The organism is Mesorhizobium sp. AR10 (genome assembly GCF_024746795.1).
Classification (GTDB): Bacteria; Pseudomonadota; Alphaproteobacteria; order Rhizobiales; family Rhizobiaceae; genus Mesorhizobium.
The window spans coordinates 4,825,425-4,930,908 of sequence record NZ_CP080524.1 but is presented as its reverse complement, the minus strand read 5'-3'; the positions used below and the strand labels follow the sequence as shown (position 1 = coordinate 4,930,908).

The window sequence follows — 105,484 nt, the reverse complement described above, 5'->3', positions numbered from 1 at the left end:
GCGCCTGCAAGAGGCCACCCGCGGCAAGAGCGCCGCGGCCGAAGCGGTTGATCATGCGCGGGCTGACCACGGAGCCGATGAAGAACATCACCGCCATCGGCAGGATGGCGAGGCCGCTTTCGAGCGGGTTGGCGCCGAGCCCGTTCTGCACGGTGAGCGCGAAGACGAACATGAAGGCGCCGAAGCCGACGCTGAACAGGGTGATCATGGCCAGCCCCCGCGACATCGAGGGCAGCCTGAGCAGCGACGGCGGCAGCAACGGCACCTCGCCGCGCGCCTCGGCAGCCCGTTCGACGATCACGGTGAGGACGGCGAGCACCACGGCGGCGGCCAGCATCATCTTTGTCCATGCCGGCCAGCCGAGCGAGTGGCCTTCGGTCAGCGGCACCAATAGGGCCGTCAGCGTGGCGGCAAAAAGCACGGTGCCGGGCAGGTCGATGCCGGTGGGGTGCGGCGAGCGGTTGGCCGGCACGACAAGTCGCGAGGCGAAGAACACGATGATGCCGAGCGGGATGTTGATCAGGAAGATCGGTCGCCAGGAGGTGCCGAACAGATTGGCGCTGACCAGCAGGCCGCCGGCGAGCTGACCGACAACCGCGGCAATGCCCGAGGTCGCGCCGTAGAGCGCTATCGCCCGGGTCTTGCGTTCGGCCTGCAGCGTCGCCTGGAAGGTCGCCAGCACCTGCGGCACCAGCATGGCCGCCGTGGCACCCTGGACCAGCCGGGCGGCGATCAGCGCGTCGATGGTCGGCGCCAGGCCGCACCCCAGAGACGCCAGGATGAAGCCGGCAAGCCCGACCAGAAATAGCGTGTGCCGGCCAAAGCGATCGCCGAGCCGGCCGCCCAGCACGAGCATGGCGGCATAGGCAACGCCATACACGGAAACCACAAGCTCGAGCGCGGCCGGTGTCGCGTGCAGCGAGGTGGAGATCGTCGGCAGCGCCACGTTGACGATGAAGAAGTCGGCGACTGGCAGGAAGGCGCCGGCGAGCAAGACGTAGATGCCGACCCCGTGCAGCCCTCCGGCGCGGGCCATGGAGCGGGGCGAGTGCCAGGCGGGGTTTGGTGAATCGGTCATTCGGGCCTCCATATGGTTATATATAGATAGTTATGTAAACATAATCATTATGGACATATACATATCTGACGGGACGCTGTAAACTCCGCTCATGGAAACCGATCGCGAATCGTCCGCACGCAAAACGCCACCCCCGGCGGTTCGCTGGGCGGATCTGGCCGACCTGATCCTCATCATTGCTCGCGAGATCCAGTTCCAGGGATACCGGGATGAGCGGGCGCTATCCCTCACGCAATCGGAAGGCATGGTCATGCGTCACCTGGTTGCACACGCCTCGGCGACACCCAGCCAGATTGCCGCCGCAATCGGGCTGCAGCGCACCAACGTTTCGACAGTGCTGCGCGACCTCGAAGGCAAGGGGCTCATCGAGCGCCACGTCGATCCGGAAGATCGCCGCGGCGTCAGCGTCCACCGCACGCGGCGCGGGGCCGACAACTACGCGCTGGTGCGCAAGGAATGGGGTGCTGCCGTCTCCGCCGCCGCCGGCGGCGATACCAGCAAGCTCGACGATGCGCTCGCTCTTCTCAGGTCGATAGAAGCCGGCCTTACCGCGACGCGGCCGACCGAAGGCGCGGTGCGGGGCCGCCGTCGGGAGACTTAGCGGCGGGGCCACTTGCCTTCCAGGGCTGCGCAAATCGCGGGGGCAACGCCGCAACAACAGCAGAAACACATCCGCGGTCATTAGCGTCCGTGAAGCGGAATTTGCGAAGGGCTCGCCCGCGACGGAACGGGAAGCCCCGATCCGCGTTTCATGGATCGGGAGGGCATCATGGCTCGACCTGAGATGGCGATGCCTGTCGACGAGGCTCCGGCGCCCCGCGTGTCCGACGCGTTCGCCAGTCGCCTGACCTCGTCCGAGCTGGTCGGCACCATGTCGCATTTCCATCGCGCCGAAATTGCCCGCATGGCCGGCTGGCGCGACAGGCTGGACCGAACCAGCAACTGGGCGATCACCGTGGTCGCCGCCATGCTGTCGGTCTCGCTGTCGACCGCCAGCGCCCATCACGGCGTGCTTTTGTTCGCCATGCTGCTGATCACGCTGCTTTTGTGGATCGAGGCGCGGCGCTACCGCTTCTTCGACCTTTACCGGGCGCGGGTGCGCCAGTTCGAACGCTACTATTTCGCCCAGATATTCTCGCCGCAGCCCGACTTCGCCTCCAACTGGCTGGTCATCCTCGGCGAAGGGTTGCGGGCGCCACGCTTCCTGATATCGCAGCCCGCCGCGCTCGTGCGCCGGCTGCGCCGCAACTACATCTTCATGTACATGATCCTGCTGCTGGCCTGGGTGGTGAAGATCTCGACGCCCGGCCTGCAGCACGAGGGCGCTGCAACAGGCATCGTCGGCTCGCTGCGGGAAGTGGTTGCAGGTGCTGCCCTCGGCCCGGTGCCGGGCACCGTCATCGTCATCGTGATCCTGATCTTCTATGCCGGCCTGTTGGTGGCGACCTTTTTGTCCCCCGACGACAAAGGCGAGCTGTCGCATGGCGACGCGCATGTCTGAGGAGCTTGCGGGTTTCAGAGACACCGCGCTTGCGCAAGGCATTGCGATCAATCGAAATCGATGACCTGATTGTTCAGAGGCAATTCGTTCACATGCTGGCCATTGTGTCCGTCATCGCTGATCTCGGCGGGCGCGCCGCGCTCGATCGGATCATTGTCGGCCGACATCAAGACAACGCCTCTGCTCTGGAACCGCGTAAATTCGAACGGAAGTCCGTTGGCGTCGAGGGGTGAGGGACCGTCCATCAGATGGAAATGAAGGTGGGGAGCGGTCGTATTGCCGGTATTGCCGAGCAGGCCAACGACATCGCCGGCCTTCACCCGGTCGCCCAGCTTGAAGCGAAGGCTGCCGCGCTGCATGTGGGCATAGAATGCAAAGGCGCCGTCGCCGATATCCACGACCATCATGTTGCCGCCGATGTTCTCGGTGGTGATCCCCTCGATCTTGCCGGGAACCTGCTCGTCGGCTTCATCATAGAGGTTGACGACGACGCCATCCGCGACCGCATGAATCTCGGCGCCATAATAGGCGTAGCTTGCCGTTTTGGCGGGATCGCCGGTAAAGACGCGGCCGCTTGCATCGAGCTTCAACCAGTCGATCGCAAAACGTTCGGGCACGCGAAGCGATCCGTTCACCGCCATCAACGCCCCACGATGGGACGTAAGTTGGTCGCAGCAGCCATTGACCGCGAGCCATCCCGTTCCACGCAGGGGAGGCTGCACGAGGCGTGCCGGCTTTCCAACCGGTGTCGGCGCAGTCGTAAAGGTGACCGTCGCCGGCAACGGCTCGGTGGGCGGGAAGGGCGCGGGTTTTCCGTCCGGTCCGGAGATTTCCCTGCTCACCGTCAGCCTCGCCGCTACATGACCGAGTGCCTCGCTTCCCGGTGCGACGGTCGCGTCGATGAGCACGGCAGCCGATCCGCCCGGCGGCAGCTTGTCGCCGACGCCACCGAACGTGGACGTCATGCCTGCAAGCTTGTCCTTGTCGGCCGACCACAAGACATTCGCCGCCGGGTCGAGCACTTCAACCCTGTCGATCGTCATGAACAGATGGCTGGTGTTCACCACCAGGAGTTCATAGGCCAGGTGCAATTTTCCATCGGCACCCCTCACCGGGTTCGGCGCGCTGATCGGCTTCACGCTCAACGAACTCAGCACCTCTCCTTCCCTGAGGGATTGCGCGGAACCTGACGTAGCGAGGCATGTTGCCAAAGCGGCGACGATAGCGAGGCGGAGCAAGCCGGATCTCCTCCAACGATGCGGTCAGCAATTTTGTACAGTACGGCAGGCCGGAACGCTACGGATCCCATGCATCAAGCCGCGACCTTCGCCATGGCCAGCGCTACTCATGTTGCGTGGAAGGCACTCCTGTTGCGACATTCGCGCAGTGGACGCCGACGGTGATTGCGCAGGCGCTCAAACTGCAATATTGCAGCGCTTGGCCGATTGAGGGCGGCCACCCCTGTCCAAAAGGTCGTCGCCCCATGTCCAATGACAATTCGCGCCTTATCGCGTTCCTCGCCGTCGTGCTCGCCTTGCTGTGTGCCGGGCTTCATTTTCACCAGGGTCACATCGCTGCGACGATTTACTTCATGACCGGGGCGATCCTGCTGACGGCGGTCACTCATTTGAGCGTGCGAAAGCGTCTCATCTAGCTGCCCGGAATTCTCGGAACGGCCAAACCCCTTTTGTTGCTTGCGCTCGTCACGGCTTTGCCAGACCCGTTCTGAATGCAACTTCCACGCTTGCTGTTTGCTGCCTCCTGACAGCAGACATTCCGGCGACCCCGCTGGAGGTCGTAGTTGCGCCGCATGCCGGCCGTTGAAGTCAGCTTTTCTATTTTCCGCAAGCAGTCATCGAGTGTGATTGCTGGATCGGCATTTGCCCTAGAGGCGGACTTTGGACGAAGATGATTGTCGCAGACAGATCGGAGTCACCTATCCCGCCGCTTTTGGCGCGGCGAAATAAGTTACCACCAGCGTCAGCACGGTCAGTATCCCGGCAACGACGCTGGCCCCTGTAACGCCACCAGCGTAGAGGGCGGCTGTGCCTGCCCAGCCGACCGACGAAAACCCTTCGGCGAATGTAGCGATCCGCGAGGAGGTCTGGCGACGATGAAATTGGGCACGCCGCGCCTGCGCGCGGAACCAAAGCTGGATCATCGTCGCCGAGATCGCCGCCAGTGCCGAGCCGACTGCCAGAACCAACGCGTGTCGAGTCGAAACCATCGCGAAAGCCAGGACGAATGGGGCGACGACGACTATGATTGCGCGCAAAACCGCCTCGACCTTTGCGCGTATGATGCTTGTCGCGGTCACCGGCGCGGTCGCCACCAGGTCGGGTGCATCTTCACCGGAAATGGCAAGCCAGGCCAGGCCGCCGGCCAACTGCCCGGATGCCATCACCAGCACGGGGATGATCAGAACCAGCGCGTCCGTGCCATGGCCATAATTCTTCCACAGCAATATCGCGGGTGGCAGCATGTAGAGCAGTTGCATCAGGCTTTGCGACATGAGCCAGGGATCGCGCAGCAACAATGTCCATTCCTTGTGGCGCAAGGCGTGTCCCGGCGACGTCAGACGAAACGACCCTGCCTTGCCTTGGCGGATCGAACCGCTCTCGCCAATGTTGGCGGCGAGCGCCGTGTAGCGCACGAAGCGCCATGAGAAAATTGCAATGGCGGAGGCGGCCAAAGCCACCGCACAGCCAAGCACCCAGGCCAGCCTCACGCCGTCGCCAAGCGCGGCTCGCGCCGGCCACCACACCAAGCTGTCCTCGGGCGGTGAAAGCGCGATTACCCACTCGTCCCGCAGGACCGCCAAATGCGAGAGCGTGTCGGTCGTGAAGATAGCGATGACCTGCAGAGAGATGACGAACAGCGCGCCGACGACTGCGGCCACAAACTGGGCGGCAAAGCGCGTGCGCCGCGGGCCTACGACGTTGAACAAAAACGCGGTTAGCGTGATGGCCAGGGCAGCTGCAACGCACCCCGTCGAGAACACCACGCCATAGGCGGCCAGCCATTGAGCTCCCTCGCGCCAAGCTAAGACGTTGATGAAGGGCGATGCGATCAGCATCGCCATGGTGCCGATCGAAATCGCGATCATCGTCAGGCGCACGACAAAGACCCGCCGCAGCGCCACCGGGGATGAATGCAGCAATTCCAGATCGGCGCGGGCATACAGCACACGGGTCGCCGCCTCCATCGCCTGCGAGGTCATCAGGAAGAAATAGAGCAGCACACCGCTGGTCAGCAGCAGATAGTTGGCGCGCGAAACGGGAAAATCGGCGGCGGTGAAACGTCCAATCACAAACAGCGCGAAGGCATGCGCGAGCAGCACGCCGACTATCAAGAATATGCCTATCCTGCGCGAACGCCCCTTCTTGCCCGCAGTGAAGAGATAAAACCAGTCGCGCCAGGAGAGGCGCAATTCATGTGCCGCTAGCCAACCGATCGTTGCGGGATGGGCGCTCATGCCGCTTCGGCTACCAGAGCCAGGAAGGTATCTTCGAGGGTTCCGGCGCCATGGCCGGCCTGCCGCCGCAGTTGCTCGAAAGTGCCCTCGGCGATCAGCCTACCCTTGGCAATGACTCCGATGCGTTCAGCCATGCGCTCGGCCACCTCCAGAATGTGCGTCGTCATTATGACCGTTGCGCCGGCATCGACGCGTTCGCGCAACACCCGCTTGACCTGACGCGCCGAGCCGGCATCCAGGCCGGTCAGCGGCTCGTCAAGGATGATGATTTCCGGGTCATGGACCAACGCTCCGGCCAACGCCACCTTCTGTCGCATGCCCTTCGAAAAGCCGCTGCAATGCGTGTGTGCATGCGGCGTCAGGTCCAGCAGATCGAACAGCTGCCTTGCCCGTTCCTGCGCCGTGCTTGCCTTGACGCTCCACAGACCGGCGACGAATTCGAGATATTCGAATGGCGTGAGCTTGTCGTAGATCATCGGTTCGTCCGATATCCAGGCAACGATGCGCTTGGCTTCGACCGGGCTTCGGAGCGCGTCGCGACCTGCAATGGTGATCGTTCCCGCATCCGGTTGCAGCAGCCCCGCGACCATGCGCAGCGTCGTTGTCTTTCCGGCGCCATTTGGGCCAAGAAGGCCGTAAAACTCGCCCGCCCTGACGGTCAGGTCGAGGCCAGCCACCGCAGGCTTGTCGAAGCTTTTGTAGAGCCCACGAATTTCGAGCGCGTTAGCAGTGGTCGTCTCATCGGCCATGGCAGTCTCCAATGGATGGAGTTGGTAGCCCGGCAACGGTTTCCCAGGGGTGAAGGCCGCACCCGTGCGTGAGACGCCGTGTCCCATTGGTTAACTAACGGTAATCGGACCCCGTGCACGCCGACCATCCGGGCTCGGCTACCCCTGGCAGGGTAGCGGGATAGCGGCCATTCGGGTGGCCGCCGCAATTCAACGGCAAGCTGTCCTCATTTCAATCATTCAAACGCGATTTCGACGATCTCAAGGCCTGCATGTAGGCATATGATGCCGCGACAAGCTCGGCGATCTGAACGTGTAGCGTTCAGTATTGAGGTGTGACAACTTGGCGGCGGGCTCAAACCATGCGGTAACCATACGGCCGAGGCCGCGGTGGCTTCGATTTCGCTAGCGGGCGTTCAAATTAAAGGGCTGCAACGCCCTCGATACATGTCGTAACGTCGCCACCGATCCAAATCTGATCTTCGACCAGCTCCACATGAACACGTCCTTCCCGTCCAAGGACGGTACCCTGGCTGGCAATGTATGACGGAGGCGCGATGCCGTTGCCAATTAACCATTGAGCGATGCCAGCGTTTAAGCTGCCGGTTACCGGATCTTCAAAACCGGCCGCGGTAAAGGCACGCACCTCGAAATCTGCATCCCGCCCATCCTTCGTAGGATCCCAGGGAGCAACGACACCGACCCGCAATCCGGACAGAACGGCGAAATCCGGGCGCAGCGCCAGGACGTCAGTCCTGGAGCGTAGCAGAACAGCGAGCCAGCCGGGGCCATTGTCCACCCAATTGGCGTCGATGATGTCATCAGAGGTCAATCGCAGACCTTTGATGGCTCGCGTCAGTATGTCGAGTTCCACCGGGCCCGAGCGGCGCAGTTCGGGGGCTCCGAAGGAAAGTCGTTCATTGTCGCGCCGAATGTGGATTAGTCCTGCCTCGCACTCCTGGACAATGTCGCCACTCTTTGGACTTCCACCGGAAGACAGCCATACATGGCAACTCCCCAAAGTGGGGTGGCCCGCGAAGGGCAACTCAGCAACAGGCGTAAAGATTCGAACGCGGTAGTCGGCATCCGCCGACCTCGGCTGTAGAAGGAAGGTCGTTTCGCTAAGGTTCGTCCAGCGCGCGAAAGCAGCCATCTTAGATGCGTTCAAGGCATCTGCTCCGATGACAACCGCCAGCGGGTTACCTAACAAAGCTTTGGAGGAGAAAACGTCAACCTGCTGGAATGAAAATTTCGTGTTTCCGTGTCCCACCGTGATGTCCTGACGTTCTGAATTTACGCGGCTTTGCCGCATTCGGTGCAATTTGGTTGACGGCCCAGTTCCACGGCTCGAGGGTCGCTGCCACCAACCGCTCTTTCTCCCCTCGAGACCAGCGTCGACGACGCTCGACCGATGTAATCACCTCAACAAGCTGCTTTGTCATAGGACTGTTCCTAGTGTTTGCACTAGGACTTGCAGCCTTCAGCCTGCCTCAGCAAGGCGGCCGTCACCGGATGGGTACACCATGCGCGCGATAAGTGAATTAGAAGTTGTTTAAGTCCGCCTGAGCAATGCCCCCCATCTCATCGGTGATTTGCAGGGTTTGAGCTGGTCCGCTCGGCCAACTTAGACCCATGCAATCAAAGAACTGTTTTAAAAGCGCTCGATCGAAATGACCGCTCCACGTCCCCATCATCTCCGCGGCAGCCTCCGGAGTGAAGCCCTTCTTGTATGGCCGAATAGACGTCAAGGCATCGAAAACATCGCAAATCGCGACAACCCGTACCGCGGCACCGACCTGTCCGTCTTTTAAGCCATCCGGATAGCCGGACCCGTCCAGCTTTTCGTGATGATGAAGGCAGATTTTTCCCACGATTTCCGGTAGACCCTTCGTCCTCGCCAGCATTGCATATCCTTCGCGCGGGTGGGTCTGCATGACTGCCATCTCATGAGCCGTGAGCTTGTCGGTCTTGGTCAGAATGGCAGTCGGGATGCGAATCTTTCCGATGTCGTGCAGAAGACTGCCAACGGACAGTATCCGGACCACATCACTGTCAAGCTTGAGGTGTCGCGCGAATAAGCCGACAAGGGCACAGACTGCTACTGAATGTTGGAAGCTGATCTCATCCTTTGTCTTGAGCTTGGTGAGGTTCAAGACGCTTGCCGGGCGAGTGTATAGGAGCTGGTCGACGACATCGACAACCGCCTCCACTTGCTGCCGGTCAATGCATATTGATGAGGCTGCGTTGCTGAAGATCGAGCGGACCATCCCGGTCGCCTTCGTCATCGCCGCCTCAGTGTTGGCGGGCGCTGAGCTCTCATTGGGTTTTGGTAGCTCGGCCGTCGAACTGGTCGGCCCGATCCCCTTTGAAAGATCGATGACAAGCGTCGTTACCGAACTTTCGCGAAGCGCCTCCAGCTCGGCCGGGCTGGATAGTTTGAACTGGCTGGCTGCAAATGGGCTGCGTAGCCATTGCTTGCCGAACCCATGAATAAACATGCCGAGACGGGCATCATTCTTGTCGATCTGCAGAAGCATGGAATTCGTCATGCAGTGCTCGCTTGGTTGGCCTTTCGCTCGAAATCGTCGGAGCGACCAAATGCTTGGCCGATACCAACGTCTAAAGTTGCCCGCATCGCTGGGGGCGCCTACTTCAAGGCAGAGCGCATACCTGCCCGGAAATTACTCTCTCTCGGCTCTCAACCCTCGTCGCCGTTCAACGTTACGGCATGTTGGTAAACTTTCCTTACCCTATCGAGCAGGCGACAAGATCGTCCCGCAGTCATCCCGGTACCATACTCGAGAACGCTCGGTTCGATTTCGGTCCGGCTCTGCCGATTGGCCTAGCAGGACAAATAGCGAGTTTCGGGTGCTGACCGCAGTGTGCAGAACGTCGGACAACGGGTCGGCTGCAGAACGGCAGCTCTTGGCCCAAGGGCAAGCCAAAAAGCCGCCAGTCCGGAGACGGCCCAAACCGGACGCCTATTTGTCTCGCGCTGAACGTCGCCAGTTGGCGCCAAGCCGACCTTCGAAAAGCACGTTTGAACTGTCAGGCGTGAAAGCGGAACCATTCGCTCTGCCCGCTCTTTCTCCCGAAGCCAATTCGGGCAAGGAGCAGCATGATGAAAACTTTGGCCAATATTTTCGAGCATACCCTTCAGGACATGTATTACGCCGAGAACGCGATTACCAAGGCTTTGCCCAAAGTGGCCAAGGCCACGACGGACGCCAAGCTAAAGACGGCTGTGGAGGACCATCTCGAAGAAACCAAGGGGCAAATCAAGAAGCTGGAGCAGGTGTTCAAGTCGATAGGCAAGAAGGCCTCCGGCGAGAAGTGCGACGCCATCGAGGGCCTTATCAAGGAAGCTGACGGACTGATGGAAGAAGCGTCGGGGACGGCTCTCGACGCCGGCCTGCTGGCGGCCTGTCAGGCAGTCGAGCACTACGAAATCTCCCGGTACGGGTCTCTGCGGGAATGGGCAAAGGACCTCGGGCATGACGAGGCGCACAAGCTGCTCAGCGAGATCCTTGACCAGGAGAAGGCAACCAACAACAAGCTGACGAACCTCGCGGTCACGTCGATCAACAAGACAAGTTGATCACCCGGCCTTAGGTGATGTCGCTGCTGTAGCCGCCGTGCTTCACTCGGATTTCAAGGCCGCTTTTGCCAGCCACTCGCGCACTTGCTCAGTTGTGCGGCGTTCCTGCAGGCCCTCCATTGCAAAGCCCTCGGCGAAACGCGCCTGCGGTGCGGCCTGTGCGACCACGTCGCGGCTGTTGCCCAGCCCATAGCCGCCGTGCAGATTGAAGGGCACGATCGTTTTCCCGGCGAAGTCTTGGCTGGCCAGAAAGGAGCGGATGATCGGAGGCGCCGAAGCGCCCCAGATGGGAAAGCCGAGGAACACCGTGTCGTAGGCGGCCAGGTTGTTGACCGTCGCCTTGAGCGGCGGCAGATAATTCCGCTCGCGCTCTTGCGTCGCCTGCTCCACGGTCGCGAAGTAGTCAGCCGGATAAGGCGTCGCCGGCTCGATTTCGAAGAGGTCGGCCTGGAGATCGCGGCTGAGCAGGCCGGCAATTGTGCGAGTGTTGCCGCTGCGCGTGAAGTACGCCACGAGGATCTTCTTCTCGCCCTGCGATGCCGCGTCGGCTGGTGTGACCGCGGCCGCACTTCCAGCCGCGAGCGGCAGGAGCAGCGATGACATGAGCACCTCCCGTCGGGTCGGGTTGTTGGTTTCGGCCATGGTCGTGCTCCAGCTTTAGAGACCGGTCATCTTCAGCGCCGCTTCCGGCAGACGTTCACCCTGCACATCGAACTTGGCGAGCGCCTCGGCAAGCTCCTGAAGGTCGCGCGCCGTCAGCGCAAGATTTGTGGCGCCGAGGTTTTCCTCAAGTCGATTGCGCTTGGTCGTGCCGGGGATCGGCACGATCCAGGGCTTCTGCGCGAGGAGCCAGGCCAGCGCTACCTGGGCCGGGGTTGCACCCTTATGCTCGGCGACAGCCTTGACGATGTCGACGAGGCCCATGTTGGCCTTGCGCGCCTCAGGCGAGAACCGCGGCACGGCGCTGCGAAAGTCGGTCGGGTCGAACTTGGTGTTCTGGTCGATCTTGCCGGTCAGGAACCCCGCACCGAGCGGGCTGAACGGCACGAAGCCGATCCCGAGTTCCTCGCACACCGGCAGGACCTCGGCCTCGACGCCGCGATAGAACAGCGAGTATTCGCTCTGCACCGCCGTGAGCGGTTGCACCGCGTTCGCGCGACGGATCGTCTGGACCCCTGCCTCGGAAAGCCCCCAATGCTTCACCTTGCCTGTGGCAATCAGGTCCTTAAGCGCGCCGGCTACGTCTTCGATCGGCACTTTAGGATCGACCCGGTGCTGATAGAACAGGTCGATCCGGTCGGTTTTCAGGCGCTTCAGACTAGCCTCCGCGACCTGCTTGATATGCTCCGGCCGGCTGTTGGTGCCGCCACGGCGCGCGCCGGTCGTCAGATCGATATCGAAGCCGAACTTGGTGGCAATGACCACCTGATCCCGGATTGGCGCGAGCGCCTCACCCACGAGTTCTTCGTTGGCAAAAGGCCCGTAGGCCTCTGCCGTGTCGAACAGGGTTACACCGCGTTCGTGCGCGAAGCGTATCAATGCGATAGAGTCAGCTTTGTTGGCGGGCGGCCCGTAAGCTGAACTCATGCTCATGCAACCAAGGCCGAGGGCGGAGACTTTCAGGCCTCCGAGTGTTCTGGTTTTCATAACGAGCTCCTTGGATTGGTGTGTCGCTCGCAGGCGCTCAGCTCTCGGGCGCTTCAACGCCGGAGTAGGCCAGCACCGCGTCCGGCAGACGTGCGCCATGGATCTGGATTGCCCTGACCGCAGCGTTGAGTTCCGCAATCTCGTCAGGCGAGAACCGGACGGCGTCGGCGCCGACATTGTCGAGCAGATGGGCCATCTGAGTGGTGCCGGGGATCGGCACAATCCAGGGCTTCTGCGACATCAGCCAAGCGAGCGCGATCTGCGCCGCAGTGGCCTGCTTTCGCTCAGCCCAGTGTCTGACAAGCGCGACCAGCGCCAGGTTGTGCGGCAGGTTCTCCGGCATGAAGCGACCCTCTACGCCGCGAATGTCGCCTTCAGCGAATCGTGTCCTTGCATCGATAGCGCCGGTCAGGAATCCCACCCCCAGCGGGCTCCACGGCACAAAGCCAATACCGAGCTCTTCGCACAGTGGCAGGACTTCCTGCTCCGGTCCGCGCCACAACATGGAATACTCACTTTGCACGGCAGTAACCGGCAACGCCGTGTGGGCGCGTCGGAGGGTGTTGAGCCCCATCTCGGACAGACCCCAGTGCAGGATCTTACCCTGACCCATGAGGTCCTTGATGGCGCCGGCGACGTCCTCGATCGGCACCTGCGGATCAACACGGTGCTGGTAGAGCAGGTCGATGCGGTCGGTGCGCAACCGCTTCAGTGAACCCTCCACCGCAAGCTTGATGTGCTCCGGACGGCTGTTGAGACCCGGACGCCGCTCGCCGGTCTCGAGGTCGATGTTCCAGCCGAACTTCGAGGTGATGACGACTTGATCGCGGAAGGGCTCGATGGCCTCGCCCAGGATGCACTCACACTCGTGCGGGCCGTAGGCCTCCGCGGTGTCGAAGAACGAGACGCCGCGGTCAAAGGCGGCGCGGATAATGTTGAGCATCTCGGGCCGGTGCGGGACCGTTGTCTGGTAAGTCCGGTGCATGTTCTGTACGCCGAGGCCGAGGCCAGAGACCTCCAGCGCGCCGAGCTTACGCCGCCCGCTCAGGGGAGCGCTGCCGGTGGCCGGCGCGGTCTGCTGAGCCGATGCCTGGTTGACGGCGGCGGCAACAAGTGGTGCAGCGGCCGCTATGCGAAGGAAGTTGCGGCGAGCCATGTTCGGTGCGCGATCAGAAGTCATGGGTGCGGTCCTTTCTCAGGGGAAATCGGATGAGGTTCAGCGGTTCGGCCTCGAACTGGAAGTAAGGTAGGGAATGCGGGACCCTGAGATAACGTGCTATAATCGGCATGAGCCTGTTAGCTGGGCTAACAAATCGAGCCATGCAAAACTTCAACGATCTTTCTGCGTTTGCGACGGTAGCCCGGGAACGGAGTTTCACACGGGCCGCCGCCAGGCTGGGCGTATCCCCATCGGCGTTGAGCCAGACAATCCGCAATCTTGAGGAGCGGCTTGGGTTGAGGCTTCTGACCCGAACCACGCGCAGCGTCGCTCCAACCGAGGCCGGCGAGCGGCTTCTGCGCACGGTGGCGCCGCGATTTGAGGAAATCGAGGCAGAACTCGCCATCTTGAACGAGCTGCGTGATGCTCCAGCTGGAACGGTGCGGATCACTGCCGGCGAGCATCCCGCTATTTCGGTGCTGCAACCGGCGCTCAAGCGGTTTTTGCCCACCTATCCCGATGTCAACGTCGAGATCATCGTCGACTACGGTCTCACCGATATTGTGGCGGAAGGGTATGACGCCGGCGTGCGCATGGGCGAGCAGGTCGCGAAGGACATGATAGCCGTTCGCATTGGACCGGACATCCGCATGGCTGTAGTCGGCTCGCCCGCGTATTTCGAACGATTTTCCATCCCGCAAGCCCCGCAGGAACTCACTGGGCACAAGTGCATCAACATGCGGCTGTTTCCGTGGGGTCTGGAGAAGGACGGCCGTGAGTTAAAGGTGCGGGGCGATGGCCAATTGGTGTTCAACAATCTTGGCTTGCGGCTGAGCTCTGCCTTGGACGGCCTCGGCGTGGCCTATGTGCCAGAGGATCAGGTGGTGCAGCATGTGACCGATGGACGGCTTGTCCGCGTGCTTGAAGATTGGTGCCCACCGTTTCCCGGTTATCATCTGTACTACCCCAGCCGCCGTCACACCTCACCGGCATTGGCGCTGCTGGTCGATGTGCTTCGCTATCGTGGCTAGTCCACGCAGCGTGCATTGTCGGTTCTTGGCGCGAGGTCATGTCTACGCGGCCCAACAACATCGAAAAGGCGCCGCTCCAAATGCTTCGATGTCGGCTGTGGGACAGCTTTCAGATCTTACGCCCGTGATTTCGGCCTCCGAGCGCTTTAGCGCACTGCCCGGCGCCGGCTCTCCACCGCGTCCAGCCGCTCCTGCAAATGCCCATTCAGCACGATCATTTCCTTCAGCGCCTTCACCGCGTCGCCCTTGTGCTGGGCGATGAACGTGTCGGCGATGGCCTGCAGGGCGGCTTCCTGGCGGCTGTCCAGCGTCACGATGTGATCCATGGCGGTCACTCCAGATCGTTCATTAGGAGATAGTGAACAAAAAGAGAACAAAAATGTCAAGGACGAATTGACTCGGCGAGGAATGCGTTCCGCATATTATACTTGACGTACCCACTCAATCGGAATAGGTTGATTCCATAAGGAGTTATACCGATGTCCGTGCTTTCAGACCGCCACTTCCACGACGAAGCCGCCGCCTACAAGTTTGTAGAGGCCAGGATTTGGCCGAATGGCCCGACCTGCCCGCATTGCGGCGGCGTGGAGCGCATCTCCAAGATGGAAGGCAAGAGCACCCGCATTGGCACTTACAAGTGCTACCAGTGCCGCAAGCCCTTTACCGTGAAGATCGGCACCATTTTTGAAGCCAGCCACGTCAAGCTCAACCATTGGCTACAGGCGATCTTCCTTATCGCCTCATCCAAGAAGGGCATTTCGAGCAACCAGCTTCACCGCACCCTTGGCGTGACCTTGAAGACCGCTTGGTTTATCTCCCACCGCATTCGTGAAGCCATGCGCGATGGCAAGCTTGGCCCGCTTGGTGGCGAGGGTCAGATTGTCGAGGCCGACGAGACCTATTTCGGCTCGCGCGCTGAGAAGCGCACCACCCGAACCAGCGGCGAAGCCTTCATCAAGAAGGGCAAGAGCGGCCCGTCAAACAAACGCGCTGTACTTGGCCTTATCGAGCGCGGCGGTTCGGTTCGCACCTTCCACGTTGCGCAGGCGACCAAGGTCAACGTCGCTGAATTGGTGACTGACAACGTTGCTCGCGAAAGCACCCTCTACACCGACGAAAGCCGCCTCTATACCGGCATGGGCGATCACTTCGCCGCTCACGATTCGGTCAAGCATTCGGCTGGCGAGTACGTTCGTGGCGTCGTGCATTCCAACACCATCGAAAGCTATTTCAGCATCTTCAAGCGCGGTATGCGCGGCACCTACCAGCATTGTGCCGAGAAGCACCTTCACCGCTATCTGGCCGAATTTGACTTCCGCCACAATCAGCGCGTAGCCCTTGGTGTGAATGATGAAGCGCGCGCCGCACGCATCCTTGACGGTGTCGTCGGCAAGCGCCTGACCTATGAAACGACTAGTGCAAGGTGAGGCACCCTATGGCGTCTGGCGACCCTCCAAATACCGCCCCAAAGCCAAGCGGCAAAAAGGCAACAAAACTTAGTCAGAAAGAGCAATCCGAGCGGTTCAAGGAAGCCGCTCGGAGGCTTGGGGCTGATGAAAGTGGGGAGCTTTTTGAACGCGCTTTCCGGCAAGCGATAAAAGATAAACGATCAATCCCCGGCAGCAAGGATGGCTAGGTCTGTTGCTGCTGTTTTCATTTTGTCGAATATTGTTACAAGAGCAGCCTCGTCCAACACACTAGCCATTTCTGGGATTTGTGCGGGCATCCAAGGGTACTCCAGGCGAGGGATCCCCTTCAGCTTCTCTGCCCACCTACGCCTCAACCACCATGCTTCTAAGTCTGCTGCCTGTAGAGGCAGAACCTCATGGTCCTTCCTGAAAACTGGAGTTGCCCCAATCATTGGCTTCACATCATCTGGCGAGTCATGGACCACGGCTTCCCACACTGAAAGCAATTTCCCCTGTTCCATTACGCGCTCGTCAAAAACCCAATCGACATTCTCGCCTACGATGCCTTGGCGCCCTTGTTCGCGGGCCACGTTAGACACCAAACTGCTCAATGCATGATAATACGGATTTGCGGCTTGTTTCGGGAACCCGCTTGCCGCAGCAATTCGTTTCAGCGGCTCCAAATGCACGACTACCGATGCGCTGTAGCCTACAAACTCATCTATGATCGAATATAGAAGGCGGAGTTTTTCATCGCGCGCCTCCGCGCTTATCCCCCAGAACTCTCCACTTGGGGGCGAGCGCATTGCCTCGCTCGATTTCAGGATACGAATGCTCGGTTTTGCGTCTAACGCATCTCGCCACGCATCTGAAAACCTAGCCCACTCTTCCGCTGGCGCGACAAAGCCTGCCAGAACGAAAACGTTGCCGTCCTCAGTTTCATCCGCGTACCCGTTGACTATCATTAGCGCCCGTCTTCTTCGAGCCGCGCTTGGGTAGTGACAGACGATCGCCCAGATCGGTGCGGCGCTATCGGACCAAGGGGGTGCATCGATAGGACGATCCCCAGCGTTAATTTCAAATGGAACATTCAGCACGGTACCACCTCCTTGGTGGGTACGCAAAGTATAATATGCTGAATGCGTTCCTATTTGTCAGGAGGTGGGGCGGTTGCTCGCAAGCCGAGGAGAGCCGCGATGGGCAGACGAAACAGCCGCTACGACCGCTTGTTTGCAAGCAACGCGGAGGCAATCATCAACAATGCGCTGCGCCTGCGCCAAACAGTGCTTTCGGCGCAATTGCACCTGAAGGCCAACGGCGCGCTGTTCTGGCAGCTGAGCGGCCTGACGGACAAATTGCACGAGGTGATGGCTGCTGTAGCGGAGAAGGAGCCCGATTTTCGCGCGGCCGGGCTTGGCCTCCTGCCGCTGCCTGAGGATTACTACAAACGGAAATGATCCATGGCCGGGCCAATGGACAGCGTCGGGCGGGCCGCCAAGGCCAACATGATGCTCATCGTCGAATGCGGGCACTGCTACCATGTCGGCCGCTTCCGGGCCAACGACGTGGCCAAGGTGGTGGGCTGGAACAAGCCGCTGGAAACCATCCGGTTCAAGTGCAAGCGGTGCAGCCGCACAGACACGACGGTGAGGGCACAGTTCATCGACCAGGACCATCCGCCGAAGGGCTACATCTGGGTGCTGCAGAAGTTCAAGGCCTAGAACAACGACCCCTGAGCCGGCGCCGGCGGTGCCTGCGGCGGGAACTTGATCTGCGTCGCCGGCTTCTCGACGATCACCAGCGCGTCGTCAGGCGCGGTGCGCTGCAAGTGCCTCGCTTCATTCCACGGCGCGGTCAGCCAGGTCTCGGTTTCCTCTTGCGTGGTCAGGATCACCGGCATCGCCTTCTCGTGGATCGGCGCGATGAGCGCGTTGGGCTTGGTGGTCAGGAAGCCATAGAGCTCGAAGTCGCCTGGCCCGTCCTTGACCTTGCGCACGCCTTGCCAGCGCGTCCACAGGCCGGCGAAGAAGAACGGCGGCCGGTCCTTGTTGAGGGCGAACCAGACATTGCGCTGAATGCCCGTGTCCGGGTCCTTGTCGCCCGGCGTCGGGCTGGGCTCGGCAAAGCTGGTGACCGGCACCACGCAACGGTTCTCGACGCCGAGATATTGCTGCCAGTGGCCATATTGCGGGTTGCGGATGTTGGTCGTGCCGTAGTCGGCCTTGCCCTTCACCCGCTCAAGCGGCGTCGGCATGCCCCACAGCAGATTGGCAAGCTCGCGTTGCCCGTCCGTCACGTTGCGCACCACCGGCCCGGGCTGGTTGGGATAAATGTCGATGGAGGGTTCGAGGTTGCCGAGGATGTCGCGCAAGGCGCGGGTCCACTGGCGGATGGCCTCCTGGCTGGTGGTGATGTTGTAGAGGTTGCACATGTCGAACCCTCCCGCATGTCGGCGCATCTTGTTGGAAAGGACAGGGAATTTCCAGCGCCGCCCGGCGGACTGCTGACACGCTGCCCAAGCCTTCACTGCAACTTTGCGGGTTTGCGGGCCAGATTGGTTTGCATGCAGATGTTTCAGTCTGGCACGGTTTCGTGAAGTCTTTCACCGTTCCCGCGCAATCGATCGGATACAGACGCACCGCAAAACCGACATACGCGACAGGGCAGCACTGCTCTTTCTGCTGCTACGATATGGAGGATATCGATGTTCAAACGATTTGCCCGCATTGGAGCCGCTCTCAAACGAGCCAGCAAGCGCAAGAAAGCAACGCGTGTGTTGGAGGACTTGCCGCCGGAAATCCAGAAGGACATCGGCTGGCCGGAGACGATCGAATCCGACGAAATCCGGCTGCCGTTTTAAGGCTCAGGCTCAGCAACAGCTCGGCTTCGTCCCGCTCGCGGCACCACCGCCGCTGACGAATTCCCGCGCGAGCCGCTGTTGGCTGGCTTCCATCCGCCAAAACGGGCTCTGCCGGTTTTCTGTTGATCGCGACCAAAAAACATCGCTAACTGGCTCCCGCGAGGGGTCATGCTGACAAGCGATGAAGTGGGAGCGATCCCGTTGTTTTCGGGTTTGCCGGCGGCCGAGCTGGAGCGGCTGGCGCGGACGGCGGCCGACCTCCGCCTCGGCCCCGGAGAGTTCGCGGTCCACGAGGGCGGGGAGGCCGCGCTGTTTGCGGTTCTCGCCGGCAAGATCGAGGTCGTGAAGACCTTCGACGGCGTCGAACGCACGCTCGGCTGGCGTCTGCCGGGAACGATCTTCGGCGAGGTGCCGATTGCGCTCGGCTCGGGTTTTCCCGGTGGCTATCGCGCCGCCGAACCGTCCCGCGTCATGCGCATCGAGGTCCAGCAGTATTATTCCATCGCGGCGGTTTCGAAGGACGTGTCGCAGAAGCTCAGCGCGCTTGCGCGCGAGCGGTTGGGCGGGCTGCAGAGCATCACGGCCGAGCCGCAGAAGCCGCGCGTCACCCTGGTCGGCCATCGCTGGGACACGGCGTGCGGCGAGCTGCGCCGGTTTCTCGCCCGCAACCAGATCTCGTTCACCTGGCTGTTGCCCGACACATCCGATGCCGAAGCGTTCTGGTCTTCCCTGGGCCGACCGGCCCTCGATGTGGCCCAGCTGGCGGATGGCGAGATCATCGAAGCACCCGCCGTGCGCGATCTTGCCATTCGCCTGGGGTTGCAGACGCGCCCGCGCGGCGCCGAATACGATGTCGCCATCATCGGCGGCGGGCCGGCCGGCCTTGCGGCGGCGGTCTATGGCGCCTCCGAGGGCCTGCGCACCATCGTCGTCGAGCGCGAGGCGCCGGGCGGACAGGCCGGCACATCGTCACGCATCGAGAACTATCTCGGCTTTCCCAGCGGAATTTCCGGCGACGAACTCGCCAGCCGCGCGCTGCAGCAGGCGCGGCGTCTGGGCGCCGAAATCCTGGTCACCCGCTCCGTCGCCGGCATCGATCCCGCCACCCACGATCTGTTTCTCGACGGCACCGATGTCGTGCGGGCGCGCAGCCTCATCCTTGCGACCGGCGTGACCTGGCGGCGTCTCGCCATCGACGGGTTCGACCGGCTGATCGGCAAGGGTGTCTACTACGGCGCCGCGCGCAGCGAGGCCAACACCACCCATGGGCTGGACGTCTTCCTGATCGGCGCCGGCAATTCGGCCGGGCAGGCGGCGCTGCATTTTTCCGGCCATGCGCGCAACGTCACACTGCTGGTGCGCGGCCCGTCGCTTGCCGACAGCATGTCCCACTATTTGATCGAGCAGCTCAGGGCGAAATCGAACGTGAAAGTCCAGGTTCGATCAGAAGTCCAGGCCGTGCACGGCGAGACGCATCTGACGGCGATCGACATCCTCGACAAGGCGAGCAACGAGGTCAGCCGGCACGATTGCGGCGGGCTGTTCGTCTTCATCGGCGCCAACGCCGAGACCGAATGGCTGCCGGCCGATGTCGTGCGCGATGCACGCGGCTATGTGCTGACCGGCGACGATGTGAAGAAGGCCGGGCGCTGGTCGCACGGCCGCGACCCCTATCTGCTCGAGACCAGCGCGCCCGGCGTTTTCGCTTGCGGCGACGTGCGCCTGAGCCCGGTCAAGCGGGTTGCCTCAGCGGTCGGCGAGGGCAGCATGGCTATCGCCTTCGTCCACCAGTATCTGGCCAATGAGGGCAAGGCCCAGCGCAGCTAGGGCCAGGGGAAGCGGCACAGCGGCGCCAGCCATCCTGAACACCAGCAGCTTGTCCGGCGCATCGTCTTTCATTTCGGGACCCGGCAGCACGTTCAACCGAGCCGTGCTGCCTTCAATGGTCGGCCGGGCCGATCAGCCGGCGGGCTTGTAGGTGCCGGCGGCCTTGTTGGCGGCCGCGAGCACGGCCTTCATGTCGAGTTCTTCGAGGATAACAAGGTCGCTCACCGAACCGCTTGCCCGCACCGCAAGGGCCAGGCCCATCCCGGCGGCCTGATTTGGCACCTCACCATTGACGACGACGTCATAGATGCCGCGCGTAAACATCAGGCTGGCCATCTTGCCGCCGACGCTTTCAAAAAGCGCCTTGATTGCAGCTCCCCGGTCTGAGCCCTGCATCAGTCCTTTGGCGGCGTGGGGTTCGTAATTCGCCAACACGGTGACCTTCATGGCTATCTCCTCCCAATATCGCGTCTCGGGCTGCTCGATTGATTGAGCAACACGGCGCTGTTTATCTTTTCACTGACATTTGACGTGGCCTGTGGACCGCCTGGGCAGCCATGGCCAACGGCGGTTGATGACCGGAGCGACGCTTCGGTCTGCAGCAATATGCGCTTATTCTAATATGCCGACAATCCCGCCGCAGGCACTAGATCCCTTAGGGACGACCTACGCCGCACGCTCACTACGCCAGCCACCACCACAGCGCCGCAATTGCCACCGCGCCCGCTGCGATCGACAGCCCCAGCATGATGTAGGCGCCCGTGATGACGTCGCGGATGATCTTCTTCAGGCTGGCGCGGTCGTTCAGGTTCGGGAACGGCTCGGCCGGTTCCGCCACGCCGACGAACCGGCACAGCGGCCCCCAGCCATCGGTCACCTTGAACACCAGAAGCTTTTCCGGCGGCACCGCAGCCTTCACCTCCTCGGTGTAGGCGTTGTAGCGCTCGATCGCCTTGTCGCGGTCGTCCATTACGCCGGCCAATGCGCGGCCCCACACCAGCTTGCGCGACATGTCGCCGAATTTTCGGCCGAATGGCGTCAACCATTCCAGGATCTTGAACTGCCAGACATTCTCGGTGAAGTAGATCGTGTCGATCGTGCTGTCGTACCAGGCTTCGGCGCCGCGCGGATGCAGCGTCAGCAGCACCTTGGCATCGGGATTTGCGGCCATCAATTCCCGCCACACGCAGCAGCCGGGATTGTCGACCGTCGCCGTGTAGTTGGCAAAAACCCGGTTCCAGTCATGCTGCGTGCCGGGCGCGCTGTTGGCCACCTTGCGCCAGAAATCGAGATGGCCCTTGTTAGCCTTGTTCAGGATCACTTCCTTGCATGTGATAGCAGGGCAGGCCGAGCCTGTTCAGCGCGGCAAAGGTCGACCACGTGCCGGTGCGGCCGAAACCGGCCCCAATGAGCTTGAGCGCCATGCCCCCATCCCCCCATTAGAGCGCCGCGCGTCTTGGACGCGCAAAGGACGCTCTAACATTTTGAATTCGCATCGTGCTTTCCGAACCTTCGGTTCGGCCGATGCGGTGGACTGATATTCTGTTTTATCTCAGTCCATGGGGTTCAGATTGCGCCCGGAGGGGTCGGTGCGCAATAATTTTCTCGTCATCTGCAAAACGGCCCGCCTGTCGGCGGGCCGTTTTGCCAAGGCTGATTACTCCGCCGCCAGCTTGTCCTGCGTCTTGGTGTCGAAATCGCTGGCGTCGTGGCGCTCGTGCAGCTGCATCGAGGGCTCGCCGAAGGCGCGGTTGACCATGCGCCCGCGCTTCACCGCCGGCCGCGCGTCGATGGCGTCGGCCCAGCGCTGCACGTGCTCGTATTCCTGCACCTGCAGGAACTCGCCGGAATCATTGTACATACGGCCCTTGGCCAGCCCGCCATACCAGGGCCACACCGCCATGTCGGCAATCGTGTAGTCGGCGCCGCCGAGATACTCGCTCTCGGCCAGCCGCCGGTCGAGCACGTCCATCTGCCGCTTGGTCTCCATGGCGAAGCGGTCGATGGCATATTCGATCTTCATCGGCGCATAGGCGTAGAAATGGCCGAAGCCGCCGCCCAGATACGGCGCCGACCCCATCTGCCAGAACAGCCAGGACAGGGCCTCGGCGCGCGCGGCGGGTTCGGTCGGCAGGAATTCGCCGAACTTTTCGGCCAGATACACCAGGATCGAGCCGGATTCGAAGACACGGATCGGCCTTGGCCCGCTGCGGTCCAGCAGGGCCGGGATTTTCGAGTTGGGATTGACCTCGACGAAGCCGCTGCCGAACTGGTCGCCATCGTTGATCCGGATCAGCCAGGCGTCATATTCGGCGCCGCTGTGGCCGCGCGCCAGAAGCTCCTCCAGCATGATCGTCACCTTGACGCCGTTCGGCGTCGCCAGCGAGTAGAGCTGCAGCGGATGCTTGCCGACCGGCAGTTCCTTGTCATGCGTGGGGCCGGCAATCGGCCGGTTGATGCTGGCGAAAGTGCCGCCATTCGCCTTGTTCCAGGTCCATACTTTCGGCGGGGTGTATTCGTTCATTTTGGCAGGCCTCGTGTTTTGGCGGGGGCTTGGGAGTATCAGCTTGCGCGATGCGGGCGCGGGATTGGTGGGGCGGGGGCAAACTACATTTAGGTGCAGGTGCGAGCGCTGCAAAGGGGAAAGTCCAACTTTTGTTGAACTATTGTCGATGTCGGCGCCAGCCCTTGCGCCTCGTCCCGCCTGTCATACCTATAGAACATACCGCCAAAGCATTTTCGTCGCCTACCCAGGACAAAAGCATGACCGTCGATCCCAATCTGCGCTCCTCCCTCTTGCGCTCCATCGTGGCTGTGCGCACCACGATCCCGGAAGACGCATTCACGGCGTCGGCGCTGGGCACGCGCCGGGAAGGCAGCGGCGTGGTCATCCGCGCCGACGGGCTGGTGCTCACCATCGGCTATCTCATCACCGAGGCGGAGGAAGTCTGGCTGACCGCCCAGGACGGGCGCGTCGTGCCGGCGCATGCGCTGGCCTATGACCAAGAAACCGGCTTCGGCCTGGTGCAGGCGCTGGCGCCGCTCGGCCTGCCGGCGCTGGCGCTGGGCGATGCGGGAAAGGCCAAGGTCGGCGATCCCGTCGTGCTCGCCGACGGCACCGGCCGGTCGGTCAACGCGCACATCGTCACCAAGCAGGAATTCGCCGGCTACTGGGAATATCTGCTCGACGAGGCGATCTTCATCGCGCCGGCGCATCCCTCATGGGGCGGGGCAGGCCTCATCGGCGAGGACGGCTCGCTGCTCGGCATCGGCTCGCTGATGCTGCAGATGAGCCGCAACGGCGAGGTCGCCGATATCAACATGGTCGTGCCGATCGACCTTTTGCCGCCCATCCTCGACGATCTCTTGACGCGCGGCCAGGTGGCGAAGCCGCCGCGTCCCTGGCTCGGCGCCTTCTCGGCCGAAAGCAACGGCGCGGTGGTGGTGATGAGCGTCGCCGAAGGTGGCCCGGCCGCCAAGGCCGGCCTGCGCCAGGGCGACATCATCTCGGATGTGCGCGACGGCGAAGTCGATGGTCTCGCCGATTTCTATCGCAAGCTTTGGGACAGCGGCCCGGCGGGCGCGGAGATCCCCTTGCGGGTGGTGCGCGACGGCCGCGACACCTGGCTGCGCGTCAAGTCGGCCGACCGCAACAGCTTTCTCAAGAAGCCGCATTTGCAGTGAAGCTGCCGATCTCCCCCCTTGCGGGGGAGATGCCCGGCAGGGAAGAGGGGGTGCTGTCCCTCCGGCTTGTCGACCTATGGTAACCACGACTTTGGGCTGCTCCACGTTAGAGCTGTTCACTGACCCGCTCTAACTATTTGTTTTTGCGCAATTCCGGACGGAAACCGTTGCACACTTTTCCTGGAATTGCTCAGGCGAAGTCGGATGTTGGCGATCCTTCCCACCCCCCTCTGTCCTGCCGGACATCTCCCCCGCAAGGGGGGAGATTGGCCGTCACCTCGGCTTTCGCCATTCACCAAGGCGGGCTGCGCCGCCTTCACTCCCCACAAGCGGCATAGCCGCTTCCGTCATTCCACTCCGCGAAGGGGATAACCTGGCCTTCGACCGACACGGTATAGTGCACCGTGGTGCCATCCGGCTGCATCTTGCTGCCTTTGCCCTTGCCGATCAGCACGTCGTAGTCGCAGTCGCCGGCGACATTGTCCTTCATGTAATCGTGATAGTCGTAGGCAAAGCCGGCGACGACGAAGGCGCCGTTGCGCCAGGTGATGGTCAGCGTCGTGTTGGTGCGCGCGCTACCGACCGGTCTTGCCGGAATATAGAGCTTGATCGAGCCGTTCGGCAGCGCGGTCAGCTCCGGCTCGGTGTCCGAGGCCTCGTAGCCCGGCCGGTCGTAGCCGTTCCATTCGCCATAGATCTGCTCGCGCACGATGCCGGCAGGCCTAAGGAAATTGTGATCCTTGTCCCTGAGGAAAAAATGCATGTCCATGGCAACGCTGGGTTCTGTCTCGACGATCATCGCCAGGTCGGTGGCGCCGTCGCCGTTCCAGTCGCCGGTGAGCGCGGTGATGATCTTCTGGGTCTCGATCGGTTCGGCCAGCGCGGCGCCAGAGAGCGGAAAACCTGCCATCAGCAGGACAATGAGCAACTTTCGCATGGCATTTCCCGAGGTGAGGGTGAGATGAGCGTGTCCGAACGGGACCATGGAAGGTCTTGCGGAACGGATTTCTACATCACAAGGAAAGGAACCGCCATGGGCTGGCGGCGACGCGTCAAGCCGGCGACCGCCAGATAGAGGTATGAAATCAACAGGATTTCCCTTAATATTAACAACAACTAATGCACCTCCCCTGGTCGGAAGGGACCAAAGTGGAGAAGTTCCTGGCAGGCCTCCTGGCCGCGATGCTGGTGGCATCGGCAGGACGATGCTGGGCCGGGGACAAGCTGCCCCACAAGCCAATCTCCGAACATGCGGTGAGAACCGCCAGTGCCCGGCTGTATTCCCACCTTCTGGCGCTGGAATGCATGCACCGACGGCGGTATCCGCGCAGCCGGATAGAGAATGGTTTCGAACGGCATTTCGAGGAAACGAGACGGACGTTTGTCGCGGAAGGCTACACCATCGTCCCCGATGCGACAGATGCGCTCCCCTCGCAGATGGCATTCGACGCCAGACGGCGGCTTGCCATCCCGCCCCAATCCGGCTGTCATCGTGCGTACTGGCTCGATGATTGAGGTGGGCGGCGTTGTTGACGACGCTCCGCCATTGCTGCATCCGATCATCGCGGAGAGACGAGAACGATGACCGAGACATGTACCGCCGAACGGCGACCCCTCTGATGGCGCCGGTCAAGGTCGACCCCGACAGGGTGCACGAATTCCCGGATCCGGCCACCTTCTACGCTTGGCTCGGCAAGCATCACGACACCGAAACAGAAGTCTGGATCAAGATCCACAAGGTCGGTTCCGGGCTGAAGTCGATCACGCCGAAGGAGGCCATCGACGTCGTGCTGTGCTGGGGCTGGATCGACGCGGTGCGCAAGGGGCTCGATGACAAGAGCTTTCTGCAGCGCTATACGCCGCGCGGCAAGAAAGGCACCTGGAGCCAGATCAATGTCGACAATGTCGCCCGCCTGATCGAGGAAGGCCGCATGACCGGGCACGGCCTGAAACAGGTCGAGGCGGCCAAGGCCGACGGCCGCTGGGCGCGCGCCTACGCCAGCGGCAAGGACATGAAGATCCCCGATGATCTGCAGGCAGCCATCGACGCCGAACCGAGAGCAAGAGAGATGCTGGCAAAGCTCAGCGCGCAGAACCGTTTCGCGCTCGCCTTCCGCACCCACAACATGAAGACCGAAGCCGGCCGCAGGAAGAAGATCGAGAGTTTCGTCGAGATGCTGAAGCGCGGCGAGACGATCCACCCGCAGGGGAGGAAGTGATCTTTGCAGCCGGTGGGGGCCGGATTCGGAAAAACAGGCAACGGCGGTGGAACCTTTGGGAGGCACATTCCTTGTCCCTTCTCCACAGAAGGAGATTCCAGATGAGCCTCGATCTAGGAAAAGTCGCCGTAGCGTTGATTGGCCTGCTTGCCTACAAGAACCGGGACAAGCTCGGCGAGTTGATCACCGGCAAGCCCTCAACCGATCCCAATAGCGGCGGTGGCACGACAGGTGGCCTCGGCGATATCCTGGACCGGTTCAGAAATGCCGGTGCGGGCGATCACGTCGATTCCTGGGTCGGCAAAGGAGCAAACAAGCCAATCCAGCCGGATCAGGTGGAGAAGGCAATTGATCCGCAGACGTTGAACGATCTGGCTGCGCAGACCGGATTGTCCCACGATGAACTTTTGGACCGGCTGACGAGAGAATTGCCCGACGCCATCGACAAGCTTACCCCTGATGGTCAGCTGCCCGCGGGCAATGGTCCAGATCTCCTCGACGACGTCCCTGGGGCCAAACGCGCATAGCCTGTAAGACGCCGAACAGTCGGGCAGCCCGATCGTCATCGATGACGTCGTGCGCGGGCAGGGCGGAACGCTCTGATCGCCCGGCCGTTATGCCTCCAACGCAGCAGGAGATAACGATATGGCCAACAAACAGGGCAAGAACGACAATCGCCTCTCGGACAAGGAGGCGATGCGTCTCGCGGAGACGACGGACGTGTCGCCAAAGCAGGCAAAGGACCTCGCGGCCGAGCACGGGAAAGACAAGGCCGAGAAGGAAGCGAAGAACTTCAAGGCTGAGGGCTGATATCGCGTATTGGTCTTAGGCTGCACCACCCGAGGCACCCTGAGGGCCAGGAGCCTGTATCCCAGGCGCTTCCTGAATGAGCCCACGCCACTCGACAACGAGGCAGCAGCTGTCCCGCCACCTTGTCGAACTTCCATTGTGAAACACTGCGGACAACGGCAACCGGAGGTTGACGCGCAATCGGTTGGGCACTAGCGTGCCGACCGATGCGGCCGATCGGTTGGGGGAATTTCGGCATGATGGACACTATCAGGCGCCTGCTGGGGCAGTTGCGCCGTGAAGAACGCAGCTGCGAATGGCAGCCTCATTTCTCGCTTCGCAAGTGCAAGCTCGTTGGCGGCGACACCGCCCGAGGTGATTTGATGCGGCGGCGGTACCGCGGTGAATGGCAATATCGGTTGCCCACCAGGGTGGAGATATCCGACGCCGTCGCCACAAGGGCATGGTGAGTCGGACAGCAGCGGCAGTGCAAAATCCTGCCGCACCTTAGGAACGGTTCGGCGGTTGAAGCTGTGCCTCACCCCACCGGCACTTCCAGCCCGACCTTGACCCGGTCCATGGCGACGAAGGTGCGGAAGCGTTTGACGTTGTTGTTCTCGAAGAACAGCCGCCTTGTCAGCGCCTCGTAGTCGGCCATCGTCGCCACGGTGACGACGAGGATGAAGTCGGCTTCGCCCGTCACGTAGTAGCACTGCTGCACCTCGGGCACCGAGGCGAAGTCGCGCTTGGCTGCGTCGATCAGCGCCGCGCGTTCGCTGATCACCTCCACCTCCACGAACAGCGTGATCGGGTGGCCGACCTTGGCCGGGTCGACCACCGCGACATTGGCGCGGATGACGCCGGTTTCCTCCATGCGCCTGATGCGCCGCTGCACGGCGGGCGCCGACAGATTGACGGCCTCGCCGATCACCCGCTGCGGCGTCGTGTTGTCCTTCTGCAGGATGGCAAGGATGGCGCGGTCGAAACTGTCGAGGGTTTGCGGCATGTGTGGTCCAGACGAAACAAACTTGCATTCGGGCGGGCCAAACAGAGCGCAACTCTCGCCCGTGTTGCAATAGACATACGTCATCAAGGAGAAAACGACGCCATGTTCCTGCTCAACGAATCGCCCGAACACCACCGGCCGCTTGTATCGGCCGACGCGGCGACGCTGGGCGTGGCCGCGGCCGAAGAGGCCGAACGCTTCCTGGCACGGCGGTACAACCACGCCGAGACGCCGCTGCATTCCCTGCCGGCCTTGGCGGCCGAGCTTGGGCTGGGCGCGATCCACGTTAAGGACGAAGGCTTTCGGCTCGGGCTCGGCAGCTTCAAGGCGCTCGGCGGCTCCTACGCCGTGATCCGGCTGGTGCTGGAGGAAGCGCAAAAGCGGCTCGGCCGCAGCGTCGACATCGGCGAGTTGCACGCGCCGGAGGTGGCGCGGGTCGCCGCCGGCATGACCTTCGCCTGCGCCACCGACGGCAATCACGGCCGCTCGGCGGCGCAAGGCGCGCAACTGGTCGGCGCCAGATCGGTGATCTTCGTCCATGCCGGGGTCAGCGAGGAGCGCGTCGCCGCGATCGCCCGCTTGGGCGCCGAGATGGTCCGCGTCGACGGCAGCTATGACCAGTCGGTGGTCGAAGCCGCCCGCGTCGCCGCCGAGCGCGGCTGGACCGTCGTCTCCGACACCTCCTGGCCGGGCTACGAGCGCATTCCGGGACTGGTCATGCAAGGCTATACGGTGATGGTGCGCGAGGTACTTCGCCATCTCGCGCGGCCGCCGACGCATGTCTTCCTGCAGGCCGGCGTCGGTGGTCTCGCCGCAGCGGTCGCCGGCCATCTCGCTATCCTGTTTGGCGAACAGAGGCCGGTTGTCGTCGTGGTCGAGCCGGCGCGGGCGGCGTGCATCTTCGCATCGGCCAAGGCCGGGCGCCCGGTGAAGATCGCCCATGACGGGCCGACGGTGATGGCGATGCTCGAATGCTACGAGGCCTCGCCGCTCGCCTGGCGGGCGGGTGCTTGAGCGGGTCGCCGATGCCTTCATGACGGTCGACGAAGAGGATGCGGTGGCGGTGATGAACCGGCTGGCGCGGCCGTCAGGCGGCGATCCCGCGATCGTCTCCGGCGAGAGCGGCGGGGCGGGGCTTGCCGGGCTGATCCGCGCCGTATCGGCTGCCGACATGCGGGCCGCGCTGCGCCTCGATGCCAACGCGCGCGTGCTCATCATCAACACCGAGGGCGCCACCGATCTCGGCCGCTATGCCGAACTGGTCGGTATGGCGCCTGAGGATGTCCTGCTGCAAACTGCCGGGACCTGAAGGAGGCGACGATGGCTGAACTCGATCAGAAACACCTTCACGGTGAGATGACGGCCTGGCGGCATGATCTGCACGCCCATCCCGAATTCGGCTTCGAGGAGAAGCGCACCTCGGCCTTCGTCGCTCAGAAACTGCGGGAATTCGGACTGGAGGTTGCCGAGGGCATTGGCGGCACCGGCGTCGTCGGCACGCTGACGCGCGGCAGCGGCAACCGGGCGATCGCCTTGCGCGCCGATATGGATGCCTTGCGCATCGCCGAACAGGGCACGCAGGATTATCGCTCGCGCACGCCCGGCACCATGCACGCCTGCGGCCATGACGGCCACACCTCGATGCTGCTCGGCGCGGCAAAACTTCTGGCCAGCGAGGGCGGCTTCGATGGCACCGTGCGCTTCATCTTCCAGCCGGCCGAGGAGTGGGGCAGGGGGGCGCTCGCCATGCTGGATGATGGCCTGCTGCAGCGCTTTCCCTTCGAGGAGATCTTTGGCCTGCACAATATGCCGGGCCTCGGGGTGGGGCGCTTTGAGACCGGCGCGGGCCCCATCATGTCGGCCGAGGACAATTTCGAGATCATGCTGAAAGGCGTCGGCGGCCATGCCGCGCGGCCGCATTCGGGCAACGAGACGCTGGTCGCCGCCTGCGCGCTGGTCACCAATCTGCAGACCATCGTCTCGCGCCGGCTGAGCCCGGCCGACATCGGCGTCGTCTCGGTGACCGAACTGATCACCGACGGCACCCGCAACGCGCTGCCCGGCCTGGCGCGCATCCTTGGCGACGCCAGGAGTTTTCGGCCCGAAGTCAGCGCCGAGATCGAGAAGCAGATGCGCCGGATCGCCGAGGGCACGGCGCAGGCCTACAACGTCTCGGCCGAGGTCACCTATATCAGCGAATTCGTGCCGCTGGTCAACGATGCCGCACTGGTCGACGAGGCGTTCACTGCTGCCCGCAGCGTGCTGGCCGACGACGCCGTCGGCGTGGCAGTGGAGCCGATGACTGGCTCGGAAGATTTCGCCCGCTTCCTCGATCACGTGCCGGGATGCTTCGTCTTCCTCGGCAACGGTAACTCCGCGCCGCTGCACAATCCGTCCTATGATTTCAACGACGAAGGCCTGCTGCACGGCGCCCGTTTCCATGCCGCGGTGGTGCGGCAGCGGCTGCCGACTGGGTGAGCGTGACCGGACGAGGAGCAGTCGAGAAGGTCGGTGCTTGAACACCCCCCTCTGTCCTGCCGGACATCTCCCCCTCAAGGGGGGAGATCGGCAGCTTCGTCGTCCCGTCTGCCTTCCAACGTTAGTGGTTGGCGAAAACCGAAGCGACATCCAATCTCCCCCCTTGAGGGGGAGATGTCCGGCAGGACAGAGGGGGGTGGGAAGAAACGCGACTTCGCGCAACAGCGACCGCTCGCCCCGCAGTAACGGTTTCTTCTCTGGTTCTGTGCACATTGGCTATGACGGAGTGGACGAAACCAGGGCATGGCCGACGACAAGACACGCAACGGAGAATTCTGGACGCTGGCGCTCGAGCGCGCTCATCTTGGCGTGTGGGACTGGGATTTGCAGAGCGGCGACTGCTTCTATTCGCCGACCTGGTCGCACATGCTGGGTTATGACGAGGGCGAGCTTGCCAACGCCAGCGATCTCTGGCTGCAACTGACGCATCCCGACGACCGCGAGCGGGCAAAGGCCAGCGGCGACCGCCACATTGCCGGCCTGACCGGCTCGATCGAGACCGAGCTCAGGCTGAAGCACAAGGATGGTCACTGGGTCTGGGTTCTGGACCGCGGCGGGATCGTCGAGCGCGACGCGGCCGGCCAGCCGGTCCGGCTGATGGGCGTGCAGACCGACATCACCAGGCAGAAGGCAGCGGAAGCCCAGCTCGAACAGGTCAATGTGCGCTTTCGCCTGGCTCTCGCCGCCAGCGGCACCGGCATCTGGCATCACGACATTGATGCCAGCAAAAGCTACTGGGACGAGCGCACCCGTGAAATCTATGGACTCGCCGCCGACACCGATGAGGTGACGGCCGATCTCTGGCACTCCTTCCTGCATCCCGACGACAAGGACGCCACCGAGCGCGCGCATCTGGCGCCGCAGGAAACGAACGATGTCGTTGCCGTGCAATACCGCATCATCCGGCGCGACGGCCAAATCCGGCATATCGAATCGCTGGTTCGCTTCATCGCTTGCGGCCAGTCGTCGGGCCAGATCCTCGGCACCGTGCGCGACATCACCGAGGCCAAGCTGCGCGAGCAGGAGCTTGCCTACGCCGCCCACCACGATGCGCTGACCGGGCTCTTGAACCGCTCCGCATTCGACAGGCTGCTGGCCGACCACATCGCCACCGCACGCCGGCTGCCGCTGGCGGTGTTCTATGTCGACCTCGACTACTTCAAGGCCCTCAACGACTTCGCCGGCCACGCCGCCGGCGACCTGGCGCTGAAGAGCGTCGCCGGCGGCATTGTCCGCTGCCTGCCGTCATCGGCGCATGCCGCGCGGTTGGGCGGCGACGAGTTCGCGCTGCTGGTGCCGAACTGCGATACCGCGCAGGCCGAGACGCTGGCCACTGCTGTTCTTGCCGCCGTTCGTGACGCCGACCTCGGGCAGGCCGTAACGTCGCGCAAGCTCGCGGCCAGCATCGGTATTGCCTTCATAAGTGAGGGCAACACCACGGTGGCCGACGCGCTGGCCTGCGCCGACGACGCCTGCTACGCGGCCAAGGCCGCCGGGCGCAACCGCTTTGCGGTGTTTTCGACCGAGACGGCGTCGGGCTCCGGCGGCCTCAATGCGGCGCGTGTCGCCGCCGACACCGTCGATGCCATGGAAGACGGAAGGCTGAAACTGTTCGGCCAGGAAATCCACCTGCTCGGCAAGCCCTGGGAAGACAGCCGTCATGTCGAGGTTCTGGCGCGGCTCACCGGACGCAATGGCAAGCCGATCGCGCCGTGCGAGTTCATCCCGGTCGCCGAGCGCTTCGGCATTGCCTCCAGGCTCGATCGCTGGATCATCAGGACGGCGCTCTCGCAATACGGCCCGGCGCTGAAATCGGGCGCGCTGACGCTCGGCTTCAACCTGTCGGCGCAGACGCTGAGCGACCCGCAGCTGTGGGACTTCGTCGACAGCGTCATCGACGAGACTGGGACGCCGCATTCCGGCATCGGCTTCGAGATCACCGAGACCGCCGCCGTCACCAATTTCGATGCCGCCGAAGCCTTCGTGCGCAAGGCGCGCCAGCGCCGCTGCCGCGTCAGCCTCGACGATTTCGGCGCCGGCATGAGCTCGTTCGAATATCTCAGGCGCTTTCCCGTCGACGCGATCAAGATCGACGGCTCCTTCATCGAGCACATGGCGCAAAGCCGCTTCGACCGCGAGATCGTGCTCGCCATCACCAGCATTGCCAGAAGCCTCGGCTGCTCCGTGGTGGCCGAGAAGATCGAGCTGCAGGACACGCTCGACATGCTGCGCGACATGGGCGTCGACTCCGGCCAGGGCTTTCTGCTGCACCGCCCCGAGCCGCTGGAGGCGATCGTCGCGCGGACTGGGGGCCAAAAGCGCGCGGGGCTCCGAGCTACCGGCTGACGGGTGGAAAGTTGGCGTTCCGTCATTCAACAAGTTCGTGCCAACTTGAGCTACCGTCAGAATTCCGTGGAGACTGCCCGGATGATAAAATCAGACACTCCGCTCGCACTGATGCTGGAGATGTATGCGGTGCTCTACAGCGTTCCGGCGCTTAGTCTGCTGGCGGGGACAACGATCCTTACTTTGATACGCGCCCATGGCGCTTTTCTTCAGGGGCCGAGGCGGCTCGCAAACTGGCGATGGGAGTGGCCATCGTGGCGGTGGCAGTTCTGCTGGGTTTGGGAGGACTTCTTGCTGGTTTTGCCACGCTTTTGGAGCATCCAAAGTATCGCAGTCACTTTGTCTGCGATCCCTGTTCTTAGCAAATAAACGCTCCGCCCAGAGGGCTTGACCGGCGGGAGGCGGTGTCTGGGAAAGGGCGTGGCAATACCGAAATGACGTCGAGGAGGACGACGATGGGTGAATCGAAACGCAGACGACACGAACATCAGTCGTAATCGATGATTCCGAGCTGCTTTGCCATGAACAGCTCGTTGCGCTCGACAATTTCCTCGACCACTTTGCCTTCCGGATTGAAACGGAAATAGGTTAGCGCCGTCCATGTGACAGGCTTCCCGGCGACATCGAAGCCGTGCCAGACGTTCGAGCCGGTCGCACGGTGCGTCAACGCGACAACGACAACATCCTCCGTCACAACCTCTTTGCTGAACGTGGTCTTGATTGTCTCATAGCGATCGGTGACGTTACTGCGCAGGGCATGCTTGAACTTCTCGACGCCGACGATCGGCTCCGCCACGTCGGGACGGTGAACGATGACATCATCGGCGAAGTATTCGCCGACACGATCGACCGCCTTTCCGTCAACACAGTTGGCGAAGTAGTTTTTTACCGTCTCTAGGTTCTTGTGCATCCCGCTTCCTCCACGTGAGCTTTAGAAAGATGGATCGTTCCCAAGCCGTGCGAGTATCGCCCGCGCCTCGTCGCTGATTTCGCGGACAATCTCGGCGGCCGGCTGGACGCGGCGGACGAGGCTGACGCCTTGGCCCGACCATAGGGCGAGGGCGTCGATATCGCCCTCGTCACCCGATCCCGGCGTATGAGACTGGTATGCAACCACGTCGCCATATGGCGACTTTGCAACGACCGCGCCTTCGTTGGGACGCCCACCCACCGGCGGGCGTCCGGCCGCCTCCCAAGCTTCAATCGTCGTGTTGCGGAGGCTACGGTGCGGAGCGTCGGGCCAGCCGACATCGAAAACAGTCCCGTATTCTGTGTCCGTCTCCTTGGCTGTGAGGATGCGGTCGCGATAGTGCGGGTGGATTGGAGCTTCGATGCTCGCGAGAAAGCGGGTACCGATCCAGGCGCCCGCGGCACCAAGTGCCATCGCCGCGGCTAGACCGCGTCCATCCGCAATGCCACCGGCGGCAAGAACGGGGACCGGCGCGACCTGGTCAACAACTGCCGGAACCAACGCCATAGTGGCAACTCTACCGTAAACGTGGCCACCAGCCTCCCAGCCTTGCGCGACGATTGCGTCCGCGCCATCCTCGGCTGATATCCGAGCCTGTTCGGCGCTTCCTGCCGTATGCAGCACCGTTGCCCCGCCACGATGCGCCGCAACCGTCAGCGAGCCTGCCTGGCCCCAGAAAAATGAGACTACCGCCACGCTTTCTTCCAGGCAGATCGCGAGGCGCTCCTCCTGCGGATAAGTCAACACGAGATTGACGCCGAATGGTCGCTCGGTCAGGGCCTTGGTGGCCCGAATTTCTGCGCGTACCGCTTCGGGCGGACTCCAGCCGAGGGCGAGCATCCCGAGACCGCCTGCATTGCTAACCGCGGCCGCGAATTGCGGAGACGTAGCTCCACCCATTGGCGCCTGGACAATCGGGATCTCTATGCCGACGAGAGTAGTGAAAGCGTTGGGCATTGCGATCCCCCTCAGTCCACCATCCGGTCGCGGCCTTTGCCCGATCTAGGGACAGTGGTCCAAAGGGGGCACGGAATCAACAAGGCCGCCGGACGATTTACCAGGCGGCAAAGCTCCCCTTTGGCGGGAGGATCAAAGTGCAGGCAGTGGCGGCGCGCTGAATTTCAAACTGGCCATTTTTCTCGGACGTCGAAAACCTTTTCGGCCTTGCAGCGTTGTCCTGCGAAGCGAAGGAGGCAATTCATGCTGACCAGGACGAAAACCGACACCTCGAAGGCAACGCAGAAGCAGCGGCGCGTGCAGCGCAAGGTCGATGCGGACGACCGCGCCAAGGCGAAAGCCAAACCGGATGGCGCCATGCAGGCCGGCGCACGAAAATATCCCGAGCCGCCTTTCCCGAAGCAGCATCACCCGAAACCCGGCGAGGAAGGGCAGATCGAGCCGGCGCCGCTCTATGACGCGCCGTTCTGGCTCGGCTCCAAGAAGCTCGACGGCAAGGTGGCTTTGATCACCGGCGGCGATTCAGGCATCGGCCGGGCTGTTGCGGTGTTGTTCGCGCGCGAGGGCGCCGATGTCGCCATCGCCTATTTGTCGGAAGACCGGGACGCTGACGTGACCAGGCAGGCGGTCGAGGCCGAAGGCAGGCGCTGCCTGGTGTTGCGTGGCGATGTCTCCCGCCGCGCCTTCTGCCGCCGGGCGGTGGAGCGGACGGTGAAGCAATTGGGCGGTCTCGACGTGCTGGTCAACAACGCTGCCTTCCAGGTGCATTCGGTCGATTTCGCCGACCTCACCGAAGAGCACTTCGACACCACGTTGAAGACCAACCTCTACGGCTATTTCCACATGGCGCAGGAAGCGGTGCCGCACATGAAGCCGGGCTCGGCCATCGTCAACACCGGCTCGGTCACCGGCATCGACGGCTCCAAGCATCTGGTCGACTATTCCATGACCAAGGGCGGCATCCACGCCTTTACCCGGGCGCTGTCCGGCAACCTTATCGGCAAGGGAATCCGCGTCAACGCGGTGGCGCCGGGGCCGGTGTGGACGCCGCTCAACCCCTCCGACAAGCGGGCCGAGGACGTCTCGACGTTCGGCGCCAAGACGCCGATGCAGCGCCCCGCCCAGCCGGAGGAGATCGCACCTGCCTATGTGTTCCTGGCCTCGCCGCAATGCTCAAGCTACATCACCGGCGAGATCCTGCCGATTGTGGGCGGGTATTGAGGGGAGCATCCTGCACGCGATGTGCAGAAGGGAGGGGGCAGGCCTAGCTCTTCCGCTCGCCGCCGGAGGACGTCGTCACGGTCGCCATGTCCTGGGCTTCGCGCATCATCCTGAGCGCTTCGTCCTGCGTCAGGCCGCATTTGCGGGCAAAGTAGGCCGCCTCATAGGCTTCCGCCGGGGAGGCCACGGACATGCCGGGCGCTTGCAGTTTTGATTTCTTCTTGGCCATGTCGGTTCGCAGCCGGTGAATCGATTAGTCAGCTAATATAGTACAATTGTTCGTCAATGCAAAATTCCGCTATTGCGGCCAAAGCGCGGCACTGCGGTGCGCATCGCGATGTCGGATGGTGCGATGGTGGCGCTGCGCCTGGGCAGGATGGCAGATCAGCGACGCTTCCCGGCATGGGACGCGCCGGGGGCAGGTCCTTGAAGGCCGGTTGAAGCGTAATTATATCAATAACTAAGCGTGCGGTGCACGCGACGTCGTGCTTTGGTCAAGCTTCATCTATGGAGGTTGTCATGGCTAATATGATGGAAGGAAAGAAGGGCCAGGATTGGATCAATCTGGTCCTTGCGATCTGCCTGTTCATCTCACCCTGGATACTCGGCTTCGCTGCTGAAACCGTTCCTGCGTGGAATGCCTGGATTGCCGGCGTTGTGCTCGGCGCCCTGGCTCTCGCAACGCTTTCGGCATTCGCCGAGTGGGAAGAGTGGGTGAACGTTGTTGTCGGGCTCTGGCTGATCGCTTCGCCCTGGCTGCTCGGGTTCGTGGCCAATTTCAACGCGATGGGGACCCACGTGGTCCTCGGCGTGCTGGTGGTTGCCGCGTCGGCCTGGGCCGTCTGGGACTTCCGTCACCCGCACGCGCATGCGTGACCGGTGACGACAAGGGAGGGAGCCCGGCGCGTGAGTGGCGGGCTCCGCTGATTTCCGGAGCGCACGTGGGAAGGCATGCTCAGACGAGCGCGACCTTCCCCGCGGCAATTCCTGACCGCCAGCGGTGCCCGGCGAGCCTCACAACATCTTGCAGGCGCCGCTGCAACCTGTTGGCTTTTCGTGCATTCTTGGGAATGGCCACGATGCTTCGCCCCGACACGCCGGCAAAATGCTGCTCCTATTGCGGTTCGCGTGACCATGATTATGAGGATTGCCCGAAGCGGAAAGCCGACGCCGAACGGCAGAAAGAGGAGCCTGCCGGACAGGATCCGCGGCCGGCGGGTTCAAACTTTCCGTCCAGCTGAGCCGTCCGTCACGTGAGGGGAGGCTGACTGGCGCAATATGGCATTGGGTAAACTGCGTCAGGACGCTTCCGGCTGCGATTCACCGTTTATTTGATCAACCGCCCCAGCCGCCGCCTGAGTTGCCGCCACTCGCGCCGCCACCCGTGCCGCCACCCGCGGTAGGAACGATCTTGACAGGCGCGGCAACAGGCTCTTCCTCCTCCTCAACCGGCTGGATCACTTTTTTCTTGACCACCCGTTGAGGAGCGGCCGCGACGACCTTTTGCGGTGGAGGCACCCTGCGAACCTTCGGCGGCGCCGTCTCCGCCACCGGCGTCGGTTCGGGTGGTGGTGGCATCAGGGACGTGCAGCCTGTGAGCCCCATCAGGACGCCACAGAGGGTTGTCCCGACGATTGCCTGCTTGAATGTCATGCGCATTTCCTCCTCGCCCATCAAAACACGTCCCGACGCGGGTTGGCTTCTTCCCAGACTCGTCTGGCCGCGCCGACCAGTTGATCGTCCAGCGAACCGGACGCTGGAAGCTTCGACTTGAGTTCCCCGCGCAGCTGCTTCAAAGCCGTCGTTTTCACCTTGGTGCCGAATTGCGCCAGGTTCGTCAGGGCTTCCGGCAACTGGTCGCGGGTGTCCAGCGCGGCCGCGAATGCCAGGTAGCGCACGGCCGTGGCCTGATCGGCCTTTTCACCCTTTTCCGTTTCGAAAACCGCGCGATCGAAGGCACCGGACGGGTCGCCGCGCATGGTCGCCATCTCGAACAGTCTTTGCGCTTCTGCCGGGTCGCGCTCCACGCCCACGCCGTCGCGATACATGCGCGCAAGGTTGCCCGGCGCGTAGGGCTGGCCGAGGTCGGCGGCTTTCTGATACAGCTCCAGCGCCGTTGCCGGATTTTTCTCCACGCCCGAGCCGATGAGATAGTTCCGGGCGAGCAGGTTCATCGAATACATGTCCTGCCGCTTCACGCCGGCCTCCAGGAAGGCAACGGCGCGGGCCTGATCGGCGGGCACGCCGTTGCGGCCCTCGGTGAAGATCGCGCCGAGATCGTTCATGGCATAGGTGTGCCCCATCGCTGACGCCTTGAGCAGCAGGTCCAGCCCCTTGGCCGTGTCGCGCTCGACGCCGTAGCCATTGAACAGGGCACGGCCCCACGACGTCATCCCATAGGGATCGCCCCTGTCGGCCGCATCCGCGTAGTAGGTGTTGGCCTGCTTGCGGTCGACAGCCACGCCCGTTCCGGTCGAGTAGAGGTAGCCGAGTTCGAACACGGCGCGCACATGGCCTCTGTCAGCGGCCTCCTTGATGATTTTCCTGGCCTGGTCGACCTTGCCGGCTCCCAGCAGCGCTCGCCCCAGTTCATAGCGAAAACGGGCGACATCGGGATACGCCTTCACCGCTGCTTCGCAGAGCTTCACCGCATCGGCGCCGATTTCATTCGGCAGCAGGCCGGGGACGACGCCTTGCAGGTCGAGAGGTTCGCCGGCGGCCGTGTCGCACGCATCGACGGTAGGCGACAGTGTCATTGTCGCCGGCTTGGATGCTGCGTTGTCCGCCCGGATTTCGAAGGCGACCTCGACCGCCTCGGCGGCTCCGATCTGCGGTTCGTAGCGCAACTGGTCGACTTCATCGGCCATCAGGCTCGATGCGGGCGACAGGATCCGATCCGGCAGGGAGAGCGTTCCGGTTGCCGGATAGCTCGCAACTTTCAGGCTGACCGCGGTATCCTGTGTCGGGAAATTCAGCTTCAGCGCAACCGGGCCGACGCCGACCGGAATGTCGATCTTGCGGTTTTCGATCGCCTCGGCGGCGCCGGTGATATGGATGCCGCGCTCCAGCACCTGCTGCTTCTGCTCGGCTTCGAGCGAGGCCATGACCTGCTGGCCCTGGCTCCCTTCGCCGCTCTTGACCCGGAACACCAGCATGCCCCTGGCTTCGCCACCCCAATTGTCACGTGCGGCGTAGGCCATCATATCCATCTCTTCCGGGTCGCCTACTCCCTTGGGGACATCCATCTGCAATCGCGGCAGGTCCTTGCCCTGGATCTGTCCTCCCGCCTCGATGACCTTGCCGTCCAGCATCAGGCGCCCGAGCGTGGGTGGTCTTTCGATGCTGACGGTGATCGTCCCGCCGTCGACCTCGACCGGTTGCGGCAGATCCAGATCGACCGGTCCGCCTCCCGACAGCACGACCTTCTCCAGCACCGGCGGCAGCGATGGGCGGCTGGAGCGACGCATCAGCACGACTTCGTCGATCAGCGACGAGTTTTCCCAGGGAACCTGCAAGCCATCCGTGGCCTCGACCACATCCCGGCGCACGGCCGCCATGACCGTGCGGATCTCCTGGTTGGGAGCAAGCGCGCGACGAGAAAACGCGGACGAAAACGGACTGAGGTCGCCGGAGCCGTCATAGGCAATCGCCCCGGGTTCGGTGGCAAAGGCAATCAGCGTGTTCAGCGAGCTTCTTACTTGCGCCAGTCCGGTGCTGCTGGCGACCAGAAGCTGGTCCCTGAGCCAATAGTCCTTGCGCGGGAATGGATTGTTGCGGCAGGCGTCGAGGATGATCACCTGGATCTTCGATTTCGAACGCATCTGCTGCAGTACGTCGTTCAGCTTGATCGCCTGGACCTCCACGTCGGCTGCCTGTTTCAACGAGGCGTCGACCGGGATCAGGAAATTTTCGCCGCCGATCTGAAAGCCGTGACCGGAATAGTAGACGACAGCGATATCGGCGCCGTCCACGGCTGCCAGATAGTTGCGGAACTCGTCCTCGAACTGCAGCTTGGTGAGATTCTTTGCAACGAACACCTCGAATCCGGCCTGCCGAAACGTGTTTGAGACGTCCACCACATCCCTGGCCGGGTTCTTGAGGGCCTGGATTTCCCGGTAGTCGGAATTGCCGATGACAAAGGCAACCCTTCGTTCGAGCGCGGACGCGTCGAAGGCCGAAAAGGTTGCGAGGATGAAGGCTACAACCAAGCCGCAACGTCGGAGCATGGCAAATCCCTTAACCGCTGTTCCTCGGCGACCACAAGGTTACAACTTGCGATATCAAGGTCCGTTAGAGAGCATGCAATCTGCCGAGACAGGACATGTGAGAAAAAGCCGCCACGACAGCGGGCAAATTCCTCACCTGATCAATTGCTAAATTACATCAGAGGGGGGATGTCTGCAATCTATGTCACACAAGCCCGCCATTCGGCACTCGGATTCGTGGTTGCGTCGGGTTACTTGAACCAAGCGCGGCATGCGAGCAGCGATCGGAGATGGCGAAGCGACAGGCCGCGGCCGCAAAGCCGGGCCGGTCAAGATGGCGCCGGCCAGGCGGAACGCAAAAGCGTAGTCCGCGATCACACCATGTCTGCCGACGTGCCGCCGTGCTAACAATATCGTCGTGGCGGACTCGATTTCCGCCCGGCCGGCGCCTTACCCAGGTTTACCCCAACCCGCCCACTCCGGGGCGCCGGCCACCTTTCTCAATCGTCTGACCAGGATTCGGAACCGCCTGCAGTCTACCGCGTTGATCTCCGCTCGCGGGAGGTCAAACGATGCCTATGGAAAAAGACTATCGAACCAACAGAGCCGACTTTGCGATTGCTGCCAAGGATGGCCGGGCAAGGGCCGATGGCGATCGCGACGATCTGGCGGCAAGAAAAAAGAAGTCCCTTTGGCTAAAAGATCGACGATCCGCCCAATTGGCCGAAAATCCGTCTGAAAGCTCGCCACAACCAAAATCCAGACCGCGGGGCTAGAGCAATTCCAGGAAAAGTGTGAAACGGTTCTCCGTCCGGAATTGCGTCAAAACAACTCTAGCGGGTCCCGGAGCCTGGCCGGCAAGATCGAAGCGTCTGTAGAGGGATCACAGCGGTGGCCTACACGGTGATTTGGTACGGGAAAAAGGGCATCGTGGACAAGACGCCATTCGATGCCGAGAAGGCTGCGCGGGACCATATCCTTGCCACCTTTCCCGCCCGAAAGCGGGATGACGATGTCGTAGCGGTGGAAGTTCGCAAGGACGACGGAACGGTTGTATTCAGTCAACAAGGCGGCGCCTGAACCAATCAGGTTGTCACGGCCTATAAGCCACCGGCTGGCCTTTGGCCGTCAGGCTCGCCGCTCCATTTGCGAAGCGACGAGCCCACCCCAACCCATACCTGACAATGCAATTGTGGTGCCAGACATACTGACCCATTACGGGGCACCTTTGGCCTTTGCGAGCCACACCAGCCTGCGCTTCGCCCGGCCGATGTCCCGACCGGAGAAACGCCTCGCCCGTACCCGGACGGGTATTCGCAAGGAAATCTGCGCCGCCGGCCATTTATCCCCGCTGCGTATGCCCCACGGCATTGGCGAACGAAATGTCGCTCTTGATCTCGCGCATTGCCATCGAGGTGATGGTGCGGCGCACGCCGGGCAGGCGGCTGATGTGCGCTCCTTCGCGTCGCTCGTCGAGCCCTGACTTTTTCTGGGGTGGCTTGAAAAACGGGTGTTGAATCGGTCTATATCGGGACGGGGGTGCGCGGGTGGCGGATATCGTCTCAATCAGAATCGGTGCGGAGTCTGCCGGGCGGGTGTCGGCAGGACGCCTACGGTTTTTCGCATTCATGGCGATCGCCGCGTTCATGATCGCCGGTCCAGCCGCGGAGCAGGTCTTCGGGGTGCGAACGCCATTGCTGCGCTCCTGGACCATGTTCAGTGCGATCGGGATGGGCGTGATCGACACTTCCTTCGAAATCCGCCGGCCCGACGGCGCGCTTGTCCCGCTCGACCGGTTCGAGATGCTCGGCGCTCCCCGCGATGGCAGGCTGAAGCGGATCGAAAGCCGCGATGAGCTGGTTTCCGTCATCAAGCGGCTCTGCACGGCCGCCGGGCAGGGCGCCGACATCCGTATACGCGCGCAGCAGGCCACGCGCAGCGGCTGGCAGATCATCCATACCGATGCCGAAAATGCCTGCGCCGACTGACGCCCTGGCTGACTGGCCCGGCTGGCGTCTGATGCACGCTGTTGCCGCACGCTTGGTCGACTGGGCGGTCTGTTCGGAGGGCTCGTCGCGTTCGTCCGCGTTGATCCGCATCGGCCTGGCAATGCTGTTCTGGTCGCGCTGGGCGGGCGAGTTGCTGCTTTATAGGGACCAATCGCCGGTGGGCCTGTTTCTGGCCGTCAACTTCTTCGCCGCGACCGTGCTGCTCTTCGTCGGCTATCACAGCCGCGTCGCTGCCGTCTGGACGGGCGCGGTCGGGCTGGCGATGTATTACTATTTCGGCTTCCAGCTCGGTCGCGAACCCTGGACTCACCATCATGCCTATCTGCTTGCCGTCACAGCGCTGCTGATCGCGCTCACCCCCTGCGGCCGCTCCTATTCGCTGGACCGCTACCTCTCGGTGATGCGCGCCGAACGCATGGGCGTTGCACCGCCGGCAGAGCGCGGCAATCTGTGGGGGCTGCGGCTGATCGTCGTGCAGCTCTCGGTGCTTTATTTCTTCACCGCCTTCGACAAGTCGAACTACGCCTTTCTAAGCGGCGCGCGGATCGAGGCGATATTCATCTGGTACTACGCGGGTTCGGGCTATCCAGCGATCCCCGGCCTTGCCTGGCTCGCCACGATCGTGTCCGTCGCCGTGGTCGCGCTCGAATATTGCCTTGCCTTCGGGCTGCCGTTTCGCGCGACGAGGCGCTATCTGCTGCTGCCGGGCCTGGCCTTCCACGCGATCATCTATCTGACGCTGCCGGTCTATACGTTCAGCGCCACCATGGCGGTGCTCTATCTTGCCTATTTCGATGCGGATGCCGTCGACAAGGTCATCGCGCGGCTCCAGGGCATCGGATTGGCAGGGACTGCCAGAGAGGACGTTTCGTGAAGCGCGGTTTGTTGTTTTCCCCGGTCGTCGCGGCGGCAATCGGTCTGGCCATGGTCTGCGGCACGGCGCGTGCCGGCAGTGCGCAGGACTATTATCCCAGGCGCGCATGGGGTTCCTTCAACGGTGGCCAGATGAACACGTCGCTGCTGGTGTTCCGCGACCTCAACCGGAACGGCGTCTACGATCTCGGCGACCGGCCGATGTCGCGTGTGGCTGTCGAACTCGACAAGCCGAACGGCAGTACCATCATGCGATTGACCAATGTCAGCGGCTTCGCCAACTTCCGGATGTCGGTCATCCAGCGAGATCTCGAAGTCGTCGATCCCGGCCACTACGCGTTCCGGGTCGTGCCTCCGCCAGGTTATTCCGTCACCACCGGCAACGCCTCGCAGGAAAGCGACTATGTCGTTTCACCTGGATCGCCGGGCGACATGATCGCACAGCGCACGACGCACCCGGTCGGGCTTGCGGCAGATCTGACGATCAGCGGCGTGGTCACCGCCGGCGCGCGTATTTCCCTCACAGGGCCTGGCGGCGTCACTGCCGCTGCCAAGGTCGGCCCGGATGGGCGGTTCAGCGTACCCGCGGCGTCCGGCGAATGGCTGGTCGACGTCTCAGCCGACGGAGCCACGCAGCGGCGGCACCTGGTGGTCGGCGCGGCGCCGGTGGTGCTCTCCGCGTTTTCGGGCAAGGGCGGACCTGCCGAGGAGCCGTTGCCCGACCAGCATGTCGTCGGCTTCGACGACCTCATGACGACGTCGGGCGTGTTCGAGGTTCCGTCCGGCTATGGCGGGCTCGACTGGTACAATCTCGTCGCCATGCACCAGCGCTTCACCGTAGGCCCGGGCTACATCAACACCACCATGTCGGGCGAATTCATCGCCTACAACAGCTCTGGCCACCCCGCGCAGGTGTTCAGCGACAAGCCGTTCGATTTCACGGGCGCCTATTTCGGTGCTGGCTGGGACGACGCGGAGGGCGAGACGCTTATCCTGAAGGCCTGGCGGGGCGATGAGCCCGCCTATGAGGATTCGTTTGTGCTGTCCGCGAACGGGCTGGTCTACTTCGCGGCCGATTATAGGCGCATCACGCGGCTCGAGATCCGGACGCAGCATTACTGGCAGGCCGCGATCGACGATTTCGCTTATCGTACCGGTCCGTAGCTCGGTTCAGGGGAGCGACCGCTGCGTTCCGGCGTCTGCCGGTGCTTGAGGCGCGTCACTTGAATCCGCTTAAGCGCGACGCGCATTAAGCTAAAGCCGCATCAGCAAGGCGATTGTGGGGGCGTTTTGCAGGAACGCGGGCCGCCGTCCGAATGGCCGGAGCTGGTGTTGTGATGGACGCCGCCATGGCCGCCCGAATTGCCATTGCCGCCGGAACTGCCGTTTCCGCCGGAGCTGCCATTGCTGCCGCCGTTTCCAGCGTCGCCGCCGTTGCCGCGGTTTCCAGCGCCGCCGCCGTTGCCGCCGTCGCTGCCACCGTTTCCAGCGTCGCCGCCATTGCCGCCGTTCCCCCCGTTCCCCCCGTTGCCGCCGTTCCCTCCGTTGCCGCCATTACCGCCGGAACCGCCGTTGCCGACAGCGTCGCCACCATTGCCGCCGGCGTCGCCGCCATTTCCACCAGCGTCACCGCCGTTGCCGCCGTTTCCTCCGTTGCCGCCATTCCCTCCGTTGCCGCCATTACCGCCGTTGCCGCCGTTCCCGTTTAGTTGGGCCAGAAGAGCGCGCTTGGCCTCCTGCAGCTGGGCTTTCGGATCCATCGGCCGATGGAATTCGTCGCGCGGCTCCGGCAGGATCGGCGCAGCGCGGGTTGCCATGGCTGTCGGCAGCAGCATGGTCGACGCGAGCAGCGCCGCCGCCAGAATGCTCCTGAACTGTGGGAAGGAACGGCGCGCGATATTGGCATTCCCCATGGATGCGAAAAACCCTGAGCGTCCTGCCGACCCGGCAGGCTCCACATCGATTCCGATTGAGACCACACCCACCATCCGCGTACCCCCCGTCTCGGTCTATAAACCGCTTCGACGCCTGTTTTTCGATCACCCCAAAAAAAGTCAAGGCTCGCCGCCGCGCCTTCCCCAATCGCCAACGTTGCAGGAAAAGCGCGACGCCGAGACAGCCAAACTCACCCCTGGCGGGCAGGCTGCTGCGCCAACGCATCAAACCATCTGGTTTGCGCGCCTCATCCCCTCAGCGCGTGCGCAGCCGCATTGGCAAAGGAAATATCGCTCTTGATCTCGCGCATCGCCATCGAGGTGATGGTGCGCCGCACGCCGGGCAGGCGGCTGAGCTCCTCGCGCAGCATCCTGTCCAGCGCCATCATGTCGACGGTCACGATCTGGAGGAGATAGTCGGCCTCGCCAGTCGTGGCGTGGCAGCGCCGGATCAGCGGATGCTTTTGCACCGCCGCCTCGAAGGCGTCCGACACTTCGAAATCGATCGATACCTGGATGAAGGCCTCGATGCCGAAGCCGAGTTTTGCCGGGTCGATCTGCGTGGTGTAGCCGCGGATGATGCCGGCATCCTCCAGCGCCTTGACCCGCTTCCAGCACGGCGTTTTGCTCAGGCCGACCTCGTCGGCGAGCACGGCAAAGGAGATTCGTGCGTCACGCTCGAGCGCGGCGACGATCTTCCGGTCGAGGGCATCCAGCACGGATCGTTCTCCTGAATTGTAGAAGACGCGGATATTCGTCCTTCATTTTCAGCCGATTGGATAACAGAAAGGAACAATGTTCAAGCCAAAGGCCGCTATTCTGATGGCTCGGATCGAACTTATGTCCCGGGCCGCGGGCCGGGCAGGGAGAAAAACCATGCACAAGCCGGACTATTACGCCCGCATCGAAGCGCCCGAGATGCGCGATTACGGCGTCTACCTCAAATGCGACACGCTTCTCCAATGCCAGAAGCCGCTGGCCGAGATGGTCAATGCCGACGAGTTGCAGTTCCAGATCGTGCATCAGGTCGAGGAGCTGTGGATGAAGCTCATCACCTACACGCTGGTCGACGTCATCGATTTCCTCGAACAGCAGAACACCCATCGCATCGTCACGCTGATGGGCCGCGTGCATCGCTTGATGCGGATGATGACGGCGCAGCTCGACCTGCTCGAAACCATGTCGCCCAAGGAGTACCAGCAGATCCGCCTGCAGCTCGGCAATGGCAGCGGCCAGGAATCGCCCGGCTTCAAGCTGCTGTTGCGCATGCCGCCGGACCTCTGGCGGGCCTTCAAGGCGTCCTATCTCGATGGCCGCGGGCTGACCGTCGAGGATGTCTACGATGCCAGGTATGATCATGGCGACTCTTACGTCGTCGCCGAGGCGCTGATCGAATTCGACGAACTTTTTCAGAAATTCCGCGCCAACCATCTCTATCTCATCCACCGCTCGATCGGGCTCGGCTCGAAATCCCTCAAGGGCCGGCCTGTCGAAATGCTGGAAGGCGGCGCCCGCCACCGCTTCTTTCCGGAGCTTTGGGATATCCGCTGCGACATGACCGACCGTTGGGGCGGCGAATATGGGGTCGTGCGCGACTCGATCAGCCATCCGGAGGCCAACGCGGGGTAGGGCTCTTCGAGTCGCGACGGTTGGCAAAGCGATCGACCAGACGAGCGTCCCGTTCCTTCCCACCCCCCTCTGTCCTGCCGGACATCTCCCCCGCAAGGGGGGAGATCGGATGTCGCCATTGGTTTCGCCAATCTCCGACGTTTGCAAGAAGAGCGCCGCCACAGAAGCTGCCAATCTCCCCCCTTGCGGGGGAGATGTCCGGCAGGACAGAGGGGGGTGCTGTCCCGCCGGCATCAAAAGGTTGCCCCTCCGCCAGCCAAACTATTTCAATCCTGATGTCGGAAATGCTGCTCCTCACTCGTCCTTGGGGCGAAACCTATCGCAACCTGGAGGACATCATGTCGTTGGAAATCGCCGGATCAGCTGCTCAATCGCCGTGGAAGACAGCGGCAATCCTCATTGGCCGCCTGATCTTCGCCGCCGTCTTCCTGATGGCCGTGACCTTCAAGTTCATCGACATGGGCGCCACCGCTGGCTACATCGCCGCCGCCGGATTTCCGTTCCCGCTGTTTCTGGCCTGGTGCGCGGCCTTGCTCGAAATCGTCCTGGTGCTGTGCTTCCTGACCGGCGCCTTCTTCTCGCAGGCCGCCCTTGTCGCCGCCGCCTACGTGCTGTTCCTCGGCTTTGCCTTCCACGGACCATCGCACTGGGCCGGCAATCAGGCCGAGTTCGGCTTCTTCGTCGACCATTTTTCCTTCCTGGCCGGGCTGTTCTTTGCCGCCGTCAACGGGCCGGGCAATGTGCTGGCGCTCAGGCTTGGCAGGGTGTGATCGCCAGGGATTTCACAGTTTGAGCTCGAAGAAGACGAGCCAGTTCTTCATATCGTCGGGCAGTTCATAGTAGGGCGCGATGCGCCTGAATCCTGAAGCCTCGTAGAGGCGCATGGCTTCGACCTGGTGGATGCTGGTGTCGAGCAGCATGCGTCGGTAGCCCGCCGACCTGGCATCGGCGAGAATCTGGTCGGCGAGCGCCCTGCCGACGCCGAGGCCGCGGAATGCGACGGGAACGAACATCCGCTTCATTTCGCAATTGCCCTCGCCGAGGTCGCGCAAGGCGACGCACCCGGCGGGCTTGCCGGCATGATAGGCGATCAGCAGGCTGCCCTTGGGCGGCGTGTATTTTCCGGCCAGTCCCGCCAGCTCGCGCTCGAATTCGTCGGCATCGAAATAGCGGTCGATGAGCGCGATATCGTCGACATGCCGCTCGCGATGCCAGGCGACGAAGGCCCGCATCAGCGAGCGGACGTCGTCCAGCTGAGCGGTGCCTGTCGCCTGAAAGATGCTGGTCATCGGGTTTGCAGACGGGTTGAAGCTGTCGGAGGTAATCAGACACCGGCTGCGGCGGCAAGCGGGCAGGGGATGTCGCCCTGCAGGGCATGGATCAGGTCGAGCGGCAAGCGATCAGCGCTCGATCGCAATTTCGATCATTGCACGGGGTCTTTCATCTGGCCGACCATGCGCGCCAATTTCGAGAACGACGGCATGTCCGTCTCCGGCTGGCACTGATTGGCCAGTTCCAGCAGCCGGATCGGGAAGTTGACGGCATCGCGGCTCGAAGCCGACATGCCGCCGGAGCGTTCCTCGCTGGTTTCGCTGGCCTCGGCCTTGCGCAAGGCGATGTCTATGTCCTCGACCGAAAGCAGGCCCTTGCGGACCAGGACCTGGTTGATCGATGCGATGGCCATCAGCAGGCCTTCGAGTTGCAGATTGGCGACGTTCATTGCTGGTTGCTCCCGTTCGACAAGTCCAAAACGCGCGAACGCCCGTTCTGATCCAGCGGGCCGCGCCGATCGGATGCCGCAGGTCGAAGCCGCGGCATGCCGAACAGCGGGCAGCCGGCATTGACGTTCCGGTGTTGCGCCCCAGTTTGATGGCAGCGGGAGCTATCTCACATGCGACGCTTTTGGCGCAGACCCTCCGGCCTTCTGGAGCGGTATTTCGGCGTGGTCATCGCTTTTGGCCTGGTCGCAGGACTGTCGCTGATGGCAATGCTCGGCTTCACGCCCTAGACGCGCCTATTCCTCCATCCAGCGATCGCCATATTCGAGCCAAAGCGCCTTCACCTCCCTGCTGCCCAGACGCGGGCCGTCGCCACAGGTGATCGCGACAGTGCTGATGTCGTAGTGGGGATGGGCGTTGACGACGAACCGGATCGCCTCGCCCAGCGGCCTTGTGCCGATGAGCGGATCGGCCTGGCCTGGGCCCAGGCTGCGGACGCCCGAAACTGTCGCCGGCGCCTGCCGCATCCTGAACATGGATGCCATGGCTGGTTTATCCATCCTGCCCTCCCCAAGGCGGTAGGGTGGCATGATTCCATAAGCGCCAGCTAATGACCAGCCCGCACGAAAGCCGGATATCGCTGGCCTGCCTCCTTGATCTTGACCGGATCGACAGCGCTAAGCCCGCGGATCGTCCACCGGCGGTTTGCCGGGAAGGCCAAGCCTCGTCCGCTGGTCGTCGGCGAAAGTTTCGGCCGCGGCCTTTTTGTCGAACAGATGCTGGGTCACCTTGCCATCCTCGGCAACCAGCACCGCCCATTGGCGGTTGGCACGTTCGACGCGAACGTCATTGGGCTCTCCAGCCACCATGGTCGTCCTCCCGAGGGGCAGGCAAACCGGCGCTGCTGCAATGGCGCCAGCGCTGCCCTATGCTTTGGAGGGCCGCTTGGCTGGCACCTTGCGGGCCGGTGGTTTTTCGGCAGGCGCTTCGACCGACCTGACGCCGAGGCCGAACAGCTTCGCCAGCTCCGACCGCTTTGCTGCGTAGTTGGGCGCCGTCATCGGGTAATCCGCCGGCAGGCTCCATTTGGCGCGATAGGCATCCGGCGTGGTGCCGTGGCGGGAACCAAGATGGCGCTTCAGCGACCTGAATTTCTTGCCGTCTTCGAGGCAGACGATGAAGTTCGGCGTGACCGACCGCTTCGGATTGACGGCAGGTTCAGGCGCGGCTTGCACGGGAACGACAGGCAGCTCCAGGCCGTTCAGGGCAGAATTGACGCTGGCAATCAGATCCGGCAAACCTTCCAAAGGCACCGCATTGTTGGCGACAAATGCTGCTACAATATCGGCGGTCAAACCTATATTTCTATGATTGTTGTCCCCAGACATGGCTTACCCTCCCTTGTTACCTCCAAGGCAAGTCTATCAGGCAAGTTTAACCGGTGCGATGGCACTTTAGGACATATGCATATGGCTTGACGACTGCTGTGTTTGCGCTTTCAAGCCTCGCCGCAGTTGATTGGTGACGGCAGTTATGCTATTGATTTGGGCATGGTGCTGATTTGCGCCAACGACCCGCCGCCGAGGCGGGTTTTTTGTTTTCAGCGCCAAGCATCCCGTGAAAAGCCTCTGTTGCCGGCCGGCAGCTTCCATGGCCGCTTCGTCCAACATGCGCCCATGAGCAAGCATGGACGTCAGTCGAATTCGCAGCGCACGATGTCGCAGCCGTGCTGTTCTGGATGCGCTTCCTGATTGCACCTTGCGGCGAACCACGTGGCGCTATCCCGCGTCAAACCAACAAGGCATTGGCTGGTGAAATCCGCCGGCTGGTCCACCGTCGTGTCAAATACGGCCCAGGTCTCAGTCGGCTCCTGCACGACGACGAATCGCATATTAGAGACTCCTAATTAGAATTAGCCCGCTTAGAATTGGACCGCGTGAAAGGGGCTGTGTTCCCTGACTATGTGTGGAGGTGAACCTGTATGTCTGTGCGCTACGCCACAATCATCACCGACGATGACGGCCTCGATGTCGTCAGCGCCATTGGCGAATTCGAGGGCGCCGCACCCGCTGCGCATCTGGGTCGCGTCGAGCAGGTCGCGCCCGGCGTGCTGATCGGCATGGTCCGGGGCGGTCCTGTCGATGCGGTCGGCGGCTTCGGCTTTCCCCTGCTCGGCGTCAACGGCCATGCGGTCGGCATCGCCAGGGCGAAGCTGAAAGCCTTGCCTGCGGCAAAACCCGATACGGCCAACCGCAAGAAGGCAAAGCCGGCGCGCAGGAAGTCACGCAAGGCCAAGGCGGCAAAAGCCAGACCCGCCAGGCAGGCGGCAGGCAGTGAAGAGCCGGCCGGGGTTTTGGCGCATGGCTGATATCGAAGACCGCAAGTCTGCGGCGAAAACCCCGGGAAAATTCCGGCGGGCGAAGAAGACGCTGGGCGATGATTTTCTGGCAGCCGTGCGCGCCGATTTCCAGGCGCATGGCGCCGGCGTCATCGCCGCGATGCGGGCCGACAAGCCCGACCAGTATCTGAAGATCGTGCTGTCGGTGCTGCCCAAGGACTTGCCAAGGGACTGGCGTGTCGACATCAACCATCTGGACGCATTGAGCGATGACGAGATCCGCCAGCGCATCCGCGGCCTCGAAGCCGTCCTCAGGCCGTTCCTCGGCAGCCCAGGCATCGGCGCAGAAGGAATATCTCAGCCTGCTGGCCGAGTTGGACCGCAGACGCCGCACTAACCAGCTTGCCGCTTATCGGCCCTACGTCCGCCAGGCCGAATTTCACGCGGCAGGAGCGGTACACCGCGAGCGCCTGTTCATGGCCGGCAACCAGCTCGGCAAGACCCGGGCCGGCGGTGCGGAATGGGCCATGCACCTCACCGGCCGCTATCCCGCCTGGTGGCAAGGCAAGACCTTCGACACGGCCGTGCGACTGTGGGCGGCCGGTGTGACCGGCGAGGGCACGCGCGACAATCCGCAGCGCGTGCTTGTCGGTCCGCCGCAGCAACAGGCGGCGTGGGGCACCGGCATGATTCCGGGCGACGCCATCGTCCACACCACCATGGGGCGCGGCGCGCCGGGTGCGCTCGACAGCGTCGTGGTCCGCCATGGTGGCGGCGGCGATGTCCAGGCCGATGAATCGGTGCTGTCGTTCAAGAGTTTCGAGAAGGGCCGCGAGAAGTGGCAGGGCGAAACGCTGCACGGCGTCTGGTTCGACGAGGAGCCGCCGCTCGACATCTATTCCGAAGGCCTGACCCGCACCAACGCCGCTGGCGGCATCACCATCGTCACCTTCACGCCGCTGCTCGGCATGTCCGATGTGGTGCTGCTGTTTTTGTCGGCGGAGCAGGCGAGGGCCTGATGCAGTTCTGAGGAACGGTCTCGTCGTTTCTGTCTCGCGCTGCCCCTCATCCGCCTGCCGGGGAGAAGGGGCTTGCCAAAACCCGATCCGCATTTCGCGCACGCCCTCAATATGGCATAGTGAGGACGTCGCGAACCAACTTGTTCGCTCCCACCTTCAAGACCGCGATCACGAACGCTGGGCAACGGAGGAAACGAACCATGAAACATGGATCAACAGACACAGTGAGGGTTGCCGCTGGTCGGCGATCGATGAGTCGCCGCGATGCGCTCAAGGCCGCAGGTCTGGCTGGAGCCGCCGCCCTGTCGACGGGTGCCGTGTCGGTCTGCGCCGCTGCGGCGTCCGCCGACCCGATGGAAGAGCTGATTGCGGCCGCCAAAGCAGAAGGGCAGCTTACCGTCATGGGTTTGCCGCGCGACTGGTGCGGATACGGCGTCGTCATGGATAGGTTCAAGGCGAGATACGGTCTGGCAATCAACGAACTCCGGCCAGGTGCCAGCTCAGCCGATCAGATCGAGGCGATCAGGCGAGGCAAGGCCGGCGCTCCTGACGTGGTCGACGTTGGCATGCCCTTCGCTTCATCGGCACGGAAGGATGGCTTGTTGCAGCCGTACAAAGTGTCGACGTGGGACACAATTCCGGAAGCGGCCAAGGATGCGCAAGGGTATTGGCATGGCGGCTATTGCGGTGTCCTTGCGTTCGAGGTCAACGCTGACCTGGTAACCAGAATGCCGCGGGATTGGGCGGATCTTGCTGCGCCGCAGTACAGGAACTCGGTCGGCCTCGCCGGCAATATTTCTTCAAATCAGGCGATCCAGGGCGTGTACGCCGCGGGCTTGTCAGCGGCAAAGGGCAACGTCGAAGACGCCGCTGATCAGGGTCTGAAGTTCTTCGCCAATCTCAATGAAAAGGGCAATTTCGTTCCCATCATCGGTGATGCCAACTCGCTTGTCGACGGCCGCACGCCGATCCTCATTCGCTGGGATTACCTCGCGCTCGGCGACCGCGACCGCCTTGCAGGGACGAGGATCGAAGTCATCAGGCCAAGGACCGGCATCGTTGCGGGTGTCTATGCCCGGGCGATCAGCGCCCATGCTCCGCATCCAAACGCTGCGCGGCTATGGATGGAATATCTTTATTCAGACGAGACACAGTTCGCCGCGCTGAAAGCCCCCCGACAGCCCAACCTCAAACGGGACGATGTCGCCCCGGTCTTTCCAACACTCAAGGACCAGGAGAAGGCGAGGGACATCATAACCAACGGGTGGGACGATATCGTTGGCGTCAGGATGCAGTGCTTGCCTTCCGAGGAGTACCTTGGCCCGATGTCTTCTAACAGCAGCACGACCAGGCAAAGCGCCGGTTCCTAGGTTGCCGTCCCGGATAGCCGGGACTGGCATGTGCTTTGTCGATGATCAGGGAGGTTGTCGATGGCCAGCAGAATTGTTGGATTTGCCGCCTTGATAGCCGCCTGGTGCACCACGGCCGCGGCCGGGGACGTTGGCGGCCACTACCGCATGGCGGGCACTGACACCAAGGGGGTGGCATATGCGGGTTCGGCAGATATCGAGATGACCGCCGACAACACCTGTCGCATCACCTTCAGTGACGGGTTTTCGGGCATCTGCATGGTGAAGGGAACGACCTTGACGGCGGCCTACCTCGTGCACGGCAAAGTCGGGCTGGTCATCTACGAAATCTCCGGCGACGGCAGTCTGCAGGGCACCTTTATCGACGACTACCACGGTGGAGGGATCGGCAGGGAGACGCTGACCCCAATCCGCTAGCCAAGCACGACCACGGCCTCCACCCCGAAGAGCATGACTGCCGGCGGAGCAGGTGGAAACCTTTCACAACCGGCAGAAACACGGGCCCGGCCGTAACGACATTTGCTGGAAACACACCTCTTGCAACCTTCTGCCGCCGATCAGATCGCTGCGCAGGAGGCGTCATGCATGGACCAGTTGGCTATTATCATTCGTCGCGCGACGGAGCGGGATCAGCAGGCAATTCGCGCATTGGTGCATTCTGAGCGCCTGAACCCGAACGGTCTCCATTGGCAGAATTTCCTGGTTGCGGTGACGGGAGGCAGCATCATCGGCGCGGTGCAGATGCGCAAACACACTGACGGCTCGCGCGAACTCGGATCGCTCGTGGTGACCAGGGAGGCGCGCGGTCATGGCATCGCTTCGCGGTTGATCGATGCGCTGTTTGCCGAAGAACGGCAGCCCGTCTGGATGATCACGGCCGAGGCCAATGCCGGCACCTATGCACGTTGGGGCTTTAGACAAATCGAGGCGCGGGCGGCGCCCGTGAAGGTGCGACGCAACCATCTGATGGGAAGCCTGGTGTGCATCCTCTCCTTTTTCATGCGGCGACCGGTGCGACGGCTGGTGATTCTGGAGCGTCGTCCTGCAGGGAAGACTTCGCGAACTTCCGCATCGGATCAACCTCTTCCACTCGCCGTGAGCGGGTTGCAATCAGCAAGATCGTAGGATGCTACGCGACCGCGCGCCGGCCCCAGGCCGCCATCACAACCGGCGCCAGCGTGCTCAGGCGCGGGTCGTCGCATAGCGCCATCGCCTCGTCGATTTCGGACGCCGTCATGCGCCCTGCGGCAATCATCGGCTCGCGCAGCTGCGCCAAGGTGAGCCGCCAGATGCGGCCACCGGCTTCGCCCCCGCGCCACATCGTCGTCCGGCCCTGGCATCCGACCTCCGCGAGACCGGCGTCGGCGAGGTCACCGGCAACGCGGCGGCCGTAGAACGGGTCGAAGCGGTTCTGCGCCGCCAGCAGCGCATGGTGCTCCTGTATGGCGCGTGTGAACAACGCGCTCGCCCCGGGCTCCATCCTGGGATCGGTTCCCGCCGACGCGAAGTCCATCTCCTCGGCGACGATCCAGCCGCCCGGCCTGAGAGCGCCGATCAGCCGCGGCAGCACGGAGCGGGGATCGCCCAGCCACGCCAGGACCAAGCGCAGATGGATGAGATCGAACTCGCCCCTGGGCAGGTCGTCGGTGAGCAGGTCGTGGACGCGAACCTCGAGGTTCGGGTGCGCGAGCTCGCGCAGCACCGTCGTGTCGAGGTCGGTAGCGAGCACGGACCCCTGGGGAGCGACGCGGTGGCACAGCCAAGCGGCAATCGAGCCGCCGCCGGCACCCACCTCCGCGCAGCGCCAGCCCGGCCCCACGCCGCGCGCCTCGAGGCAGCGGATGGTGCCCGGGTCGAACAGCGTCTCAAGGGTCCTCAAACGCTCGCGCTGGGCATCGAGCGCATTCTTGAACGCGTACGTATGCTTGTTTGTCGTCATCGCCGAGGCTCCAGCCGAGCCTATCGCATCGAGCCGGGTGCGTCGACCCGTTCGAGCTCGAGACGGCGAAGCGTGTAGCGAACGCGAACGTCCGTTCAGGGCAGCGAGCCCGGTATTTTACCTTAGCGTGGGAGAAGCAGGGAGACCTTGACCCGAGGCGCGAAAAAGCAACGCAGATACAGATGATTGGTTACGACGTAGGTGCCCTCGCAGATATGGTATTGGTTGTCTTCGGATTCCTGTACGCGGCTGCGTGGGATGTTGAAGCCATGCGGCAGGTAAATGTAGCCGCCGTCGATCCTGGACTGCACCGAAGACCGAGGTATGGCGCGGCAATCGGAACCACCGCAACACTTGAATCTCGTCTGCGGGTCAACCCTGTCTTCGTACCAGTCATGGGCGCTGGCCGATGCTGAGGCGGCGACACACACTGCCGTGACAATGAACCTTCGCATGGCATTCCCCAGGGTACTTGGCATGCGCTGCTCGTTCGAGCGTCTATGTTATACCATTGGCCTCCGACTGACCAACTCAGCTCCAGCAAGCGACACCAGCAACTGAAGGACCGCATTGGGTCGGGTTCGGTCGTTCGCAGTGATTGGGTTTTGACCCTTAGAGCTGAGCCTCGATCGCCGCCTTGTCGACGATCGACCACACCTCGACGATCTTCGCGTCGCGGAATTGGTAGATCACATTCTCCGCGAAGGACACGCGCTTGCCGTTGACGGGGAGGCCGAGGAACATTCCCTTTGGCGTGCAGTCGAAGGCGAGCCGGCTCGCGATATAGGGCGGATCGGAAATCAGCATCTGGATGTTGAAATGAAGGTCCGGGATTTCATCGAAGTCCTGCTCCAGCATGGCGCGATAACCCGATAGGCCGAAGCGCCGGCTATTATGGATCGCGCCGTCATCGACGAATTGTCCAAGCTGCGGCCAGTCCTGCCGGTTCAGGCAGGCGATGTAGGCGCGGTAGATGTCGGCGAGGTCGGTCACGGCGATGGCCCTGTTTTATGCTGCTGCGAAGGTAGCGTCCCGGTGTGAGCTTGGCGACTGTCGAGACTGGCTCGAAAGTCACGGCATGGATCCTAGGGTCTCCGCGACGTCGCTGCGCTCCTGCTCCGCCCTAGGATGACGAAGGGAACATCGTTTCGGCCAATCTTGAACGTCTACGATAGCCATCAGCGGCCGCCGTGGAGATTGCGATTTGCCGACATGTGCGATTGGCTACCTTGCCTTCGTCATCCTAGAGCGGAGCAAGGAGCGAAGCGACGCGGGGCAGACCCTAGGATCCATGCCGTAACAGTGGCCGAAGGGCGCTCTGGTGCAGAACAACACTTGCCTTGGTTAGAAAACCCGCGCCTGAACAATGTCTTACCGCCGCATCTTGAATCAAACTCGGAGGTGAACCATGACCCGCCACGTCACCTTCATGACCATCGACGATGCCCAGCATTATACCGAGCAAGAGCGCGCCGCGATTGTATCCGCCTATCCCGCACATGAGCGCGAGGCGCGCGCCAAGGGCATTCCGGTGCTGGGTTCCGGCCGCATCTTCCCGGTGGCCGAGGACCTGGTCGCCTGCGAGCCGTTCCGGCTGCCGCGCTATTGGCCCAGGCTCGGCGCGCTGGATTTCGGCTGGGACCATCCCTCGGCCGCGGTCGAGCTCGCCTGGGATACGGAGGCCGATGTCGTCTATGTCTCCAAAGCCTGCCGCGCTTCGCAGCAGACGCCAGCCATGCAGGCGCTGACGCTGAAACCGTGGGGCGAATGGCTGCCCTGGGCATGGCCGCGCGACGGCCGTCGCGAAACGCTGGAAGGCGCGGGCGTCGCACTCGCCCGGCAGTATTCGGCGCATGGGCTGAACATGCTGACTCGCCACGCGCAATTCCCCGACGGCTCGGTCTCGGTCGAGGCCGGGCTGATGGAGATGCTGGACCGCATGCAGAGCGGCCGCTTCAAGGTGTTCTCGACGCTTTTGCCCTGGTTCGAGGAGTTCCGGCTCTACCATCGTAAGGACGGCCAGGTGGTGAAGCTGCGCGACGATCTGATGGCGGCGACACGCTATGGCGTGATGATGCTGAGGGAAGCGGTGGTCGACCCGGCGGAGTTCAAGGGCGCGAGGCGGAAGGTGGGGCAGAGCGATCCGCTGGGGGCGTTCAGGTAGCGGCAGAGAACCCATCGCATCGCTTCGTCATCCTCGGGCTTGACCCGAGGATCCATGCCGTGACGGTCGCCGAGGAATGCGGCGGATCAGAATTTTGCAAGGTTGCATCGCTCGCAGGTCACGGCATGGATCCTAGGGTCTGCGCCGCGTCGCTTCGCTCCTTGCTTCGCCCTAGGATGACGAAAACCCCATGCCCGTCCGCATCATCCCAGCCACGCTGCGCGACCTCACCTAATCGTCGCCAGTCTGCGGCCCGAAGCCCGCGCCGAGATCGATTGTCAGTTCGATCAGTGGTCGCCGGCCTTAGCGCCGCTGTCGCAGTCAGGCCCGAACTCCTGTATGTTTAGCGGGCAACAGGGAGGATAAGACCATGCCATTATACCTGACCCGGTTCAGCTACACGCCGGCAACATGGGCGAAGCTCATCAAGAACCCCGAGGACCGCCGAGAAGCGGCGAAGCAGTACATTGAATCGGTTGGCGGAAAGTTGCACGGCTTCTGGTACGCCTTTGGGGAGCATGACGGATACAATCTGTGGGAGGCTCCCGACAATGTGTCGATGGCGGCTACGTCACTCGCGATCGGCGCGGGTGGAGCGCTGAGTTCCGTCCAGACGACCGTCCTCCTGACCGTCGAGGACACGCTTGCAGCACTGCAAAAGGCATCGTCGATCAGATATCGACCGCCAGGAGAACAAGCCTAGGCGCCGACCGAACTAAAGACCATCCCGGCATCAAAACTTTGAAACCGCTGGCAATTTTCTGCCAGTCGAGTGCCGCTCTGGTGCGCTCATGACCCTTCGCATCATCCCCGCAACCTTGCGCGACCTCTCCTACGTCGCCGCCAATCTGCGGCCCGAGGACCGGGCCGAGATCGACTGCCAGTTCGACCAGTGGTCGCCGGCGTTGCTGGCGCTGACGGCGCTGCAGGGCTTGGCCTATGTCGCCGAGCTAAACGGCAATCCGGAGGCCGGCTTCGGCGCCGCCGAACAGCGCGGCGGGCTGTGGATCGCCTGGAGCTGGGGCACGCGCCGCATGAGGCGCTGCGTGCCTGGCATCACCGAGTTCTTTCACACCGTGCTCGGATCGCAAGTGGCGGCGCGGGGCGCCTGGCGGGTCGAGGCGCGGGCGCTGGCCGCAAATGATTTGGCGCTGCGCTGGCTTGGCCGGCTGGGCGCCACGCAACGCTGCCTGCTGCCGGGCTACGGCAAGAACGGCGAAGATTTTTTCCTCTACGACTGGACAAGAGAAGGCTGGAACCATGTGTCTCTTTCAAAAACCACCGGAACTGAAGCCGCTGCCGCCGACGCCGACGATTGCCGACAAGGACGTGCAGGCGCGCGAAGCCGCACTTCGGGCTGAACTCGAACAGCGCCAGGGCACTGCAAGCACGGTGAAAACCGACCTGTCGCCCTCAGACCTGACCGGCCAGCGCCGCGTGCTGCTGGGGGTATGACCATGACCGCGATGAAGCGCAGTTTTCGCAGGCGTGTGTGGGACTGGTGGACCTGGCGCCGGCATGCGCGGGTGGTGAAGAGGCGGGGGTAATCTCCCCCCTTGAGGGGGAGATGTCGCCGAAGGCGACAGAGGGGGTCGGTGCGACGGGACGCGACCTTCTAACTGAAAGAGTGTGTTGGCGCTTCAAGCGAGACGACCCCCTCTAGCCTGCCGGCCATCTCCCCCTCAAGTGGGGAGATCAGCAGCTTCTGCGTTTCGCGTAACAGCCCACGGCAATTCGTCATCTCTCAGTGGGTTGACAATCCGGCCTCAGGCGCCATGCTGCACTGCAACATGGTTATCTCGATGACTACCTCGGAATCCGGCATCACAGATATCAGGTCATCGCGCATCGAATGCCTGGACGGGCTTCGGGCGCTCGCGGCGATCTGGGTGCTTGTCGGGCATTGCCTGCTGCTGACCGGCTGGCACGTTCCCATCCTCGGCGAGCCGGATCTCGGCGTCGACCTGTTCATCATGCTGTCCGGCTTCCTGATGGTGTTCCACTATCAGCTGCGCCAGGACAAGGAGCCGTGGCAAAGGCCGGAAACCTGGCTGAAATTCTGGACGCGGCGCTATTTCAGGATCGCGCCGCTGTTCTACGTCATGCTTTTCCTGGCGCTGGCGCTTGGGCCCTATCTCTACGAGTCGAGGATAATCATCGATGATTTCCTGCTTCGGCCGCACCAGGCGCCCGAGCGCTATCTCGACAGCGGCCTGAAGAACATCGTCGCCCATCTCACCTTCCTGTTCGGCCTGGTGCCGAACCTCGCCTACCGCACGCCGCTGCCCGACTGGAGCCTGGGGCTGGAGATGCAGTTTTATGCCCTGTTCCCGGCCGTCATGCTGCTGGTGCGCAGGCTCGACTGGGTCAGGAGCGCGGTGCTGGTGGCGGCGCTCGGCTGCCTCATCGTGTTTGTCATGGGGCTATTGTCGATCCGTTTTCCGATGCCGTCCTTCCTGGCGCTGAAGATGCAGATTTTTCTGTGCGGCATGCTGTTGGCGGGCATCGTGCATCAAAGCCGGCCGCGGCCGTTCCTTTATCTGGCACTGGCGCTGCTGCTGGCGGCGCTGCCGTTTGGCGGTGAATACGGGCTGGGCAAGCTGCTGATCCGTGAAGCGCTGGTGCTGGGCTTCTTCGCCCTGGTTCTCTACCGCATGCTGCCGGGCATGGCCGGACGCGTGGCGAGGGCGATCGCCGTGACACTCAGCAACCGGTTCTTCCATCTGATGGGCGAGCTGTCCTTCAGCATCTACCTGATCCATCTGCTGGTGTTGCAGCCTGTCGCGGCGTTGGTCATCACCGAGTACGGCCACGACCTGGCGGCGCCGCTGCGCTTCGCCATCGTCGTTGCCGTCGTCCTGCCGACGGTGACCCTGCTGTCCTGGATCACCTACAATCTGATCGAGGTCCCCGGCCAGAAGGCGGGCCGCTTCGTCGTCCAGCGCTTCGGGCGGAAAAATCAGCCGGCGCTGGAGACGACGCCGGCGGAGTAGGCGCGAAGCCGGCGGTGAAGCTGCCGATCTCCCCCCTTGCGGGGGAGATGTCCGGCAGGACAGAGGGGGGTGGGAAGGATCGCCAGCCTTTGATTCAGCCTACTGGACAACTATCCGAGGGTATCTGCGATTGGCTGACAGGTCGGAGGGACAGCACCCCCCTCTGTCCTGCCGGACATCTCCCCCGCAAGGGGGGAGATCGGTAGCTCCGGCCGTCAGCCCAAAAAATGAGGCAAAGCATGAGCGATTCCCGCGCCCACGATATCCTGTCGCGCCAGGCCGAACTGGAGAGCGAGCGCAGCCAGTATGAGGCTGTCTGGGAGGCCATCTCCGAATTCTGCGACCCCGACGCGCCCGATGTCTGGAGCGGCCGCAGGACCGGCGTGGCGGATTCGCAGGCCGAGCGGCAGGAGCGGCGCGGCGCCCGCGTCTACGCCAACACCATCAACTCGGCCGCCAACCGGCTGGCCGCCGGGCTGGAAAGCCTGATCATTCCGCAGTCGGAAAAATGGCACGGCCTGTCGACCGCCGCCATGAATGACGAGGAGACCGACGAGGAAAAGGAATGGGCTGAAGCGCTGCGCGATTTCCTGTTTGCGCTGCGCTATTCCGCCAATTCGAACTTCGTGCCGGCGACGCAAGCCTGCCTGCGCAATGTCGTGCGCTACGGCCCGGCCTATCTCTATGCCGAGGAGGGCTTTGGCGGCACGCTGATCCGCTATGCCTCGATCCCGGTGGTCGAGGGCTATCTCGCGCGCAACCGCTGGGGCCAGGTCGACACGTTCCACCGCCGCTACGAGCGTACGGCCCGCCAGGCGGCGCACCTGCTCGGCTACGAAAGACTGCCGGCGCGGATAAAAATGCTGGTCGACGATCCGGCCAAATGCGAGACGAAGATCTCGCTGATCCAGTGCATCCAGCCGCGCGACGAGCGCAAGATGTATCGGCTGGGCGGAAGCTACCAGTATCTCGACACGGCGTTTGCCTCCTACCACGTCATCGAGGACGAGGAGGTGATGGTCAGGGAAAGCGGTTTCCGCTCGTTCCCGGTGTCGTGCTTCAACTGGCGCCGCTACGAGGGCGACCCCTACGGCATCTCGCCGACCATCGAGGCGCTGACCACCGTGCGCGAGGAAAACGCCGTGCGCCGCTCGGGCCTGCGCGCCTTGCAGCAGGTCACCGATCCGGCCACCGCCTCGAAGGCCAGGCTCGACTATGTGCCGGTGCTCAATCCCGGCGAGAACTATCCCGGCCTGATCGACGACAATGGCAGGCCCCTGATTGCGCCGATCGTGACCGGGCAGAACCCGACCTATGCCTTCAACTACGCGGCGAGCCGGGCCGAGGAAATCCGTGACATGATGTTCGTCAATTTGTTCCAGACGCTGGTGCAGAACCCGCAGATGACGGCGACCGAAGCCTTGATCAGGCAGGAGGAGAAGGGCGCGCTGCTCGGTCCCTCGGGCTCGATCATCCAGGCGGGTTTTGCTTCGAACCTCGACCGCGAGCTCGGCATTTTGGAGGATAAGGGGCTGTACGACGAGGACAGCCGCTTCCTGCCGCCGGCGAGCCTGGCCGGCAAGGCGGTGCGGCCGACATTCACCGGTCCGCTCGACGTGCTGCGCCGCTCGGCCGAAGCCCGCGACACCATCCAGGTCGTCACCACCGCCATGCAGATGGCGCAGTTCGATCCCGGCGTCATGGACAACATCGACGGCGACGAGGCGCTCAAGATCGTGCAGAGCGCCGGCCGCAGCCCGCAACGGATCTTTCGCCGCAAGGAGGAAGTCGACGGTCTGCGCGATGCGAGAGCCAAAGCTCAACAGGCGCAAGCCGGCATGGCGGCGATCGCCACCGCCGGCAAGGTCGCCAAGGACGCCGTGCCGGCCGCCGTGCAGGCGCGCGACAGCGGGTTGCTGGATAGTTTGCAGGGGTTGATCGGCGGTCAGGGCGGGCAGCCGGGCGGACAGGGTGGCGGGCAGGGTGCGCCGGTTGGCGCACAGGCCGCGCCCGGCACTCAGGGGGGTGGCGCATGAGCGGCAAACGCTTCGCCCACTCCAGCCAGGCCGGCGGTCCGGTCAAGGCGCGCGACGCGCTGACCAAGGCCTGTCTCAGGGTGTTCTCGGGTCAGGACGGCGAAATGGTGCTGGCCGACCTCACCGCCGCCACCGGCTACTACCGCCGCCCGTCCTATGGCGAGTGGCTGGCCAAGACCAAAACGCCGAACGGCTTCGAACTGCACAGCGCGCTGAGCAATGCGCGGGCCGAAGTGGTGCAGCACATTATGGGGTTTCTGACGCTGGACGAGGCACAGCTAGCGGCGCTGGAGAAGGCGGCGAGGGCAGAGGAGCGGTGAGGGCTTGAAGCTGCCAATCTCCCCCTCGTGGGGGAGATGGCCGGCAGGCCAGAGGGGGGGCGCTGTCCCGCCGCCGGTTCAACGGCCAGATCGCGCAGGCGGAAGACGAGGTGACGGCCAACGCGCGGCCGATGGCAGTGGCCTGCATGAGGCCATGTACGGCCAGGTCGACCCGCGCACCGGCCGGCTGGTCAAATCAGGCCTGTTCGACGCTGCAGGGACTTGTCCGCCAGTCCTTGGATGTGCATGAAATCAAGCCAGTGAAGTTTGGCGGGAGTCCGACCGATGCGTCCAACAAGGTCATTCTGCCCCGCGAAGTTCATCGGCAGCAGATTACGACCTGGTGGAACAAATTGCTGAAAGACATCGGAGAATAGCAGTGGGATATAGTTTAACTGAGGGAGATCTCGATAAACCGGCTGAAGCCGCGCTTGTCGATGGCCTGTCCGCAAACCTGGGAGTGACGCTGCCCAAGGATTACACCAATTTCCTTAAGGAGCATGATGGAGGGGAAGGCTTCATCGGCGACAGCTATATAGTTCTTTTCAAAGCTGAAGAATTGGCCGACTTCAATCGAGAATATGAAGTCGAAAAATATGCACCAGGCATCCTCCTGTTCGCATCGAACGGAGGAGGTGAAGGCTATGGCTGAAGATCCAGCCACGCCAATCGTACGCGTCCCATTCATAGGTATGAATCGGCAATCCGCCGAGACAATAGCGCGAGACCTAGCCGATCTATTTGCTACGCTGGAGGACTTGAAATGAGCGTACAAGATACAGCTTCTCGCTCCAAGGGCATGGAACTGTTCGAGATCAAACCGATTGCGGTTGGCGGCGATCCAGTTAGTTTGGAGAACAAGATCTGGTTGACCAGACAAGAGCATTTTGAAGTGGTGCGCTTCTGGAATCGAACTATCGAAATTCAGCGTAAGGCGGCACTGGAAAAGGCGGGACGAAACGGGGAATAGGGTGCAAGGAGCACTGATCTTGCGGAGGCCATGACGCCTCAGACGGGCAAAGAACCAAAAGATCGCCCGCCACCACAATGTGACGCTCACGCCTCAGCAATTTGCCGAGATGTTCGTGGACAACAATTTCGCGGATTGAGGGCGCCTCCGATTGGCGTCGATGTGATGCTGGGCACCCTACGGCGCCCTCCTCTGTCCTGCCGGACATCTCCCCCACGAGGGGGGAGATTGGCAGTTCCGCGGCCGCAGTCTCAATAATCGTTGTTGTAGTACCGGTCGTCGCAGGGGGCGGTGTAGATGCGGCCGTAGCGGTCCCGGTAGCGGCAGAGCTCTTCGCCGCGCCGCTGCGGCGTGGTCGCGCTGCCCACGGCCGCACCCAGCAGGGCGCCGCCGGCTGCGCCGATAAGCGTGCTTTCGGTGTTGCCGCCAATGGCCTGGCCGACGAGAGCGCCGCCCGCGCCGCCGACCAGGGCGCCCGTGGTGGCTCTCTGCTGGCCTTCGGTCTGCGCACACCCTGCCAGCGCGGCAGTCATGAGCACGGCGGCAATGGCTTTCTTCAGGTTCATGTGAGGTCTCCTCTTAAGCCCTGAGATTATGTTGCGGATCAATGGGTTGGCAAGTGCGGTTGCAATGCGGCGGAACATGGGCACCGCGCCTCACGATATAAGACATGGTTTCTCCGGTCTTGAAGATGATGGTCTATAAACCGGAAAGACCGTGCGCGAACAGCACGATAACGCCTCGATTTGAATCTGGTTGCGAGCGCCTTTCACCGTTCGTCGTTCGGAAAGCCAGGCAATTGGCTTCCCGCGCGCTGTGCGCACCACTTCTCACCCCCATGAATGGAGATACCCAATGACCCGAGGTCTTCCCCGGACGCTTTCCCGTGCCGCCGCCCGCGAGGCCGGACTTGCCCCGCCCAAGTCCGGGCTGAAAGCCGTCACCACAGGGCAGGGCGGTTCTTGGCGCACTGTCCTTTCCCTCAACGCCATGCAGGTGCCGGTCACCGATGCGCTGGCCTATGCCAGCCAGAAGCTCTTCGATTTCGCCGACGGCAAGGTGCGCATCAAGGGCGGCACGGCCAGGCTGCAGTTCGCCGTGCTGACCACCCGCGCGTCGACCATCAATGACAATGCCGCACTCACCTGGTCGCTCGGCTCCGCCGCCGCGTCGAGTGCGACGCTGGCCGGCACCATGGTCAATGTGCTGGCCTCGACCGGCCGCACGCTGGACGGCGCCGGCGCTGCTTTGTCGACCGCTTCGACCGCCGATATCGCCGCTGCCGCGACGCTCGACGGCTCGACGACGCCGGTCGACCTCTATCTCAACCTCGCCTTTGCGACCGGCACCGACATCGACGCCGACGGGACGTTGGCCGTGACGGGAACGATCACGCTGCTGTGGGAGAACTGGGGGGATAATGCGTAGCGTCTAATCTCCCCCCTCGAGGGGGAGATGTCGCCGAAGGCGACAGAGGGGGTCGGTGCGACGGGGCGCGACCTCCAGCGACAGACGAGGTCGGCGCTTTACGCGCTGGTACCCCCTCTGTCCTGCCGGACATCTCCCCCTTAAGGGGCCTGTTGCGTTACTAGGGTGGGAGGGCAAGAGGAGAAGTAAGGGCCAATTCGGAGTGCCCTTCGGCGCGGGCCTGTCGCCGGATGGGTTAGGGTTTGGCGTGTTGGGCGGATTTCGGGCGCAGTGCGGCCCTGGATCAGGTCGCCAGCGTCACCCAGCGGCGCATGTTGAAGGCCATGACGGCGATGAGAACCTGCCCAGCCGCCTTGGCCAAGCCGCGATAGCGGATGGCGCGAAGCCGCATGCGGTTCTTCCATGTGGCAAAGGTGGTCTCGACAGCGAAACGCTGCCGCGCGATCAGCCGGTTGAAGCGCTGCAGGCGCGCCGGCAATTGCGGATGATGCTTGTTGGCCCGCCGCATCAGCCGCGGCTTGATCCCACGCTCCTTCAGCGACAACTCGCGCGCCTTGGTATGATAGGCCGCATCCGCCAACACCGCGCCTTCGTCGCCACAGATGAGATGGTCTGCTTCCACCGTGTCGTTGACGTTGGCCGCCGTCGTCCTCACCCGGCGGATCAGGCCGGACCCCTGGTCGACGCCGACATGCGCCTTGTAGCCATAGGAGGAGCCAGGCTTGCCCTGCCGGCGCGTGAAGCCGGCATCGGGATCGCCAGCCTCTTGCGCCGCTCCACTGGGCGGCCGTGCCGCTGCCGTCTCGATAACGGTGGCGTCGAGCATCGTGCCGCGCCGCAGGATCAGCCCCGCCTTGTCCAGCTGATGGTCCAGTTCGCCGAACAGCTTCTCCAGAAGCCCGGCCTCGACGAGAAGATTGCGAAAGCGGTTGAGCGTGGTGTGGTCGGGCACCGTCTCCTCGAGCGTCAGGCCGACGAAGCGCCGAAACGACAGCCGATCGGCGAGCGCCTCCTCCAACTCGCTGTCCGACAGCCCGTACAAGGACTGCAGAAGCAGTGCCTTGAACATCACCAGCGAACTGTAGGCAGGACGGCCCGGGCCGCCGGGCGAGCGCAGCCGCGCCAGGATCTTCTCGAAGCGATACCACTTCACAAGCGACGACAGCCGGTCCAGCCGCCCGCTCCGACCAAGACCCTGCGGAAGCAGAGCCTCCACAAAACTGAACTGCCCGCTCGGCTTCGTCGTCATCGAACGATCCTCCTGTCAAAAACAGGGAATCACAACCAGCCAATTTTGCAACAGGCCCTTAAGGGGGGAGATTTCAAGCCTCGCCGCCGGCCCTCATCGCCAGCTTTTGATATCAACAAAGGAATCCACTCATGACAGATCTGGCAGACGCCGGGTCCGTGGCTGCGCACATGCAGCCGGCGGGCAACCTTGCACGGCCTCCGGCCAACGGGGACAACGGGTCCACCCCGCCGGCCGGCAAAAGTTGGTTTGACGGTCTTTCCGAAGGCAACCGCAAGCTCGCTGAAGCGAAGGGCTGGACCAAGGCCGAAAACCTCGATCGGGTTTTCACCTCCTATGCGGAGCTGGAGCGGCAGCAGGGTGAGAGCCTGCGCGTTCCCTCAGCTGACGCATCTCGGGAAGACTGGGACAGGTTCCATGCCCGGCTGCCCGAGACCATGCGTCCGCTGACATTGCCCGAAAAGGTCGAGTACAGGCGCCCCGACGGGTTGCCCGAGAACTTCGCCTATTCGGATGAGCTCGCCAACGCGTCCAAGGCGTGGGCGGTCGAAGCCGGCGCTACCCCCAAAGTGGCGCAGGCCTATCACGACCGCTTCGTCGGCTACATGGCCGAGCAGGCCGCGCGCCAGGAGATCGCGCTTGCCCGCTCGGTCGAGGCCACGCACGACGATCTTGTGAAGGATTGGGGACCGACCGACAGCGATGGCTTTCGCCAGCGACTGGAGGTCGCCAACCGGGCGATGAAGAAGCTTGGCCTGGTCGATGCCTACAAGGCGAAGGGTATCCTTCTGCCGGATGGGGCGCTGACCGATCCGCAGATCGCCAAGGCGTTCCATGCCATCGGCGAAGCGATGTTCCGCGAAGACACGATCGACGGCGGCACGGCCTTGAGTGGAGGCAATCCCTTCAAGCGCAACGCCGCCGGCGAACGCAACATTTCGGCGATTTCAGCCCTTGTCAAAAGCGACCCCGCCCGCGCCCGGCGGCTCGCGTGGGAAGCGGGCGAAAATCCGGATCTCTGGATGCCCAACAACCCGCTCTGATCTCGACGCATCAGCCGTCAATCAACCAACCTGAAGGAAGACAGAAATGGCAGACGCCTATACCCGCATCGCGGACGCGATCGTTCCGTCCGTCTATGCGCAATACTCGTTCGAGGAGCATGTCCAGTCGCTCGAGATCTACCAGGCCGGAATCCTCTTCTCCGACCCGGCCATCGCTTCGAAACTCTCCATGGGTGGCCGCTCCGTTGACATGCCCGGCTGGAAGGATCTCGGCAACGATCCGTCCGAGCCGGTCAATGACGATCCGGCAGACTCGATCGAGATGAAGAAGATCGGCTCGCGCCGCGAGGTCGCCGCCCGCAATGTCCGCGCCCAGGCGTGGGGCGTTCCGGACCTGACTTCGATCCTTGCCGGCGACGACCCGCAGAAGCTCATTGTCCGCCGCCAGACCGAATACTGGCAGCGCGCCAACAAGCTGACGCTGCTCGGCATCCTGAAAGGGGTGCTGGCCGACAACATCGCCAATGATGCCGGCGACCTCGTCCGCGTCACCGGTGCCTCCATCGTCGACACCGACATCATCGAAGCCGCCTACCTGATGGGCGACCGCGCGGACAAGTTCAAGACGATCTGGATGCACTCCAAGCAGATGAAGGCGCTGAAGCTCGCCGACCTCATCGACTATGTGCCGTCCTCGCAGCAGGGCGGGCCGCTGATCCCCTACTACATGGGTCTGCGCGCCGTCATCGACGACGACATTCCGCAGGCTGCGGGCGTCTACACCGCCTTCATGTTCAAGGACAAGGCGATCCTGTGGAACGAACTGCCGGTCAACACCGAAGGCGGGCCGCTGGAGTTCGACCGCAAGCCGCGCCAGGGCCATGGCGGTGGCGTCACCGAAATGGTCGGACGCCGGCATTTCGTGCCGCATGTGCCGGGCACCCGCTTCCTCGACGCATCTTCGGCCGGCGAATTCGCCACAGATGCGGAACTGGCGCTGGCGGCGAACTGGGACCGCACGGCCTCCAGCGTCAAGAACATGACGTTCATCGCGCTGAAGACCACCGAAGCCTGACGAGGCTGAGGCCAAAGGGGCGGGGGCGACAAGCTCCCGCCCGGTTGGCGCCGGGCGTCCATTCCGCTCAGCCCGAAAGCAAAGAAATGCCTGTAACGAAAGAGCGGCTGGCTATGTTGCCTTTTTCACAGTCAACGACACGAATTTGTTACACAAAAGAGCGACGCTGATGTGTATGGGCAGGGAGGCAACGGTGAATATGACTTACAAGGCAGTTCAGGAAACGCTCCGGGCGGCGGGAATTGTTATCAGCAAAAAGGGCGAGACCCATCGCATTAATTTCTTCAGCGGCCTCGAAGACACCGCGCATTACACGACAAGTCTTCAAGACGCTCTGGACAAGGGTCTGGCCATGGCGAAACCGCAACGTCCACAACCCAGTCTGCAACGTCCACGACCCGGTCTGCGGGTTGCGAACTGGTCCTGATCCGATACCGCCTGTAGCTGTAAAGGCCAGACCTTCGTCAAAGGCCTAATCTTCGTCGCACCGAAGACCGTCGATACCTAAGCGGGTGAGATGCACCCGCTCTGTCCTGCCGGCCCCTGAGCGAACGCGACTTTGCTCTGAGCCGATTTGCTCCATCCACCATCCCCAGAAATCCCAGCCGCCTCACAGCGGCTTTTTGTCGTGGAGGCTACCCATGCCTTTTGCCCGATCCACCACGCTGACGGAGGCCTGATGCCATGGCCATCACCCCGCTCGACATCGCCAACATGGCGCTCGCCGTGCTCGACGAGGCGCCGATCGACAGCCTCGACCAGGACGTCAAGGCGGCGCGCCTGCTCAACCTGCATTTCGACCTCGCGCGGGAAGCCGAACTCACCAAGCACGCCTGGGTGTTCGCCATCCTGTCGGCCAGCGTTCCCGGCGCCGATACCGGCAGCGGCGATTGCACCTTGAATTTTGCCTTTGAATTGCCTGCCGATTGCCTGCGGCCGCTGCCGCTGACCCACAATGGCGAGCCGGACGGTGTTGCGATCTCCTGGCGGCAGGAGGCCGGGCTGATCTATTCGGATCAACCCGGTCCGCGCCTCATCCGCTACGTCGCCAATCTGACCGATCCGAACGACTGGGACGCGCTGTTCACCGAGGTGCTGGTGGCCGCACTCGCCATCAAGATCGCGCATCCGCTGACCCACAAGTCCGGCATGATCGACATCGCCCGCTCGGCCTATGACCGGGCGCTCGACGCGGCCTTCACCGCACAAGCCATCCAGCGCGGCGGCCGCTTCTACACCGCGTCCTGGGCGCAGCAGCGCGGCGACTTCCGTTTTTGATTTTTCGCATCTCGTTGTCCCAAACCGCTTCACACCCTCGGGTCGAGCCCGTGGGCATGCTTTTGGCCGACATGTTTTGAGGGTTTTGCGCTGATGACCACGCTCTATCCGGTCCAGGACCACTTCACCCGTGGCGAGATCTCGCCACGGCTGCACGCACGGGCCTCGCTCGATCTCTATCGGGCAGCGCTTTCCAAATGCGAAAACTTCGTCACGCTGCCGCATGGCGGCATCCGCAAGCGCGGCGGCACCTATTTCGTCGGCGAGGTGAAGGCGTCGCAGAAGAAGACGCGCGCCATCCCGTTCATCTTCTCCTCCGAGCAGGCCTACTGCCTAGAGTTCGGCGACCTCTATATCCGCGTCTATGCCTATGGCGCCCGCGTCGGCACGGTGGAGGTCGCTTCACCCTATCTGGAGGCTGACCTGTTCGATCTCGCCTATGTGCAGTCGGCCGACCAGATGTGGATCACCCATCGCAACTATCCGCCCAGGGTGCTGACCCGCACCGCGCACACCACATGGACGCTGGACGACTATCCGTTCGAGGACGGTCCCTACGACGATCTCAACGACACGGCCACGACGCTGACGCCGGCAGACTATGGTTCGCTTACTCCCATCATGACCTCCAACACGGCCCCATCCGGCACGGTGTCGAGCTCTTGGGGCGGCGCTGGAGCGTGGCAGATATTCGACAAGGACGACGCGACCGGGGACGGCGATTCCGGCGCAACAACGGGGTATGTGCAGTACCGATTGGCCGGTGGCGGCCAAGCCATCGTCGAAAACTATTCCATGACGGCATCGAACACGGTCAGCGTCGACCGTACACCGACAAGCTGGCAGGTGCAGGGCTCCAACAATGGCTCGACGTGGACAACGCTGGATACCCAGCGCGGTCAAACAGGATGGACCTCCGGCGAAACCCGATATTTTGAGTTCTACAACAAGACGCCATTTGAATATCACCGGTTCCTTTGGAACGGCACGGACGGGACGGTAGTCGCCAGCCTGATCTACGACCTCGCGTTCAACAAGGCGGCTGCAAGCCAGACGCCGTTCAACCTGACAGCGTCCTCGACAACTGGCATAAACGGCGGGACCGGGTTCCAGACTACGGACGTTGGCCGCGCCGTGCGCTTGCTCGGATCGGATGGCCGCTGGCGCTGGGCGAAGATCATGACGCGGACCAGCACGACTGTCGTCACGGTCCAACTCTATGGCTTCGCTCTGCCCGATCTCAGCCCGATCACCCGCTGGCGCCTCGGCACCTTCGTTCCGGGCAAATATGTCGAGAGCGGTTCACTCTATGAGGAACGCCTGGCCTTCAGTCGCAAGTTCTCGGTCTATGCTTCCGCGACCGGCGATTTCGACAATTTCGCGCTGGGCGAGAAGGACGATGACGCACTGGAATTCGTCCAGGCCGGCGGCGGCCAGGCCAACGACATCGTCTGGATCGCCGATTCCGACGGCGCGCTGCTGATCGGCACCTCCGGCGGCATAAGGGCACTGTCGGGTTCGGGCATCGACGAGGCGCTGACGCCGTCCTCGTTCAAGAACCGGCGCTCGCGCACTTTCGGCTGCGCCCGCATCCGCCCGGTCGATGCCGGGCAATCGTTCCTCTATGTCACCCGCTCGCGCAAATCGATCGCCGAGCTGACGCAGACTTCGGCAGCCAAGTTCACATCCGACGACATCGGCCAGATCTCCGAGCACATCCCCAAGCAAGGCGTCGTCGAGCTGGCGTTCCAGACCGATCCCGACCCGATGCTGTGGTTTCCGCTCGAAAATGGTGAGCTCGGCGGCTACACGCACCAGCCCTCTCAGGACGTGCGCGGCATGCACCGGCATCGGTTCGGCGGTTCGTTCTCCGGCTCGGCCCCTGACTCCAATTGGGGCATCGTCGAAAGCGCTGTCGTGACGCCGGGACAGAACGGCGTCGACGACATCTGGCTGGTCGTCAAGCGCAGCATCGGCGGGGTGACCAGGCGCTACATCGAGATCATGACGCCGCCGTTCGAGTATGGCAGCCTCGACGACGCTTTCCAGGTCGATTGCGGGCTGAGCTATTCTGGCGCAGCCGTCAACGTCGTCTCCGGCCTCGGCCATCTCAACGGCCAGTCGGTCGACGTGCTGGCTGGCGGCAAGGTCTATCACGGTCTGCCTGTCGCGTCCGGCCAGGTGACGCTGCCGGGTGGCGCCACCGCGGCCAAATGGCAGGTCGGGCTCGGCTACCAGTCCGAGGCCAACACGCTGGAGCTCGATGTCGGCGGCCGCGACGGCTCGATCGTCGGCCGCCGCAAGAAGGTGGCCAAAGTCATCCTGTCGCTGCTCGAAACCGACACCACCGGGCTCGAAGTGCAGTCCTTCATCCGCGGCCGCTGGGAGAGCGTGCGCATGCCGAGCATCGTCGCCCCCGACGGCAAGGCCAGCCTGTTCACCGGCAATGTCGAGGTGCCTATCGACGACAGCTGGGAAGGCCAAGGCCGGGTGAAGATCCGCCACGTCAATCCGACGCCGTGCACGATCCGCGCGTTCACGCCGGTGTTCGATGCCGAGCCGTAGATAATCTCCCCCCTCGAGGGGGAGATGTCGCCAAAGGCGACAGAGGGGGTCGTCTCGCACAGGGTGCCGCCTGCATCTGTCGCAGGAGGTCGCATCCAGTCGAACCGACCCCCTCTGGCCTGCCGGCCATCTCCCCCTCGAGGGGGGAGATAACACTCCATCCACCACAAGGACGCACCCAATGACATCCCCCCATGCCGAAGCCCTCGGCAGGGCGCGGACGGCTGCCGATTTCGCTGCCGTCATCGCCTTGCTCGACACCGACCTCAACGACGCCATCGCCCGCAAAAGCGAGCTGCAACAGGCCGAGGATCGCGCCATCTTCGGCGATGGCGACCTGGCCGCCGCGCGGTCAGCGCTGGACGACTGCAACGCCACCATCACACTCCTGGAAAAAACCATCGACACCGCTGGCAAGCGCCGCGCCGAGGCCGCGCAAAGCGAAGCCCGGGCCGATATCGCGGCGCTCGGCGAGGAGATCAGCGCCAAGGCGGCAGCCCTTGGCGAGCGCTGGAAGAATGTTCACCGGCTGATCGAGCAGCTGCGCCAGGAATTGTTCGAGGCCGATGCGCTGAGCCGCGCCATTGCCACCGCCAACGGCCTGTTCGACGCCGCCGGCGTCACGGACCTGAAGGTCAACCTGACCGCCACCCGCCGCGCCACCATGGCCGGCGCGCGCGCCGCGGCACCCGCCCGCCTCAGCCGCGCGGCGCTCCAGGCTGACAGGCTGCTGCTGACCTTCCTCAGTCCCGGCGGCGCGCTCGACCCGCGCCCGGCGATCGGTGCGCCGGTGGAAGGCGTCAAAAGCAAGTTCATTCCCGCAAGCAAACCGACAAACACCCCCTTGGGCGAGAGAGGTTGACCATGTGCACACTTGCCCTTCTCGGCACCGTACTTTCCGTCGGCGGCGCGCTGGTCGAAGGCCAGCAGTCCAAGCAGATGGCCGACTACCAGGCCAGGGCCTATGAGCAGCAGGCGCAGGCCGACGCCCGGTCAGCTGCCTTCGAACAGGGCCAGGAGCGCCACAAGCAGGATCTCTTGCAGGCGCAGGCGCGCGCCCAGGCCGGTGCTTCCGGCGTCGGCATTGCCGGTTCGCCGACCGAGGTGCTGGCCGCCAACGCCAGGCAGGGCCAGCTCGACCTCAAGGCGATCCAGTACGGCTCGCAGCTGCGCCAGAACAATCTGAGCACGCAAGGAGCCATCTCGCGCTTTTCCGGCAAGCAGGCGGTGACCGCCTCGATCTTCAAGGCCGGCGGTAATCTCGTCGGTGGCCTCTCCAAAATCCCGACCACGGGCCTGACCTCGAGTTCCGTGGCGCCGGGCAATGCCGTGCTGTTCGGCACCTCTCCCTTCAGGACCCCCTCTTTCTTCAGAAGTTCTTGGGCAGGAAACACCTAAATGGCGACCATTCCCCTCCAGCTTGCCCAGCGCCGGCTCGATACCGGCAATGTGGTGCAATACCCCAGCGGTTCGCTGGTCGGCGCCGCCATGCAGGGCTTTGGCGACGAGCTTTCCGCCGTCGCTGAGCGCTACCGGCAGCGACAAGAGCAGCAGGAAGCGTTCGACGCCGAGATCGTTCGCCGGCAACTGGACGGCCGGATCGCCCAGGCTGAGAACGACGCGACCCAGAACGCGCCGGCCGACGGCAGCGGCCTGCATGACACGATGTATGGCCAGGTCGACCCGCGCACCGGCCAGGTGATCAAGCCCGGCCTGTTCGACACGTTGTTCGACGGCACCTTGCCTCAAGTTCCCGAGAGCGAGCGCGGCAACTTCATCAAGCACAAGGAAATCCTGCGCGCGGCCGGCTCGGTGCGCATGGCGGCACGACAGCAGGCGCGCCGCGACGACTATGAGCAGGGTGAGTGGTCGAAGGTGCAGGACGCTTCACTTAGCGCCATCGCGCAGAGCGACCCGAACGACACCGCAACGTTCGAGGCGATCATGCAAAGCGGGCTCGACCTGATTGGCAAGATGGGCAACCCGGTGGCAAGGCAAGCGGCCGAAGCTGCTTGGCGCAGCAAGACGGCAGAAGCGCTCGCTAGGCGATGATCGCCCGAGACCCGGCCCGCGCTGCCGAATGGCGTGGCGCCACGCCGGCCGCGAAATCTGCGGATGGGGTATATGCGATATCGTCGGCCGACAGGCCGGCACTACGAACCGCTTCCCTTGAGGCGAGAATTGCGCGCGTTTTGATGGACTGGTTTAGTGGCGGGGAAGAACGTCTGCAGGACTTGCAGGCGCTCGCTCTCGCTAGAGAACTGGGTAGGGTGGTGGAACAAGCTAGCCTTGATGACGAATGAATAGGCATCGATCCCTAGCGCTTGTATGGCGTCGCATAGCTCAAAGAAGTCTTTTTCCGTATAAACCATGCATTTTTCAAGGACATCGTCCCTTGGTGCCGATTTCGATATAGCACCTAGGATAATGTTTTCAGGCGGGCAATTGATAAGGCCGTTTGGGTATTTTAGTGATACTCCCCAAAGGCAATGAACAATTCTGTTTCTCTGTCGGGCGCAGGCACGGTACTTCCTAAGAATGTCCACAAACGCAGACTGGTAGGCTTCAGGAAGCTGAGTATTGACCGCTGCCGAGAGAGCTGCCTCTTGTGCCGCCGATCCTGTTAACGCCAGATACATGTGAACGCCGGCATGGGCCTCGGCATCAAGCGTTGCCGCTAGAACTAAGCCAAGATGGATTTGCACCTTGGCCCATTCGGCAGATACTCGCACGATCCAAGGTGCGAGCTTTGGGCGCAACGCTCCGGCGTTGGCTGTCCAAGCTAGATCATCAGGCCAGCGACGCAACGGCTGAGGCATTAAATGACTCCTACGGACAAAGCCGCCGACGATCAGAAATTCAACGAGAAGCTGAAGCGGATGCTCAAGACGCCGCCGAAGCCGCACAACACTTCGGCGGAAGAGAAGCCTGACAAGAAAACCGCTAAAGATCGTTCCGAAAATGAAGTTGCGTCAAGCCGGTCGTAAAGTCGACAGCGATACGAAAGCGCGCGAGCAAGTCACGACCGATGAGAACGTCGTGCGGATCAGCAAGCGAAGTAAGCGCGGCGACATCAAGTTCCATGTCCATCGCGGGCGTGTACAGCCGGACAGCGAAGATACTGGCGGTTATTGGTTCTCGCCCAGCCTCATGGATTTGACCGACGTCGATTGGCTTGAGAGCAAGCAGCTTGGCAATGCGGGCGCTGATTCCACAACCGGCAGCGCCGGTGTCGATCTGAGCCAAGACACTAAGCTTGGGGCTACTGAGATCGATCCCGCCAATCTCAATGCGGATTGTCGGACCGTACTTGAGCAAACTGTTGATCGATTGCTCAAAGCTGAACTTGGTCCAAATGGGTTTTTTATCATCTGTCATCGCGACGCTTTCGAAGTGCAAGGGACCTGCGCACCTTATGCTTAGGCGATACCAGCTTCACCAATCCGCCATTGTCTCCATTTTGCCGACAGTGAACAAAATAAGAACAAAAGAGTCAACCCTAGCTTGACGAGCGAGGAATATGTTCCTCATTTCTAGGCATGCCGGAGCAACCAGAGAAATGGCCGAAGGGCGTCCCATGGACCTTGATGCATGCCCACAATGCCGGGCAGGTAGCCCGCATTCGATGCGGGCATTGCAACGTCAAGCGCTTCTATAAGCCGCTCGAACTGCGGGAAGTCATTGGCAACGTCACCATCGAGCAGGTGCGGGCCAAAGTTCGCTGCGAAAAGTGCGGAAACAAGGACTCGATGAACGCCGAGCTTTTCCACCCGGTCGGGCAGGAACTGGAAACCATCCGTTTCCGGCGTCTGGTCGAAATCAGATGGGAGCGACGAGTAATCTGGAAAGACGAGTGAGGCCGAGCGCATCCTCGATAATTGCCAACCCCACCATCAAGCCTCGCTTTCGCGGGGCTTTTTTCATGGAGCAAGCCTTATGGCCCGACCTGCAACTGCCGCCGTTCGCCTGTTGACCGGCGAACGCGAACCCGTGCGCCTGGCGAGCACGGCCAACATCGCCCTTTACGGCCTGCAGACCATCGACGGCGTGGCGGCCGAAGTGGGCGACCGCGTGCTGGTCAAGGACCAGGCCGACGCGACGCAGAATGGCATCTACACGGCGAGCGAAGGCCATTGGCTCCGAGCCGCCGATGCCCGCAGCGCCCGCACCCTGCAGAAGGGCACCACCGTGCATGTGCAGCAGGGCACGGCTTCGGCCGGCTTCGTCTATGTCTTCGAAACGTTTGATCCCGTGATCGGCGCCGATGCCATCACGCTCGCCTTCTATCTCTCGGACGACACGCTGGGCGACGTGGTGGGCGCGGCCAGCGCTGCCGCCGCCAGTGCCGCCGCGGCGCTGACCTCGAAGAACGCCGCCGCCACTAGCGCCACCAATGCCGGCACTTCCGCCACCGCCGCCGCCGGCTCGGCCACATCAGCTTCCGGTTCCGCCACGACGGCCGCGACCAGCGCCACCAATGCCGGCAACTCGGCAACGGCTGCATCCGGCTCGGCGTCGAGTGCTGCGACCAGCGCCGCCAATGCTGGGAATTCGGCAACCGCCGCGTCCGGTTCGGCGAGCGCGGCCTCGGGCTCGGCCACGGCGGCGGCGACCTCGGCGACCGATGCGGCGACCTCGGCCACCAATGCCGCGACAAGCGCGTCCGCGGCGGCGACCTCGGTGGCGGCGCTTGGCTACACCTTTTCCACGACCACCACCGATGCCGACCCAGGCAACGGCACGTTGCGGCTGAACAATGCGAGTGCTGCCTCAGCGACCGCCGCCTATGTCGACAATCTCGACGCCGGCGGCGTCACGGTGACCGGCATCCTCGACGCGTTCGACGACAGCACCAACACCGTCAAGGGCCAGCTGACGCTGCGCTCCAAGGTTTCCGCCGCCATCTCCTATGTCTACAACGTCACCGGCTCGGTGGTGGACGGCAGCGGCTATCGCAAGCTGACGCTGGCCTATGTCAGCGGCTCCGGTACCTTGCCGACGACGGCCAACGGCATCTGGCTGACATTCGACCGCGCCGGCGACAAGGGCGCGGATGGGGCAGGGACGGGGGATTTCAGCGGGCCGGCCTCTTCGGTGACCGACAACATCGTCACCTTCGCTGGTACAACGGGAAAGGTGGGCAAGGATAGCGGTGTCGCGGTGTCGAGCCTGGCGCCGAAGGCCAGCCCGACGTTTACGGGAACGCCTGTCGCGCCGACTGCCGCGCCCGGAACAAACACCACGCAAGTAGCGACTACCGGCTTTGTCAAGGCGGCGGTCGATGTCGTGCTTGGTGGCGTGTCGGCAGCGTTTGACACGCTATCGGAGATCGCCACCGAACTCGGCCTGAAGGCCTACATCGCCAGCCCTACCTTCACTGGAAGCCCGGCGGCTCCCACAGCAGCACCGGGCACCAACACGACTCAGCTGGCCACTACTGCCTTTGTTGCGGCGGGTCTCGCGCTCAAGCTGAACTCCTCGGGAGCTCATCTTCAATCGGCTTATGAGAGTCCGCAACAAACGATCGCGGCGGCCGGCGCGCTGACACTGGCCCATGGTCTTGGTGCCAAGCCGAAACTCTGCCTCGCTGTCCTGCAATGCACGACAGCTGAGATAGGCTATTCGATTGGCGACGAGGTTTTTATCAGCCCAAGCCATCATGGCGAAGGCGGCCTGAGCAGAGGTCTTTCCATCGTTCCGGATGCGACAAATATCAATATAAGATATGCCTCTGCCAATCCGACGTTCATCGTCATTCGCAAGGATACGGGAGTGACTGCTGTAGCCACAAACGCGAACTGGCGGCTTGTAATTAGGGCGTGGCTGTAGACCTGAAATGCCTCGCGACAAAGTGTTCGATCGGGCCAGTCAGCGCATCGGCCTCTCGTATGATCTTGTCATCATCCCAACCCCACCAACGGATTGCGAGCAATATTGAGATTGTTTCTTCGGCGAAGCGATATCGGACAATTCTCGCCGGGTTCCCAACGACAACCGCATAGGGTGGCACATCCCTGGCGACCACCGCACCAGCTCCGATGACGGCACCGTGGCCGATGTCTACCCCCGGCAATATGATTGCTCGCGAGCCGATCCAGACGTCGTTGCCGATATTCACACCGGCCCGCTTCCTGGCATTCCCGGCCGGTGAAGGCCTTCTGAGCATCTGTATGTGGATCGGGAACGATGTCGCGCAGTCCATCGAATGATTGCCAGAGCACATGATTACGACGTCGCCTGCGATCGAGCAAAAGGAACCGATACTCAAGGCTGCCTCTGCGGACTGCATGAAAGCTGTGTCCTTCGTCACTCCGTAGGTGTGGCGGCCAACGGTCATGCCTGCTGGCAGGAGGTACCTCTCTCCAAGGATGTGATGTCTTCGCAGCCAGTTGGATAGTTTCGACAAAGGAAAATCTCCTATGGCAACAAATATTTCATCGATGCAAACGGCATCAACCTTGGCGGCTTCGATGATGTTGAGCCGCGAGAAGGAGCTGTTGAAGTACCAATTGCACCTGATTATGCGCGCCAAGACCGCTAGCTGAAAGACGTCGCTTTGTCGGCGACTATTTGCGTCATCCTGACCTAAAATTCGAACGCATCATTCGTATGGATCAACGCGTCCATCCGGGTGTTGCCTGAGCGCTCTGATGTTGGCTCCGTGCCACCTGTGCCGGCACATTCCGAACAGTGAACAGTTGTGCCGGGGCACATTTGGCGATGCGTCCCTGCAGGGCAGCAGTTCCCATTCGAACCGCGCCATTTCGAGCACTCGAAAACCCTGCCGGTGCCGCCACAGCACTGGCACTCAACCACTTCTGAAAACGACAAACCCATCTTGCCCAAACCTGGCGTTGCCGCGCAACGCCCCAAATGACCACCGGCAAGCGGCCCCCCGCTGCCTTCGAGGCAATGTAGTCGATGGTAATTAAGGTTTTTCTAAAACGCCAGTTTTGGTGTTCAACAGGCTGTGGAAAGGCATCCGTTCGAGCAATTGACAAATCGGCGCACATGGTGCTGAGCGCAAGGCGGAAATCCTTTCAAGCGCCGACCGTGCAGCGAAATGAGAATTGGTGATGAGATCTAGAATTCTGAAGAGAACCGCCGATTTTATCAACCGCAGCGAATTCGTCGGCAAGGCGAAATCCATCCGCAACGGTCTATCGTCGCTGATTTATCAGGCCAAGGGAGCCAGACGGGGGCGGGAATTCTCGCGCCTTTTGCAAAGATCCGGGTCGTCCAGGGTTTGCTTCACCATCGCTTTCAACACGCCGTGGGTCATCGACGCACTGACCAAGGCATGGCAGATGCATTCGCCGGGATTGGCGCTCGTGGTCATCGACAATTCAACCGACGATGCGGCGAGACAACAGATTGAAAACATATGCTCCGCCAGAGGCGTGCCTTACCTCGGATTGCCCAACCGTCGCGAGCCCAATTGGTCCCGTTCGCACGGAACGGCGTTGACCTGGGTGTTTCACAACATCGTAAGGCACCTTCGGCCGGAACTGTTCGGGTATATCGATCACGATTGCTTCCCTGTTGCGCCCTTCGACATTCCGGCCCGCATGGAAGGCAAGGCCGTCTATGGTCTGGTGTTGCCTGCTACTGAGAATTTCCGCTACAAGCCGAGCGAAGATGAAACCAAATGGCATCTTTGGGGAGGTTTCTGCTTCTTCCGGTTTGCCGCCGTCGAGGGATTGAATCTGGACTTCGGCCCGCGCATGGAACTCGGCCTGGACACAGGCGGCGGCAACTGGCTGCCGCTCTATTCGCGCTTGGCGGACGCTGATGTTTCAGCCGCGCTCGAGGAGCCCGTTGCTGTCGTGCTGGCCGGCGCAAGGGGTGAGCATCAGATGCTGGACGCCGCGTTTTTCCATCTGGGGGGCTCTTCTTACGCCGCCCAAAAGTCTCGCCATCATCGCACGCCGCAACATCGCGAACTGTTGCGCGATTATGTCTGGGATCGCTTTCTTGGTGGTGCCCAGGACCGGATTGCCAACGATTCCTGATCTTTTGTCAAAAATCTGCCGGGCCACGACAGAGCTTGCGCCAGCCAACGGCTGCTCGCAGCCGTGGAGGAGAGCCTGAACGTCGCCTCTGGATTTTCGCGATCCGAAACACTAGACACCAGCCATGATGGAGTTTCCAGCCGACAAGGTTTTCGTTCGCATATGCCACGTCAAACGCGGCTACGAAGATCGGGAACGCCATATTTTGAAGGAGTTTGGTCGGCGCGGTGTGCCGGTGCATTTCTTTCTCGACTGGGACATCCCGGATGTCACGGAGGATATCAGGCAATCGTTTGTCGGGTCGGGCAAGTTGCTGCCATCTGAAGTTTCCCTCGCCCTCAAACAGGTCAGCATATGGCGGGCGTTTCTCGAAACAGACAAGCCTTTTTGCCTGGTGTTTGAGGATGATGTGTTCCTAGCCCCCGACTTCGTCGCCAAATTCAACGAGTGTATAGCTGAGTTCGGCAGTCCGGACCGAAAGGCTGTCGTCTATCTCGGCAGCGGCAGCAACTACTATGTGCCGCGATGGAAGTTGCGGAAGGGCCAGAGGCTCTATCCGGCGCTCCATGCGCGCTGTGCGGATTCCTATCTGATTACGCGCTCGGTCGCCCAGGCTCGCTGCGACTGGATTGCCGAACACAAGGTTTCCAGGCCGATCGACCATCAGATCGAGCATATCGATGAGAAGCTGGGCATTGAAATGCTCTGGTTCGAGCGGCCGATCGTCGAACAGGGAAGCCAGAACGGTGCGTTCCATAGCTCTGTGGCAGGAAACGCTCGTCGCTTGTGGTTCAAACGGATTGGCTGGAGTTGGAAGAAAGCCACTCGGCGCTTCTTCGGCCATAATGCGCGCAGCTAAGGTCGCTCCCTCTAAGCGAGCGACCTTAGCCGGCGCCAGGTGGTCAGACTTGCCAACTTCCTCAAGTATGTGGAATTGTTGAAGTCGGAGGGGTGGATGCAGATGCGAGTAACGCTTGTTCTAATGGGCGCCATTCCTTGTAAAGGCTATGGCGGTATTGAGCGGCAGGTTGACTGGCTCGCAACTGATCTGGTTCGTCTGGGTCATCATGTCGCGGTTGTTGCGGCGCCAGGATCAAGCCACCCGCTCTGCGAAGTTCGGCACGCCTCGACCGAAGCCGAAGTGAGAGCGGCGATCCCCGCCGACACGCAGATTGTTCATACCCACAGTTGGCCTATCGATTTTCACATCCCGACTTTGACTACCCTGCGCGAGATTTTGCCCAGTTTACCTGATATGCCTAACCGGAGTTTTCTCAGCGCTAACCATGCTCGCGTCTATGGGCGCAAAACATTCGTCTACAACGGTTTTCCTGTGGACGAGTACCGGCTGTCACCTTCGAAGAACCGAAACCTGCTTTTCCTGGCGGGTATCGCACGATCAAGCAAGGGTCTCAGTCGCGCCGTTCACCTTGCGAAAGTGTTCGATTTCCAGCTCGACATTGCGGGCGGTTCGCGTTGGAAATTACTGGGCCGCAGTCAGGCCCGCCGCGATCGTGTGTTTCTCAGAAGCCTTGGGAGGCGGTATCGATTTCACGGCATAGTCGACGGCGATGTGAAGTTGCGTCTACTCGGGGAGGCCAGAGCTTTTCTCAATCCGATTGCCTGGGAAGAGCCGTTCGGAAATGCGCCAGTCGAGGCCATGCTTTGCGGCACTCCCGTGCTCACCACGCCAAGAGGCGCTCTTCCAGAAACAGTCGATGCTGATAGCGGTCGGTTCTTCGAAACCGACGATGATTTTAGCAACGCGCTTCAAGCAGTCGAGAGCTTAACACCAGAACAATGCAGAGAGTCTGCTGCTACGCGGTTTCCCATTCGCAAGACATCGCTCGGATATCTGGAACTCTACACTCGCATATTAGACGGCGAAACGCTCAATTAGCGAGGGACGTTTCTACCGCTTCGCGTGTCATAAGTATCCGCCCAGAGGTCCGTCTCAGCGCGGCGCGTAAGCTCTGTTCCTAAACATACTCAAATCCCCAACCTAAGAGGCCAATCATGGACCGCAACTTTGCGCGGGCGCTTGCGCTCGTCCTGAAATCCGAAGGCGGATGGTCCGACAATCCGGCCGATCCCGGCGGCGCCACCATGAAAGGCGTCACGCTCGCCAATTTCCGCCGCTACGTCAAAGCCAATGCTGCCAAGGCCGAATTGCGCAAGATCACCGATGAGCAGGTGGCGACCGTCTATCGCCGCTTCTATTGGGACGCCGTTGCCGGCGCCGAGCTTCCCGACGGTGTCGACTATGCCGTGTTCGACTTCGCCGTGAACAGCGGGCCGGGCAGGGCGGCGAAATATCTTCAGGCCGCCATCGGCGCGGTGCAGGACGGCAGGATCGGCCCGGCGACGCTGCAGGCTGCGCGCGCCAGGCCCGCGGGAACGGTCATCGACACGCTCTGCGACGCCCGTCTGGCTTTCCTGATGCGGCTGCCGACCTGGCCCGTCTTCGGCAAGGGCTGGTCTGAGCGGGTCAGATCGGTGCGCACCCAGGCGCTGTTGATGTCGGCGAACTCCGTTCGGCCGCCCGTCCAGTCCGCTCCTGCAGCTTCGTCGGATTCACGGCCGGCCTCACAGCAGGGTGAGCCACCTGCATCGCCTATCGCGTCTGGCGCTGCCGCCGCGCCGCCGGTGCCTGCTGGGGCCCCCGCCGCTCCGGCCGAGCCGTTCTGGCGAGTGCTGTTTCAAATCCTCAAATCCATCTTCGCAAGGAGCTCGAAATGATCGCCGTCATCATCCGCATTGTGCTGCGCTACGGCGCCGGCATCCTCGTTGCGCGCGGCCTGCTCGGCGCCGGCGATGCCGCTGCTCTTTCCAGCGATCCCGACGTCCAGGTCGCCATCGAGGCCGGCGTTGGTCTGGCGATCAGCGCCGCCACCGAGGGTTGGTATGTGCTTGCCCATAAATTCCACTGGTCGAAATGACGGAGGAAGCCGCGATGGTTGAGATTTTCACCGAAATCATTCGTCAGGCGCTGCCCTGGGTGGTTGGCGCGCTCCTTCTTGCCGGCGCGATCGGCTTCGCGATCGTGTGGTGTCAGCAATGACCGCGCTCCTGTCGTTCCTCGCCAGCAACCCGGCAATATCAGGCATGCTGGCGTCCGTCATTGCCGTCCTCGGCTGGGGTTTTCACCAGCGGCTTGCCGGCGCCAAGGCTGAGCGCAACAGGCAGGCCACCGCCGAAGCATCAGCGCGCGATGTTGCCGACCAGGTCCAGAACGATATCGGCGCGCTTCCCACCGATGCCGCCCGAAAGGAGCTGAAGTCATGGGCAAGGGATTGATCCCCGCGTTCGTCGCGTTCGCCATCGCACTGGCCGGCTGCACCACCGCCACTGGCGGCTTCTGCGCGGTCTCGTCGCCGCTGCGCCTGTCCACCAAGGCCGTCGACGCAATATCGGATGCCGAGGTGAGGGCGCTGCTGGCCCACAATCGCAAGGGCCAAAAGCTCTGCGGATGGAGGCCGTGATGCACGACTTCTTTGATCTGCTCGGCATCAAGGGTCCGGTCGTTGCCGCCGGTCTCGCCGGTGGCGTCCTGCGGGCGCTGTCGCGCCATCGCTACAAGCTGCGCGAAATGGTCGCCTCGCCGATCTGCGGCGCGCTGGCCGCCGCCTATCTGACGCTGCCTGTCGTATCCTACTTCAAGGCAACGGGCCTGCCGATCCCCGATCCGGCCGATGACACCACGACCCTGGCGGCTGCGTTCCTGATCGGCGTTTCCGCCATGTGGATCTCGGATATTGTCTTCGAGGTGGTCGTGCGGAGATTCAAGGCGGCAAGGGAAGAATGACGGCGCCGAGGATCGAGGGCCGCCCAATCGGGGGGCAACAGCAACACGCGCCTCAACATGAGTGGCTGGACGAAAGCAGCGAAAGTCCCCACCTTAGGAGAAATCCGAAGGAGACGTGATATGGCCACTTCCACCGAACGCGCAGTCCTTGCCGGCGGCTGCTTCTGGGGCATGCAAGATTTGATACGGCGCTATCCCGGCGTGATCTCGACCCGTGTCGGCTATAGCGGCGGCGACGTGCCCAATGCCACCTACCGCAATCACGGCACCCATGCCGAAGCCATCGAGATCAATTTCGATCCGGCCAGGATCAGCTATCGCACGCTGCTTGAACGCTTCTTCCAGATCCATGATCCATCGACGCGCAACCGCCAGGGCAATGATGTCGGGGTGAGCTATCGGTCTGCGATCTTCTACACCAGCGACGAACAGAAACAGATTGCCGAAGACACCATCGCCGATGTCGATGCCTCGGGGCTATGGCCGGGCAAGGTCGTCACCGAGCTTGCCCCGGCAGGCGCTTTTTGGGAAGCGGAACCCGAGCATCAGGACTATCTGGAGAAATATCCCAACGGCTACACATGCCATTTTGTCAGGCCGGGCTGGAAGCTTCCGGTTCGTGAAAAGGCCGTTTCATAGCCCAGCCCTTTGTCGGGATGCCGCCGTGCCGAAGGTGCGGCGGCGGTTCAAGCCCAATTGTTCTAGAAGCCGAAGAACTGCCAGCCGATCAAATATCCAAGCGCGACAACCACCAGGGGAAACAAGGCAGGTGCGAGCCAGCTCAGGGCAGGGCCCTTTGGCGGTTCTGGCATATTGCTGGGTGCGTTTCCGATGTTTTTGGTCATCCGGCATAGTAGCAAGTGCTGATTAACGATTCTGTAACCTGCCCTACGCCTCGACAATGCCGCGAATCTGCTGCTACGAGGTTTCCAATTCAAAAGACGGCACGAGGCCACCTGGGCCCCTACGCCCGAATCCTTGATGGCGAAGTGCTTCCTTGACAACCAGCGATCCAATCCTTCTGGTCGGCTTTCCCGCAGTTGGCGACTTCATCCGTTGCCACTCCGCGGTCCAGATCATTGCCCAACGATTTCCCGGTCGTCCGATCGATGTGGTCACCTCGCCTGTCGCAGCACCGCTGGCGCGCATGATGCCGCATGTCAGGAAAGGCTGGGCGCTCGCCAAGCGCCACCGGCAGCTTGGCTTTGAGGAGCGCCGCCGCCTGGTCGGCGAGTTGCGCAAGGAAAATTACCGCACGGCCTATCTGATGACCAGCACCACCAAGGCGGCGCTGATGACGTTCATGGCCGGCATACCGGAACGCATCGGCTATCCGCAGGAGTTGCAATTCGGACTGCTGAATCGCTTCCCGGCCGGCTGGCTCGGGCATTTGTGGGCCTTCGGCCCGCGCAAGACGCGGATCTTCGAAGAAGTCTGTTCGATTGCCTCGCTTGGCGAAAGCCCGGCTGCGGAGGCGCAATGGCCGGCACCCCGGCTTGTGGTCGATCCGGCGGAACTGGACGATTGGCGCAAGAACCAGAAAATCGACGCCGCGCGTCCGGCGCTCTCGCTCTACACGGCCGGTGTCGACGATTTCCGGTCATGGCCCGTGGAACGCTTTGTCTCGATCGCCAGGACCTATCATGAGCGCGGCTGGGCGATCTGGATCATCGGCGGTGCGCGTGAGCGCGCCGGCGCCGCGCAAATCCGCGCCGCCATTCCCGAGGCCGTCGACTTCACATCGACCCCGTCGATTGACGATGCCATGCGCCAGATCGCTGCCTCGACCATGTTCCTCGGCGTCGATGGGGGCATCTCGCATGCCGCCGCCGCCTTGAATGTCCCGTGCGCGCTTATCTACGGGCTGAACCGTCCCTATGTGCACGGGCCCGTAAACAGCCACGTCCGCTTTCTCGAGCCGCCGCTGTCGACACCCAGTTGGGTCGAGGATACGCGTGGCGTCAGCGAGGGCCGCGTGCTGGAGGCGCTGGCTGGCCTTTCAGCTGAAATCCGCAGCTGAAATCCAGAGCCTGGTACTTCATCTGATAGCCAGGATGCCTGGGTCGAGAAATAGTATCAAAGATTGTGTCGCTTGGCCGACAAGACTAGGGTCGGACATTCTTCGGTTTTACAAGGCCGACGCGGTAATGCTGAGGGTGTTGCCTGAGCCGCGCCGGCCAAAGCGGCTTCCAGAAAGTCCGCCGCGAGACCAATTCTAGCTGACCTTTGCTACTGCGGCAAACCGACCGCCGGTTGCAAAATAAAGCTGAGGCATGTCGAACCAACGCCGTCACACACGTCAGAACGGACCAGGCAACAACCAGGTGATCGACTGTCCAGCCCGCCCCGCCTTCGGCTCGCGCCGGGGCGATTCTTTGCGTTGGAATCCGGCGATGAGATATTCTCTCGGGTCAAACATCTGGGAACCTTTGGTCAGCCGCCACGTCCGATGACCATCCTTGCGGGGCAATTTTGGCGGCACAGGTGGCAATGCTCCTGATCGTATTCGCCAATGACCGATTGAAGCACGGCCTACGCGATGCCGCGTGGCCGGTGGCGACCAAGGCAGCACAGCCGGTCCGTTTGGCGGCGCCGGGAGATGACCTCGAGGGAATGAAAGCGATCTACTCTCCCTAGGCCGATCTGCGCCATGATGGCGCCTCGACGCTGTCGGCGGCAGGTTCTGACGCGACTGTCTGGCCGTCGTCGGCCGCCGGGTCATTAGCTGTCTGTTCGCCGTCGATGCGGTCGTGCTCGAACTGCCGGGCGTCGGGCAGGGGTTGCAACCAGTGCTCGCGACGACCGGTCCAGAGCTCATAGGCGGGCTCCAGCCCTTCGGTCGGCGCCAGATCGAGGCTGCCGATCATCACTTCGGCCTCATCGTCGCTGACCGAGGTGACGCGGCCACCGCAGGTCGGGCAAAAGCTCCTGCCGCCGTAAGTGTTGACGATGCCAGCCGTTTCAAGTGCTTCGAGCGGCCACACCGCAAAGGCCGAAAACGCCGATCCGCTGGTCTTGCGGCAGTCCTTGCAATGGCAAAGGCCGACCCGAAGCGGCTCACCCGTCACCGAAAACTGGACGCCGCCACACAGGCAGCTGCCGCTCCGGCGGATGTCATTGGACATGGCGGTTCCTCCCTCTTTGTGGCTCACATATTCAAAAGTGACCGACCACGGCGGTCTGACGCCTCGTGGCCACCGAATAATCCCGGACCAGAATCAATTCGCCTGAGGCGTAACGGTTCCACGGCGTATCGAATTGCGCATCGACGCCGGGCCGGCATGCCGATTTCGCAGCGCAGCCACAGGCCGCAAAGGTGACGCGATGGGTCAGTTCGGGAAATCGAAGGCCGGCTCCTGGCATCGGTAGACGCGGCATTGCCCGTCACGTGTTGGAACGGAGGCGGCGGTAGGCACCTCCGGCCAGTCGCATTCATTGCCGAATTGGCGGACATAGCGATCGTAGGTGTTCGCGCCGGTGGTCAGCACTGCCGAGCGATGGCTCTGGATCAGGGCCTGCGTCTGTTCGCAGGTCATCGTTCGCGTGTCCGGTCGGGCATAAGCCGCGGTTGCGGCAGCAAACAGGAGCGTTCCGGCTGTCAATGCGATTGGTCGAAATGGCACGGTGGATCCCCAAAAAAGCGGGCCGGCTAGTTCCTCGCCGCCATGTAGGCGTCGAGTTTCCGCCTCGACGGCCCATAGCGCTTGATGATGGTCTTGGCCTCGCTCGGCGGTATGCCATATTTTTTCGCGAAGGCGGCGACCTCGTAGGGCTCTTCACTTGATACCAGTTTTCGGTCTTCTTTGGTCTTCGATTTGTCGTCGGTCATGTGGATATCTCGCAGCTGTTCATTGCAGGAATGTCGACCTGCGAGCCCAAACGCCTGATGATCGCGGTCTTGACAGTCCGCGACCTAAAACCAGCGGCGCTCCGGCTCGGAACTCTTGGCAATAGCGATGCCGAGGAGAATGCCAAGCATGCCGCCAAGCACCAGCGCCGATGATATTGTACCGGGGTTCTGCTGAACCGTATCCGAGACGGTGTGCGCCTGGCTGCGCAATTGCTGGGTTGCGCGCGACGCCTTGTCGGCCGCACTCTCGTACCAGCCTTGCGCTGTCTCGGCAGCCTCTTCGGCTCGCTCGGCAAGGGTGCGATTGATCTTCGTGATTTCGCGGCGAAGCTCGGCGATCTGTTTCTTCATCGCCTCCTGGGCATCGTCCGACGCCTTCGAGGCGCCTGCGGAGTTGTCGGCCATTGTTTTCTCCTTGTGGTGTCAGGTGGGAACGGTCGCCGGCGCGCTGGGTTCCCTAAAAGACAGCCAAGTATTTCAGCAGCGAGATGATGCCGATGATGATGACGATGATCTGGGCGATTTGTCTTGTGCGGCCATCAAGCGGCAGGCGCTGGACGAGATAGAGAACGAGGATGATTACCAGGAAGGTGATCAGGATGCCGATAAGAACCGATGAAGCCATGTCCCTCACTCCGTTGGCTGTTTTGAAAAACACATCAAGTACGCTGCAGCAAACGAAGCACCGCTGGATTGGTTCCTCTCAAGCCTGATAGCAGCGCTGTTCGACGCCAACGCCTGATGGAGCAAAAGGCCCCGGAGCCAAATGCTCCGGCGGCCTCCAGCAACAGCCTGCATGTTACTTGCCGCAGTTATTGTCGTTGACCGTCGGCGACACCGTGCCCGGTGAGGCGTGGTTCGCGTCGGCCTGTGCGCCCTGCGGGCTCGAAGCACAATTCTCGTCGGGGGTGGAATTCATGGCATCGGGCACCACAATTATGCTGTTGGTGGCGCCAGGATCGATGGCATTCGGATCGTCGGGATCGGGGGTGACGACAACGGATTTGCCGCTGCCGCGGTCGGAAGCAGCACCGTCTGCATTCTGGGCCATGGCGGACGTGGCCAGGCCGGTTGCGAGAAGGGAGGCTGCGAGGATTTTCGTAAACATGGTTGTCTCCGTTTGTCACCATTTTTTCGATTGTCGCCGCATTTGCGACTGAGGGGACAACAGCTCGCCCCGGTGAAGGTTCCGACAAAAATCGAGCAGCGACGACCCTCGTGGTTAACAACGCCGAAGTGTCTGTGGCCTGCGATTTGCGCCAGCGTCCAAGAGGGAAGTTTTCGCAAGGGCCGATGTGGAGAAGGTGAAGACGAACCAACCCTCGATGAAGAATTAACCTTCCATCGAGGAACGTTGCAGCAGTTCATCCGTTACGGATCATGGAACACCCCTTCAATGATATTCCCATTGAGAGCGCCAATGGCGACATTCGCGTTGTTTCAAACCTCCTGCAGATCACCGATGCGTTGACCGATGGCAGATGGCCATCCGACGGTCCCATGTTTCTCGCGGCGCTGGCAGCACTGGTGGAAGCCAGGATGGGGCGGGGCAGCTCACGAGACGTTCAAAGAGCCTTCATATCCGCGGCGATGGAGGCAGACGTTCTTCCCGCCAGCTTCATGAAGAGCTGATCTCCCTTTGCAGAATGGCATCGGGGAACTGCCGGGCACGCGGGAAGCAGGTGTTTGACAGCCTTTGCAACCGGTTCAGTGCCGACCTTGGCGCGAGCTTGCGATGATCCTGCTCAAGTCAAAGCTTGCCTGGTCCAAAGCCCCAAAGCAGCGCAACAGCAGGACGGACGGGATGGCCTCGGACAACGGACCCCACCACGGCAGTGTCCGAGAGCCCTGAGGTTCATTCAAGGCCTGGTAGTTGTAGTCGTGCATGACCCTCGCAAAGAGGAGGTCAGCGGTGACGATTTCGGACTGTACCTGATCGAGCTCGTGCATTTTTCCTGTCGCTTTGGCCTATTCGCCCGCCCAGTCTGGCACATCAACCTTCGGCGACGGGCGAAGGTTCCGGAATCCCTGCACTGCATTCAGTCCCTCTCCCAGCTCTCATGGAACAATTCGCCGGCATTTTGCTTGAGTCCGTGGATCCGCGCGAACCTCGCGCACTCCCGGGAGTAGCCGAAATGAAAACGATCGCTGGACTGTACGACACCTACGGCGACGCCGAACTCGCGGTTCGCAGGCTTGAGGATGGCGGCATTTCGCCGGACGACATCAGCATCATCGCTCCGGACGGTTCCGAGCGCAGCGGCAGTCCAGCCGCCACGGGTGTCGGAATCGGCGCCGCGGTCGGCGGTATCGGCGGTTTTTTGGCCGGTATCGGCGCGGTCACAGTTCCGGGCCTCGGTCCGGTCGTTGGAGCCGGATGGCTCGTCTCGACCCTGACAGGCGCCGCAGCGGGCGGGGTGGCCGGGGGCGTGCTGGAGGCCTTTACCGATGCGGGCATCGATGAAGCCGATGCCCATGTCTACGCCGAGCACGTCAGAGGTGGTGGGACGATGGTCATGGCCCGGGTTGGCGAGGCGCAGGAGGCGGCGGCGACCGCGATATTGAGACGATCAGCAACGCACGCTCGTCGCAGCGAAACCGAAACCTCGGGCTGGTCAAGCGACGAGGAAATTCCATTGGCCGACGAAGCAAGGGACGACGCGCTAATCCGCAAAGGCGTCGATCCGTTCGTGACCCCGAATTTTCCGCGCTAACGGCGCGATCGGGTAATTTCCTTGTTCCATTCTTGCCTGTGATCGCTGGGTACCTCCAGGCGGTCAAAGGGGTCGAAAGGCCCATTCGCCCGCTGGCTCCGGCCAGCGGGCTTTTTTGTTATTGCCTGCCTTCCTCGGTCAAAGCATCATCGAGCGGAACAGGAACGCCGTTCCCGAGTTCATATGCTGATCAACAGGCGGAGGAACGCGCTGTTACAACAGCGCGACAGCGCCAACCGGCAGAGGAAAACACCATGGGTCTCGGCACCATTCTCATCATCATTCTGGTCATTGCCTTGCTGGGCGGGTTCAGCGGCTTCGGCGGCGGGCCGTTCTACGGCACCGGCTACTATGGCGGCGGTGGCCTCGGCCTGGTGCTGCTCATCGTCATTATCCTGGTCGTTCTCGGGCGCATCTAGCGCCACGCACAGCAATTGTATGGCCCGCCGCTCTTCAGGGAGCGGCGGGCTTTTTGTCAGAATGTTAAACGCGCCAACGGGCCGGGCGCTTTCCGGAGATTGTCATGATCCGCAAGCTCGACCTCAGGAGCGGCCGGCCAGTCTGGTTCGCCTACAGGGCTCCTGCGGTGCCGGTCGAAAAACTCAATAGAGACGTGAAAACCGACGTTCTGATCGTCGGCATGGGCATCAGTGGCGCCATGATGGCCGATGCACTGACACGCGACGGCCATTCGGTGATCTCGATCGACCGTCGCGGTCCGCTGAAAGGCTCGACTGCGGCTACGACGGCGCTGGTGCAGTTTGAGATCGACCAGCCGCTGACAAAACTTTCGCGCCTGACCGGCCGGACTGCGGCCGAACAGGCGTGGCGTCGCTCGCGGCTTGCCGTCCTCAACCTTCGCGGGCGGATCGCCGAACTGGGCATCGACTGCGGCTTCACCGGCAGCCAGTCGCTCTATCTCGCCGGCAACGTGCTTGGACCTGCAGGTCTGCGCGGCGAAGCCGAGGCCCGCAGGCAGGCCGGCATCGGTGCAACCTACCTGACTCACGAGCCGCTGGCTGAAAAATTCGGTATCGACCGCGCCGCCGCCATTCTCAGCCATGACAATCTCGCGCTCGATCCGCGCAAGCTCACCGCCGGCTTGCTGCTGAAAGCGCTGGCGCGCAAGGCGCGGTTTTACGCGCCGGTCGAGGCGACCGCGATCGAGGACAGTCGTGACGAGGTTGTTGTGGGCACGAACCTCGGTCCGACGGTCACGGCAAAACATCTGGTGCTGGCGACCGGCTTCGAACTGACCGACATCGTGCCGGCGACCGCCCACCGCATCATCTCGACATGGGCCATCGCCACCCATCGGCAGCCGCGCAAGGTCTGGCCGGGCGGCGCCTTCATCTGGGAGGCGTCCGAACCCTATCTCTATATGCGCACAACAGCGGACGGCCGCGTCATCTGCGGCGGCGAGGACGAGGATTTCACCGACGAGGCCCGTCGCGACGCGCTGACGGCGGACAAGTCAGCCCATATTGCCGAAAAACTCGGGCAACTGTTCCCCCATCTCGATACCCGGCCCGAATTCACCTGGGCCGGCTCCTTCGGCACCACGACCACCGGTCTGCCCTATATCGGTGCGCTGCCCCGACGCCCACGCATTCATGCGGTGATGGGCTACGGTGGCAATGGCATCACCTTCTCGCAGATCGCCTCCGAAATCGTTTCCTCCGCGATTGGCGGCGTCGACGACACGGATGCGAAGCTTTTCGCCTTCGACCGTTAAGGGGTCGCGGGATCAGCAGCGACCTCCGGACGAGGGCCCTTTTCTCCGTCACTATGTCAAACTTGATAGACAGAATGGCGACCAAGCCTTTCTATCTGTCGCCGGGCTGTGGCGCGGGGTTGCGATGGGCCGCCGCTGACTGGCTGCCCGCCGCGCCGAAAGGTGCGGCGGGAACCGAAATCCCTCATGCGCATTTTAGCATTGGCTGCAATCCGTTAGAATTCGAGCGGGCGGGGGATACGTGAACATTATCCAACAAACGGGGGCCGGGGTTCCAGGGGTGCCCTCCGTCGATCTGATGCAGGCGATACCGGTCGCCGTCTACACCACGGACAGACAAGGCCGTATCACCTTCTTCAATGAAGCTGCAGCCGACCTCTGGGGGCATCGTCCGGTTATTGGTGAGGATCAGTGGTGCGGTTCCTGGAAGCTCCGTCATCTCGATGGCCGGGCGATGGCGCATGACGAATGTCCGATGGCGGTTGCCTTGCTCGAAGAGCGCGATGTTCGCTGGGGCCAGGCCATCGCCGAGCGGCCGGACGGTCAGCTCATCCCGTTCAGCGCCCATCCTGTCCTGCTTCGCGATGAGGCGGGTGGTATTGTCGGTGCAATCAACACCTTGCTCGATCTGCGCAGCCAGACGCAGGCCGACGAGGCCCGCATAAGGCTCTCCGCCATTGTCGAATCGTCGATGGATGCCATCATTTCGAAAGACTTGAACAGTATCATCACCAGCTGGAACGATGCGGCCGAACGCCTGTTCGGCTATACGCCAGCCGAAGCGATTGGCCGGCCGGTGACGATGCTCATTCCTTTCGACCATCTCGACGAGGAAGCCTTGATCATCAGTCGCATACGCATTGGTGAGCGCGTGCCGTCTTACGAGACGGTCCGCCTGCGCAAGGACGGCAGGCTCATCCCGGTATCATTGACCGTCTCGCCGATCCGCGACAGTATCGGCCGGATCATCGGCGCCTCCAAGATCGCGCGCGACATCAGCTCTCACAAGGAGAGCGAACGGCGCATCCGCCTGCTGATGCGCGAGGTCAACCATCGTGTGAAGAACCAGTACTCGGTCATCATCTCGATGATCCGCGAGACCAGCAAGCTGACCAGCACGCCAGAGGCTTTCCTCGGACAGGTGAGGGAGCGCATCATGGCGCTCTCACAATCCCACGACCTTCTCGTCAACGCCGAATGGCGCGGCGCAACGGTCAGCGAACTGGTCGAGGCGCAGATCAAGCCCTTCGCAATGCAGGCTCGCCTGTCGATGGCCGGACCGGTTGTCATGCTGCAGCCGAACGCCGTGCAGTATCTCGGCATTGCGTTCCACGAACTGGCCACCAATTCGGCGAAACACGGAGCCCTGTCCCGCCATGGCGGGCAGGTCGAAATAGAATGGGCGGTGACCACTGCCGCGGGCGACGAGATCTTTCGCCTGGTTTGGCGGGAGCATGGTGGGCCGATTGTGGACGAGGTCACACGTCGTGGGTTTGGATCGGTCGTCCTCAAACGGGTCGCACCCCAGGCACTCAGCGGCAGCGGACGGCTGGAGTTTGATAGGGAAGGCGTTGTCTGGACGCTCGAAGCGCCGTTGCGCTTCGTCCAGACCTCGCTCGCCGATGTTATGGCCGAGTGAACGAGCCCTCGTGCCCGTGCGCGGTTCTCTTTGAATTGCGCGGCTCTCTTTGAATTTGGTCTCTGTCGCAGCAAAGATACAGGTAGCGACCGCCTCCGAAGCGGGTGACGATTCGGGCTTTTTCCTTCCAGTATGTCAAACTTTAATGACACCCCCGCAACCGGGTGCGATCAGCGGATGAGCACTCGCGACGGCCAGTTCTTCCATGCCCTCACTGGCCGTTCGAAGGGCCCGCTGCCTCGGGGGGAGGCGGCGGGCTTTTCGGCGCGACCTATTGCACCTGGTCCGACTGACGTAGGCCGAACGGAATAGCCCTGTCCTCGGTGGTGTCGACGCTACCGTTCCCGGACAGCGCGTGTTGGGTCTCCGGTAGCAAACTGAACGTCGCCATGTCGATGGAGACCAGGCTGTCCAATTCCATGACCGCCCCATAAAGTTGGGCCGCCTGTAAGACAAGGTGTTCGATGTCTTCCAGCGCGACGTTTTCGTCGAGATTTCGAAGCCGCACATCCTCGGCCACCGCAGCGATATTGACGATTCCACGGGAGCCTCGTGCGGCCTGGACCTGAGAGTATACGTCGGCAAGCAGATGATCCGAGTATTTGTATCGCATGGAAAACCTCCCTTTCAGGAACGGTTTGTCCCTCACGATTCAGCATGCGCCTCGCGTTTTCCCATGGCAAGAGCTATTTCTTATATTAACAAATAAAATCAATTAGTTAGCAGAATTTGTTGGTCACGCAATCAACGCTTGATCTTCATCGTTGGCAATGTACGCCGGTCACCCATCAGTCGGGCTTGACGTCGAGTGCGGCTTATCCTAATTTTACTGGTAGTGAGACACATACTAACTCACCGTACTTTTGGTCTTGGAGGCTGGAGGCACAGATGGCCGAACTGGAACGACCCGAACGACTGCAGATCATGCTGACCGCCGATGAGTTGACGGCGCTGGAAAACTGGCGGTTCGACAAGCGCATGCCGAGCCGGTCGGCAGCCGTCAGGGAACTGCTGCGGCGTGGCCTCGATGCCGACGGGTTCCTGACGGCAGGAGCAGGGGCCAAGTCGCAGGATTTTGGAATTCTGACCAACGTTGCGAACGGCGACGGTGTTGCCGACGGATCGTCCGGCAGCGACTAGCCGCCAGTCGCCATGCCGCCATCGGTGTTTACGCCTGCATGGCGGAAAAAATGCGCGCTCGCCTTGGCGTCGTGATGCCACCCCTGTCAGGTCTTGCCTCTCGCACTTCCGTTTGACCTCTGGCCGCATTTCCCGCCAGTTCGTCTCTAACTTTCATCAATCGACCGGCAAGTCCGTAACCAAGCCAGCAGGTGCACTTTAATTAGCTGCAACTAAAATTATCAATCCTTGTTGCTTCTCCATGCATTCCGGAGATCCGGCTTGCTTCAGGCAAACCCAGGGAGAGCATCATGAACATCGTGAACAAGATTGCCAGGACACTGGCGGCCAGTGCCATTCTGGCCGGTCTTGGCATGCCCGCAAGTGCGCAAGGAATTGGCGTCGGCGCAGGCGCGTCCGTTGGCGGCAGCGGCGGTGTCAACGCCGGTGCTGGCGCCTCCATTGGCGGCGCAGGTGGCGTCAATGCCGGCCTCGGTGCGACAGTCGGCGGTGCGGGTGGCGTTGGTGTCGGTGCCGGTGTTGGTATCGGCAATGGCGTCGCCGCGGGCGTCGGCGTCGGTATTGGAACCAACCCGGCCAACCCGGCGAATCCGGCCGCCGATCCGGCACTGCCGAGCGTCATTGCCGGCATGTCGAACAGCCAGTTGGCGAAAATGAAGCTGCGTTGCGTCGATATCCTGAACTCAGGCAGCTACGACAGCGATCTGCGCGCGTTGTGCCTGCTGATCAAGACGGCCAACCGTTAAGGCCATAGCTAGATGGAAGTGCCGCAAAGGCACTTTCCCGATCACTGCAAGGCCCGCTCCGGTTCGCCGGGGCGGGCCTTTTGCGTTTCTGGGATATTTCGCCATCGACGCTTTCGCTTTGCCGGCGGCTTGCCAAAGGTCGCGAGGAAATGCTTGCTGGGACAGGTCCTGCTGCGGCCGGGACGGGCAAGCTTGAACAGGACTTTTTGTGTATGACTTTGATGGGCGCGGCGGCACTGCTTATCCTTGTCTTGACCTATGCCGGCGTTGCCATTGGCAGGATACCTGGACTGCGCCTCGACCGGGCAGGCATTGCACTGCTCGGCGGTGCGGCGATGATCGCCATCGGCGCGCTCGGCATGGAGGACGCCTACCGCGCCATCAGTTTCGACACCATCACGCTTCTGCTCGGCATGATGATCGTGGTGGCGCACCTGAAAGTGTCGGGCGCTTTCCGCGCGCTCGGCGGCTACGCCATCGAGCACGCGCATGCGCCCTTCATGCTGCTGGTGATGGTGACGCTGTTGACCGGCGTTCTGTCCGCCTTCCTGGTCAACGACGCCATCTGCCTGGTCATGGCGCCGATCGTCGTCCACGTTACCCGCGTCATCAACCGCAACCCGATCCCCTATCTGATCGCCACCGCCACGGCGTCCAACTGCGGCAGCGTCGCCACCATCACCGGCAACCCGCAAAACATGGTCATCGGCGCGCTGTCGGGGATTTCCTATCCGGCCTTCTCGGCGGCGCTCGCCCCGGTCGCGCTGTTCGGCCTCGTCGCCGTCATCGTCATCGTCCGCATCGTCTACAGGGCCGAATTCGAGCGGAAGGCGGAACTCAGCCCCGAAGTCTATCGCGGCCGCATGCTGCCGGGGCAGGTGTTGAAGGCAGTGGTGGTCTGCATCGGGCTGGCGATAGCTTTCTTCGCCGGGGTATCAGTCGCCAAGGCGGCTCTCATCGGCGGCGCCATTCTTCTCGTTACCCGTGCCATCAAGCCGGCGCGCATCTATCGCGAGATCGACGGCCCGCTGCTGTTCATGTTCGCCGGCCTGTTCATCGTCGTTGCCGGTGCCGAAAAGAGGCTGCTCACCCCCGACATCATTGCCTCGGCGAAAAGCCTCGGACTGGACGATGTCTGGCGCCTCTCCGGTTTCACCGCGGTGCTGTCCAACATCATGAGCAATGTGCCGGCCGTGCTGGCGCTCAGGCCGTTCATCCCGGGCCTGGAGAACCCGGATCGCGCCTGGCTGGTCGTCGCCATGAGCTCGACCCTGGCCGGCAATTTCACGCTGCTGGGGTCCGTTGCCAACCTGATCGTTGCCGAGCAGGCGCGGCGCGCCGGCACGGTTCTCAGTTTCGGTGCGTTCTTCAGGGTTGGGCTGCCGTTGACGCTGATCACGCTTGTCGCTGGGACGGCTTGGTTGGCGCTCGGGTTCTAACTGTTGCGGACCGCTGCAGCATCCCTACGAAGCCGTAGTCAGTCCCTGCTCAGGGATCTCGCCCGAACAAGCGTGGCAGCAGCATGCCCGGCCGCCTCGATATAATCGGGGTTGCGGTGGATCAGCATGATCGAGAAGGCGCCGTCCATCAGCAGGACGATTTCGCGCGCCAGAATCTGCGGCTCGCCTATGCCTCGGCCCAATAGTTCCGCAACCAGCCATGTCTCGAATTTCGCCTTGTGCCGCGACCCGGCCCTGACCGCCGGGTGTCCAGGCATGGCGGCGAGTTCCGCCGCTGTCCGCAGGAAACCGCAGCCTTTCCACCTGGGATGGCGTGCCACACGCGCCAGATTGGTGAAGATCGCCTCGACCTTGCGGTCCGCACCTCCTTCGGCGGCATCGAACCAGCCGGCCATCTGCTTCAGATTGGGCTGATCGCGGCCATCGAGATAGGCGGCGATCAGGTCGTCCTTGCTCTTGAAATGATAGTAGAGCGTCCGCTTGGTCAGCCCCGCTTTTTCGGCGACGGCGTCGACGCTGACGCGGCCTATCCCTTCGGCATAAAAGAGCTTCGTGGCGGCATCGACGATGCGTTTGCGGGTGGGGCTGGTTGCCTCAGGCATGGCGCTATGTATACCGACTAGTGAATATACAAGCAATCGAAAGCCTGATCCTTTCCCGCCACGCAAGCTGGAAAGGAAGCCAAATGACCGATCCTGTTCTGACCGAGACCCGCGATGGCATCGCCATCCTCACCCTCAATCGCCCCGAAAAACTCAATGCGCTGAACTACGCGCTGATCGACCGGCTACTGGCGATCCTCGACGCCGTCGAGATTGATGGTTCTGTCCGCGCGGTCATTCTCACTGGCGCGGGCGAGCGGGCGTTCTCGGCGGGTGGCGACATCCACGAATTCTCGGCAAGCGTGGCGCATGGCGCCGATGTCGCCCTGCGCGACTTCGTCATGCGCGGCCAGCGACTGACGGCGAGGCTGGAAGCCTTCCGCAAACCCGTTATCGCCGCCGTCAACGGCCTTGCCTTTGGCGGCGGTTGCGAAATCACCGAGGCGGTGCCGCTTGCCATTGCCAGCGAACGCGCCTTGTTCGCCAAGCCCGAAATCAACCTCGCAATGCCCCCAACCTTCGGCGGCACGCAGCGCCTGCCGAGGTTGGCCGGGCGCAAGCGGGCGCTCGAACTGCTGCTGACCGGTGAGACGTTCTCGCCGCAACGCGCGCTCGAGCTCGGCCTCGTCAACCAGGTGGTGCCGCATGGCGACCTGATGCCGGCTGCACTTGATCTCGCTCAGCGCATTTCCCGGCATTCGCAGCTGGCGGTCGCCAGTATCCTCACCGCGGTGGCGCGCGGCCTCAACCAGAGTATTGCGGAAGGCTTGCTGGTCGAGGCCGAACAGTTCGCCCGCATGGTCCCGACCGCTGATCTGCGCGAGGGGCTGGATGCCTGGATCGCCCGCCGAGCGCCAAGCTATGGCGGTTCGTGGACGCACATCACCCGGCCGGACGAAGCACGGCGAGCGTCGCTGGAGCAAGACCGGCTTGCCGACCGGGATCAAGGGGCCGCCGTCGCCGCCACATGGCCTTCTATGTCTGGATGGAAGCGACCCTCCAAATAGGCGCGGGGAGGGTAGACCTGATTTTCCTAAGCCTAGGCGCTAGAACTACTCGCTTGCGCCATGGCGACCGACGGCTCCACCTTAGGCGCTATTCGCAGCCGTATTGTCGGCGGTTGGCAAAGGAGGCATCTATGGTCGCTCTCGCTCGCAGGCCCTGGGTTCCATCGCATTGCGACGAGTTTGCCCAGCAGATGGCGCAGAAGACGAGCGGTCAGAAGACCAATGCCGTCATGGCGGCAATCGACAGTGGCATCGAGCTGAACCGTTCGATCCACGAGGCCGACTGCATCAACCTCAACCCGGCGACCAATGTGATGAACCCGAAGGCAGAGGCGGCGCTTGCTTCCGGCCTGGGGTCGCGCCCGTCGCTTGGTTATCCCGGCGACAAGTATGAAATGGGATTGGAGGGTATCGAGCAGATCGAGGTGATCGCGGCGGAACTCGCGGCCGAAGTTTTTGGTGCCAGCTATGCCGAGATCCGGGTCCCATCCGGCGCGATCGCCAACCTTTATGCCTTCATGGCTGCAGCCCGGTCAGGCGACAGCATCATTGTCCCTTCGCCGGCAATCGGGGGCCATGTAACCCACCATATGGCCGGCTGCGCCGGGCTCTATGGGCTCGATATCCACACCGCTCCGGTTGATGCCGACGGCTACACCGTCGACATCGGCAAATTGCGCGACCTGGCCAGATCGATAAGGCCGAAGATGATAACCATCGGCAGCAGCCTCAACCTGCTGCCCCATCCCATTCGCGAGATCAGGGCAATCGCCGACGAGGTCGGCGCGCTGGTTCTGTTCGACGCGGCGCATCTGTGCGGCATGATTGCCGGGCACGCCTGGCAGCAGCCGCTGGAGGAGGGCGCTCATCTCATGACCATGAGCACCTACAAGAGCCTTGGCGGTCCCGCGTCCGGGCTGATCGTCACCAACGATGCCGCCATCGCCGAAAAGCTCGACAGGATTGCATTTCCCGGCATGACGGCCAATTTCGATGCCGCCAAGTCGGCAGCGCTGGCCATCACCCTTCTCGACTGGAAAGATCACGGCAAGGCCTACGCCGCGACGATGGCTCGAACCGCAAAGGCGCTGGCGGACGGTCTTGCCGATCGCGGCCTGCCGGTGTTTGCGACCGGCAAGGGCTACACGACATCCCACCAGTTCGCCATCAAGGCGGCCGAGTTCGGTGGCGGCCAGGCGGCGGCAAGGAAGTTGCGGCTGGCCAACATTCTGACCTGCGGCATCGGCTTGCCCATAGACGCGGTTGACGGCGACATGAACGGGTTGCGCCTCGGTACGCCCGAGATCGTCCGCTGGGGCATGACCGAAGACGACATGCCGGAACTCGCGGCTCTCATTGCCAGGGGGCTGCGCGGCAATGATGCCAGCGAACAGGTCGCGGCAGATGTCACGGCATTCCGGCGCCGGTTCAACAAACTTCATTTTGTGAACTGACGCCTGAAGCGGCGGGAAAAAAGCCCGTCTTTCTCTAAAAACAGGGGAATAAAATGCGCATGATCGTGCAGATGATGACTGCTGCCCTTATGACAGCTGCTGCTGTCGGCGCTGCGAGGGCGGATATTGTGTTCGGCGTCGCAGGCCCGATGTCGGGGCCGAACGCCGCTTACGGAGAACAGTACCGCGTCGGTGTCGAAACCGCGGTCGAACGCATCAACGCCAATGGCGGCGTTCTCGGGCAGAAGCTTGCCGTGTCGGTCGGTGACGATGTCTCCGATCCAAAACAGGGCGTTTCGGTCGCCAACAAATTCGTCGCCGATGGCGTACATTATGTCGTCGGGCACTATAATTCGGGCGTCACCATTCCCGCTTCCGAGGTCTATGCGGAGAACGGCGTTCTGTTCGTCACGCCGACGGCCACCAACCCGATGGTAACGGAGCGCGGCCTGTGGAACGCTTTCAGGGCGTGCGGGCGCGACGATCAGCAGGGCTCGATCGCCGCCAAATTCATTCTCGACCGTTTCAAGGACAAGAAGATCGCAATCGTCGACGACAAGTCGACCGCGGGCAAAGGCTTGGCCGACGAAATGGCCAAGGCCTACAACGTCGGCGGCGGCAAGGAAGTTCTCCATGAGGAGGTGAACCCGGGCGAGAAGGACTACAGCCCGCTCGTCGCAAAGATCAAGGAATCGGGAGCCGACCTCGTCTACTATGGCGGTCAGCATACAGAGGCCGGCCTTATCGTGCGTCAGATGCACGATCAGGGCGTCACCACGATCCTGATGGGCGGCGACGGCATCTCCAACAGCGAATTCGGCGCCATCGGCGGTGATGCCGCCGCTGGAACCTTGATGACGTCGTTCCCCGACCCGGCAACATTTGCGGAAGCCAAGGACGCGGTTGCGGACCTGAAGGCCAAAAATGTGCCCACCGAAGCGGTGACCCTCTATGCCTACGCCGCAACGCAGATTCTTGCCGAGGCCATCAGCAAAGCCAAGGCCGATGATCCCAAGGCTGCTGCCGTCTACCTTCACTCCGGCGCCGGCATCTCGAGCGTGCTCGGTTCGATCTCCTATGACGACAAGGGGGATATCAAGCAGCCGGGGTTCGTCGTATTTGAGTGGCAGAAGGTCGACGGCAAACTGACACCGGTCGCCCTCAAATAGAAACATCGCGTCGGCGGCCGCACACCGGTCGCCGACGTTTTCCGGGAACGTCGGACGATGGCCGTAAATCCGCCGCGACCTCGAATGCCGCCTCTCAACACTTTGCGCGCCTTTGAGGCTGCAGCTCGCCATGAGAGCTTTGCCAAGGCCGCGGACGAACTCGGCGTTACCCCGGCGGCGGTGTCACACCAGATCAAGGCCCTCGAAGCGTGGCTTGGCTCCCCGCTTTTTGTCCGCCACGCTCAGGGGCTGCATTTGACCGAGGCTGGACGCGCGGCCCTTCCGGCTTTCTCCACCGCATTCGACGCCATGGGCCTTGCCGTCCAGGAACTGCGCATCTGGGCTCCGAGACCGCAGGTCAGCATCGCTGCCTTGCCATCGATCGCCCAGCTGTGGCTGGCTCCGCGTCTGCCGGCGCTTCGCGCCGCCCTTCCGGCCCTGCGGCCATCCATCCATGCACTGGAGGAGCCACCTGATTTCAGGCGGGAGCCGTTTGACCTCGCTATTTTCCTGACGCGGCACCGGGCGAACGGCAGCCGCTCGTTCAAGCTGTGCGACGACGTCATATTTCCAGTCTGTACCCCTGCCTTGGCGGAACAGTTGAAAACACCCACGGATCTCGCCTCGCAGCTTCTGCTATGGGACACCACGTGGACCGGCGACTGGAACCTGTGGTTCGAAAGTGTTGGCGTGAAAGGCCCGTCGATCGAATCCGGCTCCGAGTTTTCGCTCTACAGCATGGCGCTGCAGGCCGCCATCGACGGCGCCGGTGTGCTGATGGGGCATGAAGCCTTGGTGTCGCGTGCGCTCGCCGCCGGTTCTTTGGTGGCGCCGTTCCCGGAGCGGCGCGTCCCGAGCGGCCTCAGTCTCGAAGTGCTCGCTCCCGATCGGCCGCCTGCCCAGGCGGCACAAATGATCGAGTGGCTGCTTTCGCAAGCCTAGCGGTCACCGTGGTTTCAACTCCATGCCTGTCGCAAACAGCAGTCGGCGGCGTTGCTTCGCCGCCGATCCGTTCCGGCTCACCCCGTCTCAAGGTGTCACCGTCACACGGCCCTTCATGTTCGGATGGAAGCGGCAGAAATAGTCGACCGCTTCCGCCGTTTGCAGCGTCAGGCTTGCCGATGCTTTCGGTGGGATCATCACTTCCCAGCCGCCCTTCACAGTCGCCGTGTGGGCGAACACGTCCTTGTTCACCCACTCGATCGTGTCGCCGACCTTCGCCTCGACAGTCGCTGGCGAGAACACCAGTTTGTCGATCGTCACCACGATGGTTTCGGCCCGTACCGGCGAGGCACCGATCGTCAGCAGCAATGCAAGCAACAGATGTCGTTTCGACATGGTCTGTCCTTACTTCAGCGTGCCGGCGACATGTTCGGCGTGCTGTTGATGGCCCTGGAATATCTTCAGGCCGGTCTCAAGCAGGCTCTTCAGTTCGGCATTCTCCGCCGAGGGGATCAGCAGGGTTTCGAGCGCGCCATTGACCTGCTTGTGATAGGCGATCTCGTTGTCGACATAGGCCTTGTCGAAAGCAGCGCCGTCGAGCTTGGCGAGCTTGGCCCGTTCATCGGCGGCAGCCTTGGTAAGCGCCTGGCTGGTGGCGTTGTCCTCGGGTGTGACGTTGAGCTTCTTGACCAGGTCGAGCGCCTGCACGTTCACCGCTTGGTGGTCGCGCACCATGTCATTGGCAAAGTCCACGACTTCCTTGGTTTTCGATTTCTCGATCGCCAGCTTGGCCGCTTCCACGTCGATCACTCCGGCCGTGTAGGCGATATGGGCAATCTGCGGGTCGGTCGGCTTGTCGGCGGCTTGTGCAAACGGGGCGGCGCCGAGCAACAGCAGCGCGGCCAACGTGGCAGTGTATCTGATGGACATGACATCTCCTTCGCCCGAGTGCGGGGCACCGGGCATCGTTTTCAGTTGACGGTCATTGGATGCGGGGCGGCGGTAAACGTTCCCGCGAAATCGGCGAAATCAGCTTTCCAGGCCAAGCCGTTTCATCACCGCTTCGGTCAGCCTTTCGCAGCGCCGTCCGGCAAAGGGGAAAGCGTCGAGCAGCACCGGGCCGATCTGGTCGTCCAGCGCCTTGCGCACAAGCACGCGGGCGCGGTGCAGCCGGGTCTTGACGGTTTCGGGGCGCACGCCGAGCAAATCAGAGGTTTCCTCGGTGCTCAGCCCCTCGATGACGCGCGCCACGAACACAGTCCGATAGACATCGGGAAGATTGTCGGTCGCCCGTTCGACAAGCCAAAGGATCTGCCGTTGCGCCATCGTCCGCTCCGGATCGTCGCTTGGGTTGAGGGGAAACGGGATGATCTCGGCTTGCGGTGCGTCCGGCATGGCGACCGCCACCGTGCGCCGCTTTTTGCGCAGGCGGCCGAGCGCCTCGTTGATGACGATGCGCGACAGCCATGTGGCGAGCGAGGATTCGCCGCGAAAGGCGTCGAGATGGGCAAAGGCCCTGACATAGGCCTCCTGGACGATGTCCTCGGCCTCGCTGTCGTTGCGCACGACGCCGCGCGCAATACGGTAGAGCCGCTGGTTGTGGGTCTCCATGATCGTGCGGAAGGCATTGCCCTCGCGCGCCAGCGCACGGCGCACCAACTGCATGTCGCCGGTGGCGAGGGGCATTGCCGTCAAGACAGCAGGCATGGCCAATTTCCTCAATCCGATCTCCTGACCGGAACCCCCCGATCAAGACATTGGACGGCATTGTCGGCAAAAGGTTCCCGAAGATTTTTCAGGGGTCCGACGGCGACTACCGTACCGCTTCCGCCGATGGCTTGTCAGCAGCTTGCGCGCGGTTTCCCGAATCGGCTTGGCAGGTCCCCGCCTGTTCAGGCGGCCGCTGCTGCGGCAAGCCCGCGCGACAGATCGGCTTTAAGATCCTCGACATCCTCGAGCCCGATCTGCAGGCGGATCAGCGGACCGTCATAAGGACCCTTGGCGACGACGCGGTCCTTAAGCGAGACCGGCACGGCAAGGCTCTCATAGCCGCCCCAGGAATAGCCGAGGCCGAAGATCTTGAGCGCGTCGAGGAAGGCGTGCTGCTGCTTCTGAGTGCCGCCCTTGAGCGCGATCGAGAAGATGCCGCTCGAGCCGCAGAAATCGCGCTTCCAGAGTGCGTGGTTGGGGTGGCTGGGTAGCGCTGGGTGCAGCACGCGCGCCACGCCCGGCTGACCCTCCAGCCAGCCGGCGATATCAAGCGCGCTGCGCTGATGATGCTCCAGCCGCACGCCCATGGTGCGCAGGCCGCGCAGCACCTGGTAGACATCGTCGGGTCCCGCGCAGCAGCCAAGCGTGCAGAAGCTCTCGTAGAGTTGTTTCCAGCAGCCCTCATTGGCCGACACGGTGCCGAGCAGCACGTCGGAATGTCCGGCCGGATATTTCGTCGCCGCGTGGATCGAGATGTCGACGCCATGGTCGAGCGGCTTGAAATAGAGCGGCGTCGCCCAGGTGTTGTCCATCATCACGATCGCGCCTGCGGCACGCGCCGCCTTGGCGATGGCCGGTATGTCCTGCACCTCGAACGTGTTGGAGGCCGGCGATTCGGTGAACACCACCCTGGTGTTGGGCTTGATCAGCGCCGCGATGCCGGCGCCGACATGCGGATCATAATATTCAACCGTGACGCCGAGGCGCTTCAGCATCGTGTCGGCGAAATTGCGGGTTGGGTGATAGACCGAATCGACGATCAGGACATGGTCGCCCGCCGACAGGAAGGCCAGCAGCGGCACCGTCACCGCCGCAAGTCCGGACGGCACCACGATCGTGCCGGCCGAGCCTTCCAGCGCGTCGATGGCGTGGGCCAGCGCGTCGGTGGTCGGCGTGCCGCGCGTGCCATAGGTGTATTTCTGGTTGCGCGCCGCCATCGAGGCCGCGTCACGAAAGAGCACAGTCGAGGCATGCACCACAGGCGGATTGACGAAGCCGAAATAGTCGTGCGGATTGTTGCCTGAATGGGTAAGCCGCGTGTTGATGCCCATGCCGCTGCC

Annotated in this window: 127 protein-coding genes and 2 pseudogenes (2 of these 129 only partly in view); 78 read left to right on the top strand and 51 right to left on the bottom strand. The window is 62.5% G+C overall.

Annotated elements, in window-relative coordinates:
* Positions 1-1,078 carry the 5' portion of an MFS transporter gene (locus LHFGNBLO_RS27615; protein ID WP_258602443.1) on the bottom strand. It extends 383 nt beyond the left edge of the window, so 1,078 of the gene's 1,461 nt are visible here — the first part of the coding sequence; its start codon is at positions 1,076-1,078; its stop codon lies beyond the left edge, outside the window.
* Positions 1,079-1,169: 91 nt separating this feature from the next.
* On the opposite strand from LHFGNBLO_RS27615, the gene LHFGNBLO_RS27610 reads away from it, so the two are divergent.
* Together LHFGNBLO_RS27610 and LHFGNBLO_RS27605 are read left to right on the top strand one after the other, a co-directional pair.
* Positions 1,170-1,679: a MarR family winged helix-turn-helix transcriptional regulator gene (locus tag LHFGNBLO_RS27610; RefSeq protein WP_258602442.1), complete on the top strand. Its 510-nt coding sequence runs from the start codon at positions 1,170-1,172 to the stop codon at positions 1,677-1,679.
* Positions 1,680-1,847: 168 nt separating this feature from the next.
* Positions 1,848-2,579, top strand: a complete 732-nt coding sequence (locus LHFGNBLO_RS27605; protein ID WP_258602441.1) for a DUF2270 domain-containing protein — start codon at positions 1,848-1,850, stop codon at positions 2,577-2,579.
* 47 nt (positions 2,580-2,626) lie between these two features.
* On the opposite strand, the gene LHFGNBLO_RS27600 is transcribed toward LHFGNBLO_RS27605, so the two are convergent.
* Positions 2,627-3,736: a M23 family metallopeptidase gene (locus LHFGNBLO_RS27600; protein WP_258602440.1), complete on the bottom strand. Its 1,110-nt coding sequence runs from the start codon at positions 3,734-3,736 to the stop codon at positions 2,627-2,629.
* 326 nt (positions 3,737-4,062) lie between these two features.
* On the opposite strand from LHFGNBLO_RS27600, the gene LHFGNBLO_RS27595 reads away from it, so the two are divergent.
* Positions 4,063-4,233, top strand: a complete 171-nt coding sequence (locus LHFGNBLO_RS27595) for a hypothetical protein (protein WP_258602439.1) — start codon at positions 4,063-4,065, stop codon at positions 4,231-4,233.
* Positions 4,234-4,515: 282 nt separating this feature from the next.
* Here LHFGNBLO_RS27595 and LHFGNBLO_RS27590 read toward each other — a convergent pair whose 3' ends face one another.
* From LHFGNBLO_RS27590 to LHFGNBLO_RS27575, 4 genes are all read right to left on the bottom strand, one after another.
* Entirely contained in the window at positions 4,516-6,054 is a 1,539-nt protein-coding gene (locus LHFGNBLO_RS27590; RefSeq protein WP_258602438.1) for a permease, read from the bottom strand.
* Entirely contained in the window at positions 6,051-6,803 is a 753-nt protein-coding gene (locus tag LHFGNBLO_RS27585; protein ID WP_258602437.1) for an ABC transporter ATP-binding protein, read from the bottom strand. Before LHFGNBLO_RS27585 ends, LHFGNBLO_RS27590 begins: the two co-directional genes overlap by 4 nt.
* Before the next feature lie 400 nt (positions 6,804-7,203).
* A complete protein-coding gene (locus tag LHFGNBLO_RS27580) occupies positions 7,204-8,052 on the bottom strand; it encodes a PhzF family phenazine biosynthesis protein (RefSeq protein WP_258602436.1) in 849 nt (282 codons plus the stop codon).
* Between the two features lie 271 nt (positions 8,053-8,323).
* A complete protein-coding gene (locus LHFGNBLO_RS27575; protein WP_258602435.1) occupies positions 8,324-9,331 on the bottom strand; it encodes an HD-GYP domain-containing protein in 1,008 nt (335 codons plus the stop codon).
* A gap of 572 nt (positions 9,332-9,903) precedes the next feature.
* On the opposite strand from LHFGNBLO_RS27575, the gene LHFGNBLO_RS27570 reads away from it, so the two are divergent.
* Complete coding sequence (locus LHFGNBLO_RS27570) at positions 9,904-10,380, top strand: ferritin-like domain-containing protein (RefSeq protein ID WP_258609925.1); 477 nt, start codon at positions 9,904-9,906, stop codon at positions 10,378-10,380.
* Between the two features lie 42 nt (positions 10,381-10,422).
* On the opposite strand, the gene LHFGNBLO_RS27565 is transcribed toward LHFGNBLO_RS27570, so the two are convergent.
* Genes LHFGNBLO_RS27565 through LHFGNBLO_RS27555 form a run of 3 tightly spaced genes read right to left on the bottom strand, consistent with a single transcriptional unit; the run spans position 10,423 to position 13,183 of the window.
* Positions 10,423-11,022 (bottom strand): flavodoxin, encoded by a 600-nt coding sequence (locus LHFGNBLO_RS27565; RefSeq protein ID WP_258602434.1) that lies wholly within the window; start codon positions 11,020-11,022, stop codon positions 10,423-10,425.
* Between the two features lie 15 nt (positions 11,023-11,037).
* Positions 11,038-12,027 carry an aldo/keto reductase gene (locus tag LHFGNBLO_RS27560; protein ID WP_258602433.1) on the bottom strand — a complete coding sequence of 330 codons (990 nt, stop codon included), beginning with the start codon at positions 12,025-12,027 and terminating at the stop codon, positions 11,038-11,040.
* A gap of 37 nt (positions 12,028-12,064) precedes the next feature.
* The gene (locus LHFGNBLO_RS27555; protein WP_258602432.1) at positions 12,065-13,183 is read right to left on the bottom strand and encodes an aldo/keto reductase; all 1,119 of its coding nucleotides are present in this window, start codon (positions 13,181-13,183) and stop codon (positions 12,065-12,067) included.
* Positions 13,184-13,347: 164 nt separating this feature from the next.
* Here LHFGNBLO_RS27555 and LHFGNBLO_RS27550 point away from each other — a divergent pair, with 164 nt between their 5' ends.
* Positions 13,348-14,217, top strand: a complete 870-nt coding sequence (locus LHFGNBLO_RS27550; protein WP_258602431.1) for a LysR family transcriptional regulator — start codon at positions 13,348-13,350, stop codon at positions 14,215-14,217.
* 146 nt (positions 14,218-14,363) lie between these two features.
* On the opposite strand, the gene LHFGNBLO_RS27545 is transcribed toward LHFGNBLO_RS27550, so the two are convergent.
* Positions 14,364-14,543 (bottom strand): hypothetical protein, encoded by a 180-nt coding sequence (locus LHFGNBLO_RS27545; protein WP_258602430.1) that lies wholly within the window; start codon positions 14,541-14,543, stop codon positions 14,364-14,366.
* A 153-nt stretch (positions 14,544-14,696) separates the two neighbouring features.
* Between LHFGNBLO_RS27545 and LHFGNBLO_RS27540 the strand changes: the two genes are divergently transcribed.
* Entirely contained in the window at positions 14,697-15,644 is a 948-nt protein-coding gene (locus tag LHFGNBLO_RS27540; protein WP_258602429.1) for an IS1595 family transposase, read from the top strand.
* A gap of 182 nt (positions 15,645-15,826) precedes the next feature.
* On the opposite strand, the gene LHFGNBLO_RS27535 is transcribed toward LHFGNBLO_RS27540, so the two are convergent.
* Positions 15,827-16,723: a DUF3800 domain-containing protein gene (locus LHFGNBLO_RS27535; protein WP_258602428.1), complete on the bottom strand. Its 897-nt coding sequence runs from the start codon at positions 16,721-16,723 to the stop codon at positions 15,827-15,829.
* A gap of 99 nt (positions 16,724-16,822) precedes the next feature.
* On the opposite strand from LHFGNBLO_RS27535, the gene LHFGNBLO_RS27530 reads away from it, so the two are divergent.
* Positions 16,823-17,083 carry a hypothetical protein gene (locus tag LHFGNBLO_RS27530; protein WP_258602427.1) on the top strand — a complete coding sequence of 87 codons (261 nt, stop codon included), beginning with the start codon at positions 16,823-16,825 and terminating at the stop codon, positions 17,081-17,083.
* Between the two features lie 3 nt (positions 17,084-17,086).
* Positions 17,087-17,347, top strand: coding sequence for a hypothetical protein (locus tag LHFGNBLO_RS27525; protein ID WP_258602426.1), 261 nt, complete (start codon positions 17,087-17,089; stop codon positions 17,345-17,347).
* On the opposite strand, the gene LHFGNBLO_RS27520 is transcribed toward LHFGNBLO_RS27525, so the two are convergent.
* Positions 17,344-18,057 (bottom strand): SOS response-associated peptidase, encoded by a 714-nt coding sequence (locus LHFGNBLO_RS27520; RefSeq protein WP_258602425.1) that lies wholly within the window; start codon positions 18,055-18,057, stop codon positions 17,344-17,346. The genes LHFGNBLO_RS27525 and LHFGNBLO_RS27520 overlap by 4 nt on opposite strands.
* A 273-nt stretch (positions 18,058-18,330) precedes the next feature.
* Between LHFGNBLO_RS27520 and LHFGNBLO_RS27515 the strand changes: the two genes are divergently transcribed.
* Positions 18,331-18,486, top strand: coding sequence for a hypothetical protein (locus LHFGNBLO_RS27515; protein WP_258602424.1), 156 nt, complete (start codon positions 18,331-18,333; stop codon positions 18,484-18,486).
* 168 nt (positions 18,487-18,654) lie between these two features.
* Complete coding sequence (locus tag LHFGNBLO_RS27510) at positions 18,655-20,313, top strand: FAD-dependent oxidoreductase (protein ID WP_258602423.1); 1,659 nt, start codon at positions 18,655-18,657, stop codon at positions 20,311-20,313.
* Positions 20,314-20,445: 132 nt separating this feature from the next.
* Here LHFGNBLO_RS27510 and LHFGNBLO_RS27505 read toward each other — a convergent pair whose 3' ends face one another.
* The 4 genes from LHFGNBLO_RS27505 to yghU form a co-directional block, all read right to left on the bottom strand.
* Positions 20,446-20,760, bottom strand: coding sequence for a GYD domain-containing protein (locus LHFGNBLO_RS27505; protein ID WP_258602422.1), 315 nt, complete (start codon positions 20,758-20,760; stop codon positions 20,446-20,448).
* A 235-nt stretch (positions 20,761-20,995) separates the two neighbouring features.
* The gene (locus LHFGNBLO_RS27500) at positions 20,996-21,634 is read right to left on the bottom strand and encodes a sulfotransferase family protein (protein ID WP_258602421.1); all 639 of its coding nucleotides are present in this window, start codon (positions 21,632-21,634) and stop codon (positions 20,996-20,998) included.
* Positions 21,615-21,737, bottom strand: a complete 123-nt coding sequence (locus LHFGNBLO_RS27495) for a sulfotransferase (RefSeq protein ID WP_258602420.1) — start codon at positions 21,735-21,737, stop codon at positions 21,615-21,617. The genes LHFGNBLO_RS27500 and LHFGNBLO_RS27495 overlap by 20 nt, the downstream gene beginning before the upstream one ends.
* A gap of 233 nt (positions 21,738-21,970) precedes the next feature.
* Positions 21,971-22,837, bottom strand: coding sequence for a glutathione-dependent disulfide-bond oxidoreductase (yghU, locus tag LHFGNBLO_RS27490; protein WP_258602419.1), 867 nt, complete (start codon positions 22,835-22,837; stop codon positions 21,971-21,973).
* 239 nt (positions 22,838-23,076) lie between these two features.
* Between yghU and LHFGNBLO_RS27485 the strand changes: the two genes are divergently transcribed.
* On the top strand, positions 23,077-23,997 hold the full coding sequence (locus tag LHFGNBLO_RS27485; RefSeq protein WP_258602418.1) for a S1C family serine protease: 921 nt from the start codon (positions 23,077-23,079) through the stop codon (positions 23,995-23,997).
* 316 nt (positions 23,998-24,313) lie between these two features.
* Here LHFGNBLO_RS27485 and LHFGNBLO_RS27480 read toward each other — a convergent pair whose 3' ends face one another.
* Positions 24,314-24,934, bottom strand: coding sequence for a hypothetical protein (locus LHFGNBLO_RS27480; RefSeq protein WP_258602417.1), 621 nt, complete (start codon positions 24,932-24,934; stop codon positions 24,314-24,316).
* Between the two features lie 212 nt (positions 24,935-25,146).
* Between LHFGNBLO_RS27480 and LHFGNBLO_RS27475 the strand changes: the two genes are divergently transcribed.
* From LHFGNBLO_RS27475 to LHFGNBLO_RS27455, 5 genes are all read left to right on the top strand, one after another.
* Entirely contained in the window at positions 25,147-25,512 is a 366-nt protein-coding gene (locus LHFGNBLO_RS27475) for a hypothetical protein (RefSeq protein ID WP_258602416.1), read from the top strand.
* Positions 25,513-25,616: 104 nt separating this feature from the next.
* A complete protein-coding gene (locus tag LHFGNBLO_RS27470; RefSeq protein ID WP_258609924.1) occupies positions 25,617-26,216 on the top strand; it encodes a YdeI/OmpD-associated family protein in 600 nt (199 codons plus the stop codon).
* A 101-nt stretch (positions 26,217-26,317) separates the two neighbouring features.
* Complete coding sequence (locus LHFGNBLO_RS27465; RefSeq protein ID WP_258602415.1) at positions 26,318-26,743, top strand: YidB family protein; 426 nt, start codon at positions 26,318-26,320, stop codon at positions 26,741-26,743.
* A 118-nt stretch (positions 26,744-26,861) separates the two neighbouring features.
* Positions 26,862-27,026: a hypothetical protein gene (locus LHFGNBLO_RS27460; protein ID WP_258602414.1), complete on the top strand. Its 165-nt coding sequence runs from the start codon at positions 26,862-26,864 to the stop codon at positions 27,024-27,026.
* A gap of 236 nt (positions 27,027-27,262) precedes the next feature.
* Entirely contained in the window at positions 27,263-27,475 is a 213-nt protein-coding gene (locus LHFGNBLO_RS27455; RefSeq protein WP_258602413.1) for a hypothetical protein, read from the top strand.
* Positions 27,476-27,543: 68 nt separating this feature from the next.
* Here the strand turns inward: LHFGNBLO_RS27455 and LHFGNBLO_RS27450 are convergent, their stop codons facing one another.
* Entirely contained in the window at positions 27,544-28,011 is a 468-nt protein-coding gene (locus tag LHFGNBLO_RS27450) for an Lrp/AsnC family transcriptional regulator (protein WP_258602412.1), read from the bottom strand.
* Between the two features lie 102 nt (positions 28,012-28,113).
* On the opposite strand from LHFGNBLO_RS27450, the pseudogene LHFGNBLO_RS27445 reads away from it, so the two are divergent.
* The 3 genes and pseudogenes from LHFGNBLO_RS27445 (at position 28,114) to LHFGNBLO_RS27435 (ending at position 32,895) form a co-directional block, all read left to right on the top strand.
* Positions 28,114-29,320: pseudogene (locus tag LHFGNBLO_RS27445) on the top strand (diaminopropionate ammonia-lyase).
* 11 nt (positions 29,321-29,331) lie between these two features.
* Positions 29,332-30,489 (top strand): M20 aminoacylase family protein, encoded by a 1,158-nt coding sequence (locus LHFGNBLO_RS27440; protein ID WP_258602411.1) that lies wholly within the window; start codon positions 29,332-29,334, stop codon positions 30,487-30,489.
* Between the two features lie 303 nt (positions 30,490-30,792).
* Positions 30,793-32,895: an EAL domain-containing protein gene (locus LHFGNBLO_RS27435; protein ID WP_258602410.1), complete on the top strand. Its 2,103-nt coding sequence runs from the start codon at positions 30,793-30,795 to the stop codon at positions 32,893-32,895.
* A gap of 487 nt (positions 32,896-33,382) precedes the next feature.
* Here LHFGNBLO_RS27435 and LHFGNBLO_RS27430 read toward each other — a convergent pair whose 3' ends face one another.
* Together LHFGNBLO_RS27430 and LHFGNBLO_RS27425 are read right to left on the bottom strand one after the other, a co-directional pair.
* On the bottom strand, positions 33,383-33,805 hold the full coding sequence (locus LHFGNBLO_RS27430; protein ID WP_258602409.1) for an ester cyclase: 423 nt from the start codon (positions 33,803-33,805) through the stop codon (positions 33,383-33,385).
* Positions 33,806-33,826: 21 nt separating this feature from the next.
* Positions 33,827-34,822, bottom strand: coding sequence for an NAD(P)H-dependent flavin oxidoreductase (locus tag LHFGNBLO_RS27425; protein WP_258602408.1), 996 nt, complete (start codon positions 34,820-34,822; stop codon positions 33,827-33,829).
* A gap of 243 nt (positions 34,823-35,065) precedes the next feature.
* On the opposite strand from LHFGNBLO_RS27425, the gene LHFGNBLO_RS27420 reads away from it, so the two are divergent.
* The gene (locus LHFGNBLO_RS27420; protein WP_258602407.1) at positions 35,066-36,043 is read left to right on the top strand and encodes an SDR family oxidoreductase; all 978 of its coding nucleotides are present in this window, start codon (positions 35,066-35,068) and stop codon (positions 36,041-36,043) included.
* A 43-nt stretch (positions 36,044-36,086) separates the two neighbouring features.
* On the opposite strand, the gene LHFGNBLO_RS27415 is transcribed toward LHFGNBLO_RS27420, so the two are convergent.
* Entirely contained in the window at positions 36,087-36,272 is a 186-nt protein-coding gene (locus LHFGNBLO_RS27415) for a hypothetical protein (RefSeq protein ID WP_258602406.1), read from the bottom strand.
* A 290-nt stretch (positions 36,273-36,562) separates the two neighbouring features.
* On the opposite strand from LHFGNBLO_RS27415, the gene LHFGNBLO_RS27410 reads away from it, so the two are divergent.
* Positions 36,563-36,919, top strand: coding sequence for an SPW repeat protein (locus LHFGNBLO_RS27410; RefSeq protein ID WP_258602405.1), 357 nt, complete (start codon positions 36,563-36,565; stop codon positions 36,917-36,919).
* A 459-nt stretch (positions 36,920-37,378) separates the two neighbouring features.
* Here LHFGNBLO_RS27410 and LHFGNBLO_RS27405 read toward each other — a convergent pair whose 3' ends face one another.
* Together LHFGNBLO_RS27405 and LHFGNBLO_RS27400 are read right to left on the bottom strand one after the other, a co-directional pair.
* Positions 37,379-37,717, bottom strand: coding sequence for a hypothetical protein (locus LHFGNBLO_RS27405; protein WP_258602404.1), 339 nt, complete (start codon positions 37,715-37,717; stop codon positions 37,379-37,381).
* Positions 37,717-40,269: a caspase family protein gene (locus LHFGNBLO_RS27400; protein WP_258602403.1), complete on the bottom strand. Its 2,553-nt coding sequence runs from the start codon at positions 40,267-40,269 to the stop codon at positions 37,717-37,719. Before LHFGNBLO_RS27400 ends, LHFGNBLO_RS27405 begins: the two co-directional genes overlap by 1 nt.
* A gap of 551 nt (positions 40,270-40,820) precedes the next feature.
* Here LHFGNBLO_RS27400 and LHFGNBLO_RS27395 point away from each other — a divergent pair.
* Both LHFGNBLO_RS27395 and LHFGNBLO_RS27390 read left to right on the top strand, forming a co-directional pair.
* A complete protein-coding gene (locus LHFGNBLO_RS27395; RefSeq protein WP_258602402.1) occupies positions 40,821-41,024 on the top strand; it encodes a hypothetical protein in 204 nt (67 codons plus the stop codon).
* 115 nt (positions 41,025-41,139) lie between these two features.
* The gene (locus LHFGNBLO_RS27390) at positions 41,140-41,328 is read left to right on the top strand and encodes a hypothetical protein (RefSeq protein ID WP_258602401.1); all 189 of its coding nucleotides are present in this window, start codon (positions 41,140-41,142) and stop codon (positions 41,326-41,328) included.
* A 262-nt stretch (positions 41,329-41,590) separates the two neighbouring features.
* Here LHFGNBLO_RS27390 and LHFGNBLO_RS27385 read toward each other — a convergent pair whose 3' ends face one another.
* On the bottom strand, positions 41,591-41,896 hold the full coding sequence (locus LHFGNBLO_RS27385) for a hypothetical protein (RefSeq protein ID WP_258602400.1): 306 nt from the start codon (positions 41,894-41,896) through the stop codon (positions 41,591-41,593).
* Between LHFGNBLO_RS27385 and LHFGNBLO_RS27380 the strand changes: the two genes are divergently transcribed.
* From LHFGNBLO_RS27380 to LHFGNBLO_RS27360, 5 genes are all read left to right on the top strand, one after another.
* Positions 41,877-42,236 carry a hypothetical protein gene (locus tag LHFGNBLO_RS27380; RefSeq protein ID WP_258602399.1) on the top strand — a complete coding sequence of 120 codons (360 nt, stop codon included), beginning with the start codon at positions 41,877-41,879 and terminating at the stop codon, positions 42,234-42,236. The two genes, LHFGNBLO_RS27385 and LHFGNBLO_RS27380, sit on opposite strands and share 20 nt — an antisense overlap.
* Positions 42,220-43,131: an HTTM domain-containing protein gene (locus LHFGNBLO_RS27375; protein WP_258602398.1), complete on the top strand. Its 912-nt coding sequence runs from the start codon at positions 42,220-42,222 to the stop codon at positions 43,129-43,131. Before LHFGNBLO_RS27380 ends, LHFGNBLO_RS27375 begins: the two co-directional genes overlap by 17 nt.
* Positions 43,128-44,294 carry an SdrD B-like domain-containing protein gene (locus LHFGNBLO_RS27370; protein ID WP_258602397.1) on the top strand — a complete coding sequence of 389 codons (1,167 nt, stop codon included), beginning with the start codon at positions 43,128-43,130 and terminating at the stop codon, positions 44,292-44,294. The genes LHFGNBLO_RS27375 and LHFGNBLO_RS27370 overlap by 4 nt, the downstream gene beginning before the upstream one ends.
* 185 nt (positions 44,295-44,479) lie before the next feature.
* Positions 44,480-44,839: a hypothetical protein gene (locus tag LHFGNBLO_RS27365; protein ID WP_258602396.1), complete on the top strand. Its 360-nt coding sequence runs from the start codon at positions 44,480-44,482 to the stop codon at positions 44,837-44,839.
* Between the two features lie 106 nt (positions 44,840-44,945).
* The gene (locus tag LHFGNBLO_RS27360) at positions 44,946-45,365 is read left to right on the top strand and encodes a hypothetical protein (protein WP_258602395.1); all 420 of its coding nucleotides are present in this window, start codon (positions 44,946-44,948) and stop codon (positions 45,363-45,365) included.
* Here the strand turns inward: LHFGNBLO_RS27360 and LHFGNBLO_RS27355 are convergent.
* The gene (locus LHFGNBLO_RS27355; RefSeq protein WP_258602394.1) at positions 45,313-45,783 is read right to left on the bottom strand and encodes an Lrp/AsnC family transcriptional regulator; all 471 of its coding nucleotides are present in this window, start codon (positions 45,781-45,783) and stop codon (positions 45,313-45,315) included. The genes LHFGNBLO_RS27360 and LHFGNBLO_RS27355 overlap by 53 nt on opposite strands.
* A gap of 157 nt (positions 45,784-45,940) precedes the next feature.
* On the opposite strand from LHFGNBLO_RS27355, the gene LHFGNBLO_RS27350 reads away from it, so the two are divergent.
* Positions 45,941-46,693, top strand: coding sequence for a tryptophan 2,3-dioxygenase family protein (locus LHFGNBLO_RS27350; RefSeq protein WP_258602393.1), 753 nt, complete (start codon positions 45,941-45,943; stop codon positions 46,691-46,693).
* Positions 46,694-47,031: 338 nt separating this feature from the next.
* Positions 47,032-47,463, top strand: coding sequence for a DoxX family protein (locus LHFGNBLO_RS27340; protein ID WP_258609923.1), 432 nt, complete (start codon positions 47,032-47,034; stop codon positions 47,461-47,463).
* Positions 47,464-47,475: 12 nt separating this feature from the next.
* On the opposite strand, the gene LHFGNBLO_RS27335 is transcribed toward LHFGNBLO_RS27340, so the two are convergent.
* The 6 genes from LHFGNBLO_RS27335 to LHFGNBLO_RS27310 all read right to left on the bottom strand — a co-directional run bounded on the left by LHFGNBLO_RS27335 (position 47,476) and on the right by LHFGNBLO_RS27310 (position 50,302).
* Positions 47,476-47,982 carry a GNAT family N-acetyltransferase gene (locus LHFGNBLO_RS27335; RefSeq protein WP_258602392.1) on the bottom strand — a complete coding sequence of 169 codons (507 nt, stop codon included), beginning with the start codon at positions 47,980-47,982 and terminating at the stop codon, positions 47,476-47,478.
* Positions 47,983-48,116: 134 nt separating this feature from the next.
* Positions 48,117-48,413, bottom strand: coding sequence for a hypothetical protein (locus LHFGNBLO_RS27330; protein ID WP_258602391.1), 297 nt, complete (start codon positions 48,411-48,413; stop codon positions 48,117-48,119).
* Between the two features lie 294 nt (positions 48,414-48,707).
* Entirely contained in the window at positions 48,708-48,971 is a 264-nt protein-coding gene (locus tag LHFGNBLO_RS27325) for a hypothetical protein (RefSeq protein ID WP_258602390.1), read from the bottom strand.
* 117 nt (positions 48,972-49,088) lie between these two features.
* Positions 49,089-49,280, bottom strand: coding sequence for a hypothetical protein (locus LHFGNBLO_RS27320; RefSeq protein ID WP_258602389.1), 192 nt, complete (start codon positions 49,278-49,280; stop codon positions 49,089-49,091).
* Between the two features lie 57 nt (positions 49,281-49,337).
* Positions 49,338-49,799, bottom strand: a complete 462-nt coding sequence (locus tag LHFGNBLO_RS27315; protein ID WP_258602388.1) for a MucR family transcriptional regulator — start codon at positions 49,797-49,799, stop codon at positions 49,338-49,340.
* A 305-nt stretch (positions 49,800-50,104) separates the two neighbouring features.
* The gene (locus LHFGNBLO_RS27310; RefSeq protein ID WP_258602387.1) at positions 50,105-50,302 is read right to left on the bottom strand and encodes a hypothetical protein; all 198 of its coding nucleotides are present in this window, start codon (positions 50,300-50,302) and stop codon (positions 50,105-50,107) included.
* Between the two features lie 90 nt (positions 50,303-50,392).
* Here LHFGNBLO_RS27310 and LHFGNBLO_RS27305 point away from each other — a divergent pair, with 90 nt between their 5' ends.
* The 6 genes from LHFGNBLO_RS27305 to LHFGNBLO_RS27280 all read left to right on the top strand — a co-directional run bounded on the left by LHFGNBLO_RS27305 (position 50,393) and on the right by LHFGNBLO_RS27280 (position 54,263).
* A complete protein-coding gene (locus tag LHFGNBLO_RS27305; protein WP_258602386.1) occupies positions 50,393-50,779 on the top strand; it encodes a hypothetical protein in 387 nt (128 codons plus the stop codon).
* Positions 50,772-51,146: a hypothetical protein gene (locus tag LHFGNBLO_RS27300; protein WP_258602385.1), complete on the top strand. Its 375-nt coding sequence runs from the start codon at positions 50,772-50,774 to the stop codon at positions 51,144-51,146. The genes LHFGNBLO_RS27305 and LHFGNBLO_RS27300 overlap by 8 nt, the downstream gene beginning before the upstream one ends.
* The gene (locus LHFGNBLO_RS27295) at positions 51,124-51,768 is read left to right on the top strand and encodes a terminase large subunit domain-containing protein (RefSeq protein ID WP_258602384.1); all 645 of its coding nucleotides are present in this window, start codon (positions 51,124-51,126) and stop codon (positions 51,766-51,768) included. The genes LHFGNBLO_RS27300 and LHFGNBLO_RS27295 overlap by 23 nt, the downstream gene beginning before the upstream one ends.
* 251 nt (positions 51,769-52,019) lie before the next feature.
* A complete protein-coding gene (locus LHFGNBLO_RS27290; RefSeq protein WP_413774735.1) occupies positions 52,020-53,138 on the top strand; it encodes an ABC transporter substrate-binding protein in 1,119 nt (372 codons plus the stop codon).
* A 60-nt stretch (positions 53,139-53,198) separates the two neighbouring features.
* Positions 53,199-53,555, top strand: a complete 357-nt coding sequence (locus tag LHFGNBLO_RS27285; RefSeq protein ID WP_258602383.1) for a hypothetical protein — start codon at positions 53,199-53,201, stop codon at positions 53,553-53,555.
* 168 nt (positions 53,556-53,723) lie between these two features.
* Positions 53,724-54,263 (top strand): GNAT family N-acetyltransferase, encoded by a 540-nt coding sequence (locus LHFGNBLO_RS27280; RefSeq protein WP_258602382.1) that lies wholly within the window; start codon positions 53,724-53,726, stop codon positions 54,261-54,263.
* A 4-nt stretch (positions 54,264-54,267) separates the two neighbouring features.
* Here LHFGNBLO_RS27280 and LHFGNBLO_RS27275 read toward each other — a convergent pair whose 3' ends face one another.
* The gene (locus LHFGNBLO_RS27275; protein WP_258602381.1) at positions 54,268-55,077 is read right to left on the bottom strand and encodes a methyltransferase; all 810 of its coding nucleotides are present in this window, start codon (positions 55,075-55,077) and stop codon (positions 54,268-54,270) included.
* Between the two features lie 612 nt (positions 55,078-55,689).
* Positions 55,690-56,076, bottom strand: a complete 387-nt coding sequence (locus LHFGNBLO_RS27270; protein ID WP_258609920.1) for an ester cyclase — start codon at positions 56,074-56,076, stop codon at positions 55,690-55,692.
* A gap of 409 nt (positions 56,077-56,485) precedes the next feature.
* Between LHFGNBLO_RS27270 and LHFGNBLO_RS27265 the strand changes: the two genes are divergently transcribed.
* From LHFGNBLO_RS27265 to LHFGNBLO_RS27225, 9 genes are all read left to right on the top strand, one after another.
* Positions 56,486-57,241, top strand: a complete 756-nt coding sequence (locus LHFGNBLO_RS27265) for a terminase large subunit domain-containing protein (RefSeq protein ID WP_258602380.1) — start codon at positions 56,486-56,488, stop codon at positions 57,239-57,241.
* A 370-nt stretch (positions 57,242-57,611) separates the two neighbouring features.
* A complete protein-coding gene (locus tag LHFGNBLO_RS27260; RefSeq protein ID WP_258602379.1) occupies positions 57,612-57,944 on the top strand; it encodes a GYD domain-containing protein in 333 nt (110 codons plus the stop codon).
* Between the two features lie 88 nt (positions 57,945-58,032).
* Positions 58,033-58,602: a hypothetical protein gene (locus tag LHFGNBLO_RS27255; RefSeq protein WP_258602378.1), complete on the top strand. Its 570-nt coding sequence runs from the start codon at positions 58,033-58,035 to the stop codon at positions 58,600-58,602.
* A gap of 441 nt (positions 58,603-59,043) precedes the next feature.
* Positions 59,044-60,234, top strand: a complete 1,191-nt coding sequence (locus LHFGNBLO_RS27250) for an acyltransferase family protein (protein ID WP_258602377.1) — start codon at positions 59,044-59,046, stop codon at positions 60,232-60,234.
* A gap of 239 nt (positions 60,235-60,473) precedes the next feature.
* The gene (locus LHFGNBLO_RS27245; RefSeq protein ID WP_258602376.1) at positions 60,474-62,270 is read left to right on the top strand and encodes a portal protein; all 1,797 of its coding nucleotides are present in this window, start codon (positions 60,474-60,476) and stop codon (positions 62,268-62,270) included.
* The gene (locus tag LHFGNBLO_RS27240) at positions 62,267-62,590 is read left to right on the top strand and encodes a hypothetical protein (protein WP_258602375.1); all 324 of its coding nucleotides are present in this window, start codon (positions 62,267-62,269) and stop codon (positions 62,588-62,590) included. Before LHFGNBLO_RS27245 ends, LHFGNBLO_RS27240 begins: the two co-directional genes overlap by 4 nt.
* 110 nt (positions 62,591-62,700) lie before the next feature.
* Positions 62,701-62,967, top strand: coding sequence for a hypothetical protein (locus tag LHFGNBLO_RS27235; protein ID WP_258602374.1), 267 nt, complete (start codon positions 62,701-62,703; stop codon positions 62,965-62,967).
* A 2-nt stretch (positions 62,968-62,969) separates the two neighbouring features.
* Positions 62,970-63,242: an SMI1/KNR4 family protein gene (locus LHFGNBLO_RS27230; protein ID WP_258602373.1), complete on the top strand. Its 273-nt coding sequence runs from the start codon at positions 62,970-62,972 to the stop codon at positions 63,240-63,242.
* A 111-nt stretch (positions 63,243-63,353) separates the two neighbouring features.
* Positions 63,354-63,560 carry a hypothetical protein gene (locus LHFGNBLO_RS27225; protein ID WP_258602372.1) on the top strand — a complete coding sequence of 69 codons (207 nt, stop codon included), beginning with the start codon at positions 63,354-63,356 and terminating at the stop codon, positions 63,558-63,560.
* A 251-nt stretch (positions 63,561-63,811) separates the two neighbouring features.
* Here the strand turns inward: LHFGNBLO_RS27225 and LHFGNBLO_RS27220 are convergent, their stop codons facing one another.
* A complete protein-coding gene (locus tag LHFGNBLO_RS27220; RefSeq protein ID WP_258602371.1) occupies positions 63,812-64,126 on the bottom strand; it encodes a YMGG-like glycine zipper-containing protein in 315 nt (104 codons plus the stop codon).
* Between the two features lie 289 nt (positions 64,127-64,415).
* Between LHFGNBLO_RS27220 and LHFGNBLO_RS27215 the strand changes: the two genes are divergently transcribed.
* The gene (locus LHFGNBLO_RS27215) at positions 64,416-64,988 is read left to right on the top strand and encodes a hypothetical protein (RefSeq protein WP_258602370.1); all 573 of its coding nucleotides are present in this window, start codon (positions 64,416-64,418) and stop codon (positions 64,986-64,988) included.
* A 264-nt stretch (positions 64,989-65,252) separates the two neighbouring features.
* Here the strand turns inward: LHFGNBLO_RS27215 and LHFGNBLO_RS27210 are convergent.
* A pseudogene (locus LHFGNBLO_RS27210) lies at positions 65,253-66,237 on the bottom strand (IS5 family transposase); the annotation flags it as partial.
* A gap of 131 nt (positions 66,238-66,368) precedes the next feature.
* On the opposite strand from LHFGNBLO_RS27210, the gene LHFGNBLO_RS27205 reads away from it, so the two are divergent.
* The 8 genes from LHFGNBLO_RS27205 to LHFGNBLO_RS27170 all read left to right on the top strand — a co-directional run bounded on the left by LHFGNBLO_RS27205 (position 66,369) and on the right by LHFGNBLO_RS27170 (position 74,211).
* Positions 66,369-67,280 carry a hypothetical protein gene (locus LHFGNBLO_RS27205; protein WP_258602368.1) on the top strand — a complete coding sequence of 304 codons (912 nt, stop codon included), beginning with the start codon at positions 66,369-66,371 and terminating at the stop codon, positions 67,278-67,280.
* A gap of 46 nt (positions 67,281-67,326) precedes the next feature.
* Entirely contained in the window at positions 67,327-68,316 is a 990-nt protein-coding gene (locus LHFGNBLO_RS27200; RefSeq protein WP_258602367.1) for a Coat protein, read from the top strand.
* 199 nt (positions 68,317-68,515) lie between these two features.
* Positions 68,516-68,743: a hypothetical protein gene (locus LHFGNBLO_RS27195; protein ID WP_258609919.1), complete on the top strand. Its 228-nt coding sequence runs from the start codon at positions 68,516-68,518 to the stop codon at positions 68,741-68,743.
* Between the two features lie 257 nt (positions 68,744-69,000).
* Complete coding sequence (locus LHFGNBLO_RS27190; RefSeq protein WP_258602366.1) at positions 69,001-69,594, top strand: hypothetical protein; 594 nt, start codon at positions 69,001-69,003, stop codon at positions 69,592-69,594.
* Positions 69,595-69,687: 93 nt separating this feature from the next.
* Positions 69,688-72,159 (top strand): hypothetical protein, encoded by a 2,472-nt coding sequence (locus LHFGNBLO_RS27185; protein ID WP_258602365.1) that lies wholly within the window; start codon positions 69,688-69,690, stop codon positions 72,157-72,159.
* 181 nt (positions 72,160-72,340) lie between these two features.
* Positions 72,341-73,021, top strand: a complete 681-nt coding sequence (locus LHFGNBLO_RS27180) for a hypothetical protein (RefSeq protein WP_258602364.1) — start codon at positions 72,341-72,343, stop codon at positions 73,019-73,021.
* 2 nt (positions 73,022-73,023) lie between these two features.
* The gene (locus LHFGNBLO_RS27175) at positions 73,024-73,557 is read left to right on the top strand and encodes a hypothetical protein (protein ID WP_258602363.1); all 534 of its coding nucleotides are present in this window, start codon (positions 73,024-73,026) and stop codon (positions 73,555-73,557) included.
* Positions 73,558-74,211 carry a hypothetical protein gene (locus LHFGNBLO_RS27170; RefSeq protein ID WP_258602362.1) on the top strand — a complete coding sequence of 218 codons (654 nt, stop codon included), beginning with the start codon at positions 73,558-73,560 and terminating at the stop codon, positions 74,209-74,211.
* 101 nt (positions 74,212-74,312) lie between these two features.
* On the opposite strand, the gene LHFGNBLO_RS27165 is transcribed toward LHFGNBLO_RS27170, so the two are convergent.
* Together LHFGNBLO_RS27165 and LHFGNBLO_RS27160 are read right to left on the bottom strand one after the other, a co-directional pair.
* Positions 74,313-74,978: a hypothetical protein gene (locus tag LHFGNBLO_RS27165; protein WP_258602361.1), complete on the bottom strand. Its 666-nt coding sequence runs from the start codon at positions 74,976-74,978 to the stop codon at positions 74,313-74,315.
* Between the two features lie 124 nt (positions 74,979-75,102).
* Positions 75,103-75,537, bottom strand: a complete 435-nt coding sequence (locus LHFGNBLO_RS27160; protein ID WP_258602360.1) for a hypothetical protein — start codon at positions 75,535-75,537, stop codon at positions 75,103-75,105.
* Positions 75,538-75,746: 209 nt separating this feature from the next.
* On the opposite strand from LHFGNBLO_RS27160, the gene LHFGNBLO_RS27155 reads away from it, so the two are divergent.
* Positions 75,747-76,016: a hypothetical protein gene (locus LHFGNBLO_RS27155; protein ID WP_258602359.1), complete on the top strand. Its 270-nt coding sequence runs from the start codon at positions 75,747-75,749 to the stop codon at positions 76,014-76,016.
* 79 nt (positions 76,017-76,095) lie between these two features.
* Positions 76,096-77,988: a hypothetical protein gene (locus tag LHFGNBLO_RS27150; RefSeq protein WP_258602358.1), complete on the top strand. Its 1,893-nt coding sequence runs from the start codon at positions 76,096-76,098 to the stop codon at positions 77,986-77,988.
* Here the strand turns inward: LHFGNBLO_RS27150 and LHFGNBLO_RS33500 are convergent.
* On the bottom strand, positions 77,972-78,691 hold the full coding sequence (locus tag LHFGNBLO_RS33500; RefSeq protein WP_319944182.1) for a CatB-related O-acetyltransferase: 720 nt from the start codon (positions 78,689-78,691) through the stop codon (positions 77,972-77,974). The two genes, LHFGNBLO_RS27150 and LHFGNBLO_RS33500, sit on opposite strands and share 17 nt — an antisense overlap.
* A gap of 645 nt (positions 78,692-79,336) precedes the next feature.
* A complete protein-coding gene (locus LHFGNBLO_RS27140; RefSeq protein WP_258602357.1) occupies positions 79,337-79,498 on the bottom strand; it encodes a hypothetical protein in 162 nt (53 codons plus the stop codon).
* Here LHFGNBLO_RS27140 and LHFGNBLO_RS27135 point away from each other — a divergent pair.
* From LHFGNBLO_RS27135 to waaF, 10 genes are all read left to right on the top strand, one after another.
* Positions 79,491-80,171 carry a hypothetical protein gene (locus tag LHFGNBLO_RS27135; protein WP_258602356.1) on the top strand — a complete coding sequence of 227 codons (681 nt, stop codon included), beginning with the start codon at positions 79,491-79,493 and terminating at the stop codon, positions 80,169-80,171. The genes LHFGNBLO_RS27140 and LHFGNBLO_RS27135 overlap by 8 nt on opposite strands.
* Before the next feature lie 124 nt (positions 80,172-80,295).
* A complete protein-coding gene (locus tag LHFGNBLO_RS27130) occupies positions 80,296-81,030 on the top strand; it encodes a glycosyltransferase family 25 protein (protein WP_258602355.1) in 735 nt (244 codons plus the stop codon).
* Positions 81,031-81,126: 96 nt separating this feature from the next.
* The gene (locus LHFGNBLO_RS27125) at positions 81,127-82,071 is read left to right on the top strand and encodes a glycosyltransferase (protein WP_258602354.1); all 945 of its coding nucleotides are present in this window, start codon (positions 81,127-81,129) and stop codon (positions 82,069-82,071) included.
* A gap of 116 nt (positions 82,072-82,187) precedes the next feature.
* Positions 82,188-82,910 carry a glycoside hydrolase family 108 protein gene (locus tag LHFGNBLO_RS27120; RefSeq protein ID WP_258602353.1) on the top strand — a complete coding sequence of 241 codons (723 nt, stop codon included), beginning with the start codon at positions 82,188-82,190 and terminating at the stop codon, positions 82,908-82,910.
* On the top strand, positions 82,907-83,110 hold the full coding sequence (locus tag LHFGNBLO_RS27115; RefSeq protein ID WP_258602352.1) for a hypothetical protein: 204 nt from the start codon (positions 82,907-82,909) through the stop codon (positions 83,108-83,110). Before LHFGNBLO_RS27120 ends, LHFGNBLO_RS27115 begins: the two co-directional genes overlap by 4 nt.
* Before the next feature lie 118 nt (positions 83,111-83,228).
* On the top strand, positions 83,229-83,468 hold the full coding sequence (locus LHFGNBLO_RS27110) for an ABC transporter permease (RefSeq protein WP_258602351.1): 240 nt from the start codon (positions 83,229-83,231) through the stop codon (positions 83,466-83,468).
* Positions 83,453-83,653 carry a hypothetical protein gene (locus LHFGNBLO_RS27105; RefSeq protein ID WP_258602350.1) on the top strand — a complete coding sequence of 67 codons (201 nt, stop codon included), beginning with the start codon at positions 83,453-83,455 and terminating at the stop codon, positions 83,651-83,653. The genes LHFGNBLO_RS27110 and LHFGNBLO_RS27105 overlap by 16 nt, the downstream gene beginning before the upstream one ends.
* A complete protein-coding gene (locus LHFGNBLO_RS27100; RefSeq protein ID WP_258602349.1) occupies positions 83,653-83,976 on the top strand; it encodes a hypothetical protein in 324 nt (107 codons plus the stop codon). The genes LHFGNBLO_RS27105 and LHFGNBLO_RS27100 overlap by 1 nt, the downstream gene beginning before the upstream one ends.
* A 120-nt stretch (positions 83,977-84,096) precedes the next feature.
* Positions 84,097-84,615 carry a peptide-methionine (S)-S-oxide reductase MsrA gene (msrA, locus tag LHFGNBLO_RS27095; protein WP_258602348.1) on the top strand — a complete coding sequence of 173 codons (519 nt, stop codon included), beginning with the start codon at positions 84,097-84,099 and terminating at the stop codon, positions 84,613-84,615.
* 358 nt (positions 84,616-84,973) lie between these two features.
* The gene (gene waaF, locus LHFGNBLO_RS27090; RefSeq protein WP_258602347.1) at positions 84,974-85,996 is read left to right on the top strand and encodes a lipopolysaccharide heptosyltransferase II; all 1,023 of its coding nucleotides are present in this window, start codon (positions 84,974-84,976) and stop codon (positions 85,994-85,996) included.
* A gap of 613 nt (positions 85,997-86,609) precedes the next feature.
* On the opposite strand, the gene LHFGNBLO_RS27085 is transcribed toward waaF, so the two are convergent.
* From LHFGNBLO_RS27085 to LHFGNBLO_RS27060, 6 genes are all read right to left on the bottom strand, one after another.
* The gene (locus LHFGNBLO_RS27085; protein WP_258602346.1) at positions 86,610-87,101 is read right to left on the bottom strand and encodes a GFA family protein; all 492 of its coding nucleotides are present in this window, start codon (positions 87,099-87,101) and stop codon (positions 86,610-86,612) included.
* 204 nt (positions 87,102-87,305) lie between these two features.
* Positions 87,306-87,599: a hypothetical protein gene (locus LHFGNBLO_RS27080; RefSeq protein ID WP_258602345.1), complete on the bottom strand. Its 294-nt coding sequence runs from the start codon at positions 87,597-87,599 to the stop codon at positions 87,306-87,308.
* Between the two features lie 26 nt (positions 87,600-87,625).
* Entirely contained in the window at positions 87,626-87,805 is a 180-nt protein-coding gene (locus tag LHFGNBLO_RS27075; protein WP_258602344.1) for a DUF3606 domain-containing protein, read from the bottom strand.
* An 84-nt stretch (positions 87,806-87,889) separates the two neighbouring features.
* Complete coding sequence (locus LHFGNBLO_RS27070) at positions 87,890-88,231, bottom strand: hypothetical protein (RefSeq protein ID WP_258602343.1); 342 nt, start codon at positions 88,229-88,231, stop codon at positions 87,890-87,892.
* A gap of 52 nt (positions 88,232-88,283) precedes the next feature.
* Positions 88,284-88,451, bottom strand: coding sequence for a Thivi_2564 family membrane protein (locus tag LHFGNBLO_RS27065; protein WP_258602342.1), 168 nt, complete (start codon positions 88,449-88,451; stop codon positions 88,284-88,286).
* A gap of 174 nt (positions 88,452-88,625) precedes the next feature.
* Complete coding sequence (locus LHFGNBLO_RS27060; RefSeq protein WP_258602341.1) at positions 88,626-88,934, bottom strand: hypothetical protein; 309 nt, start codon at positions 88,932-88,934, stop codon at positions 88,626-88,628.
* A gap of 272 nt (positions 88,935-89,206) precedes the next feature.
* Between LHFGNBLO_RS27060 and LHFGNBLO_RS27055 the strand changes: the two genes are divergently transcribed.
* From LHFGNBLO_RS27055 to LHFGNBLO_RS27035, 5 genes are all read left to right on the top strand, one after another.
* On the top strand, positions 89,207-89,458 hold the full coding sequence (locus LHFGNBLO_RS27055; protein ID WP_258602340.1) for a DUF982 domain-containing protein: 252 nt from the start codon (positions 89,207-89,209) through the stop codon (positions 89,456-89,458).
* A 503-nt stretch (positions 89,459-89,961) separates the two neighbouring features.
* On the top strand, positions 89,962-90,540 hold the full coding sequence (locus tag LHFGNBLO_RS27050; RefSeq protein ID WP_258602339.1) for a hypothetical protein: 579 nt from the start codon (positions 89,962-89,964) through the stop codon (positions 90,538-90,540).
* Positions 90,541-90,794: 254 nt separating this feature from the next.
* Positions 90,795-90,959, top strand: a complete 165-nt coding sequence (locus tag LHFGNBLO_RS27045) for a DUF3309 family protein (protein ID WP_258602338.1) — start codon at positions 90,795-90,797, stop codon at positions 90,957-90,959.
* Between the two features lie 104 nt (positions 90,960-91,063).
* Positions 91,064-92,275, top strand: a complete 1,212-nt coding sequence (locus tag LHFGNBLO_RS27040) for an NAD(P)/FAD-dependent oxidoreductase (protein WP_258602337.1) — start codon at positions 91,064-91,066, stop codon at positions 92,273-92,275.
* A gap of 280 nt (positions 92,276-92,555) precedes the next feature.
* Positions 92,556-93,914 carry a sensor histidine kinase gene (locus LHFGNBLO_RS27035; protein WP_258602336.1) on the top strand — a complete coding sequence of 453 codons (1,359 nt, stop codon included), beginning with the start codon at positions 92,556-92,558 and terminating at the stop codon, positions 93,912-93,914.
* Positions 93,915-94,185: 271 nt separating this feature from the next.
* Here the strand turns inward: LHFGNBLO_RS27035 and LHFGNBLO_RS27030 are convergent, their stop codons facing one another.
* Positions 94,186-94,527, bottom strand: a complete 342-nt coding sequence (locus LHFGNBLO_RS27030; protein ID WP_258602335.1) for a hypothetical protein — start codon at positions 94,525-94,527, stop codon at positions 94,186-94,188.
* A 275-nt stretch (positions 94,528-94,802) separates the two neighbouring features.
* Between LHFGNBLO_RS27030 and LHFGNBLO_RS27025 the strand changes: the two genes are divergently transcribed.
* The 3 genes from LHFGNBLO_RS27025 (at position 94,803) to LHFGNBLO_RS27015 (ending at position 97,239) form a co-directional block, all read left to right on the top strand.
* Positions 94,803-95,054: a hypothetical protein gene (locus LHFGNBLO_RS27025; RefSeq protein ID WP_258602334.1), complete on the top strand. Its 252-nt coding sequence runs from the start codon at positions 94,803-94,805 to the stop codon at positions 95,052-95,054.
* Positions 95,055-95,344: 290 nt separating this feature from the next.
* Entirely contained in the window at positions 95,345-95,800 is a 456-nt protein-coding gene (locus tag LHFGNBLO_RS27020) for a hypothetical protein (RefSeq protein ID WP_258602333.1), read from the top strand.
* Positions 95,801-96,012: 212 nt separating this feature from the next.
* Positions 96,013-97,239: an anion transporter gene (locus tag LHFGNBLO_RS27015; RefSeq protein WP_258602332.1), complete on the top strand. Its 1,227-nt coding sequence runs from the start codon at positions 96,013-96,015 to the stop codon at positions 97,237-97,239.
* Between the two features lie 38 nt (positions 97,240-97,277).
* Here LHFGNBLO_RS27015 and LHFGNBLO_RS27010 read toward each other — a convergent pair whose 3' ends face one another.
* On the bottom strand, positions 97,278-97,862 hold the full coding sequence (locus LHFGNBLO_RS27010) for a TetR/AcrR family transcriptional regulator (RefSeq protein WP_258602331.1): 585 nt from the start codon (positions 97,860-97,862) through the stop codon (positions 97,278-97,280).
* 83 nt (positions 97,863-97,945) lie between these two features.
* Here LHFGNBLO_RS27010 and LHFGNBLO_RS27005 point away from each other — a divergent pair, with 83 nt between their 5' ends.
* The 4 genes from LHFGNBLO_RS27005 (at position 97,946) to LHFGNBLO_RS26990 (ending at position 102,434) form a co-directional block, all read left to right on the top strand.
* Positions 97,946-98,869 carry a crotonase/enoyl-CoA hydratase family protein gene (locus LHFGNBLO_RS27005; RefSeq protein WP_258602330.1) on the top strand — a complete coding sequence of 308 codons (924 nt, stop codon included), beginning with the start codon at positions 97,946-97,948 and terminating at the stop codon, positions 98,867-98,869.
* A gap of 131 nt (positions 98,870-99,000) precedes the next feature.
* Positions 99,001-100,323: a serine hydroxymethyltransferase gene (glyA, locus tag LHFGNBLO_RS27000; RefSeq protein WP_258602329.1), complete on the top strand. Its 1,323-nt coding sequence runs from the start codon at positions 99,001-99,003 to the stop codon at positions 100,321-100,323.
* 53 nt (positions 100,324-100,376) lie between these two features.
* A complete protein-coding gene (locus LHFGNBLO_RS26995; RefSeq protein ID WP_413774649.1) occupies positions 100,377-101,492 on the top strand; it encodes a branched-chain amino acid ABC transporter substrate-binding protein in 1,116 nt (371 codons plus the stop codon).
* Positions 101,493-101,576: 84 nt separating this feature from the next.
* Entirely contained in the window at positions 101,577-102,434 is an 858-nt protein-coding gene (locus LHFGNBLO_RS26990; protein WP_258602328.1) for a LysR family transcriptional regulator, read from the top strand.
* An 87-nt stretch (positions 102,435-102,521) separates the two neighbouring features.
* On the opposite strand, the gene LHFGNBLO_RS26985 is transcribed toward LHFGNBLO_RS26990, so the two are convergent.
* The 4 genes from LHFGNBLO_RS26985 to LHFGNBLO_RS26970 all read right to left on the bottom strand — a co-directional run.
* Positions 102,522-102,830, bottom strand: coding sequence for a cupredoxin family copper-binding protein (locus tag LHFGNBLO_RS26985; RefSeq protein ID WP_258602327.1), 309 nt, complete (start codon positions 102,828-102,830; stop codon positions 102,522-102,524).
* Between the two features lie 9 nt (positions 102,831-102,839).
* A complete protein-coding gene (locus LHFGNBLO_RS26980) occupies positions 102,840-103,364 on the bottom strand; it encodes a DUF4142 domain-containing protein (RefSeq protein WP_258602326.1) in 525 nt (174 codons plus the stop codon).
* Between the two features lie 99 nt (positions 103,365-103,463).
* Positions 103,464-104,141, bottom strand: a complete 678-nt coding sequence (locus LHFGNBLO_RS26975; protein WP_258602325.1) for an RNA polymerase sigma factor — start codon at positions 104,139-104,141, stop codon at positions 103,464-103,466.
* Positions 104,142-104,326: 185 nt separating this feature from the next.
* Positions 104,327-105,484 carry the 3' portion of a cystathionine beta-lyase gene (locus LHFGNBLO_RS26970; protein ID WP_258602324.1) on the bottom strand. Its footprint extends 12 nt past the window's final position, so the window shows 1,158 of its 1,170 coding nt (coding positions 13-1,170); its start codon lies off the right edge, out of view; it ends in the stop codon at positions 104,327-104,329.

What these genes read in the sequence shown, in the direction of transcription:
- LHFGNBLO_RS27610 (WP_258602442.1), top strand. Translation starts at nt 1,170, where the DNA reads ATGGAAACCGATCGCGAATCGTCCGCACGCAAAACGCCACCCCCGGCG.
- LHFGNBLO_RS27605 (WP_258602441.1), top strand. Translation starts at nt 1,848, where the DNA reads ATGGCTCGACCTGAGATGGCGATGCCTGTCGACGAGGCTCCGGCGCCC.
- LHFGNBLO_RS27595 (WP_258602439.1), top strand. Translation starts at nt 4,063, where the DNA reads ATGTCCAATGACAATTCGCGCCTTATCGCGTTCCTCGCCGTCGTGCTC.
- LHFGNBLO_RS27590 (WP_258602438.1), bottom strand. Translation starts at nt 6,054, where the DNA reads ATGAGCGCCCATCCCGCAACGATCGGTTGGCTAGCGGCACATGAATTG.
- LHFGNBLO_RS27585 (WP_258602437.1), bottom strand. Translation starts at nt 6,803, where the DNA reads ATGGCCGATGAGACGACCACTGCTAACGCGCTCGAAATTCGTGGGCTC.
- LHFGNBLO_RS27575 (WP_258602435.1), bottom strand. Translation starts at nt 9,331, where the DNA reads ATGACGAATTCCATGCTTCTGCAGATCGACAAGAATGATGCCCGTCTC.
- LHFGNBLO_RS27570 (WP_258609925.1), top strand. Translation starts at nt 9,904, where the DNA reads ATGAAAACTTTGGCCAATATTTTCGAGCATACCCTTCAGGACATGTAT.
- LHFGNBLO_RS27565 (WP_258602434.1), bottom strand. Translation starts at nt 11,022, where the DNA reads ATGGCCGAAACCAACAACCCGACCCGACGGGAGGTGCTCATGTCATCG.
- LHFGNBLO_RS27560 (WP_258602433.1), bottom strand. Translation starts at nt 12,027, where the DNA reads ATGAAAACCAGAACACTCGGAGGCCTGAAAGTCTCCGCCCTCGGCCTT.
- LHFGNBLO_RS27555 (WP_258602432.1), bottom strand. Translation starts at nt 13,183, where the DNA reads ATGGCTCGCCGCAACTTCCTTCGCATAGCGGCCGCTGCACCACTTGTT.
- LHFGNBLO_RS27550 (WP_258602431.1), top strand. Translation starts at nt 13,348, where the DNA reads ATGCAAAACTTCAACGATCTTTCTGCGTTTGCGACGGTAGCCCGGGAA.
- LHFGNBLO_RS27545 (WP_258602430.1), bottom strand. Translation starts at nt 14,543, where the DNA reads ATGGATCACATCGTGACGCTGGACAGCCGCCAGGAAGCCGCCCTGCAG.
- LHFGNBLO_RS27540 (WP_258602429.1), top strand. Translation starts at nt 14,697, where the DNA reads ATGTCCGTGCTTTCAGACCGCCACTTCCACGACGAAGCCGCCGCCTAC.
- LHFGNBLO_RS27530 (WP_258602427.1), top strand. Translation starts at nt 16,823, where the DNA reads ATGGGCAGACGAAACAGCCGCTACGACCGCTTGTTTGCAAGCAACGCG.
- LHFGNBLO_RS27525 (WP_258602426.1), top strand. Translation starts at nt 17,087, where the DNA reads ATGGCCGGGCCAATGGACAGCGTCGGGCGGGCCGCCAAGGCCAACATG.
- LHFGNBLO_RS27520 (WP_258602425.1), bottom strand. Translation starts at nt 18,057, where the DNA reads ATGTGCAACCTCTACAACATCACCACCAGCCAGGAGGCCATCCGCCAG.
- LHFGNBLO_RS27515 (WP_258602424.1), top strand. Translation starts at nt 18,331, where the DNA reads ATGTTCAAACGATTTGCCCGCATTGGAGCCGCTCTCAAACGAGCCAGC.
- LHFGNBLO_RS27510 (WP_258602423.1), top strand. Translation starts at nt 18,655, where the DNA reads ATGCTGACAAGCGATGAAGTGGGAGCGATCCCGTTGTTTTCGGGTTTG.
- LHFGNBLO_RS27505 (WP_258602422.1), bottom strand. Translation starts at nt 20,760, where the DNA reads ATGAAGGTCACCGTGTTGGCGAATTACGAACCCCACGCCGCCAAAGGA.
- LHFGNBLO_RS27495 (WP_258602420.1), bottom strand. Translation starts at nt 21,737, where the DNA reads ATGGCGCTCAAGCTCATTGGGGCCGGTTTCGGCCGCACCGGCACGTGG.
- yghU (WP_258602419.1), bottom strand. Translation starts at nt 22,837, where the DNA reads ATGAACGAATACACCCCGCCGAAAGTATGGACCTGGAACAAGGCGAAT.
- LHFGNBLO_RS27485 (WP_258602418.1), top strand. Translation starts at nt 23,077, where the DNA reads ATGACCGTCGATCCCAATCTGCGCTCCTCCCTCTTGCGCTCCATCGTG.
- LHFGNBLO_RS27480 (WP_258602417.1), bottom strand. Translation starts at nt 24,934, where the DNA reads ATGCGAAAGTTGCTCATTGTCCTGCTGATGGCAGGTTTTCCGCTCTCT.
- LHFGNBLO_RS27470 (WP_258609924.1), top strand. Translation starts at nt 25,617, where the DNA reads ATGGCGCCGGTCAAGGTCGACCCCGACAGGGTGCACGAATTCCCGGAT.
- LHFGNBLO_RS27465 (WP_258602415.1), top strand. Translation starts at nt 26,318, where the DNA reads ATGAGCCTCGATCTAGGAAAAGTCGCCGTAGCGTTGATTGGCCTGCTT.
- LHFGNBLO_RS27460 (WP_258602414.1), top strand. Translation starts at nt 26,862, where the DNA reads ATGGCCAACAAACAGGGCAAGAACGACAATCGCCTCTCGGACAAGGAG.
- LHFGNBLO_RS27455 (WP_258602413.1), top strand. Translation starts at nt 27,263, where the DNA reads ATGATGGACACTATCAGGCGCCTGCTGGGGCAGTTGCGCCGTGAAGAA.
- LHFGNBLO_RS27450 (WP_258602412.1), bottom strand. Translation starts at nt 28,011, where the DNA reads ATGCCGCAAACCCTCGACAGTTTCGACCGCGCCATCCTTGCCATCCTG.
- LHFGNBLO_RS27440 (WP_258602411.1), top strand. Translation starts at nt 29,332, where the DNA reads ATGGCTGAACTCGATCAGAAACACCTTCACGGTGAGATGACGGCCTGG.
- LHFGNBLO_RS27435 (WP_258602410.1), top strand. Translation starts at nt 30,793, where the DNA reads ATGGCCGACGACAAGACACGCAACGGAGAATTCTGGACGCTGGCGCTC.
- LHFGNBLO_RS27430 (WP_258602409.1), bottom strand. Translation starts at nt 33,805, where the DNA reads ATGCACAAGAACCTAGAGACGGTAAAAAACTACTTCGCCAACTGTGTT.
- LHFGNBLO_RS27425 (WP_258602408.1), bottom strand. Translation starts at nt 34,822, where the DNA reads ATGCCCAACGCTTTCACTACTCTCGTCGGCATAGAGATCCCGATTGTC.
- LHFGNBLO_RS27420 (WP_258602407.1), top strand. Translation starts at nt 35,066, where the DNA reads ATGCTGACCAGGACGAAAACCGACACCTCGAAGGCAACGCAGAAGCAG.
- LHFGNBLO_RS27415 (WP_258602406.1), bottom strand. Translation starts at nt 36,272, where the DNA reads ATGGCCAAGAAGAAATCAAAACTGCAAGCGCCCGGCATGTCCGTGGCC.
- LHFGNBLO_RS27410 (WP_258602405.1), top strand. Translation starts at nt 36,563, where the DNA reads ATGGCTAATATGATGGAAGGAAAGAAGGGCCAGGATTGGATCAATCTG.
- LHFGNBLO_RS27405 (WP_258602404.1), bottom strand. Translation starts at nt 37,717, where the DNA reads ATGGGCGAGGAGGAAATGCGCATGACATTCAAGCAGGCAATCGTCGGG.
- LHFGNBLO_RS27400 (WP_258602403.1), bottom strand. Translation starts at nt 40,269, where the DNA reads ATGCTCCGACGTTGCGGCTTGGTTGTAGCCTTCATCCTCGCAACCTTT.
- LHFGNBLO_RS27395 (WP_258602402.1), top strand. Translation starts at nt 40,821, where the DNA reads ATGCCTATGGAAAAAGACTATCGAACCAACAGAGCCGACTTTGCGATT.
- LHFGNBLO_RS27380 (WP_258602399.1), top strand. Translation starts at nt 41,877, where the DNA reads ATGGCGATCGCCGCGTTCATGATCGCCGGTCCAGCCGCGGAGCAGGTC.
- LHFGNBLO_RS27385 (WP_258602400.1), bottom strand. Translation starts at nt 41,896, where the DNA reads ATGAACGCGGCGATCGCCATGAATGCGAAAAACCGTAGGCGTCCTGCC.
- LHFGNBLO_RS27375 (WP_258602398.1), top strand. Translation starts at nt 42,220, where the DNA reads ATGCCTGCGCCGACTGACGCCCTGGCTGACTGGCCCGGCTGGCGTCTG.
- LHFGNBLO_RS27365 (WP_258602396.1), top strand. Translation starts at nt 44,480, where the DNA reads ATGGCCGCCCGAATTGCCATTGCCGCCGGAACTGCCGTTTCCGCCGGA.
- LHFGNBLO_RS27360 (WP_258602395.1), top strand. Translation starts at nt 44,946, where the DNA reads ATGGCTGTCGGCAGCAGCATGGTCGACGCGAGCAGCGCCGCCGCCAGA.
- LHFGNBLO_RS27350 (WP_258602393.1), top strand. Translation starts at nt 45,941, where the DNA reads ATGCACAAGCCGGACTATTACGCCCGCATCGAAGCGCCCGAGATGCGC.
- LHFGNBLO_RS27340 (WP_258609923.1), top strand. Translation starts at nt 47,032, where the DNA reads ATGTCGTTGGAAATCGCCGGATCAGCTGCTCAATCGCCGTGGAAGACA.
- LHFGNBLO_RS27335 (WP_258602392.1), bottom strand. Translation starts at nt 47,982, where the DNA reads ATGACCAGCATCTTTCAGGCGACAGGCACCGCTCAGCTGGACGACGTC.
- LHFGNBLO_RS27330 (WP_258602391.1), bottom strand. Translation starts at nt 48,413, where the DNA reads ATGAACGTCGCCAATCTGCAACTCGAAGGCCTGCTGATGGCCATCGCA.
- LHFGNBLO_RS27325 (WP_258602390.1), bottom strand. Translation starts at nt 48,971, where the DNA reads ATGGATAAACCAGCCATGGCATCCATGTTCAGGATGCGGCAGGCGCCG.
- LHFGNBLO_RS27320 (WP_258602389.1), bottom strand. Translation starts at nt 49,280, where the DNA reads ATGGTGGCTGGAGAGCCCAATGACGTTCGCGTCGAACGTGCCAACCGC.
- LHFGNBLO_RS27315 (WP_258602388.1), bottom strand. Translation starts at nt 49,799, where the DNA reads ATGTCTGGGGACAACAATCATAGAAATATAGGTTTGACCGCCGATATT.
- LHFGNBLO_RS27310 (WP_258602387.1), bottom strand. Translation starts at nt 50,302, where the DNA reads ATGCGATTCGTCGTCGTGCAGGAGCCGACTGAGACCTGGGCCGTATTT.
- LHFGNBLO_RS27305 (WP_258602386.1), top strand. Translation starts at nt 50,393, where the DNA reads ATGTCTGTGCGCTACGCCACAATCATCACCGACGATGACGGCCTCGAT.
- LHFGNBLO_RS27300 (WP_258602385.1), top strand. Translation starts at nt 50,772, where the DNA reads ATGGCTGATATCGAAGACCGCAAGTCTGCGGCGAAAACCCCGGGAAAA.
- LHFGNBLO_RS27290 (WP_413774735.1), top strand. Translation starts at nt 52,020, where the DNA reads ATGAGTCGCCGCGATGCGCTCAAGGCCGCAGGTCTGGCTGGAGCCGCC.
- LHFGNBLO_RS27285 (WP_258602383.1), top strand. Translation starts at nt 53,199, where the DNA reads ATGGCCAGCAGAATTGTTGGATTTGCCGCCTTGATAGCCGCCTGGTGC.
- LHFGNBLO_RS27280 (WP_258602382.1), top strand. Translation starts at nt 53,724, where the DNA reads ATGGACCAGTTGGCTATTATCATTCGTCGCGCGACGGAGCGGGATCAG.
- LHFGNBLO_RS27275 (WP_258602381.1), bottom strand. Translation starts at nt 55,077, where the DNA reads ATGACGACAAACAAGCATACGTACGCGTTCAAGAATGCGCTCGATGCC.
- LHFGNBLO_RS27265 (WP_258602380.1), top strand. Translation starts at nt 56,486, where the DNA reads ATGACCCGCCACGTCACCTTCATGACCATCGACGATGCCCAGCATTAT.
- LHFGNBLO_RS27260 (WP_258602379.1), top strand. Translation starts at nt 57,612, where the DNA reads ATGCCATTATACCTGACCCGGTTCAGCTACACGCCGGCAACATGGGCG.
- LHFGNBLO_RS27255 (WP_258602378.1), top strand. Translation starts at nt 58,033, where the DNA reads ATGACCCTTCGCATCATCCCCGCAACCTTGCGCGACCTCTCCTACGTC.
- LHFGNBLO_RS27250 (WP_258602377.1), top strand. Translation starts at nt 59,044, where the DNA reads ATGACTACCTCGGAATCCGGCATCACAGATATCAGGTCATCGCGCATC.
- LHFGNBLO_RS27245 (WP_258602376.1), top strand. Translation starts at nt 60,474, where the DNA reads ATGAGCGATTCCCGCGCCCACGATATCCTGTCGCGCCAGGCCGAACTG.
- LHFGNBLO_RS27240 (WP_258602375.1), top strand. Translation starts at nt 62,267, where the DNA reads ATGAGCGGCAAACGCTTCGCCCACTCCAGCCAGGCCGGCGGTCCGGTC.
- LHFGNBLO_RS27225 (WP_258602372.1), top strand. Translation starts at nt 63,354, where the DNA reads ATGAGCGTACAAGATACAGCTTCTCGCTCCAAGGGCATGGAACTGTTC.
- LHFGNBLO_RS27220 (WP_258602371.1), bottom strand. Translation starts at nt 64,126, where the DNA reads ATGAACCTGAAGAAAGCCATTGCCGCCGTGCTCATGACTGCCGCGCTG.
- LHFGNBLO_RS27215 (WP_258602370.1), top strand. Translation starts at nt 64,416, where the DNA reads ATGACCCGAGGTCTTCCCCGGACGCTTTCCCGTGCCGCCGCCCGCGAG.
- LHFGNBLO_RS27205 (WP_258602368.1), top strand. Translation starts at nt 66,369, where the DNA reads ATGACAGATCTGGCAGACGCCGGGTCCGTGGCTGCGCACATGCAGCCG.
- LHFGNBLO_RS27200 (WP_258602367.1), top strand. Translation starts at nt 67,327, where the DNA reads ATGGCAGACGCCTATACCCGCATCGCGGACGCGATCGTTCCGTCCGTC.
- LHFGNBLO_RS27195 (WP_258609919.1), top strand. Translation starts at nt 68,516, where the DNA reads ATGACTTACAAGGCAGTTCAGGAAACGCTCCGGGCGGCGGGAATTGTT.
- LHFGNBLO_RS27190 (WP_258602366.1), top strand. Translation starts at nt 69,001, where the DNA reads ATGGCCATCACCCCGCTCGACATCGCCAACATGGCGCTCGCCGTGCTC.
- LHFGNBLO_RS27185 (WP_258602365.1), top strand. Translation starts at nt 69,688, where the DNA reads ATGACCACGCTCTATCCGGTCCAGGACCACTTCACCCGTGGCGAGATC.
- LHFGNBLO_RS27180 (WP_258602364.1), top strand. Translation starts at nt 72,341, where the DNA reads ATGACATCCCCCCATGCCGAAGCCCTCGGCAGGGCGCGGACGGCTGCC.
- LHFGNBLO_RS27175 (WP_258602363.1), top strand. Translation starts at nt 73,024, where the DNA reads ATGTGCACACTTGCCCTTCTCGGCACCGTACTTTCCGTCGGCGGCGCG.
- LHFGNBLO_RS27170 (WP_258602362.1), top strand. Translation starts at nt 73,558, where the DNA reads ATGGCGACCATTCCCCTCCAGCTTGCCCAGCGCCGGCTCGATACCGGC.
- LHFGNBLO_RS27165 (WP_258602361.1), bottom strand. Translation starts at nt 74,978, where the DNA reads ATGCCTCAGCCGTTGCGTCGCTGGCCTGATGATCTAGCTTGGACAGCC.
- LHFGNBLO_RS27160 (WP_258602360.1), bottom strand. Translation starts at nt 75,537, where the DNA reads ATGACAGATGATAAAAAACCCATTTGGACCAAGTTCAGCTTTGAGCAA.
- LHFGNBLO_RS27155 (WP_258602359.1), top strand. Translation starts at nt 75,747, where the DNA reads ATGCATGCCCACAATGCCGGGCAGGTAGCCCGCATTCGATGCGGGCAT.
- LHFGNBLO_RS27150 (WP_258602358.1), top strand. Translation starts at nt 76,096, where the DNA reads ATGGCCCGACCTGCAACTGCCGCCGTTCGCCTGTTGACCGGCGAACGC.
- LHFGNBLO_RS27140 (WP_258602357.1), bottom strand. Translation starts at nt 79,498, where the DNA reads ATGACCACGAGCGCCAATCCCGGCGAATGCATCTGCCATGCCTTGGTC.
- LHFGNBLO_RS27130 (WP_258602355.1), top strand. Translation starts at nt 80,296, where the DNA reads ATGATGGAGTTTCCAGCCGACAAGGTTTTCGTTCGCATATGCCACGTC.
- LHFGNBLO_RS27125 (WP_258602354.1), top strand. Translation starts at nt 81,127, where the DNA reads ATGCAGATGCGAGTAACGCTTGTTCTAATGGGCGCCATTCCTTGTAAA.
- LHFGNBLO_RS27120 (WP_258602353.1), top strand. Translation starts at nt 82,188, where the DNA reads ATGGACCGCAACTTTGCGCGGGCGCTTGCGCTCGTCCTGAAATCCGAA.
- LHFGNBLO_RS27115 (WP_258602352.1), top strand. Translation starts at nt 82,907, where the DNA reads ATGATCGCCGTCATCATCCGCATTGTGCTGCGCTACGGCGCCGGCATC.
- LHFGNBLO_RS27110 (WP_258602351.1), top strand. Translation starts at nt 83,229, where the DNA reads ATGACCGCGCTCCTGTCGTTCCTCGCCAGCAACCCGGCAATATCAGGC.
- LHFGNBLO_RS27105 (WP_258602350.1), top strand. Translation starts at nt 83,453, where the DNA reads ATGGGCAAGGGATTGATCCCCGCGTTCGTCGCGTTCGCCATCGCACTG.
- LHFGNBLO_RS27100 (WP_258602349.1), top strand. Translation starts at nt 83,653, where the DNA reads ATGCACGACTTCTTTGATCTGCTCGGCATCAAGGGTCCGGTCGTTGCC.
- msrA (WP_258602348.1), top strand. Translation starts at nt 84,097, where the DNA reads ATGGCCACTTCCACCGAACGCGCAGTCCTTGCCGGCGGCTGCTTCTGG.
- LHFGNBLO_RS27085 (WP_258602346.1), bottom strand. Translation starts at nt 87,101, where the DNA reads ATGTCCAATGACATCCGCCGGAGCGGCAGCTGCCTGTGTGGCGGCGTC.
- LHFGNBLO_RS27075 (WP_258602344.1), bottom strand. Translation starts at nt 87,805, where the DNA reads ATGACCGACGACAAATCGAAGACCAAAGAAGACCGAAAACTGGTATCA.
- LHFGNBLO_RS27070 (WP_258602343.1), bottom strand. Translation starts at nt 88,231, where the DNA reads ATGGCCGACAACTCCGCAGGCGCCTCGAAGGCGTCGGACGATGCCCAG.
- LHFGNBLO_RS27065 (WP_258602342.1), bottom strand. Translation starts at nt 88,451, where the DNA reads ATGGCTTCATCGGTTCTTATCGGCATCCTGATCACCTTCCTGGTAATC.
- LHFGNBLO_RS27060 (WP_258602341.1), bottom strand. Translation starts at nt 88,934, where the DNA reads ATGTTTACGAAAATCCTCGCAGCCTCCCTTCTCGCAACCGGCCTGGCC.
- LHFGNBLO_RS27055 (WP_258602340.1), top strand. Translation starts at nt 89,207, where the DNA reads ATGGAACACCCCTTCAATGATATTCCCATTGAGAGCGCCAATGGCGAC.
- LHFGNBLO_RS27050 (WP_258602339.1), top strand. Translation starts at nt 89,962, where the DNA reads ATGAAAACGATCGCTGGACTGTACGACACCTACGGCGACGCCGAACTC.
- LHFGNBLO_RS27045 (WP_258602338.1), top strand. Translation starts at nt 90,795, where the DNA reads ATGGGTCTCGGCACCATTCTCATCATCATTCTGGTCATTGCCTTGCTG.
- LHFGNBLO_RS27040 (WP_258602337.1), top strand. Translation starts at nt 91,064, where the DNA reads ATGATCCGCAAGCTCGACCTCAGGAGCGGCCGGCCAGTCTGGTTCGCC.
- LHFGNBLO_RS27030 (WP_258602335.1), bottom strand. Translation starts at nt 94,527, where the DNA reads ATGCGATACAAATACTCGGATCATCTGCTTGCCGACGTATACTCTCAG.
- LHFGNBLO_RS27025 (WP_258602334.1), top strand. Translation starts at nt 94,803, where the DNA reads ATGGCCGAACTGGAACGACCCGAACGACTGCAGATCATGCTGACCGCC.
- LHFGNBLO_RS27020 (WP_258602333.1), top strand. Translation starts at nt 95,345, where the DNA reads ATGAACATCGTGAACAAGATTGCCAGGACACTGGCGGCCAGTGCCATT.
- LHFGNBLO_RS27015 (WP_258602332.1), top strand. Translation starts at nt 96,013, where the DNA reads ATGACTTTGATGGGCGCGGCGGCACTGCTTATCCTTGTCTTGACCTAT.
- LHFGNBLO_RS27010 (WP_258602331.1), bottom strand. Translation starts at nt 97,862, where the DNA reads ATGCCTGAGGCAACCAGCCCCACCCGCAAACGCATCGTCGATGCCGCC.
- LHFGNBLO_RS27005 (WP_258602330.1), top strand. Translation starts at nt 97,946, where the DNA reads ATGACCGATCCTGTTCTGACCGAGACCCGCGATGGCATCGCCATCCTC.
- glyA (WP_258602329.1), top strand. Translation starts at nt 99,001, where the DNA reads ATGGTCGCTCTCGCTCGCAGGCCCTGGGTTCCATCGCATTGCGACGAG.
- LHFGNBLO_RS26995 (WP_413774649.1), top strand. Translation starts at nt 100,377, where the DNA reads ATGCGCATGATCGTGCAGATGATGACTGCTGCCCTTATGACAGCTGCT.
- LHFGNBLO_RS26990 (WP_258602328.1), top strand. Translation starts at nt 101,577, where the DNA reads ATGCCGCCTCTCAACACTTTGCGCGCCTTTGAGGCTGCAGCTCGCCAT.
- LHFGNBLO_RS26985 (WP_258602327.1), bottom strand. Translation starts at nt 102,830, where the DNA reads ATGTCGAAACGACATCTGTTGCTTGCATTGCTGCTGACGATCGGTGCC.
- LHFGNBLO_RS26980 (WP_258602326.1), bottom strand. Translation starts at nt 103,364, where the DNA reads ATGTCCATCAGATACACTGCCACGTTGGCCGCGCTGCTGTTGCTCGGC.
- LHFGNBLO_RS26975 (WP_258602325.1), bottom strand. Translation starts at nt 104,141, where the DNA reads ATGCCTGCTGTCTTGACGGCAATGCCCCTCGCCACCGGCGACATGCAG.